Annotated in this window: 98 protein-coding genes (2 of these 98 running past the window's edge); 68 read left to right on the top strand and 30 right to left on the bottom strand. The window is 60.4% G+C overall.

The annotated features are described in order from the left end of the window. From ACFFT4_RS09655 to ACFFT4_RS09580, 16 genes are all read left to right on the top strand, one after another. A protein-coding gene (locus ACFFT4_RS09655; protein ID WP_378047123.1) for a biotin--[acetyl-CoA-carboxylase] ligase crosses the window boundary here: on the top strand, positions 1-774 show its 3' portion. The gene continues 204 nt to the left of window position 1, outside the view; 774 of the gene's 978 nt are visible here — the last part of the coding sequence; the start codon falls outside the window, past its left edge; its stop codon occupies positions 772-774. A 320-nt stretch (positions 775-1,094) separates the two neighbouring features. Beyond that, positions 1,095-1,967: a 3-methyl-2-oxobutanoate hydroxymethyltransferase gene (panB, locus tag ACFFT4_RS09650; protein WP_378047121.1), complete on the top strand. Its 873-nt coding sequence runs from the start codon at positions 1,095-1,097 to the stop codon at positions 1,965-1,967. Beyond that, entirely contained in the window at positions 1,964-2,875 is a 912-nt protein-coding gene (gene panC, locus ACFFT4_RS09645) for a pantoate--beta-alanine ligase (protein WP_378047119.1), read from the top strand. Before panB ends, panC begins: the two co-directional genes overlap by 4 nt. After that, on the top strand, positions 2,860-3,243 hold the full coding sequence (panD, locus tag ACFFT4_RS09640) for an aspartate 1-decarboxylase (RefSeq protein WP_378047117.1): 384 nt from the start codon (positions 2,860-2,862) through the stop codon (positions 3,241-3,243). Before panC ends, panD begins: the two co-directional genes overlap by 16 nt. Before the next feature lie 71 nt (positions 3,244-3,314). Next, entirely contained in the window at positions 3,315-3,953 is a 639-nt protein-coding gene (locus ACFFT4_RS09635; protein WP_378047115.1) for a hypothetical protein, read from the top strand. Positions 3,954-3,970: 17 nt separating this feature from the next. After that, positions 3,971-6,880 (top strand): ATP-dependent DNA helicase DinG, 3'-5' exoribonuclease type, encoded by a 2,910-nt coding sequence (locus ACFFT4_RS09630; RefSeq protein ID WP_378047113.1) that lies wholly within the window; start codon positions 3,971-3,973, stop codon positions 6,878-6,880. Then, positions 6,877-7,536 carry a redox-sensing transcriptional repressor Rex gene (locus ACFFT4_RS09625; protein WP_378047112.1) on the top strand — a complete coding sequence of 220 codons (660 nt, stop codon included), beginning with the start codon at positions 6,877-6,879 and terminating at the stop codon, positions 7,534-7,536. Before ACFFT4_RS09630 ends, ACFFT4_RS09625 begins: the two co-directional genes overlap by 4 nt. Continuing rightward, entirely contained in the window at positions 7,533-8,837 is a 1,305-nt protein-coding gene (locus tag ACFFT4_RS09620) for an amidohydrolase (protein ID WP_378047111.1), read from the top strand. Before ACFFT4_RS09625 ends, ACFFT4_RS09620 begins: the two co-directional genes overlap by 4 nt. Continuing rightward, positions 8,834-9,358 carry a cell wall elongation regulator TseB-like domain-containing protein gene (locus ACFFT4_RS09615; protein ID WP_378047109.1) on the top strand — a complete coding sequence of 175 codons (525 nt, stop codon included), beginning with the start codon at positions 8,834-8,836 and terminating at the stop codon, positions 9,356-9,358. Before ACFFT4_RS09620 ends, ACFFT4_RS09615 begins: the two co-directional genes overlap by 4 nt. A gap of 816 nt (positions 9,359-10,174) precedes the next feature. After that, positions 10,175-10,711 (top strand): hypothetical protein, encoded by a 537-nt coding sequence (locus tag ACFFT4_RS09610; RefSeq protein WP_378047107.1) that lies wholly within the window; start codon positions 10,175-10,177, stop codon positions 10,709-10,711. A gap of 1 nt (position 10,712) precedes the next feature. Then, positions 10,713-12,203, top strand: a complete 1,491-nt coding sequence (locus tag ACFFT4_RS09605) for an AAA family ATPase (RefSeq protein WP_378047190.1) — start codon at positions 10,713-10,715, stop codon at positions 12,201-12,203. Between the two features lie 155 nt (positions 12,204-12,358). After that, positions 12,359-12,922, top strand: a complete 564-nt coding sequence (locus tag ACFFT4_RS09600) for an RNA polymerase sigma factor (RefSeq protein WP_378047105.1) — start codon at positions 12,359-12,361, stop codon at positions 12,920-12,922. Beyond that, entirely contained in the window at positions 12,915-14,117 is a 1,203-nt protein-coding gene (locus ACFFT4_RS09595; protein WP_378047104.1) for a hypothetical protein, read from the top strand. The genes ACFFT4_RS09600 and ACFFT4_RS09595 overlap by 8 nt, the downstream gene beginning before the upstream one ends. A 141-nt stretch (positions 14,118-14,258) precedes the next feature. Beyond that, positions 14,259-15,131, top strand: a complete 873-nt coding sequence (locus ACFFT4_RS09590; RefSeq protein ID WP_378047102.1) for a 3-hydroxyacyl-CoA dehydrogenase family protein — start codon at positions 14,259-14,261, stop codon at positions 15,129-15,131. Next, positions 15,128-16,351, top strand: coding sequence for an acetate kinase (locus ACFFT4_RS09585; RefSeq protein WP_378047100.1), 1,224 nt, complete (start codon positions 15,128-15,130; stop codon positions 16,349-16,351). Before ACFFT4_RS09590 ends, ACFFT4_RS09585 begins: the two co-directional genes overlap by 4 nt. A 113-nt stretch (positions 16,352-16,464) precedes the next feature. After that, the gene (locus ACFFT4_RS09580) at positions 16,465-17,154 is read left to right on the top strand and encodes a DnaD domain protein (protein WP_378047099.1); all 690 of its coding nucleotides are present in this window, start codon (positions 16,465-16,467) and stop codon (positions 17,152-17,154) included. 104 nt (positions 17,155-17,258) lie between these two features. Here the strand turns inward: ACFFT4_RS09580 and mtnB are convergent, their stop codons facing one another. The 7 genes from mtnB to ACFFT4_RS09545 all read right to left on the bottom strand — a co-directional run bounded on the left by mtnB (position 17,259) and on the right by ACFFT4_RS09545 (position 26,084). Continuing rightward, a complete protein-coding gene (mtnB, locus tag ACFFT4_RS09575; RefSeq protein ID WP_378047097.1) occupies positions 17,259-17,912 on the bottom strand; it encodes a methylthioribulose 1-phosphate dehydratase in 654 nt (217 codons plus the stop codon). Further along, positions 17,909-18,601 carry a 2-hydroxy-3-keto-5-methylthiopentenyl-1-phosphate phosphatase gene (locus ACFFT4_RS09570; protein ID WP_378047095.1) on the bottom strand — a complete coding sequence of 231 codons (693 nt, stop codon included), beginning with the start codon at positions 18,599-18,601 and terminating at the stop codon, positions 17,909-17,911. The genes mtnB and ACFFT4_RS09570 overlap by 4 nt, the downstream gene beginning before the upstream one ends. Next, on the bottom strand, positions 18,598-19,833 hold the full coding sequence (locus tag ACFFT4_RS09565) for a 2,3-diketo-5-methylthiopentyl-1-phosphate enolase (RefSeq protein WP_378047094.1): 1,236 nt from the start codon (positions 19,831-19,833) through the stop codon (positions 18,598-18,600). The genes ACFFT4_RS09570 and ACFFT4_RS09565 overlap by 4 nt, the downstream gene beginning before the upstream one ends. Positions 19,834-19,860: 27 nt before the next feature. Next, positions 19,861-20,733, bottom strand: coding sequence for a pyrroline-5-carboxylate reductase (proC, locus tag ACFFT4_RS09560; protein WP_378047093.1), 873 nt, complete (start codon positions 20,731-20,733; stop codon positions 19,861-19,863). 15 nt (positions 20,734-20,748) lie between these two features. Beyond that, positions 20,749-21,996, bottom strand: a complete 1,248-nt coding sequence (locus ACFFT4_RS09555) for a glutamate-5-semialdehyde dehydrogenase (RefSeq protein ID WP_378047091.1) — start codon at positions 21,994-21,996, stop codon at positions 20,749-20,751. Next, positions 21,989-23,116 (bottom strand): glutamate 5-kinase, encoded by a 1,128-nt coding sequence (gene proB, locus ACFFT4_RS09550; protein ID WP_378047089.1) that lies wholly within the window; start codon positions 23,114-23,116, stop codon positions 21,989-21,991. Before proB ends, ACFFT4_RS09555 begins: the two co-directional genes overlap by 8 nt. 415 nt (positions 23,117-23,531) lie before the next feature. Then, positions 23,532-26,084: a winged helix-turn-helix domain-containing protein gene (locus ACFFT4_RS09545; protein ID WP_378047087.1), complete on the bottom strand. Its 2,553-nt coding sequence runs from the start codon at positions 26,082-26,084 to the stop codon at positions 23,532-23,534. 210 nt (positions 26,085-26,294) lie between these two features. Here ACFFT4_RS09545 and ACFFT4_RS09540 point away from each other — a divergent pair, with 210 nt between their 5' ends. Beyond that, entirely contained in the window at positions 26,295-30,026 is a 3,732-nt protein-coding gene (locus tag ACFFT4_RS09540) for an S-layer homology domain-containing protein (RefSeq protein ID WP_378047085.1), read from the top strand. Here the strand turns inward: ACFFT4_RS09540 and ACFFT4_RS09535 are convergent. After that, positions 30,023-31,198 (bottom strand): pyridoxal phosphate-dependent aminotransferase, encoded by a 1,176-nt coding sequence (locus tag ACFFT4_RS09535; protein ID WP_378047084.1) that lies wholly within the window; start codon positions 31,196-31,198, stop codon positions 30,023-30,025. The two genes, ACFFT4_RS09540 and ACFFT4_RS09535, sit on opposite strands and share 4 nt — an antisense overlap. A 345-nt stretch (positions 31,199-31,543) precedes the next feature. Between ACFFT4_RS09535 and ACFFT4_RS09530 the strand changes: the two genes are divergently transcribed. Next, complete coding sequence (locus tag ACFFT4_RS09530) at positions 31,544-32,338, top strand: carbon-nitrogen family hydrolase (RefSeq protein WP_378047188.1); 795 nt, start codon at positions 31,544-31,546, stop codon at positions 32,336-32,338. 284 nt (positions 32,339-32,622) lie between these two features. On the opposite strand, the gene ACFFT4_RS09525 is transcribed toward ACFFT4_RS09530, so the two are convergent. Beyond that, positions 32,623-32,778 carry a hypothetical protein gene (locus tag ACFFT4_RS09525; protein WP_378047082.1) on the bottom strand — a complete coding sequence of 52 codons (156 nt, stop codon included), beginning with the start codon at positions 32,776-32,778 and terminating at the stop codon, positions 32,623-32,625. Between the two features lie 185 nt (positions 32,779-32,963). Beyond that, a complete protein-coding gene (locus ACFFT4_RS09520) occupies positions 32,964-33,875 on the bottom strand; it encodes a LysR family transcriptional regulator (protein ID WP_378047080.1) in 912 nt (303 codons plus the stop codon). 119 nt (positions 33,876-33,994) lie between these two features. Between ACFFT4_RS09520 and leuC the strand changes: the two genes are divergently transcribed. The 13 genes from leuC to gyrA all read left to right on the top strand — a co-directional run bounded on the left by leuC (position 33,995) and on the right by gyrA (position 56,830). After that, on the top strand, positions 33,995-35,416 hold the full coding sequence (leuC, locus tag ACFFT4_RS09515; protein WP_378047078.1) for a 3-isopropylmalate dehydratase large subunit: 1,422 nt from the start codon (positions 33,995-33,997) through the stop codon (positions 35,414-35,416). A gap of 63 nt (positions 35,417-35,479) precedes the next feature. After that, entirely contained in the window at positions 35,480-36,082 is a 603-nt protein-coding gene (gene leuD / locus ACFFT4_RS09510; protein WP_378047076.1) for a 3-isopropylmalate dehydratase small subunit, read from the top strand. A gap of 204 nt (positions 36,083-36,286) precedes the next feature. Continuing rightward, positions 36,287-37,771 carry an N-acetylmuramoyl-L-alanine amidase family protein gene (locus tag ACFFT4_RS09505; RefSeq protein WP_378047074.1) on the top strand — a complete coding sequence of 495 codons (1,485 nt, stop codon included), beginning with the start codon at positions 36,287-36,289 and terminating at the stop codon, positions 37,769-37,771. Between the two features lie 61 nt (positions 37,772-37,832). Then, positions 37,833-40,532, top strand: a complete 2,700-nt coding sequence (locus ACFFT4_RS09500) for an S-layer homology domain-containing protein (RefSeq protein WP_378047072.1) — start codon at positions 37,833-37,835, stop codon at positions 40,530-40,532. Between the two features lie 129 nt (positions 40,533-40,661). Further along, a complete protein-coding gene (gene nth, locus ACFFT4_RS09495; RefSeq protein WP_378047070.1) occupies positions 40,662-41,330 on the top strand; it encodes an endonuclease III in 669 nt (222 codons plus the stop codon). Further along, a complete protein-coding gene (locus tag ACFFT4_RS09490; RefSeq protein ID WP_378047068.1) occupies positions 41,327-45,034 on the top strand; it encodes a dynamin family protein in 3,708 nt (1,235 codons plus the stop codon). The genes nth and ACFFT4_RS09490 overlap by 4 nt, the downstream gene beginning before the upstream one ends. 258 nt (positions 45,035-45,292) lie before the next feature. Continuing rightward, a complete protein-coding gene (locus tag ACFFT4_RS09485) occupies positions 45,293-47,080 on the top strand; it encodes an ABC transporter ATP-binding protein (RefSeq protein ID WP_378047066.1) in 1,788 nt (595 codons plus the stop codon). Further along, positions 47,077-48,876 (top strand): ABC transporter ATP-binding protein, encoded by a 1,800-nt coding sequence (locus tag ACFFT4_RS09480; RefSeq protein WP_378047065.1) that lies wholly within the window; start codon positions 47,077-47,079, stop codon positions 48,874-48,876. The genes ACFFT4_RS09485 and ACFFT4_RS09480 overlap by 4 nt, the downstream gene beginning before the upstream one ends. A 162-nt stretch (positions 48,877-49,038) precedes the next feature. Beyond that, entirely contained in the window at positions 49,039-49,857 is an 819-nt protein-coding gene (locus ACFFT4_RS09475; RefSeq protein ID WP_378047063.1) for a GDSL-type esterase/lipase family protein, read from the top strand. Between the two features lie 30 nt (positions 49,858-49,887). Next, positions 49,888-50,853 carry an ABC transporter ATP-binding protein gene (locus ACFFT4_RS09470; RefSeq protein ID WP_378047061.1) on the top strand — a complete coding sequence of 322 codons (966 nt, stop codon included), beginning with the start codon at positions 49,888-49,890 and terminating at the stop codon, positions 50,851-50,853. Next, complete coding sequence (locus ACFFT4_RS09465) at positions 50,846-51,835, top strand: ABC transporter permease (protein WP_378047059.1); 990 nt, start codon at positions 50,846-50,848, stop codon at positions 51,833-51,835. The genes ACFFT4_RS09470 and ACFFT4_RS09465 overlap by 8 nt, the downstream gene beginning before the upstream one ends. A gap of 114 nt (positions 51,836-51,949) precedes the next feature. After that, positions 51,950-53,923, top strand: a complete 1,974-nt coding sequence (parE, locus tag ACFFT4_RS09460) for a DNA topoisomerase IV subunit B (protein WP_378047057.1) — start codon at positions 51,950-51,952, stop codon at positions 53,921-53,923. A 432-nt stretch (positions 53,924-54,355) separates the two neighbouring features. Further along, positions 54,356-56,830 (top strand): DNA gyrase subunit A, encoded by a 2,475-nt coding sequence (gyrA, locus tag ACFFT4_RS09455; protein WP_378047055.1) that lies wholly within the window; start codon positions 54,356-54,358, stop codon positions 56,828-56,830. A gap of 5 nt (positions 56,831-56,835) precedes the next feature. On the opposite strand, the gene ACFFT4_RS09450 is transcribed toward gyrA, so the two are convergent. Next, positions 56,836-57,015 (bottom strand): hypothetical protein, encoded by a 180-nt coding sequence (locus tag ACFFT4_RS09450; RefSeq protein WP_378047053.1) that lies wholly within the window; start codon positions 57,013-57,015, stop codon positions 56,836-56,838. Positions 57,016-57,209: 194 nt separating this feature from the next. On the opposite strand from ACFFT4_RS09450, the gene ACFFT4_RS09445 reads away from it, so the two are divergent. Then, positions 57,210-57,827 (top strand): MarR family winged helix-turn-helix transcriptional regulator, encoded by a 618-nt coding sequence (locus ACFFT4_RS09445; RefSeq protein WP_378047051.1) that lies wholly within the window; start codon positions 57,210-57,212, stop codon positions 57,825-57,827. A 495-nt stretch (positions 57,828-58,322) separates the two neighbouring features. Here ACFFT4_RS09445 and ACFFT4_RS09440 read toward each other — a convergent pair whose 3' ends face one another. From ACFFT4_RS09440 to ACFFT4_RS09430, 3 genes are read right to left on the bottom strand one after another with little or no spacing between them, the layout of a single operon-like run. Next, positions 58,323-59,672: a CapA family protein gene (locus tag ACFFT4_RS09440; protein ID WP_378047049.1), complete on the bottom strand. Its 1,350-nt coding sequence runs from the start codon at positions 59,670-59,672 to the stop codon at positions 58,323-58,325. A gap of 8 nt (positions 59,673-59,680) precedes the next feature. After that, a complete protein-coding gene (locus ACFFT4_RS09435; protein ID WP_378047186.1) occupies positions 59,681-60,550 on the bottom strand; it encodes a class I SAM-dependent methyltransferase in 870 nt (289 codons plus the stop codon). A 35-nt stretch (positions 60,551-60,585) separates the two neighbouring features. Then, positions 60,586-61,320 (bottom strand): response regulator transcription factor, encoded by a 735-nt coding sequence (locus ACFFT4_RS09430; protein WP_378047047.1) that lies wholly within the window; start codon positions 61,318-61,320, stop codon positions 60,586-60,588. A 174-nt stretch (positions 61,321-61,494) separates the two neighbouring features. Here ACFFT4_RS09430 and ACFFT4_RS09425 point away from each other — a divergent pair, with 174 nt between their 5' ends. After that, entirely contained in the window at positions 61,495-63,597 is a 2,103-nt protein-coding gene (locus tag ACFFT4_RS09425) for a sensor histidine kinase (RefSeq protein ID WP_378047046.1), read from the top strand. Here the strand turns inward: ACFFT4_RS09425 and ACFFT4_RS09420 are convergent. Next, entirely contained in the window at positions 63,594-63,941 is a 348-nt protein-coding gene (locus tag ACFFT4_RS09420) for a helix-turn-helix domain-containing protein (RefSeq protein WP_378047044.1), read from the bottom strand. The genes ACFFT4_RS09425 and ACFFT4_RS09420 overlap by 4 nt on opposite strands. Before the next feature lie 211 nt (positions 63,942-64,152). On the opposite strand from ACFFT4_RS09420, the gene ACFFT4_RS09415 reads away from it, so the two are divergent. From ACFFT4_RS09415 to ACFFT4_RS09385, 7 genes are all read left to right on the top strand, one after another. Continuing rightward, positions 64,153-64,422: a hypothetical protein gene (locus tag ACFFT4_RS09415; protein WP_378047042.1), complete on the top strand. Its 270-nt coding sequence runs from the start codon at positions 64,153-64,155 to the stop codon at positions 64,420-64,422. 150 nt (positions 64,423-64,572) lie between these two features. Next, positions 64,573-65,838: a serpin family protein gene (locus tag ACFFT4_RS09410; RefSeq protein WP_378047040.1), complete on the top strand. Its 1,266-nt coding sequence runs from the start codon at positions 64,573-64,575 to the stop codon at positions 65,836-65,838. Between the two features lie 98 nt (positions 65,839-65,936). After that, entirely contained in the window at positions 65,937-66,254 is a 318-nt protein-coding gene (locus ACFFT4_RS09405; protein ID WP_378047184.1) for a metal-sensitive transcriptional regulator, read from the top strand. A 123-nt stretch (positions 66,255-66,377) separates the two neighbouring features. Continuing rightward, positions 66,378-66,581 carry a cation transporter gene (locus ACFFT4_RS09400; RefSeq protein ID WP_378047038.1) on the top strand — a complete coding sequence of 68 codons (204 nt, stop codon included), beginning with the start codon at positions 66,378-66,380 and terminating at the stop codon, positions 66,579-66,581. Between the two features lie 31 nt (positions 66,582-66,612). Then, positions 66,613-69,051: a heavy metal translocating P-type ATPase gene (locus tag ACFFT4_RS09395; protein ID WP_378047037.1), complete on the top strand. Its 2,439-nt coding sequence runs from the start codon at positions 66,613-66,615 to the stop codon at positions 69,049-69,051. A gap of 37 nt (positions 69,052-69,088) precedes the next feature. After that, entirely contained in the window at positions 69,089-69,922 is an 834-nt protein-coding gene (locus ACFFT4_RS09390; protein ID WP_378047036.1) for a DUF8832 domain-containing protein, read from the top strand. Between the two features lie 128 nt (positions 69,923-70,050). Then, positions 70,051-71,742: a methyl-accepting chemotaxis protein gene (locus ACFFT4_RS09385; protein ID WP_378047034.1), complete on the top strand. Its 1,692-nt coding sequence runs from the start codon at positions 70,051-70,053 to the stop codon at positions 71,740-71,742. Between the two features lie 79 nt (positions 71,743-71,821). Here the strand turns inward: ACFFT4_RS09385 and ACFFT4_RS09380 are convergent, their stop codons facing one another. Then, positions 71,822-72,769: a substrate-binding domain-containing protein gene (locus ACFFT4_RS09380; protein ID WP_378047032.1), complete on the bottom strand. Its 948-nt coding sequence runs from the start codon at positions 72,767-72,769 to the stop codon at positions 71,822-71,824. A 184-nt stretch (positions 72,770-72,953) separates the two neighbouring features. Here ACFFT4_RS09380 and ACFFT4_RS09375 point away from each other — a divergent pair, with 184 nt between their 5' ends. The 5 genes from ACFFT4_RS09375 to ACFFT4_RS09355 all read left to right on the top strand — a co-directional run bounded on the left by ACFFT4_RS09375 (position 72,954) and on the right by ACFFT4_RS09355 (position 78,804). After that, a complete protein-coding gene (locus tag ACFFT4_RS09375; protein ID WP_378047031.1) occupies positions 72,954-73,655 on the top strand; it encodes a response regulator transcription factor in 702 nt (233 codons plus the stop codon). Next, complete coding sequence (locus tag ACFFT4_RS09370; protein ID WP_378047029.1) at positions 73,649-75,187, top strand: sensor histidine kinase; 1,539 nt, start codon at positions 73,649-73,651, stop codon at positions 75,185-75,187. The genes ACFFT4_RS09375 and ACFFT4_RS09370 overlap by 7 nt, the downstream gene beginning before the upstream one ends. 93 nt (positions 75,188-75,280) lie before the next feature. Further along, the gene (locus tag ACFFT4_RS09365) at positions 75,281-76,405 is read left to right on the top strand and encodes a TolB family protein (RefSeq protein ID WP_378047027.1); all 1,125 of its coding nucleotides are present in this window, start codon (positions 75,281-75,283) and stop codon (positions 76,403-76,405) included. Between the two features lie 111 nt (positions 76,406-76,516). Further along, positions 76,517-77,791, top strand: a complete 1,275-nt coding sequence (locus ACFFT4_RS09360; RefSeq protein WP_378047025.1) for an FAD-binding protein — start codon at positions 76,517-76,519, stop codon at positions 77,789-77,791. A 32-nt stretch (positions 77,792-77,823) separates the two neighbouring features. Then, the gene (locus ACFFT4_RS09355; protein WP_378047023.1) at positions 77,824-78,804 is read left to right on the top strand and encodes an aldo/keto reductase; all 981 of its coding nucleotides are present in this window, start codon (positions 77,824-77,826) and stop codon (positions 78,802-78,804) included. A 121-nt stretch (positions 78,805-78,925) separates the two neighbouring features. On the opposite strand, the gene ACFFT4_RS09350 is transcribed toward ACFFT4_RS09355, so the two are convergent. Then, positions 78,926-79,774, bottom strand: a complete 849-nt coding sequence (locus ACFFT4_RS09350) for an NAD-dependent epimerase/dehydratase family protein (RefSeq protein WP_378047021.1) — start codon at positions 79,772-79,774, stop codon at positions 78,926-78,928. 13 nt (positions 79,775-79,787) lie between these two features. After that, positions 79,788-80,726 carry an aldo/keto reductase family protein gene (locus ACFFT4_RS09345; protein WP_378047019.1) on the bottom strand — a complete coding sequence of 313 codons (939 nt, stop codon included), beginning with the start codon at positions 80,724-80,726 and terminating at the stop codon, positions 79,788-79,790. A gap of 149 nt (positions 80,727-80,875) precedes the next feature. Between ACFFT4_RS09345 and ACFFT4_RS09340 the strand changes: the two genes are divergently transcribed. The 8 genes from ACFFT4_RS09340 (at position 80,876) to ACFFT4_RS09305 (ending at position 88,728) form a co-directional block, all read left to right on the top strand. Then, positions 80,876-81,220 (top strand): winged helix-turn-helix transcriptional regulator, encoded by a 345-nt coding sequence (locus ACFFT4_RS09340; protein ID WP_378047017.1) that lies wholly within the window; start codon positions 80,876-80,878, stop codon positions 81,218-81,220. A gap of 79 nt (positions 81,221-81,299) precedes the next feature. Beyond that, positions 81,300-81,764, top strand: a complete 465-nt coding sequence (locus ACFFT4_RS09335) for a DinB family protein (protein WP_378047015.1) — start codon at positions 81,300-81,302, stop codon at positions 81,762-81,764. A gap of 17 nt (positions 81,765-81,781) precedes the next feature. Beyond that, positions 81,782-82,315 carry a DinB family protein gene (locus tag ACFFT4_RS09330; protein ID WP_378047014.1) on the top strand — a complete coding sequence of 178 codons (534 nt, stop codon included), beginning with the start codon at positions 81,782-81,784 and terminating at the stop codon, positions 82,313-82,315. 30 nt (positions 82,316-82,345) lie between these two features. After that, positions 82,346-84,109 (top strand): helix-turn-helix domain-containing protein, encoded by a 1,764-nt coding sequence (locus tag ACFFT4_RS09325; RefSeq protein WP_378047012.1) that lies wholly within the window; start codon positions 82,346-82,348, stop codon positions 84,107-84,109. 93 nt (positions 84,110-84,202) lie between these two features. After that, positions 84,203-85,255 carry an ABC transporter substrate-binding protein gene (locus ACFFT4_RS09320; protein ID WP_378047010.1) on the top strand — a complete coding sequence of 351 codons (1,053 nt, stop codon included), beginning with the start codon at positions 84,203-84,205 and terminating at the stop codon, positions 85,253-85,255. Between the two features lie 308 nt (positions 85,256-85,563). Then, entirely contained in the window at positions 85,564-86,373 is an 810-nt protein-coding gene (modA, locus tag ACFFT4_RS09315) for a molybdate ABC transporter substrate-binding protein (RefSeq protein WP_378047008.1), read from the top strand. Continuing rightward, positions 86,370-87,041, top strand: coding sequence for a molybdate ABC transporter permease subunit (gene modB, locus ACFFT4_RS09310; protein WP_378047006.1), 672 nt, complete (start codon positions 86,370-86,372; stop codon positions 87,039-87,041). Before modA ends, modB begins: the two co-directional genes overlap by 4 nt. A 172-nt stretch (positions 87,042-87,213) precedes the next feature. Beyond that, positions 87,214-88,728, top strand: coding sequence for a nitrate/nitrite transporter (locus tag ACFFT4_RS09305; protein WP_378047004.1), 1,515 nt, complete (start codon positions 87,214-87,216; stop codon positions 88,726-88,728). Between the two features lie 91 nt (positions 88,729-88,819). On the opposite strand, the gene ACFFT4_RS09300 is transcribed toward ACFFT4_RS09305, so the two are convergent. Genes ACFFT4_RS09300 through ACFFT4_RS09280 form a run of 5 tightly spaced genes read right to left on the bottom strand, consistent with a single transcriptional unit; the run spans position 88,820 to position 91,522 of the window. Then, positions 88,820-89,122 (bottom strand): metal-sulfur cluster assembly factor, encoded by a 303-nt coding sequence (locus ACFFT4_RS09300; RefSeq protein ID WP_378047002.1) that lies wholly within the window; start codon positions 89,120-89,122, stop codon positions 88,820-88,822. A 25-nt stretch (positions 89,123-89,147) separates the two neighbouring features. Continuing rightward, positions 89,148-90,380 (bottom strand): hypothetical protein, encoded by a 1,233-nt coding sequence (locus ACFFT4_RS09295; RefSeq protein WP_378047000.1) that lies wholly within the window; start codon positions 90,378-90,380, stop codon positions 89,148-89,150. 13 nt (positions 90,381-90,393) lie between these two features. Further along, positions 90,394-90,945 carry a DUF2249 domain-containing protein gene (locus ACFFT4_RS09290; protein ID WP_378046999.1) on the bottom strand — a complete coding sequence of 184 codons (552 nt, stop codon included), beginning with the start codon at positions 90,943-90,945 and terminating at the stop codon, positions 90,394-90,396. 17 nt (positions 90,946-90,962) lie between these two features. Further along, positions 90,963-91,289: a hypothetical protein gene (locus ACFFT4_RS09285; protein ID WP_378046997.1), complete on the bottom strand. Its 327-nt coding sequence runs from the start codon at positions 91,287-91,289 to the stop codon at positions 90,963-90,965. After that, positions 91,289-91,522: a DUF2249 domain-containing protein gene (locus ACFFT4_RS09280; RefSeq protein WP_378046996.1), complete on the bottom strand. Its 234-nt coding sequence runs from the start codon at positions 91,520-91,522 to the stop codon at positions 91,289-91,291. The genes ACFFT4_RS09285 and ACFFT4_RS09280 overlap by 1 nt, the downstream gene beginning before the upstream one ends. 222 nt (positions 91,523-91,744) lie before the next feature. On the opposite strand from ACFFT4_RS09280, the gene lpdD reads away from it, so the two are divergent. From lpdD to narI, 6 genes are all read left to right on the top strand, one after another. Then, entirely contained in the window at positions 91,745-92,143 is a 399-nt protein-coding gene (lpdD, locus tag ACFFT4_RS09275) for a prenylated flavin chaperone LpdD (protein WP_378046995.1), read from the top strand. After that, positions 92,124-93,128: a GTP 3',8-cyclase MoaA gene (gene moaA / locus ACFFT4_RS09270; protein ID WP_378046993.1), complete on the top strand. Its 1,005-nt coding sequence runs from the start codon at positions 92,124-92,126 to the stop codon at positions 93,126-93,128. The genes lpdD and moaA overlap by 20 nt, the downstream gene beginning before the upstream one ends. Before the next feature lie 133 nt (positions 93,129-93,261). Then, positions 93,262-96,942 carry a nitrate reductase subunit alpha gene (locus ACFFT4_RS09265; RefSeq protein WP_378046991.1) on the top strand — a complete coding sequence of 1,227 codons (3,681 nt, stop codon included), beginning with the start codon at positions 93,262-93,264 and terminating at the stop codon, positions 96,940-96,942. Beyond that, a complete protein-coding gene (narH, locus tag ACFFT4_RS09260; protein ID WP_378046989.1) occupies positions 96,932-98,401 on the top strand; it encodes a nitrate reductase subunit beta in 1,470 nt (489 codons plus the stop codon). The genes ACFFT4_RS09265 and narH overlap by 11 nt, the downstream gene beginning before the upstream one ends. 17 nt (positions 98,402-98,418) lie before the next feature. Then, on the top strand, positions 98,419-98,985 hold the full coding sequence (gene narJ / locus ACFFT4_RS09255; RefSeq protein ID WP_378046988.1) for a nitrate reductase molybdenum cofactor assembly chaperone: 567 nt from the start codon (positions 98,419-98,421) through the stop codon (positions 98,983-98,985). A gap of 3 nt (positions 98,986-98,988) precedes the next feature. Beyond that, a complete protein-coding gene (gene narI, locus ACFFT4_RS09250) occupies positions 98,989-99,669 on the top strand; it encodes a respiratory nitrate reductase subunit gamma (RefSeq protein WP_378046986.1) in 681 nt (226 codons plus the stop codon). A 367-nt stretch (positions 99,670-100,036) separates the two neighbouring features. On the opposite strand, the gene ACFFT4_RS09245 is transcribed toward narI, so the two are convergent. Next, the gene (locus ACFFT4_RS09245; RefSeq protein ID WP_378046985.1) at positions 100,037-100,759 is read right to left on the bottom strand and encodes a Crp/Fnr family transcriptional regulator; all 723 of its coding nucleotides are present in this window, start codon (positions 100,757-100,759) and stop codon (positions 100,037-100,039) included. Positions 100,760-100,941: 182 nt separating this feature from the next. On the opposite strand from ACFFT4_RS09245, the gene ric reads away from it, so the two are divergent. Beyond that, positions 100,942-101,655: an iron-sulfur cluster repair di-iron protein gene (gene ric / locus ACFFT4_RS09240; RefSeq protein WP_378046983.1), complete on the top strand. Its 714-nt coding sequence runs from the start codon at positions 100,942-100,944 to the stop codon at positions 101,653-101,655. A gap of 12 nt (positions 101,656-101,667) precedes the next feature. Here the strand turns inward: ric and ACFFT4_RS09235 are convergent, their stop codons facing one another. After that, positions 101,668-102,363: a Crp/Fnr family transcriptional regulator gene (locus tag ACFFT4_RS09235; RefSeq protein ID WP_378046981.1), complete on the bottom strand. Its 696-nt coding sequence runs from the start codon at positions 102,361-102,363 to the stop codon at positions 101,668-101,670. Between the two features lie 158 nt (positions 102,364-102,521). Between ACFFT4_RS09235 and ACFFT4_RS09230 the strand changes: the two genes are divergently transcribed. Continuing rightward, a complete protein-coding gene (locus ACFFT4_RS09230) occupies positions 102,522-103,253 on the top strand; it encodes a YwiC-like family protein (RefSeq protein ID WP_378046980.1) in 732 nt (243 codons plus the stop codon). A 72-nt stretch (positions 103,254-103,325) separates the two neighbouring features. Here ACFFT4_RS09230 and nrdD read toward each other — a convergent pair whose 3' ends face one another. Both nrdD and ACFFT4_RS09220 read right to left on the bottom strand, forming a co-directional pair. Further along, positions 103,326-105,260: an anaerobic ribonucleoside-triphosphate reductase gene (gene nrdD, locus ACFFT4_RS09225; RefSeq protein ID WP_378046978.1), complete on the bottom strand. Its 1,935-nt coding sequence runs from the start codon at positions 105,258-105,260 to the stop codon at positions 103,326-103,328. Between the two features lie 14 nt (positions 105,261-105,274). Beyond that, positions 105,275-105,961 (bottom strand): radical SAM protein, encoded by a 687-nt coding sequence (locus tag ACFFT4_RS09220; RefSeq protein ID WP_378046976.1) that lies wholly within the window; start codon positions 105,959-105,961, stop codon positions 105,275-105,277. 111 nt (positions 105,962-106,072) lie between these two features. Between ACFFT4_RS09220 and ACFFT4_RS09215 the strand changes: the two genes are divergently transcribed. Then, positions 106,073-107,719 carry a radical SAM protein gene (locus ACFFT4_RS09215; protein WP_378046974.1) on the top strand — a complete coding sequence of 549 codons (1,647 nt, stop codon included), beginning with the start codon at positions 106,073-106,075 and terminating at the stop codon, positions 107,717-107,719. A 114-nt stretch (positions 107,720-107,833) separates the two neighbouring features. Here ACFFT4_RS09215 and ACFFT4_RS09210 read toward each other — a convergent pair whose 3' ends face one another. Then, entirely contained in the window at positions 107,834-108,259 is a 426-nt protein-coding gene (locus tag ACFFT4_RS09210; protein WP_378046972.1) for a YlbF family regulator, read from the bottom strand. A gap of 139 nt (positions 108,260-108,398) precedes the next feature. Between ACFFT4_RS09210 and ACFFT4_RS09205 the strand changes: the two genes are divergently transcribed. The 3 genes from ACFFT4_RS09205 (at position 108,399) to ACFFT4_RS09195 (ending at position 111,647) form a co-directional block, all read left to right on the top strand. Further along, on the top strand, positions 108,399-109,526 hold the full coding sequence (locus ACFFT4_RS09205; protein ID WP_378046971.1) for a TIGR04053 family radical SAM/SPASM domain-containing protein: 1,128 nt from the start codon (positions 108,399-108,401) through the stop codon (positions 109,524-109,526). Between the two features lie 29 nt (positions 109,527-109,555). After that, positions 109,556-110,989 carry a protoporphyrinogen oxidase gene (gene hemG / locus ACFFT4_RS09200; protein ID WP_378046969.1) on the top strand — a complete coding sequence of 478 codons (1,434 nt, stop codon included), beginning with the start codon at positions 109,556-109,558 and terminating at the stop codon, positions 110,987-110,989. A gap of 100 nt (positions 110,990-111,089) precedes the next feature. Further along, positions 111,090-111,647, top strand: coding sequence for a DUF309 domain-containing protein (locus ACFFT4_RS09195; RefSeq protein ID WP_378046967.1), 558 nt, complete (start codon positions 111,090-111,092; stop codon positions 111,645-111,647). Here ACFFT4_RS09195 and ACFFT4_RS09190 read toward each other — a convergent pair. Beyond that, positions 111,610-112,191 carry a beta-class carbonic anhydrase gene (locus tag ACFFT4_RS09190; RefSeq protein WP_378046966.1) on the bottom strand — a complete coding sequence of 194 codons (582 nt, stop codon included), beginning with the start codon at positions 112,189-112,191 and terminating at the stop codon, positions 111,610-111,612. The genes ACFFT4_RS09195 and ACFFT4_RS09190 overlap by 38 nt on opposite strands. 3 nt (positions 112,192-112,194) lie before the next feature. Then, positions 112,195-112,530 carry an iron-sulfur cluster biosynthesis family protein gene (locus tag ACFFT4_RS09185; RefSeq protein ID WP_378046964.1) on the bottom strand — a complete coding sequence of 112 codons (336 nt, stop codon included), beginning with the start codon at positions 112,528-112,530 and terminating at the stop codon, positions 112,195-112,197. Positions 112,531-112,632: 102 nt separating this feature from the next. On the opposite strand from ACFFT4_RS09185, the gene ACFFT4_RS09180 reads away from it, so the two are divergent. The 3 genes from ACFFT4_RS09180 to ACFFT4_RS09170 all read left to right on the top strand — a co-directional run. After that, the gene (locus tag ACFFT4_RS09180; protein WP_378046962.1) at positions 112,633-114,162 is read left to right on the top strand and encodes a carboxypeptidase M32; all 1,530 of its coding nucleotides are present in this window, start codon (positions 112,633-112,635) and stop codon (positions 114,160-114,162) included. An 11-nt stretch (positions 114,163-114,173) separates the two neighbouring features. Continuing rightward, entirely contained in the window at positions 114,174-115,145 is a 972-nt protein-coding gene (locus ACFFT4_RS09175; RefSeq protein ID WP_378046960.1) for an aromatic acid exporter family protein, read from the top strand. Between the two features lie 103 nt (positions 115,146-115,248). Then, a protein-coding gene (locus ACFFT4_RS09170) for an outer spore coat protein CotE (RefSeq protein ID WP_378046959.1) crosses the window boundary here: on the top strand, positions 115,249-115,343 show its 5' end (the start). 469 nt of this gene lie beyond the right edge of the window; 95 of the gene's 564 nt are visible here — the first part of the coding sequence; the start codon lies at positions 115,249-115,251; the stop codon falls past the right edge of the window.

Here is a 115,343-nt window from a genome sequence, read left to right as displayed (position 1 = left end):
GAGCTGCTGCCCAAGCTGCGCACAAGCTCGTTCGGACGGCGCCTGACGCTGCTCGACGTCGTCGATTCGACGCAGAACGAGCTGCGCTTGCTGGCCGAGCGGGGAGCCGAGGAAGGCACGCTTGTCATCGCCGAGCAGCAGACGAGCGGCCGCGGCCGCATGGGCCGCAGCTGGGTGTCTCCCGCCGGCAAGGGCATCTGGATGAGCCTGCTGCTCAGGCCGCCGGTGCCGCTGCCGCTGACGCCGCAGCTGACACTGCTGGCGGCCGTCGCTTTAAGCCGGGCGATCTCGCAGCAGCTTCCGGCGCTGGAGATCGGGATCAAATGGCCGAACGATCTGCTCGTCGACGGCAAAAAAATCAGCGGCATTTTGCTGGAATCCGCGGCCGAGGACGAGCGGCTGAATTATATTATCGTGGGCATGGGCATTTCCGCCAATCTCGAAGCGGAGGATTATTCGGAAGAGCTGCTGAGCAAGGCGATCTCTCTGAAAATGGCGTCCGGCCAGACGGTTGACCGCAGCGCCCTGATCGCCGCCGTGCTCGAGCAGTTCGAACAGCTCTACAAGCTCTATCTGGAGCAGGGTTTCGCGCCGATCCGCACGCTGTGGGAAGCGCGCTCCGTGACGCTGGGCAAGCGGACGGAGCTGTACACGCCGCAAGGAACGGTCGTGGGCGTTCCGCTCGGGCTCGACGATATGGGCGGCCTTCGCATCGAGCTGCCGGACGGCTCCGCGCGGACGATCTATTCGGCCGAGGTCGGCGCCTCCGGCTGACCGGCCGGACCGCAGCCGATTGGCGAAATGTGGGAGAACGATCATAGACGAAATACACGAATTCTGTTATAATCGCTATGCGAGGTGGTATCGCCTGAAAGGCGAACCGCACTTGCGAATATCGGAAGAACGAAACGGATCGAAAGCAGCAACGGCAACTCCATACCGTCACAGATTCGCGGCGGATTCTGCTCTGAGCCGAAAGGACCGAGACAGAAGGACGTGAAGGACGTTCTATGTTGAATGGGAACCCTTTTTTGCTCATGGGCAAAATGGGTTTTTTTGTTGCTGTCATCCCGACTTCCTAGGAGGAACTTCCCATGAAACAAGCGTTGACCGTTCCGCGTCTGAAAACGATGAAAAACCAAGGAAAGCCGATTGCCATGGTGACCGCTTACGATCATCCTTCCGCGATGCTGTCGGAGGAAGCGGGAGTGGACCTGATTCTTGTCGGCGACTCGCTGGGCAATGTCGTGTTGGGCTACGAAACGACGGTTCCCGTTACGCTTGAAGACATGATCTATCATACTCGCTCCGTCGTCAGAGGAGCGCCCGGCACGATGATCGTGACGGATATGCCGTTCGCGACCTACCGGCTCGGGCCGGAGGCGACGCTGCGCAACGCCGCGAGACTGATGCAGGAGGGCGGCGCGCACGCGGTCAAGCTCGAAGGGGGCGCTGAGCTGGCCGCCGAAATTCGCGTGCTGACGTCCGCCGGCATTCCGGTGCTCGGCCACCTGGGCTTAACCCCGCAATCGGTTCACCAGATCGGCGGCTACAAGGTGCAGGGCAAGAGCAGCGAAGAGGCGGAGAAGCTGCTGCAGGATGCCAGAGCGCTGGAGCAGGCGGGAGCGTTCGGCATCGTGCTGGAGCTCGTGCCCGAAGAGCTGGCCGCGGCCGTGACGCGCTCGATCGGCATTCCGACGATCGGCATCGGCGCCGGACGCGGATGCGACGGGCAGGTGCTCGTCTATCACGACCTGATCCGGTACGGCTCGGGCATTCGCGACAAGAAAATGGTAAAAAGCTACGCGAACGTCGGCGATACGATCCGCGAAGCGATCGCGCAATACGTAGATGAAGTGAAAACGAAAGCCTTCCCGGAAGAGAAGCACGCTTTTACCTTGCAGCAGGCGGCCGATCCCGCCCAGGGCGGGACAGCCAAGCTGTACGGAGGAGGAGAGCGCAAATGAAGCCGACGATCCTTCGTACCGTTGCCGAGCTGAGGCGGGAAATCGCGGCCTTCCGGCGTTCGCGCCCGCCCGAAGCGGCTTCCGTCGGCTTCGTTCCGACGATGGGCTACTTGCACGAAGGCCATGCCAGCCTGCTGCGCCGCTCGGCGCGGGAGAACGGCTTGACCGTGCTCAGCATTTTCGTTAATCCGATCCAATTCGGTCCGAACGAGGATTTGGACAAATATCCCCGCGACGAAGAGAGAGACGTCGCCCTGGCGGCTTCCTGCGGCGTCGATCTCGTTTTCGCGCCGACCGTGCGGGAGATGTACCCGCAGCGCCGCGTCACGACGGTGACCGTCTCCGAAGTGACGGAAGGGCTGTGCGGCGCCAGCCGTCCCGGCCATTTCGACGGCGTGGCTACGGTCGTGGCCAAGCTGCTGAACATCGTGCAGCCGGATCGCGCGTACTTCGGGCTGAAGGACGCCCAGCAGGCAGCCATAGTCGCCAGAATGGCCCAGGACTTGAATATGCCGACCGAAATCGTGCCCTGCCCGACCGTAAGGGAGCCGGACGGATTGGCGCTGAGCTCCAGAAACGTATACTTAAGCGCGGAAGAGAGGGAGCAGGCGCTGTCGCTGTCGCGCTCGCTTGCCCAAGTTCCGGCATGGATCGCGGAAGGCGTCTCCGCATCGGAGCTGTCCGAGCGGCTGCGGCGGGAGATCGGACGTTCTCCGCTGGCCCAGATCGAGTATGCCGAAGCGCTGACGTACCCCGACCTGCTGCCCCCGGACGGCGGAGCGCCTCTGCGAGGCGTCGAAGGCCAGCTGCTGGTCGCGCTCGCCGTCCGGTTTGGCAGCACCCGCCTGATCGACAATCGGCTGTTAAATCCCAAGGAAGCAGGTGTTGAAGCATGTTCCGCCAAATGATGAAAGCGAAAATCCATCGCGCGACGGTGACCGAAGCCAATTTAAATTATGTAGGGAGCGTAACCATCGACCAGGATTTGATGGAGCTTGTGGACATCCTGCCCGACGAGAAGGTGCAGATCGTCAACAACAACAACGGAGCCAGGTTTGAAACTTACGTTATTCCGGGTCCTCGCGGCTCGGGCGTCATCTGCCTGAACGGGGCCGCGGCCAGGCTCGTGCAGCCGGGCGACCAGGTCATCATCATCAATTACGGACTGTTCTCGGACGAGGAGGCGCGCCGCCACCATCCGCGGGTCGCCATTATGGACGAACGCAACCGCGTTGTTAAATTGTTGGCGGAGGAGCCGCATTCGACCGTTTTGTAACGCGTATGAAACACCCCCTCGGAACACAGAATGAGCATACAGTATCGCTTTGCGACCAAGGGGGAACGAACATGATCCAGCAATGGTTCGAGACGATGAACGACGTGCTCGACGATCTTATTTTACGTTATCCGCAAGCCTCCGCCGAAGAAAAAATCGCTTGCCGGCAACAATGGGACATGCTCAAATCGCTAAGTGATGATATTATTGAGTTATGGCTTCAGTTCGAGGACAAAATGGGCGGCTTCCGCGATCTTCAGCAGCAGCCCGATCTCGTCGTTCAGGAACCGCAGCGGCTGCTCGATTCGTTCGTCAAGGGCCAGGGCTACTTCAAGCTGCAGATGTTCAAGCAGGCCTCCGATCAGTTGGAGCAGACGATTGCCGCCTATCCGGATTTTCTGTGCGCACGGTTGTTCCTGGCGATGTCGCTTATGCATTTGACCCGTTGGAACGAAGCGCAGCGGCACTTCCAGTTGATCGCGGCGATGACCGAGGAGAAGCGGCTGCAGGCGATCGCCTTTAACGCGCTGGGCTGCATTCAGGCCATCTATGCCCATCTGGACAAAGCTCGAACTTATTTCCATAAAGCGCTGGAAGCCGATCCCGGCTTTGCCGATCCGCGGCTTAATCTCCAGTCGGTCAGTCAAGGCAATACCCAAATTCAATTGCAGTTCGGCAGCGCGGAGCTGCAGTCGCTCGTGCAGGCGTGACGGAAAGGAAGTCTGGAATGAAATTTGCCGTGCTCGATTTCGAAACGACGGGCATGTCGTCCGATAAAGATGAAATTATCCAAGCGGGACTCGCCGTCGTGGACGAGGCGGGTACCGTTTGTTCTACGTATGCAAGCTTCGTTCGGCCTTCCAAACCGATCCCCCAGGAGATTACCCGCCTTACCGGTATCGCCGATAAGGACGTCGCGGAAGCGCCGGAGCTGGAGGATATGCTGAGCGAGATCGTCCCCCTGCTTCAGGACGCCGTGCTCGTCGGACATAATGTGGGCTTCGATGCCCATTTCCTGCAGGCCGCTCTGGATCGGGGCGGCTATTTGCCTTTCGCCGGGCGGATGCTCGACACCGTCGATCTGGCCCGCATCGTTTTCCCGACGCAGCCCTCGTACGCTCTGACCTCGTTGACCCAGGCGCTGGACATTGTCCACGAACGGCCGCATCAGGCCGACAGCGACGCGGTCGCCACGGCGCAGCTGTTCCTGCTCTGCCGCGACAAGCTGAGAACGCTGCCGATGTTTACGCTTCAGCGTCTGCATGCGATGTTCGATTCCGACCGGTACGATCTCGGTTGGCTGATCGCCGACGCGGTCGCCTGGAGGGAGACGCAGCCGCCTCTGCCGGAAGACGGAATCCATCATTTCCGCCAGTTCGCGATGAACGTCGGGGATTGGAGCGACGAGGCGAACGTTTCCGGCGAAGAGGAATCTCCGTCCTCCGCCGATTGGCCCGACATGGATTTCGAGCGTTATTTGGAAACGGTGCGCAGCGGCTTGCAGACGATATTCCCCGGCTACGAGTCCCGCGAGGGCCAGGACATTATGTTCCGCGAAGTGCGCGAGGCGCTGCAGGACGATTCCCATCTGCTCGTGGAAGCGGGAACGGGCACCGGCAAGTCGCTCGGTTATTTGCTTCCCGCTCTCTATTATGGGCGGAAAGAAGAGAAAAAAATCGTCGTCAGCACGCATACGATCCAGCTTCAGGAGCAGCTGCGCGAACGGGATCTGCCGCTGCTTCAGCAGGTGCTTCCGATGTCTTTCAAGGCGTCGGTATTCAAAGGCAGAAGCAACTATTTATGCCTGCGCAAGTTCGAGAGCCGGCAGCAGATTCCCGAGCACGCGCTCGGCAAGGAGGAGGCCGTCTCCCGGGCGGGCATGACCGTATGGCTCGGCGAGACGACCCGCGGCGAATCGGAGGAACTGAACGTCGGGGGCCGGGGCCGCGAGGAATGGGCGGCCGTCGCCAGCGACGCGGCCTCCTGCCTGAACCGGGCGTGCCCCTGGTTCAGAAGATGCTTCTACCATCGGGCGCGCAACGAAGCGGGCAAAGCGGATTTGATCATTACGAACCATGCCCTGCTGTTCACCGACATGAGAGCCGAGCATCGTCTGCTGCCGGCCTACGATCGGCTGATCGTTGACGAGGCGCACCATTTGGAGGAAGTGGCCAGCAGTCACCTCGGCCAGAAGACGTCCTATTCCTCTCTGATGATTCCGCTTCAGCGGCTGTGGAAGGACGCTCGCACGGGATTGCTTCCGCAGCTGATCGGCTCCGTTGGGGAGATGCCTTCCGATTACGCCGGAGCGTGGACGGAGAAGCTCGAACTGCTTCTGCCCAAGGCACCGGAAATTCGCGACGCCTGGGAACGCTGGATGGAGGCGCTGTTCGCGATGCTTGCCGCCAACGCACCGGCCGACGAAACCGGGAGCTTCACGCTGCGAATCAAGCCAACCGATCTTCCTGCGCAATGGGAGGCGCTCAGCGTGGACGGCAACAACGTCATCCAGCTGCTGTCGGACCTGATTCGCCCCCTGGAGAAGCTGACGGTCGAAATCCGCGAGGAAACGGACGAGTTGACCGTGCAGGGCCTGTTGACCGACCTCGGAGGCGTATTGAAGGACCTGTCCAACATTCGCGCCGATACGCAGTCGTTCGTGACGCTGGGGCGGCCCGAGTTCGTCTATTGGGCGGAGGGGCACTCTCAGTACCGCAACCGTTCCGTCAGCGTCTACGGGGCGCCTGCGGACGTCAGCGGGCTGCTTAAGGAAGGCATGTTCGACAAGAAGGCGAGCGTCGTCATGACCTCGGCGACTCTGACGATCGACAAGTCGTTCAAATACGTGACCGAGCAGCTCGGCCTGGGAGACGCGGAGCAGCGCGGCCGCCTCAAGACGGCGATGCTGCCGTCCCCGTTCCGCTATCGCGAGCAGGCGCTCGTGCTGATTCCGCGGGATTTTCCGGGGATCAAGGGCAGGGACGGCGAAGCGGCGTTCGTCGAGGCGCTGATCGGTTCGCTGCGGGACGCCGCGATAACGGTAGGCGGCAGAATGCTCGTCCTGTTTACCTCCTACCGCATGCTGAGGCACGTTCACGGCCCGCTCAAGGACAGTCTTGAGCCGGTCGGAATTCAGGTGCTCGGCCAAGGGGTGGACGACGGCAGCAGAAGCCGGCTGACCCAGCAATTCATGAAACGGCCGGCTTCGGTGCTGCTCGGGACAAGCAGCTTCTGGGAAGGCATCGATCTGCCCGGAGACGCGCTGACCTGCCTGGCGATCGTCCGGTTGCCGTTCCAGCCTCCCAACCATCCGGTGGCCGAGGCGAAGTCCGAGAAGCTTCAGGCCGAGAAGCAGAACCCGTTCATGAAGCTGTCGCTGCCGCAGGCGGTCATCAAATTCAAGCAGGGCTTCGGCCGTCTCGTCAGAACGGCCAACGACAAGGGTATCGTTATTCTGTACGATACGAGAGTCATCGACACGAATTACGGAAAATATTTTCTATACTCGCTGCCGGGACCGAAAATGGAACATCTGCCGCTGGCGGGCATGACGTCGAGAATCAAATCGTGGTTGAATCCGGAAGCCGACGGCGACAATAACGCGGCCGCCGCGCAAGAGAGAGGGGACATGCGATGAAGCCGATCAAAATATCCGAAGCCGTCGTCAGAAGGCTGCCGATTTATTTGCGCTACTTAAACGAACTTAGTCTCAGCGGTATTCAAACCGTATCTTCGCAGGATCTCGGAGAGAAGCTGGACCTGAACCCGGCGCAGATCCGCAAGGATCTCGCTTACTTCGGCGAATTCGGCCGCAAAGGGGTCGGCTACAACGTCGATTACCTGATCGAGAAAATCCGCCAGATTTTGAAGCTGGACAAGACGATGAACGTCGCTCTGGTCGGAACGGGCAACCTGGGACGTGCGCTGTGCAACTACAACATGTATATCAAGGACAATATGAAGATCGTCGCCGTGTTCGACGCGGACGTAAGCAAGTCCGGAACCTCGATCAATCATCTGAAGGTCCAGCCGATGCAGGAGCTGTCGGAGACGGTGCGCAAGCTCGATATTGCCGTGGGGATCATTACGGTGCCCGCCGGCGAGGCGCAGAACGTCGCCGACCGGTTCGTCGCGGCAGGCATCCGCGGGCTGCTCAATTTTGCGCCCGTCGTATTGAAGGCGGCTCCGGGTGTGCGCATCCATAACGCCGATTTTACCGCCGAGCTGCTCAGCTTGGCCTATTACATGGATCACCAAAACGAGGAAGAGCCGGAAAGGGACGTGGAGCAATGACGCGGCTGTTGATCAAGCAGGGCACGTTTGTAACCATAGATGAGAATTTGCCGGAGTTTCAAGGCTGGCTGGCTGTAGAAAATGGAAAAATCGCCGCGATGGGCGAAGGGGAAGCGCCGCAGGAGGAGACGGCCCGGGCGACCGAGACGGTGGACGGGAAAGGGCTATTGTTCATGCCCGGCCTTGTCAATACGCACGGCCATGCGGCGATGACGCTGCTGCGCGGAATGGCCGACGATCTGGTGCTGCAGGATTGGCTGCAAAACCATATGTGGCCGACCGAGGCGAAGTTTACCGGAGACGACGTCTACTGGGGCTCGGCGCTGGCTGCCGTCGAAATGATCAAGAGCGGAACGACGACCTTCGTCGACATGTACGATCATTCGCGGCGAGTCGCCGAGATGACGGAAGCCTCCGGGCTAAGAGCGAGTCTGGCCAGGGGCGTCATCGGCCTGTGCTCGGAGGAGGAGCAGAAAGCGAAGCTGGAGGACGCGATTCGCTTCGCGCGGGAATGGCACGGCCAGGCGGACGACCGGATTCGCGTGATGATTTCGCCGCACGCTCCGTACACCTGTCCCCCCGACTTTATTTTGAAGTTTGTGGAAGCGGCGCGCGAGCTGAATGTGCCGCTGCATACGCATATGTCCGAGACGCTTGCCGAGGTCGAGCAGAACGTGCGCGATTACGGCTGCCGTCCGGTCGAGCATCTGGACCGTCTCGGCGTGTTCGGCGGACCGGCGCTGGTCGCTCATGCGGTTCATCTGAACGACGAGGAAATCGCTTTGCTGGCCGAGCGGAAAGTGGCCGTATCCCATAATCCGATCAGCAACCTGAAGCTGGCGAGCGGCGTAGCCCGCGTGCCCGATTTGCTTAAGGCGGGCGTCACGGTGTCGCTCGGAACGGACGGCGCGGCGAGCAACAACAACCTCGACCTATTCCAGGAGATGACGACCGCGGCGCTGCTGCACAAGGGCGTAAGCGGCGATCCGACCGCCGTTCCGGCGACAGAGGCGCTTCGGATGGCCACGCTGTACGGAGCTCGCTCGATCGGGCTGGAGGGCGTTGTCGGGCAATTAAAAGTCGGCTTCAAAGCGGATCTCATCGCCGTTAATATCGCGCAGGCGCACTTCGTGCCGCGTACGGATTACGTATCCCATCTCGTCTATTCGGCCAGAGGCTCCGATGTCGTTCACGTATGGGTGGACGGCAAACAACTGCTGCGCGACGGCCGGCCGACGACGCTGGACGAGGAGAAAATCATGGCCGAGGCGGAAAGCCGCTACCGGAGGCTGCGGGCATGAACAGGGGCCGGAGCGAAGGGAAGCGGGTGCTTCCCTCCCTTACTCCCGGCAGGTGGCTTGTCATTGTCGCCGGATTCGTCGTGTTCGTCGCCGTCTCGTTCGTGCTCTTCATCAGCTCGGCCGATTCCGAATATCGCAAGGCCGAGAACCAGGCGATTCGGGTCGCGAAGGAGCAGGGCGAGCTGGTCAAGGTGCTTGACTCGGACCGCCACACGTGGCAGGAAACGGTGTGGATCGTGACGGGCGAAGATGCGGGCGGCGAGCAGTGGACCGTGTTCGAGCTGGAGAACGAGGTCGTGCGGAAAAAAGCCAGCGAGAACCTGAACGAGCGGCAGATGCTGGACAAGTTCGCCGCGGCTCATACCGGAAAGCCGATCCGGATTATGCCCGCCTGGTTTAACGGTCAGCCCGCCTGGGAAATCCGCTATTGGAACGAAAGCAGCGAGGACCGCCAATCGCTCGATTTCTATTCGTTCGAGGACGGCTCGCTGATCCGAACTTATGTATTATCTATTCAGTAACGGACGACTCTCCAGTCGGAAAAAAGCACGTACTAAACAATTTATCGATGGAATGATACAGGCCGCATCTATCTCCTTATGTTGCAGGCTCTCCCCGCATAGTGGGCCCGCATAGTGACGCCAAGCTTCGAAGCTTGATGTTACTTTGCGGGGAGCCACCTCGAGTTCCGATGTACGATTCTTTCGAGTATCGTCCTCCGATTCCGACCCATTCGAGCTCCGATGTACGATTCTTTCGAGTATTGCCCCTCAATTTCGCTCCATTCGAGCGCCGATGTACGACTCTTTCGAGTATCGTCCCCTGATTTTGCTCCATTCGAGCGCCGATGTACGATTCTTTCGAGTATCGTCCCCTGATTTCGCTCCATTCGAGCCCCGATGTACGATTGTTTCGAGTATCGTCCCCTGATTTCGCTCCATTCGAGCGCCGATGTACGATTGTTTCGAGTATCGTCCTCCAATTTCGCCCCATTTGAGCGCCGATGTGCGATTCTTTCGAGTATCGTTCCTCCAGTTTTTCACCTCGGAAATTGTTTTTAACTGCCCGAATTGCCAGACATCGTCTAACGATTCGTCTATCATTTCCTGATATACTTTTAGTTGTACCCGATTGGATCGAGAGTTTCGTTTGACCTTATTTGACCAGTACGGAGCCAGCACCAAACCAGCACTAACCAAGGTGCCAACCCAGCACCAACCCAGCATCAAGCACCAACCCAGCATCAATACAGCACCAACCCAGCATCAATACAGCGCCAAACCAGTACCGATCGCTGCCGCCGCCAGCTTAGTTCAAAACATGGAGGGGATCGGCTTATGAACAAAATCAAACTATTGCCCATTACGATAACGGCGGCATTAACGGCCGCCATATTATTCGGAGGATGGTTCGCCTATCGCCATTACGGCATCGAGAAACCGCTGGACAAGGTCGCGGTTTCGGTTCCCGGCGTCGAAGCCGCGAACATCGATATGACCGGCGCGCTCGTGAGGATCAGCGTCGAGCTTGATCCCGGCGCGAATCTGGGCGACGTGTACCGCAAAATCAAGCAGGACGGAGCCGGAGAGATCGGCAGCCGCCAATTGGAGCTGAAAGTGACGGCGCCGGGCAGCGAGCTGCTGGACAAGGCTTGGAGCTATTCGCTGTTCGATGTCGCCGAGGCGATGGAGAACCGCAAATATTCCGGCATCCGGGATGCGATGGCCAAACTGTCGGAGCGGTTCCCGGGCGTGACGGCGGTGACGGACATCGACGAAAATAACGTTTATATTTCTTTGAGGGACGGAGACGCGGCGAAATTCGTCGTGCTTCCGCGCCAGCCTGCGACGTTGGGGGTGTGGCCGAATGCGTAAAATCGGAAGCTACGGCAAAGAAATGGCGATCGGCGTTATCCTCGTCACGCTTATTTTTCTAGTGTACGTCGGATTGCCGCCGGCCATACTGACGATGGGACTGATTGTGTTCGGCGGGATTTATCTGTTCAGCCGCTCGCGCGGAATGGCAATGGGCGCGGCCGGGGGCAAAAAGACGGTCGCCCGCAAGCCGGAGTTCCTGACCTTCGACGATATCGGAGGACAGGACCAGCCGAAGCGGGAATTGCAGGAGGCGCTGGATTTTCTCGTTTACAAGGACAAAATTCAGAAGTTGGGCATACGCCCGCTCAAGGGCATCTTATTGACGGGACCTCCGGGAACCGGCAAGACGCTGTTGGCGAAGGCGGCCGCGCAGTATACGCATTCCGCGTTTATCGCCGCCTCCGGCAGCGAATTCGTGGAAATGTACGTCGGCGTCGGCGCCGGGCGGATTCGCGACCTGTTCAAGGAAGCGCGGCAGCAGGCGGTCAAGCTGAAGCGCGACAGCGCCATTATTTTCATCGACGAGATCGACGGGATCGGCGGCAAAAGGGACGGAGGCCAGCATCGCGAGTACGACCAGACGCTGAACCAATTGCTGACGGAAATGGACGGCGTGCAGGGCGACGAAGCCGTTCGCGTCCTGCTGGTTGCGGCGACCAACCGCAAGGAGCTGCTTGACCCGGCGCTGCTCCGTCCGGGCCGGTTCGACCGCCACATCCAGGTCGATATGCCGGACAAGTCGGGCCGGGAGCATATTTTGCGGCTGCACGCCCGCAACAAGCCGCTCGGCGCGGACGCGTCGCTGTCCAAGGTGGCGGAGGAAACGTTCGGTTTCTCGGGAGCGCAGCTGGAGAGCGTCATGAACGAGGCGGCGATTTACGCCATGCGCGACGAGGCCGAGAGCATCGCGATGGCGCATCTTACGCAGGCGATCGACAAGGTGATGATGGGCGAGCGGATGGACCGCGAGACGACGCGCGAGGAGCGCGAGCGCGTGGCGATTCACGAGCTGGGCCATGCGATCGTCGCCGAATCGGTGCGTCCGAACAGCGTGGCGCAAGTATCGCTTACCCCCCGCGGGCAAGCGCTCGGCTATGTCCGCCACCATCCGCGCCAGGACAGTTACTTGTATACGAAGACGGTGCTGGAGGAGCAAATTATGATCGCGCTGGGCGGAGCCGTCGCCGAAGAGATTTTCTACGGCGGCCGGAGCACGGGGTCCAAAGGGGACTTCGAGCAGGCGACATCGATTGTCAGAACGATGATCGAATCGGGCATGTCCGAGCTCGGCATCGTTCACCCGCAGGCGCTGACGCAGGAGCAGTGGTCGGCGGAGAACGCCGCCATCCTCGAAGGGCTGACGGACAAAACAAGGGAGCTGCTCGGAGGACGCAAGTCGTCGTTTAAGCTGCTGTTGAATCATCTGATCAGCGAAGAAACGCTATCCGGCAAGCAGCTTCGGGATATTTTGTCCCAGGAGGCCGCCTGACGGGCGAACAAGGCTGCTTCGGCTTGCGCCGGGGCGGCCTTTTCGCGTTTTTTAACGTAATTTTAGGTCGAAACGACGCCAAGGGGAAGGAAATCGATTAAAAAATATGATAGCATTGAACCAAGTGTGCTTATGAATCGTCTAACGGATTAGAGGTGGCAAGATTGGAGTCCCAACGGAATTTCGATTTCCTTAAATATATGGTAGAGAGCGACGACAACAAGGGCTTGCTGAACGAGCTGATGACCGCCTACGGGAAGGAAGTCTGGAATTACGCCTACAGCATTACCCGCAAGTGGGATCTCGCCGACGACATCACCCAGGAAGTGTTCATCAAGGTTTTTCGCAATATGCACGCCTTTCGCCGGGACGCCTCGGTGAAAACGTGGCTGCTGACGATTACACGCAATACCGCGATCGATTTTCAGCGTTCCGCTTTTTTCCGCAAGGTGACGCTGTCGGATTTCGTGGAGGATTACGGGCAGCGCCATTCGGTGGAGCAGGACGTGGTGGAAAAATCGGCTGTGAACGAGATGTGGGCAATGGTGCTTAAGCTGCCGAAGAAATATAGGGAGGTTATCATTCTATACGCACATCATCAGATGTCCTTGAAGGAGATCGCTCAAATATTGGACGTGACGGAAGGAACCGTGAAATCGCGAATGTTCCACGCCCGTCAGAAACTATCCAAGATGAAGGAGGCGAGCCGCGATGAATGACAAAGATTTATTCGAGCAGCTAAGAAGCGGTCCGTTTTCCCGAGACGGGTTCGATGAGAATCTGAGAAGGAAAATCAACGATAATTTGGCCAATCCGAGACGGGGGGCGAAGCGGCCGTCTTTTCTCCGGATAAGCGCGATTGGCGCTTCGTTCCTCTTGATTGCGGTCGTCGTCGTCGCTCTGTGGGCGTGGGACGGCTGGGCTACGATGGGGAAAACCGAGGAATTGGCCATTCCGACTTCCCGGGCTTCGGAAAGCGGCGCCGTTGCGGACGAAGACGACGAGGCGAACCGGGTTCCGCATTCCGCGGTCGTGATTGGCTTGCGCAAGGATGAGAGCAGCGCGCGAAGCAGCTATCGAACGGTTGTCGTCGCTTCCGAGGGCGATCGGCTGCAGACGGTCGGCAGCGGCGAAGGGATCTGGATGCCTTACGAGCAAGATTTCTGGCAGATTGCAGCCGAGGACGATACGTTGGGCAAAGGCGATCAGGAACTGTTCGCCTATCTGAAGGGCGTCAAGAAGAAGGCGGATCTCCAGAAGCAGGGCGATTCGCGTCTAAGAAGAACGGAGAAGCTGCTCTACGCGGGCGATCATTACGTGGTGACCTTACAGACCACGAATGTGGACGAGAAAGGAAATTCGGTCGGACGCAGCGAAGTGCTCGTCAATCTGCTCCCGACGCTGGCGTCGACAAACCGCGCCGCCAATCTTAACGCTCTGGCTGCGGAGAACGTGTCGCTGAACGAGGCGTTGGGCGTCGACCTTCCGGCCGGGACGGTCGATCGCTGGGCCGTCGTCCGCGAGAACAACGCCTGGATGGCGAAGCAGGCAATCCGGGCCAACGGAACTTTCGACGTCGAGCAGGTTCGACAATGGCCGACGATCGATGTCCCGCTGGAGAGCACGAACGTGGTCAAAGACAAGCCTCTGGCGCTGGACTGGGAGGAAGTGAAGCGCCTCGAGCCCGATGCGGTCGACGCGTTCACCTCGCAGGACGGAGACGTCGCCCTGATCGTCTCGAACGATCAAATCCAGCTCGTGCCGTATCGGCTGCCGGAATCGGAAAGAAACCCGGTTACCATCGATCTCGACCGGAACGAATCGATCGTAATGGTACAGTGGGCGATTCAGGAGAAGTACGTGGAGAACTGGAAAAAATGGTTCACGGAATGGTTCGCGGATTCGTCACGATAAAGGTGATATGATAAGATGAGAGTACCCGATAAAATGTTCCGCAATGTGAGATTTTTCAGTGCGGAACGGGTGCGCTCATCTTATTCTTATGTATAGGCGGAACATATTTCGCTGCACTTTCGGGCTGGAGGGAACAGACATATGTTTAGAGTCGTAGGCGTAATCGGAGCGGGAACGATGGGGCAGAGCATTGCGGAAATGCTTGCCGTGAAAGGCTTGGACGTCCATTTGGTGGAGAAAACGCAGGACAAGCTGCAGCAGGCGAGGGACATGCTGGAGCTCAGCCTGGATCGTCAGCTGGAGAGGTGGGCGATTACGACAGCGGAGAAGAAGCTGACGCTCAGCCGAATACATATGGAAGCTTCGCTGCACGACTTGGCCAAGTGCGACCTCGTCATCGAGACGATCAGCGAAGAGCTGGAGAGCAAAAAAGAAGTGATGCGGCAGTTGGACGCCATTCTGACGCCGGAAGCGATCGTCGCCAGCAATACGTCCACGCTCAGCTTGACCGAGCTGGCCGGCGCAAGCAAATATCCGGGACGGGTCATCGGCATGCACTTCGTCTATCCGGCCTTCCGGATCGACGTCGTGGAAATTATTCGCGGCCTGCAGACGTCCGACGAGACGTTCGCGAAGACGAAATCCTTCGTCGAGGACGCACTGACCAAAAAAGGCGTCATGGTGTACGAGTCGCCCGGCTACGTGACGACAAGGCTGATCTGCTTGCTGATTAACGAGGCGCTTCATCTGCTCGCGGAAGGCGTCGCTTCCCCGGAGGATATCGACGACGCGATGAGCATGGGGTACAGCTTCGAGCATGGGCCGCTGGAGATGGCGGACCGCTTCGGGCTCGATTCCGTATTGGCCGCTCTCGAGCGCATGTTCCGGGAATACGGGGAGCTGAAATACCGGCCGTCGTTCCTGCTGAAGAAAAAAGTGCGCGCGGGTCAGCTCGGCATCAAGACGGGAATCGGATTTTTCAAGTACGACAAGGACGGTGAACGGCTGCCATGAACATTCTCGTCATTAACGCGGGGAGTTCCTCGCTCAAATACCAGCTGTACGACATGAAGACGGAAACCGCTCTGGCTACGGGACGGGTCGAGCGGATCGGCATGGATTCCTCGATTCTGACCCACGAGGTCGCGCATCAGCCGGAGGTGCGGGAGGTTAGCGAGATTCTCGATCATACGACCGCGATCAAGAAGGTGCTGGATATGTTGACGCACCGCAAGTTCGGCGTGCTGCGAAACATCTCGGACATTCAGGCGGTCGGTCACCGGGTCGTGCACGGAGGCGAATCGTTCAGCGAATCGGTGCTGGTCGACTACAAGGTCAAGCTGGAAATCCGCCGGCTGTTCGACCTGGCCCCGCTGCACAATCCGGCGCATATGATGGGCATTACGGCGGTCGAGGACAATTTGCCGGAGGTGCCGCAGGCGGTCGTATTCGATACCGCCTTCCACCAGACGATGCCGCCGAGCTCGTATTTGTACGCGATTCCGACCGTGCTGTACCGCAAGCACAAAATTCGCCGCTACGGCTTCCACGGCACGTCGCACGATTATGTCAGCCAGCGTGCGGCGGATTACCTGGGCAAGCCGCTCGAGCAGCTTAAGCTGATTACTTGCCATATCGGCAACGGGGCGAGCTGTACGGCGATTATGCACGGCAAATCCTACGATACGAGCATGGGCATGACGCCGCTCGAAGGGCTGATGATGGGGACACGGAGCGGCGATCTCGATCCGGCGGTCGTGCCGTATACGCTCAACAAGGAAGAACTGACGCTAAACGAAGTCAACTCGATGCTGAACAAGCACAGCGGCTTGATTGCGATTTCGGGCATCAGCAGCGACATGCGCGAGATCGTCGAAGCGATGAACGACGGCAACGAAAACGCGAAGCTTGCTTTCGATATGTACGCTTACCGGATTCGCAAGTACATCGGCGCGTATATCGCGGCGATGGACGGAGCCGATGCGATCATTTTCACGGCGGGCGTCGGGGAAAATTCGGACGTGCTGCGCAAGGCGGTCTGCGAGCGCTTGACGTTCTTCGGCGTATGGCTCGACGAGAAGCGCAACGCGATCCGATCCTCCGAGCCGCGCAAAATTACGACCGACGATTCCGCGGTCAGCGTGCTGGTCGTACCGACCAACGAAGAGCTGCTGATCGCGCGCGATACGTTCCGGCTCGTTCAAAACTTGCCCGGCCGCCAGACGGCCGATTGAGGATATGCGGACCGGCGGCATCGGGGAGTCGATCGGCATCCCGCGTAACGTTGTGCCGGCTTTATTCGCAATCCCCGCTTAATCGCGTTCGATAAGGGAGGTATAAACAAGGGATGAACGATCGCAGCTCTTTGGCCAAAGGAATGGCGGAGGCTTATATGGACGGGGCCGTCAGCGTCCCTTACGCCCTGCTTCGCACTTACAGAGCGCTTAAACTCAATGATACGGAAGCGATGCTGCTGATGCATCTGATCGCTTACCGTCAGCTCGAGTTGAACGACTTTCCGACGATCGAACAGCTGCAGGAGCGGTTGGGCTGTTCGCCCGCTCTCGTCGGGCAGACGCTGCAGAAGCTGATGAAAATGGGCTTTGTCTCGATCGACGAAGTGTTCGACCCGTCAACGGGCATCCAGTCGGAGAGATACAATTTGTCCGGACTTTTCCACGAGATCGGCGCTTTGCTGTCGGCAGGGGAGCTGCCGATCCGGGGGGACGAGACGGCGGCAGCCGCCGACAGGCAAGCTTCCCGGCCTGCGATGGCTCCGGTGGCAGGCAGCCTGTTCACGCTGTTCGAGCAGGAGTTCGGACGCCCGCTGACGCCGATGGAATTCGAGACGATGAACGGCTGGCTCGATCAGGACCAATATCCGGAGGAACTGGTTCGCTTCGCGCTGAAGGAATCGGTATTCGCGGGCAAGCTGAGCTTCCGCTATATCGACCGGATTCTCCTCGAATGGAGCCGCAATCGGGTGACGAACGTCGAGGAGGCGCGCGACCATGCGCAGAAGTTCCGCGCCCGGTAAGCCGGGGCGGCGCAGCCTGTATAAACCAAAATCCGCTTCATCGCCTGCGGCAAGCAGACGATGAAGCGGATTTTTTTGGCGCTTGTGGCGAAGCCGAAGTCGAGTCACCCTTTGCGTCCGGCAAGAAGCTCCCAGCGATAGACGTACTCGAACAGAAACTCGAACGCCTCCAGATGTTTTTTCGCCTCGAAGGCGTCCTTGCCCCAGGCGCATACGCCATGCTTGCGGATAAGCAGACCGGGCACGCGCGGATCGAGCCGTTCGGTTATTTCCGGGACGATGCGAGGCACGTCGGCGTAGTTGGTCAGGATCGGCACGTCGATGCGCGCGTCCTCCTCCCAAATGTTGAACGCCTTGATCAGCTCGACGCCCTGAATCGGCACGGCGCGGCGTTCCCAGAACCATTCGGAGACGAGGTTGTTGAATACGCTGTGGATGTGGAAAATGGCGCCCGCGCCCGTAAGCCGATAGATCTCGCGGTGCAGCGACGTTTCGGCGGAAGGCTTGAGCGTCGTCGCCTCGCACGGCTTGCCGTCCTGGTCGACGAACAGGAAGTCCTCCGGCGTCGAACGCGTCTTGTCCTTGCCGCTGGCCGTAACGGCGAAATAAAAGCGTTCGGGCGAGTAGGGGCCGATCCGCATCGACAGGTTGCCGCCCGTGCCGGCGAACCAGCCGCGCGAGGCGAAATCCGCCTTGACCTCGGTAAATTCGCCCAGCACGCGCCGCTTCTCTTCGGTCGTAATGTCCGCGAAGCTCATGAGCGCAAGCCTCCTTGCTCCAGATGATGGATGACGTCGTGGAACGTCTCGAACGGCAGATGCGGAAGATCCAGCTCCCGGCACTTGTCCGTCAGATGGGAGCGGGAGAAGACGAGATCGACGATCTTCGCTCCCGGAAAATCGGTAACGCTGTCCCCGATCAGAATGCGGTAGTAGCGGTCCTCCGGGAAACGGCGGATGACGGCGGTTTTGCACATGCCGCAGCGGCCGCGGTTGTCGCAAAACTCGTCGCAGTCGTGCGGCCACGTAATCCGAATGCGTTCTCCGCTGAAGTCGCTGCCGTTGCAGTAAATATGATCGGCCGGAATGCCGAACGGCGCCAGCAGCGGATGGACGAAAAAGTCGATGCCGCCGCTCGTGACGTAGAACGGCACGTCATGGGCCTTGCACCACGCGAGCAGCTCGGCGAAGCCCGGGCGGATGCCCGCGCTCGTCAGGATGTAGTCCCGCACCTCGTCTTTCATGGAAGAAGGGAGGAGAGCGAACATCTCGCCGACGCCTTGTTTGACCGACTTGGCGTCGGCGATGATGTCCTGGACGATCGCATCCCAGCCCGGCGGGTGAAAATGCTTCATGACGGCGACAATGTTGTCGTTCATCGTGATCGTGCCGTCGAAGTCGCAGAACAGCACCGGTTGGCGCGGAAATCTGGCTGTTGTGCCGCTCAAGATGTGCGTACCCCCCATCGTTCGATGGCGAGGCGCAATTCCTCATGGTTCTCGGCGAATCGCTCCAGCGGGACTCCCGTCCTCACCGCGTCGACCGCCTGACGGAACGCGCGTCCTCCGGCGGCCGCGCCCCCGGGATGGCCGTGCACGCCGCCGCCCGCGTTCACGACGACCTCCGGCCCGAAGTCGCCCATAATGAGCGGCACGAGCCCCGGATGGATGCCCGCGGACGGAACCGGGAACGACGTCTTCTGCGGCAGACTGGGTGCCAGCAGCGCCTCCATGACCGCGAGATTTTCCGCCTTCGGCATAACGACGGAGCCGTAAGGGGAAGGGAAGAGCGACAGGTCCGCGCCGGCGATCCGCATCAGCTTGCCGAGCAGCACGGGCGCGGAGATGCCGTAGTGAGGCGACGGATAGAAAGCGCCTGCCATCGCCGGGTGAGCGGCGATCGGAACGTTAATGTCCAGGTCCTTGGCCAGCTCGGCCAGCGCATCGAAGCCGTAGGCGAGCACGTTGAACAGCAGGCCGCTGGCTCCCGCCGCAATCGCCCGCTTGGCGTTCGCTTTCAGCTCGAACGTCGAGCCGGTCAAGTTGGCGAAGTAGATCAGCTTCTGCCCGGTTGCCTGCTCCGCCTCGCGGGCGGCGGATATGCATGCCTCCACGCGGCGCTCGAGCGGAGTCAGCGGGTTCTCGAACAAAATTTCGTCGTCCTTGATCAAGTCGACGCCGCCGAGCGCCTGCTGGAGAAACTGCTCGCGAAGATTCGCCAGATCGTGGCCGATGACGGATTTAAATATGCTCATGACGAGCGGACGATCATGGACGCCAAGCAAGTCGCGCACGCCTTGAACGCCGAATTTCGGTCCCGGGAACGCGCTCAGGAAATCGGCCGACGGCGCAATGTCGATCAGCTTGATGCGGCCGTCCATCGACAGCTTGCCGAACGCGGTCACCAGGAACGCGGGAATATCGCGGCTGAAGTTGACGTCCGGATAAGCGATGGTAATATCGGCGTAGCGCTCGCCCGGCTGCGCGTTCTCCGGCTCGTGCGCTTCTATGGACACGACTTGTCCGAGATGCTTCTGCATCTGTTCCTTGGCCGCCTCGGGCAGCTCGGTCCAGCTGCCGACGGTCAGACCGACGGCGATGCCCTGCGCCTTCTTCGCGAAGTCGGCCTTGTCGTCGTGCAGCCGGTAGGTGGCCAAGCTGTAGGATGGAGATAAATTCATTTCGGGATCAGCCTTCTTTCCGTACAATCAAGATTTTGCGGCTTCGTCGCGGATCGCTTCGCCCATCTCGCGGGCTCTTTCAGCGCAGCGGACGATCGCCTGGTTCATGCCCTCGCGGAAGTCGAACCGTTCCAGCGTGCGAATCGCCGCCTCGGTCGTTCCGTTCGGAGACGTAACCTTGCGGCGCAGCTCCTCGGGGCTTTCCCCGGTAGCCAGCACCATCTCCGCCGCTCCCCGAACCGTCTGGACGGTGAGCGTCTTGGCCGCTTCCGGCGTCAAGCCAAGCTTCACGCCGGCGTCGATCATCGCTTCCATCAAGTAATAGACGTAAGCGGGGCCGCTGCCGGACACGCCGTTCACCGCTTCGATCAGCGGCTCCTCGACGACGGCGGTCATGCCGACCGAGCCGAACATCGCCAGCGCCAGCTCGCGGTTTTCCGCGGTTACGGAGGAGGAGAAGCTGATGCCCGTCGCGCCGAGTCCGATCGTGCTCGACGTATTGGGCATCGTGCGGACGACCGGCTGCTCGCGTCCGAGCAGCTGGTGGACGGTGGAGATGGACAGCCCGGCGACGAGCGATACGATCAACTGCTCCGGGCGAAGCAGCGGTTTAAGCGCCTTGATCGCGGCGGCGGCGTCCTTCGGCTTCATGCCGAGCACAATAACGTCGGCCGCCGTCAGCGCCGCGTTTTTCTTGTCGTCCGTGTCGGCCGGGACGACGCCGTAACGGGAGGAGAGCTCCCGAAGCCGGTCGGCGTTCTGACGGTTCAGGACGGAGATGCTGCCCGGCTCGGCGAGCTTGGGCTCGACCAGACCGCGCAAAATCGCCTCCGCCATCGAGCCGGCGCCATAGAAGCAAAGTCGAACTCCCCGCAAGGGGGAGTGGGTTGGATTTGTCATTTTCTGCCGCTCCTCTTAAGCTCTGATTTGGCCCGATCCGGCGATGCGGTATTTTGTGGAGGTTAACGCGGGCAAGCCCATCGGTCCGCGCGCATGCAGCTTCTGCGTGCTGATGCCGATCTCCGCGCCGAAGCCGAATTCGAAGCCGTCGGTGAAGCGGGTAGAGGCGTTGTGATAGACGGCGGCGGCGTCGACCTCCTGCAGGAAGCGTTCGGCGTTCGCCGCATTTTCCGTTACGATGCACTCCGAATGCTGCGTGCCGAATCGGCGAATATGGGCCAGCGCTTCGTCTACATCTTTTACAACTTTCACGTTCAAAATGTAGTCGTTGTATTCGGTGGCGAAATCTTCGTCCGTTGCCGGCGCCAGCGTCGGAACGGTGCGGCGCGAAGCCTCGCAGCCCTTCAGCGCGACGCCGGCCTGCGTGAACTTGTCGGCCAGCGCCGCCAGATGCCCGGCCGCGAACGACTCGTGCAGCAGCAGCGTCTCCATGGAGTTGCATACCGACGGACGCTGCACCTTCGCGTTCAGCGCAATCGCCTCGAGCATGCCGTAATCGGCGCTCTCGTCCGCGTACGTGTGACAGATGCCCGCCCCGGTCTCGATGACGGGCACCGTGGCGTTCTGCACGACGTTGCGAATCAGCGACGCGCCGCCGCGGGGAATAATCACGTCCAGCAGCCCGTTCAGCTTCAGCATTTCGTCGACCGATTTGCGGTCCGAGTCTTCAATGAGCTGCAGCGCGTCTTCGGGCAGGGCCGAGCGCGACAGCGCCTCGCGCATAACCGCGACGATGGCGCGGTTGGAGGAGAGCGCCGCCGAACCGCCGCGCAGGACGACGGCGTTGCCGGTCTTCAGGCACAGCGACGCGGCGTCCACGGTGACGTTCGGCCGCGCCTCGTAGATCATGCCGATGACGCCGAGCGGCACGCGGCGCTGCTCGATGCGCAGGCCGTTCGGCCGCTCGAATTGCTGCAGCGTCTCGCCGACCGGATCGGGCAGCTCGACGACCTCGCGGACGCCCTGGGCGATGCCTTGCAGCCGCTCCGGAGTCAGCTTCAGCCGGTCGAGCAGCGATTCCGACGTGCCCTGTTCCCGGCCGCGGACGATATCCTCTTCATTGGCGGCCAGCAGCCGCTCCTCGGCGGCCAGCAGGGCGTCGGCGATCAACGTCAGGGCTTCGTTCTTCTGCCCGGTGGTCAGCATGTTCAGCGCGGCGGTCGTTTCCCGCGCCGCCTTGGCTTTCTTTACGACTTCACTCATGTGCTTGAGCCTCCTTAACAATCGTGGATGCGACCCATTCGTCGCGGTGAATGACTTCGATGCGGGCGACGTCGACGCGTTTGCGCGCCTCTTCGGACGACAAGCCGGCGACGGCGGTAATCTGCCAGGCGGCATAATTGGTAATGCCCCGGCCGAGCACGCGGCCGCCCGGACCCGCGACTTCGACGACTTCGCCGGGGTGGAAGTCGCCCTCCGCCGCCGTAATTCCGGCGGGCAGCAGACTGCTTCCCCGGTTCAACAGCGCGTCCTCCGCGCCGACGTCGACGACGATGCGGCCTTGCGGGTCGGACAAAAAGCCGACCCAATGCTTCTTCGCGGACAGAGCGTGGAGGGAGGGGACAAAATAAGTGCCTTTGCCGCCGCCGTCCGCGGCCGCCCGCAAATCTCCGCGCTCCGACACCCGTCCGACGAACAGGGGAACGCCGCCCCTCATGGCGATGCGCGCCGCGTCGAGCTTGGAGCGCATCCCGCCGGTGCCGACCGAGGACCCCGCGCCTCCCGCCATCCGGTACAGTTCTTCCGTGAGCGCCTCGACGCGTTCGATGCGCGCCGCCTCCGGCGTTTTGCGGGGATCCCCCGTGTACAGTCCGTCCATGTCGGTCAGAATGTACAGCCCGTCGGCCTTGACCAGATTGGCGACCAGCGCGGAGAGGGAGTCGTTCTCCCCGAACCGGATTTCGTCCACGGCGACGGTGTCGTTCTCGTTAATGATCGGAATCGCCCGCTGCTTGAGCAGTTCTTCGATCGTTCTTGTGGCGTTCCGCGCCCGGCCCCGATCGCTGAAATCCGGACGGGTGAGCAGAATTTGCGCGGCCGCGATGCCGCTTGCGCCGAGCGCCTCCTGATAAGCCTGCATCAGCAGCGCCTGCCCGACCGAAGCGGCCGCCTGCTTCTCGTGCACAAGCTTCGGCCGCTCTGTATAGCCGAGCCGGCGAAACCCCGCGGCGATCGCCCCGGAGGTGACGAGCAGCACCTGATGGCCTTCGCCGTGCAGGGACGCCAACTCGTCCGCGAAAAACTTCACCTGAGCCCGATTCAGCCCGCCCTGCTCGGAGGTGAGGGAGCTGCTACCTATTTTCACTACGATCCGTTTGCCCATACGTTCAACCCCTTATCCAGCCATAAAAAAAAACTCCCGCCCTGTAAAGGACGAAAGCTTATCTTCCGCGGTACCACCTTCGTTGACGGCGCCGGAATACAGAGGCCGCCGTCCTCTTATGCTCCCGATAACAGCGGGCGCTGTCCGGCTCGTCGCCGTCCGCTCGGGGATGGGGGAGGCGGGGGCGGGGCAAGCTCTCCCAGCCAAGGAGCCTGCTCTCTGAACGCGCCCGATTCCGCTTCGTTTCCCGTCGTTGCGTTGCTATGATCCGCCGGTCGCCCCGGCGCTCGAATATTCTAAGAATACCATGCGCCGCAAGGGTTGTAAAGGAACGGACGGCCGGGGAGGCGGCTTGGCGGGCCGGCTGCCCGGGCGCGCCGACGGCGGAAGACGGCTTGGCCGCCGCGCGCCGGCGTTACGGTCGGAACTTCGCGGCAGCTTCCTTGCGTCCATTTACTCCGAGCTTCTTATAGATGCTTCGGCAATGCGTCTTTACCGTTTCGAGCCGGATGTTCAGCGCGTCGGCGATGGCCGGGTTCGAGCGTCCCTCGATCAGCGTCTGCAGCACCTCGTATTCTTTGGCGGTCAGCTGCCTGCGGGCGCTGCGCAGCGAATCGGATGCGAATCGCCGCTCGTCGGCCGCTTGCGCCAGCAGCTTGCAATAGGCGGCGCGCGGAGGAGAAGAGTAAGGCTCCTTGGAGGAGCGGCGTTTCACATACATCCGGACAAGCGTTTCCGCCAGCTCCCATTCGTCGAGAAAAAGCCGCACGTAGCCTTCGCCTCGACCGATATCGAGCGCCGTCTCCAGCCTGCGGAAGGCGGTCGCCGCATCTCCCGATCGCTCGTAGAGAACGGACAGAAGCAGGGCGGCTTCGGCCGCATGGGCGCGCAGATACCACGATTCGCACAGATGGAGCAGCCTCTCTCCGAAGTCGACGCCTTGGCGAAAATGTCCGAGGAAGACGAACGCGCGCAGCTTGGTGAGCTCTCTGTACAGATGACCGAAGCCGCCCGGCCCGCGCGGTTCCCCGCTTCGTTCGCGAAGCCAGGCGTTGACGTCCTCCGCGCGGTTTTCTCTGATCAGGAGCCGGGCGTCGCAGGCCGCAAGCGTTTCGCGGCCCGCCGCGCCGATCCGCCCGGCAATCATTGCCGTCGTCTCCTGAAGCATGACGCGCGCGGCCTGCCGTTCTCCGCGAGCCCATCTCAGCGAGACGAGCGTCAAGGACGCGGGCAGAATCAGCCCCGTGTCCATCAGGTCCAGCCCGATTCTCCGCCCTTTCTGCAGGCCGCTCTCGGCCGAATCGAGCTCGTTGCGCTCGTAGCGGCATTCCCCCAGCAAAATCTGGATGATGCCGTATCCCTGATTTTCCCCGTTCCAGAGCGGCTCGGCGTATTCGCACATCGCGACCGTCTGGTCGATCGCCCCCCAATGGCCGGCATCGCTGTTGAGCAGCGAGCTTCCGCAGGGATCGATCGTATTGTATTGACTGTACAGGAGCCCGGGACCGCCCAGCAGCTCCTCGGTTCGTTTCATAAGCGCCATGCCCCGCTCGGAATCGCGCCTGAGATAAGCGATGCGGGAACGAATGGAGGCAAAATAGCCGCGCAAATCCTCACCGGTAGGAGGGAAAACGAAGGGACCTTCCTCCATGCGGGCTTCGGCTCCGTCCAAAGCCCGTTCGGCTGCGGAGATGCGATGCTCGGCGGCCAGAAACCAGGCATACAGCATCGCCACGGAAGGACGCCCGGTCGTCTCCGCGTCGGGGAAGCGCTGCAGGATGTCGAGGACGTCCGGCTTCGGCGCGGAAAAGGTCGTTCCGATATCGGCAAGCAGCAGCGCTTCCGCCCGGTCGTAGTCGGGAATGAGCAGGGCGAGGCGGATCGCCTCGAAAATATTTCCGTTTCGTTCCAGCCAACGGATCGCCCGTTCCCGGACCTGAGCGTACTTCTCCTTCTCGCTCTCGCGAAAACGGGCATGCAGCCAGCTCCGGAACAAAGGATGATAACGGCAGCGGCCCCGTGTATCCCGGAAGAGAAACAGGCCGCGGTCGATGCCCTGCTGCAGCAGCTCGGACGACGCTTCGTCTTCCGTCAACAGCCGGCACAGCTCCGCGTCGAAGCTGTCGGGAACGGACGTGCGAAGCAGGAAACGCCGCAGCCGTTCCGGCTGCCGGTTCAGCACGTTGTCCAGGAATACGTCGTTGAGCCGAAACGGGAGCTCGTCCAGGCCCTTGTCCGAGCTTCTGCGCGGAAAAAGGAGAGTTCCTTCTGCGGACGAAGAGACGAATGCGTCCAGTGCGAGCGGCCATCCTTCCGCAAGGCGGTCCAGCCGCTCAAGCTCCTCGTCTTCGAGCCGGCGCGCCAGCGACCTCCGCACGTACTCGCCCGTCTCCTCCGGGGTCAGCCGCAGATGCTCGTGCGTAACGGTCAGCGGATGAAGATGCCGCAGATTTGCCGCGAACGGCAGCCGCTCCCGACTGGCGAAGAAATAACGGACGCGTCTTCCCGAACGGGAGATCAGCGTCTCGAACAGACGATGCGCGTCCTCGTTGACGATCGCCTCGTAACGGTCGAAGAAGAGGCAGACCTCCTCCAGTTCGTTAAGAGCGCGCAGCAATTTTTCCAAAGTTTCGGAGGGCGCTGGCATCGGATCGAGCTTCGACTCGGATTGCAGGGAAAGGAGGAGCTCCAGGCGCGCTTCCTCGTTTGCCGGCGGGAGCATCTCGATCAGGAGCCCGAGCAGACGCCGGACGTCGTTGTCGTCCGTATCCAGCGTCAGCCATCCGACCGTCCCCCGGCCGGCCGGCGAGGCAGCGCGCATGCCGAGCAGCGTCGTCTTGCCGTATCCGATCGGCGCGACAACGGTCGTAAGCGGTCTGCCCGCTTCGTTTTTCAACAGCTTGAGGCAGCGGCCGCCGAGGACGGCGGACCGGGCCGGACGCGGTATTTCCAATTTGGGATTTCCCATAGAATAGAGCTCCTCCCGGGCCGGATGATAATCGGTAATTTCTATCCGGATTATAGCATTTTACGAGAAATCGAGGTAGATTCCTTTCGGAAAGAGGGAGGGAAATGAGGTAGGCATTTTTCGGATGAGGGATAGGATTCCGCGCTGCGGAGCGGTATGTTTAAGGAATAGAAAATACGATTCCAGCGATAAAATAACGGGAGGAACTTTATGATCAGAGCTTTTCCGTCGATTCGTTCATTCATGCGCCTGGCGCTCGCGTTTGTCGTTCTGTGCGCCGGGGTTTCTTCATGGGGAGGCGCGGCTCCCGCCTACGCGGCATTTGCCGACGGCAACGGTTTGCCGGGCTCCCCTTATCTGATTAAGACGCGGGAGCAGCTGGACGACATGCGAGACTATCCGTCCGCTCATTTTCAGCTGGAGGCGGATATCGACTTGGCGGGTTTTCCGTGGGAGCCGGTCGGGACTTACGCCCTGCCTTTCTCCGGCACGTTCGACGGGAACGGATATACGATCTCGAGCTTGGTCAATGACTCTCCGACGGCCAATTATGTCGGGCTGTTCGGGATGACTGCCGAGGCGACGATCCGCAACGTCGGGCTGATCGGGGCGAACGTTCAAGGAGTCCAATATGTCGGCGGTTTGGTCGGTTACGCCCGGGGCACGCGAATCGAGAACGTCTATGTGACGGGAAGCGTGAACGGAAGCGACCAGGTCGGCGGATTGAGCGGATATATGGTGGGCATACCCGATGCCGGCTCGGTTTTGAGAGAAGCGTACTCCGCTGCCTCGGTGCATTCTTCCGGCGGCTCGAATTACGGGGCGATTGCCGGGAGCTATGATGGAGAAGTGTCATTTTTCGCGAACTATTACGACTCCTCGCTGACCGCCGTTTCGTCGATCGGGACGGGCTATGAGACCTCGCAAATGAAAAACGCCGCAACGTTTTCCGTATGGAATATCAACGAGCCGTACAGCAGCTGGGCGATCTTCGAGGGCGTCACGTATCCGATTCCTCGCGCGGCCTACGAGCGTCTGCTGCTGGGAAGCCTGGAGCTCGAGGCCGGCGGAGCGGCGGTCGGGCTGGAGCCGGCCTTTTCCGGGGACAGGCGCGAATACGCCGCAAGATTGCCGGGCGATGCGTCCGATATAACGGTGACGGCGGAGGCTTGGGACGGGGCGTCGTTGGTCCGCATCGGCGGCGACGAAACCTCGGAGAAAACGATCGGCCTGAATCCGGGAGCGAATGAGATTTTCGTCGACGCGGTGTCGGATGTCGTTTTGCCCGGTACGTCGATAAAACCTTTTGTCGTCGCGTACAAGCTGAACGTCGCGCGCGAGGACGGTTCGCCGCTGTACCCGCACCGGATCGGCGAGGCCCTGCAGCTGGCCGCGATCGGGACGGGAGCATACGAGCCGGACGACCGCTACGAACTGACGAACGACCTCGATTTGTCCGGCCTCGATTGGACGCCGATCGGCAGCGCCGCCGAACCGTTCGCGGGAGAGTTCGACGGCGGCCGCCATGTCGTTCGCAATCTGACCGTGAGCGGAGCGGGCAGGGACGACGCCGGACTGTTCGGCGTATCCTCGGGGACGATCCGTTCGCTCGGACTGGAGAACGTCTCCGTCTCCGGCGGCTCGCGGGTCGGGGCGCTGCTCGGAACGAACGGTGGCACGGTCGAGAATGTCTATGCTCTCGGCGCCGTGTCCGGAACGGAGGGCGTTGGCGGTTTGATCGGCTTTAACGGTTCGGGCGGATCCGTCGCCAACGTCTATTACGCCGGCACGGTAGACGGAGCCGCCGGAGTCGGAGGGGTGTTCGGAGCGGATTCGACGGGATCGGCAGCGAGCGCCTATTGGGATGCGGAGCTTGGCGGAGAGGCCTCTGGAGGCGGGGAAGGGAAAACGACCGCCGAGATGAAGCGGCGGTCGACCTTTGCCGGTTGGGATTTCGCCGGCGTATGGGCGATGACGAACGAAGCGACGTATCCGATGTGGAAGGAACGGCTCGACGCGGCGAAGGCGACGGCGGTCGTCGTGACGCCCGAGCGGGGCACGGCGGACTGGGGCGTCGGCTTCGCATCGGATCAAGGCAGGTATGCGGTCGAATTGAATTGCTACGTCGGCACCGTCGACGTCGGCGTCGCGCTTTCCGATCCCGGAGCGTCGGCAGCCATTAACGGCGCGGCCGGTTTGTCCGTGCCGCAGACGGTGCATCCGGGCGCGAACGAGGTCAAGATCGAAGTCCGGGATACATACGGTCATGCCGGGGCCGTCTACGAGCTGATCGTCCGGGTGCCCGCTCCGGCACTGGTCGGCGTCGCGGCGCCGGAGGACGGATATTACGTCGCGGGGGACGCTTTGACGTTCACGGCGGAATACGAGGGCGCGGTTGTCGTGAACGGTTCTCCCCGGCTGGCGTTGGACATTGGCGGAGAGACGAAATACGCCGATTACGCCGGGCAACCGCCGGGGGAAGCGAACAAGCTCCGGTTTGTGTATACGGTCGAGGACGATCTGGCCGACTCCGACGGCATCGAACTGCTCCCGGCGATCGAACTGCCTGCCGACGCAGGCATTGCCGCTTCCGGAGAAGCGGCGGAGCTATCGTTCGCGGCTCCGGATACAAGCGGAATTCAGGTCGATTCGCGTCCGCCGGCGATCGTTCTGTCGCAGACGCCGGCGGCCGGAGTCCGAACGACGGGGCCCGTCACGGTGACGGCGGTCGTGACCGACGAAACCAGCGGGATTGCGGAGACGAAGTGGGCTTCCGGCTCGCATCCGGCAAGCTTCTTCGGCGCCGGAGGCGACGCGCTGTCGGCCGACGGGTTCGAAGCCGCGGCGAACGGAGTCTACACGGTATATGCCAGAGACGCGGCGGGGAACGAAGCGGTCGCGGAGATCGCGATCGCCAATATTCGCGCGCCCGGATCGAGCGGAGGCTCGGGCGGCGGCAGCGGGCCTGTCGGGCCGGAGCCAGGCGGCTGCTCGGACGAAGGCTGTTTGTTTCTTCGCGCGGGAGAAGCGGGCACGCTGCAGCTCGACGGCTTAACCGTCGAAATTCCGGCGGGCGCGACGAACGAGGACATGACCGTTACCGGCGAAATCGTGCCGACTTCGGCGCTTCCTTCGCTGGCCCGGACGTCCGGGCTGCTCAGCTCCGTGTTCGAGCTGCAGAAGACGGGCGACGGACCGTTCTTGAAGCCGGTAACGATTCGAATGAAATACCGCGTGGAGGCAATGGCCGGCGACGTTCGTCCGGCGGTGTTCTTCTTCGACGAAGCGAAGCGGGAATGGGTGGAGGTCGGAGGGACGATCGCTGCCGGGGGCGAGCTTTCGGCGCAGGTCGATCATTTTACGAAGTTTGCCGTTCTTGCCGTATCGACTCGCATCGACGTCAGGAGCAGGTTTGCCGATGTCGAGCGCCATTGGGCCGGGGAGTCGATTGCGGAGGCGGCGGAGAAGGGACTGGTCGGAGGTTATCCCGACGGTACGTTCCGGCCGGACAAGCCGGTCACGCGGGCGGAATTCGCAGTCATGCTGGCGAACGGACTCGGCTGGACGAAGCCGTCCGAGTCGAGGCTGGTCTTCGCCGATGACAAAGCCGCTCCCCCATGGGCGAGAGCGGCTTTGGCGACGGCTTCCGGCAGCGGAGTGCTGGCGGGTTACCCCGACGGCACGCTGCGGCCGAACGAGCCGGTCACGCGGGCGGAGATGGCGGCGATGATCGCGCGGGCGCTGCATTTGCCGCCGGGCCCGGCGGGGGACGCCGGTTTCCGGGACGACGCGGCCATTCCGGACTGGGCGAAGCCGGCCGTCAACGCCGTCTTGCGGGAAGGCATCGTCAGCGGCGACGAGAAGCGGCAATTCCGCCCGTGGGCCGCGACGACGAGAGCGGAAGCCGCGGTTATTCTGCTGCGCGCTCTCGACCAGGATTAGAACAGACCGAGCCGTCCGACCCGGGCCGCGACCTCGCGCAGCCTCTCCTCGCCGGTCAGCAGGCCGAGCCGGACGTAGCCTTCGCCGCTCCGGCCGAACCCGGAGCCCGGCGCGACGACAACGTCCGCCTGCTCCAGCAGCAGGTTGGCGAACGACATCGACGTATGGCCTTGAGCGACGGGCAGCCAGCAGAAGAAGGAGCCTGCCGGCTTCTTCGCTTGCCAGCCGATCTCGTCCAGCGCGCCGTACAGGGCGTTGCGGCGGCTTTCGTACGTCGCCACGAGATTGCGGACGGATTGCTGCGGCCCCGTCAGCGCTTCCGCCGCGGCTTCCTGAATGCCGCCGAACAGGCTGCAGTACATGTGGTCCTGGATCAGGTTGATCTGCTCGATGATGTCCGCGTTGCCGACCGCAAAGCCGACGCGCCAGCCGGCCATGTTATAGGACTTGGACAGCGTATAAAATTCGACGCCGACCTCCTTGGCGCCGGGCGTCTCCAGGAAGCTGATCGGGCGCTTGCCGTCGAAGCCGATCGCGCCGTACGCGAAATCGCTGGCGACGATAAGGTTATGCTTGCGGGCGAAAGCGACCGTCCGCTCATAAAATTCGGGCGTGGCCGTCGCCGCGGTCGGATTGTTCGGATAATTAAGGAACATCAGCTTGGCCCGCTCCGCCGCGCCCGCCGGAATCGCCTCGTAATCGGGCAGAAAGTCATTTTCCTCCTTCAACGGCATAAAGCTCATTTCCGCGCCGGCCAGCGCAACGCCCGACCAGTAGTCCGGATAGCCGGGATCGGGGACGAGGCAGACGTCGCCGGGATCGAGATAAATTTGGCTGATCTCGATCAGGCCGGATTTGCCTCCGAACAGAACGGCGACCTCCGTCTCGGGATTCAGCTCGACGCCGTAATCCGCCCGGTAGCGCTCGGCGACGGCCTGCTTGAGGAACGCAAAGCCGCGAAAAGGCGGGTATTTGTGGTACAGCGGGTTTTCGGACGCGGTTTTCAACCGTTCCACGATATTTCCGGGAGTCGGCAAATCGGGATTGCCTTGTCCGAGATTGATGACGTCGCTGCCGGTGGCCGCGCGCGCGTTCGCCTTGGCGACCAGCGCCGCGAAAAATTGTTCCGGCAAAGCCTGCATCCGCTTGGCGGGGGTAAACTTGACACTCATGCTCGATCGTCACGCTCCGTGCTTCGAAATTGGAATAGGATGAATGTAGCATAACGTTATCGGCTCGGCAACGGATTCGGGCTATTTTTTGAAAAAAACAGGGATAAGGGGGCGGAATTGTAGAGATTGCCGCGATCTTGCTGAGGAGACCCCAGGAGGAAACGGAACCGTTGGCTCGAGCGGGAACGCTGCGCGCAGTTGCCGGAACGCGGAGGATGCAGTACGATGGAGGACATAACGATTGTCGGCCCGGGATCGGGCTCCGGGTTGCTGCCCCGCGATTGGGGTGGCGAGCCTTCGTCGGCCGGCAGTCTCCATAACGGACGCGTACAGGAGAGGATAACGATGACCCGATTGCGGATTGCGTTGGTGCAGATGAACATAGAAGCGGGGAATACGGAAGCCAATTTTGCGAAAATGGAAGCCGGGCTCGAGGAGGCGGCCGCGCTCGATCCGAAGCCGGATTTGATCGTGTTGCCCGAAATGTGGAACACGGGCTACGCCTTGACGGAAATCCGCCGGCTCGCGGACCCGGATGGCGCGCGTGCGAAGCGGCTCGTGTCCGGGTTCAGCCGCCGCCACGGCGTTAACGTGCTCGCCGGATCGATCGCGCAGCTTCGTCCCGACGGCGTCACGAACACGCTTTATGCGTTCGACCGGACGGGGGCGGCGATAGCCGAATACAGCAAAATTCACCTGTTCCGGCTCATGGACGAGCATTTGCATCTGGAAGCGGGCGAGACGGCCGGGTCGTTCGAGCTGGAGGGCGTGCCGGCGGCGGCGATGATCTGCTACGATATCCGCTTTCCGGAGCTGGCCCGCAAGCTGGCGCTCGGCGGCGCCAAGCTGCTGATCGTGCCGGCGCAGTGGCCGCATCCGAGGCTGCACCATTGGAGAACGCTGCTGCAGGCGAGGGCGATCGAGAACCAGATGTTCGTCGTCTCCTGCAACACGGTCGGAGAGAGCGGAGGCTCCAGCTTCTTCGGCCACTCGATGGTTATCGACCCGTGGGGAGAAGTGCTGGCCGAAGCGGAGGAGCGGGAGACGATTCTCGTCGCCGACATCGACCTCGCGCTTGTCGATGAGGTGCGCGGCCGCATTCCGGTATTCGCCGACCGCCGGCCGAACTTGTACGAATAACGGAGTGTCGGCGCAGTCGGCCGATATTCGTGGGACCCCGTGCGGCAGATAAACCGTTCCACCGGCTCGTTAACGGGTCGATCATCGGCGTTGTCGCCGGAATAGCGGCCTCCCGGACCGTTAATGGGCCGATCATCGGAGGTATCGCCGGAATAGCGGTCTCCCGGACCGTTAACGGGTCGATCATCGGGGTATCGCCGGAATAGCGGCCTCCCGGACCGTTAACGGTCCGATCAACGGCGTTGTCGTCGGAATAGCGGTCTCCCGGACCGTTAACGGGTCGATCATCGGGGTATCGCCGGAATAGCGGCCTCCCGGCTCGTTAACGGGCCGATCATCGGCGCTGTCGCCGGAATAACGGTCTCCCGGACCGTTAACGGGCCGATCAACGGCGATGTCGCCGGATTAACGGCCTTCCGGACCGTTAACAGGTCGATCATCGGGGTATCGCCGGAATAGCGGTCTCCCGGACCGTTAATGGGCCGATCATTGGCGTTGTCGCCGGAATAACGGTCTCCCGGACCGTTAATGGGCCGATCATCGGCGTTGTCGTCGAATAGCAGCCTCCCGGACCGCTAACGGGCCATTCCTCGCCGGAACCGCCGGATTAACGGTCCGATTCCCGCTATTTACCCATGCCGATCTTGGCGATCGTCGATCGGAACGTGGAGATGAAGGCTTCGGCGGCGTTGGACAGGTATCTTCCTTTGCGATAGGCGATGACGAGCGTGCGTGTAGGGCTGCCTTCGAGCTTCAGGTAGACGGGGGCCGGGCCTTGCCAGTCGCTGCGCGTCACCATTTTGGGCAGGAAGGCGACGCCCATGCCCGCGGCGACGAGCGCCTGGACGGTATCGATATTGGCGCTCTCGAAGACGACGCGCGGATCGAAGCCGGCAGCGGCGCACAGGTCGTGCGCGATCAGGCGGAACCCCTGCCCCTTCTTTAAAAGAACGAACGGCTCGTCCTTCAGCAGCGCGACGGAGATTTCCTTGTCCCGGTACTGCGGCTGCGCCAGCGGGTGATCCGGGGGCACGGCGAGACAGATGCCTTCCTCGATGACGGGAAGGTAGGCGAGAGAAGGCTCGACCAGCGGCAGCGACAGCAGGCTGACGTCGGTGCCGCCGCTAGCGGTCAGCTGCTCCAGCTGTCGGGTCGTCTCCTCGATCAGCACGATCTCGATATTCGGATACGCCTCGCGGAAAGCGGGAAGCACGTGCGGCAGCACGTGGGCGCCGGTCATCGGCAGGCTGCCGACGACGAGGCGGCCCTTGCGCATGTCGGCGATATCCTCCATCTCGCGGCGCAGCTGGTCGGTCATGTCGATGATCTGCTGCGCCTTCTTGACGAAGACGTCGCCCGCGTGCGTCAGCTCGACCGAGTTCGTGCTCCGCTTGAACAGCAGCACCCCGAGCTCCTTCTCCAGCTTGGACAGCTGCTGGCTGAGCGACGGCTGGGCGATATGGAGCTTCTCGGCGGCGCGCGAGAAGTTTCTTTCGTTAGCGATCTGAATAGCGTAGTGCAGCTGCCGGAATTCCACGAAGCGAGCCTCCTTTATAGGTTGGAACAATTAACCTTATAGAAATTATATCTTGGAACAATGATAGACGAAATGTTAGAATGATAGCAAGCTAAAGAGAACTTTTGGGGTGAATACTAATGAGCAAAAAAACGATGTTCGAGAAAATTTGGGAAAATCACGAGATCGTATCCGAAGCGGGGAAGCCTAGCATCCTCTATATCGATCTCCACCTGGTGCACGAGGTTACGTCACCGCAAGCGTTCGAAGGCTTGCGTCTGTCCGGCCGCCAAGTAAGACGTCCGGAATTGACGTTCGCAACGATGGATCACAACGTTCCGACGAAAGACCGCTTCAACATTTCCGATCCGATCTCCAAGCAGCAAGTGGACACGTTGACGGAGAACTGCCGGGAATTCGGCGTCAAGCTGTACGACTTGAATACGATCGACCAGGGCGTCGTTCACGTCATGGGGCCCGAGCTGGGCTTGACCCACCCGGGCAAAACGATCGTCTGCGGCGACAGCCACACGTCCACGCACGGCGCGTTCGGCGCGCTGGCGTTCGGCATCGGCACAAGCGAGGTCGAGCACGTTCTGGCGACCCAATGCTTGCAGCAGGCGAAAGCGAAGACGATGTGCATCCGGTTTATCGGCAAACGCAAGCCGGGCATTACCGCGAAGGACATGATTCTCGGTCTGATCGCCAAATACGGCACGGATTTCGGCACGGGCTACGTGATGGAGTATACGGGCGAAGCGATTCGCGATCTGTCGATGGAAGAGCGGATGACCGTCTGCAACATGTCCATCGAAGCGGGCGCGCGCGCCGGCCTGATCGCTCCGGACGAGACGACGTTTAACTATTTGCGCGGCCGGGAGTACGCTCCGCAAGGCGAAGCGTTCGACAAAGCGGTCGAGCAGTGGAAGGCATTGTGCACGGACGAAGGCGCCGAGTTTGACTTGACTCTCGACTTCGACGTCGAGACGCTCATTCCTCAAGTTACCTGGGGCACCAGCCCGGGCATGGGCACAGGCATTACCGATTCCGTGCCGGTGCCGGAAAATCTGCCGACGGAGAACGAGCGCAAAGCCGCGACGAACGCGCTCGAGTACATGGCCCTCAAGCCGGGAACGCCAATGACCGAGATCGAGATCGATTACGTGTTCATCGGTTCCTGCACGAACGGACGCATCGAGGACTTGAGAGCGGCGGCTTCCGTGGCGCGCGGCTACAAGGTCAACCCGAACGTGACCGCGATCGTCGTTCCGGGCTCCGGACGCGTCAAAATTCAGGCCGAGAAGGAAGGACTCGACAAGATCTTCATCGAAGCCGGATTTGAATGGCGCGAAGCGGGCTGCAGCATGTGCCTCGCGATGAACCCGGACGTTCTGAAGCCCGGCCAACGCTGCGCATCGACGTCCAACCGGAACTTCGAAGGCCGTCAAGGCCGCGGCGGACGCACGCACCTCGTGTCGCCGGAGATGGCGGCGGCAGCCGCCGTTCAGGGCCGCTTCGTCGACGTTCGCACATGGGATTTCAAAGCCGAAGTGACGGCGTAATAGGTTTGCCGAGCGCAACTGACGTTGCAGGCTAGCGGCAGCATTTCGAGGAGGAGCACGAACATGGAAGCTTTCGTACAATTAAACGGTCTCGTTGCCCCGGTCGACCGGGTGAACGTCGATACCGACGCCATTATTCCCAAGCAATTTCTGAAAAGAATCGAGAGAAGCGGGTTCGGCCAATTTCTGTTTTTCGAATGGAGATGGGACGAACAGGGGAACGTCATCCCCGAATTCAATCTGAACAAGCCGCGTTACCAAGGGGCGTCCGTCCTTTTGTCCCGCGCCAACTTCGGCTGCGGATCGTCCCGTGAGCACGCTCCGTGGGCGATAATGGATTACGGCTTCCGCTGCATTATCGCGCCGTCGTTCGCCGACATTTTCTATAACAACTGCTTCAAGAACGGCATTCTTCCGATCAAGCTGAGCGAGGAGCAGGTCGACGATCTGTTCAAGCGCACGGAAGCGAAAGAAGGCTACAAGCTGAACGTCGACTTGGAGAAACAGGTCATCACCGACGAAGACGGCTTGAGCATTTCGTTCGAGATCGACGCTCACCGCCGCAACTTCCTGCTGCAGGGCTTGGACGATATCGGCCTCACGCTTCAGCATGAAGCCTCTATTACGGCTTATGAGCAGCGCCGCGCCGCAAGCGCGATCGTCTAACGCCGAATAACGCGGATGCGGGCGCCTTAACGGGCGACGGAAAGACCTTTTGCCTCCGATTCGGCAAATTTCGGGGCAAGGGGTCTTTTTTTCCTCTGTTACGCAACTTTTCATGTTTTTGTACGTCTAATGATTCGTGGACAGGCCGCAGCGTTTCTACATAATTCGGCATCGTTCGCAAATCTTCAGACATCGAGGTGAAGCATGAAGAAGTGGCTCTCCCTGTTGTTCGTCGTCGCCGGCATGCTGGTCCTGAGCGCGGGTATGGCGCACGCCGCCAAAGCGGAGACGCCGACGCCCAAATTGATTTTGGACGGCATGGAGTTAGAGCCCCAGGTTCCGCCGTTTCTCCTGAACAGCACGGTTATGGTGCCGGTGCGCATCGCGACCGAGAATTTGGGATACAAGGTGGACTTCGACAACAGCAAGAAACAGGTGACGGTATCCAACGGCAAGAAGAAGCTCGTCATGACGGTGGACAAGCCTACGGCTTACCTGGACGGTACGCCGATGGAGATGACGAAGCCGCCGCTCATCCAATCCCAATTTACTCTTATCCCTTTAAGATTTCTTGGCGAGTCTCTTGGCGTTCAGGTTTTCTGGGATAATCAAATTAAATCGGTATTTATGTATTCTCCCGTGGAGACGGAGCCGGGCGGCAGCGCCGGCAAGCCAAGCGATCCTTCGGACGGGGGCTTGATCGGAATCGTCGAGCCGGGCGAAGGCTCCGACGGTTCGGGAGGAGGGACTCCTCCGGACACCGCCGTTCCTCCCGCGGTAACGGGAACGCTGAACGAGATTTACTACGATGCCGCGTCGGAAGCGGTCGTGCTGAAGTATGACGGGCTTATCGTTCCGCGCGACTTCAAGCTGGACAACCCGAAGCGGATCGTGATCGACGTTCCGAACGGCCAATTCGCTTCCGAGTTCGTGCCGTCGGCGGATTTCTCGCGGCTGAGCGAAGGCCAAATTCCGGTCGCGGAGCACGAGGCGCTGCGTTCGATCCGGTATTCGATGTTCGGAACGGATACGAAAGCGCCGAGATTCGTGCTCGACCTGAATCGGGCCTGGGATTACGAGCTCCTGAACGACCCGGGCGCCGGAACGCTTACGATCGCGCTCAAGCGTCCGCCGCAAGACAAATCGCTGTACACCGTCGTCCTTGACGCGGGCCACGGCGGGACGGATCCCGGTGCGATCAGCATTACGAAGCGTACGGAGAAAGAGTTCAACCTGGCGGTCGTGCTGAAAATACAGGCGCTGCTGGAAGGGGACGAACGCATCAATCTGATCATGACGCGCACGGACGATTCGTATCCGACCTTGCAGGACAGATACAATCTGGCCAACTCCGTTCAAGCGGACATTTTCGTCTCGGTGCACGCCAACAGCAGCACGTCGCCGAACACGAACGGCACGGAAACCTATTATACCCGCGAAGACAGCAAGGCGTTCGCCGCGCTGATGCATTCCGTATTCGCGCCGTCGACGGGGCTGAAGGACAACGGGTATAAGAAGCATTCCGTTAATCTCGCCGTGACGACGAAGACGACGATGCCGGCTATATTGCTGGAGGTCGGGTATTTGTCGAGCAGCATCGACGAGCCCCAGCTGTGGACCGAAGAGCTGCAAAATCGCGTCGCCGAGGCGGTCGCGACCGGAATCAAGATGCAATTGAATTTGCAATAAGCCGTCCGGCCCCGATATGGGGCCGGCATGCGCATATTTTGGGAGAGGGGACAGGTTGACGATGAAGAAGGGATTATCGAAAGGCGTTACCGGTTTGCTCGCTGCATCGCTGGTGTTATCGGGGGTCTCTTACGCGAACAAGACCGCTTCCGCGGCCTCTATTTTCTCGGATGTCAAACCGGGGTGGGCCGAGAAGCACATCACGAAGCTGGCGATGCAGGGCATTCTGAAAGGCGGAACGGGGAAGCAGGCCGGCATGTTCAGCCCCGCCAACAAAGTGACCCGCCAGGAGGCGGTCATCATCGCGCTCAGATTCATGGGCGTCGACAATGAAGTGAAAACCGGCGAGCCCCTCGTGTTTCCGAGCGATCTGGTCATTAAGGACGACTACAAACCATACATAAAACTGGCGGTTCAGAAAAATATTTTGCTGCTCGACGAAGAAATCGCGCTCGTCCAAAAAGACGGGGGCAAGGAGTGGGGCAGCAGCCCGGCCACGCGCGAATGGATGGCCAAGCTGCTTGTTCGCGCGATCGGCAAAGACCAGGCGGCCAAGGAAGCCGGCGGCCAAGCCACCGCGTTTAGCGACGACAATCAGATCGACGCGGGCTTGAAGGGCTACGTCAGCGTCGCGACGGCGCTCGGACTCGTCAACGGCGTAACGGCGACCAAGTTCGATCCGACGGCTTCGGTAACCCGCGAGATGGCGTCCACGCTGTTCAGCCGCGCGGAGTCCCAGATCAACGTCGCCTATGCCGGCCAAGTGACCGGGGCGCTCGTCGGCGTAGAGGGCAGCAAGCTGACGGTGCTTCATTCCGACGGCGTCGTGAAGAGCTACACGTTGTCCCCGACCGCTTCCGTCTACGGATTCGGTGCGGAGCAGACGACGGACATTTCTTCTTTAATGCTGTACAGCGAAGTGATTCTTATCGGCAATTCCGACGGAACGGTTGGATTCGTGGAGCAGACAAGCGAGACGGCGAAGGTGAAAAATATCGAAGGATCGCTGCTGCTCGTGTCCGAAGCGCAAAATAAACTGACCGTGACCATCGACGGCGAACCGAAGACGGTCTCTTACGACGCGCAAACGTTGACGATCAAGGACATTAACGGACAATCGCTGACGATCGCGGATCTGCCGCTTAACGTGCCGGTGACTTTGGGCGTGGACGTGGCGACCGAGAGCAAGCTGCTGTCGCTGACGGTGAACAAGGCTGTCACGAACAAGTCCGGCTCCGGCACGGTCGAAGCGGTTGACGTATCCGGCTTGACGCTGCAGGTGAAAGACGCCGCGGGCAATTCGGACTCGTATCCGATCGATGCGAACGCGGTCGTCAAGCATAACGGCACGAATCTGTCGCTGGACCAGCTTGTCCCGGGCGACGTCGTCTCCTACGAGGTGAAAATGGGCTCGGTAACGTCCGTTACGGTGACGAACAAGGTTCAGCCTCCGATCGAAGGCGTCATAAACCTGGTGGACAAGGGGACGAAAACGATCCAGTACCGCATCGGCAGCGAGCTTGGCGTCAAGGAAATGATCGATAACGTCGCCGTTAAGCTCGAAGGCCTGTCCAATGTGACGCTCGACGATCTGTTCAAAGGCGACACGGTGTCAATGACGCTTAACGAGAGCGGCAAAGTCTCCATCATCACAATCAAGAACCGTTCCGTCAATTTCCTGAACGCGGCGATCGTCTTCTCCGCCGACTTGGAGAACGACATTCTGATCGTGACGGATTCCGCGAACAAAAAGGTTCCGCTCATTCTGACCGAGACGACCCGCTTCGATCTGAACGGAACGGTGCTCACGAAGAAAGACGCGGCGAAATATATCATCAAAGGCAAAAAGATCAACGTAGGCTATACCAACTCGAACGCGGCTTACGTTTCCGTCGTGTCGCAGTACACCGGAACGGTGCTCGAGAACAATTTGTCGGCCAAGACGCTCAAGCTGCAGCTGGATAACAAGAACGAGGTCGTACTGCCTTATCCGAACTATTTTTCCGCGGAAATTTACGGAACGTCCTCGACGAGTTATCTCGACATTCGCGTAGGCGACAAAGTTACGGCGCTTATGGATTACAACACCCAGGATACGGTTATTGCCGTGCAGGTGCAGAAGACGGTGCAGTTCGAACTGGACAAGACGGACCTTTCCTTGAACAGAATTCGCGCCAAACGGGCGGACGGCGCATTCGAGGAATGGAGCCTGAATACGACGCTGCTGTCCCTCGTGGACGAGAACGACAATCCGATCAGCCTGAACGCGCTGAGCCAATCGGGCGCCAAGGTGCTTAACGTTACGTTTAACGGCAGAACGCCGATCAAGATCAAAGTGCACTCCGTGACGTACGGACGGGTAACTTCCGTCAACGCGGCGGCCAACTCGCTGGAGCTGGTGACGAATGCGGGAACGACGGTTACGAAATCGTTCGCCGCGGCTCCGAGCGTCGTGCGGAATAACGCCGTTGTCGGCTCGCTGTCTTCGATCAAGAGCGACGACCGCATCGAGGTTCGCGTAGACGAGAGTGACCGGCCCGTTATCGAGATCGTTCAAGGAATCAGCAAGAAGTACCTGAATCACAACTCTTCCACGCTGTTCGTTGCGAGAACGTCGTTGAACGAGAACAATACGTACGATTTGCATCCTCAAGTGTACGTTCACCAAGGCACCAAAACGATTCTGCTGTCCGAGATGAAAAACGGCGACGCGCTAACCCTTTTTATCGTCCGCGGCAAAGTCGTGGAAATCGCCAAATAAGATTGCACTCAGCCGTCAGGCCAATCGGAGCGAATCCGGTTGGCCTGATTTGCTGTGCCGCATATTGCCGCAGAAGCGAACTTCCGGTAGACTAATAAGTTAGAGACTTTCCGAAAAAGAGGAGCGCTTATGAACGCCGCAACGTTAAGGCAAGTGTTGAATACGATAGCGGAGATGTTTCCCGACGCGCGGTGCGAGCTGAATCATCGCAATCCGTTCGAGCTGACGATCGCGGTGCTGCTGTCGGCGCAGTGCACGGACGAGACCGTCAACAAGGTGACGGCGACGCTGTTCGAGAAATACCGCTCTCCGCAGGACTACTTGAATGTGCCATTGGAGGAACTGGAGAACGACATTCGCAGAATCGGTCTGTTCCGCAACAAGGCGGCCAATATTCAGAAGCTGTGCCGAATGGTTATCGACCTGCACGGCGGAGAGGTGCCCCGCACGTACGAGGAATTGACCGCGCTGCCGGGCGTCGGTCGGAAGACGGCCAACGTCGTCATGTCCAACGCCTTCGACGTGCCGGCCATCGCAGTGGATACCCACGTGGAACGCGTGTCGAAGCGGCTGGGCGTCGCCAAGCCGGACGACTCGGTGCTGGAGGTCGAGAAGAAGCTGATGCGCAAGGTGCCGAGGGACGAATGGACGATTACGCATCATCGGCTGATTTTTTTCGGACGCTACCACTGCAAGGCGCAAAATCCGAAATGCGACATCTGTCCGGTACTGGAACATTGCAAGGAAGGCAAGCTTCGAATGAAAGCCTCCTTGAAGAAGAGGAGCGTAGCAAAGTGAATTCTATCGATCTCGGCGCGCCGTCAACCGGCGTGCTTTTATCATCCGAACTTATCCGCTTTGGAGAGGCGCTGCGGCAGATGTCCGCGAGGACGGCCGGGAACGGCGACGACGTGCAGGCGGCCAAGCTGGAGGAGCTTGCCGGCAAGCTGGAGAACGGGCGGCTGACCGTCGCCTTCTGCGGCCATTTCTCCGCCGGGAAGTCGACGCTGGTCAATACGCTGTGCGGGGCGACGCTGCTTCCGGCGTCGCCGATCCCGACGAGCGCCAACGTCGTGTCGGTCGTCAACGGCGAACCGTTCGCCGAAACGGAATTCCGCGATTCCGAAGGCCGTGCGCATCCCGCGCGCACGATTCCGGTCGAGCGGCTTCACGACTACGCGGTGGATGGGGAAGGCGTCAGCTCGATTCGCGTATCCTACCCGATTCCGCTGCTGGGCGACCGGATGGCGATCTTGGATACGCCGGGCGTCGATTCGACGGACGGGGCGCATCGCGCGGCGACCGAATCGGCGCTTCATATGGCGGACGTCGTGTTTTTCGTGACCGATTACAACCATGTGCAGTCCGAGGTGAACTTCCGCTTTCTGCGCAGTCTGGCTCGTTGGGGAAAACCGACGTATTTGATCGTGAACCAGATCGACAAGCATAGAGAGGAACAGCTTGCGTTCGCGGAGTTCCGGAGCAGTCTGGCCGAAGCGCTGGCCAACTGGGATATCGCGCCCGCAGGCACCTTGTTCCTGTCGCTGCGCGAGCCGGACCATCCGCTGTCGCAGTGGAAGCAGCTGCTGGAGCTCATCGAGGAGCTCCAGCCGTTGGCCGACGAGCTCATTACGCGCAGCGTCGCGCGGTCGGCCGTGTATTTGGCAGAGCAGTATCGCGAGACGCTGCATCAGCGCAATCGGGAGCGCCGGCAGCGGCTTCAGGAGCAGTTGGGCGACGAAGGCGAGCCGGAGCGCAGAGCGGCTCTGCGCTCCGCTCTGGAAACGGAGCTGTCCGAGCTTCTTTCGGCGGGCGACCGGCGCAAGGAGCGGGTGCGCGCCGAGCTGGATAAGCTGCTCGGCAACGCCAATCTGACGCCCGCCGAGACGCGCGAGAAAGCGCAGGCGGTGCTGGCGGCGATGCAGCCCGGCTTTAAGGCGGGCTGGCTGGCCGGAGCGGCGAAAACCGAGGCGGAGCGGAGCGCGAGGCTCGGCAGGCTGACCGACGATTTCAACCGTCAAGTATCGGCGCACGTTACGGGCCATCTGAAGGGGCTGCTGCGCGGCGAGGCCGGGTTATCCGGACTTGCCGCGGGCGAGGAGCTGGAGCGTGCGCTGGACGCCCTCTTCCGTCCGGTGCAGCCGGAGTGGCTGCGCGCGCTTGTGAAGCCGGGAGCCGGCGCGGAAGGCCAGGCGACGCTGCATTATTCGGCGGAGATCAGCGCCGAGCTGAAGTCGCTGTACCGCAAAGCGGCGTTCCAGTGGCTCGATGGGCTGCAGGACAAGGACCGTCCGGCTCTGGAGGAGCAGGCGGGAGCGGTGAACGCCAAGCTGGCCGAGCTGACGGCCAAGGACCGAATCGCGGAGGAAATCGCCGCGCTTGAGCGGGAGGAGCGCGAAGAGCAGCGGAAGCTGCTCGCGCTGCTGCCCGAGGCGGGCGGCGGCAACGAGTTGAGGCTGCCCGCTCCGGAGCCGCTCCCGGCCGACCGGGCCGGCGCATGGCTCGAGGAGGCGCCGGCTACGGCGTCGCCGGGAACCGTCGACGGCTCCGGCGAGGAGTCGGCGTGGGAGTCGGAGTCGGAGGCTTCCGACTCCCGGCCGGCCCGCCTGGGGGCCCCTGCGGGAGCGGCGGAGATGCTGGAGCGCTCCGCCGCGCTGCTGGCCCCGATATCCGCGCTGCGCAGCGTGGCGGACGGGTTATACGCCAAGGCGGCGCGCTTCCGCGACAAGAGCTTTACGATCGCGCTGTTCGGCGCGTTCAGCGCGGGCAAGTCCTCGTTCGCCAACGCGCTCGTCGGCAAGCCCGCGCTGCCGGTATCGCCGAATCCGACGACGGCGACGATCAACCGGATTGTCGCCCCGACGGAGGAGCATCCGGACGGGACGGCGCTCGTAACGATGAAGACGCCGGAGGAGTTCGCCGAGGACGTCCGGCACTCGCTGAAGCGGATCGGCATCGCCAAGGAGAAGCTGGAGGCGGCAGGCGAGGACGTCGCCAAGCTGCTGGCGCTGAAAGACCCGGTCGCGGCCGGAGACCTGCATCCGCGGGGACGGCCGCACCTGGCGTTCCTGACGGCGGCGGCCAGAGGCTGGGGAGAATTCGGCCCGCTGCTGGGCCGGAAGCTGACGGCCGGCGGCGAGGAGTACAGAAGATTCGCGGCCGACGAGCAGGCTTCCTGTTTCGTCGCCGAGATCGACCTGTACGTCGATTCGCCGATTACGCGCAGCGGCGCGGTGCTCGTCGATACGCCGGGGGCGGACTCGATCAACGCCCGCCATACCGGCGTAGCCTTTCAATATATTAAGAACGCGGACGCGGTGCTGTTCGTGACGTATTACAACCACGCTTTCACGGAAGCGGATCGCGAATTCCTCAATCAGCTCGGCAGCGTCAAGGACGTGTTCGAGCTCGATAAAATGTTTTTCGTCATCAACGCGGCCGACCTGGCCTCGTCCGAAGCCGAGCTGGAGGCGGTCAAGGAGCACGTCGGCGCGCAGCTGCTCAAGCATGGCATCCGCAAGCCGCGGCTGTTCGCGGTATCCAGCCTGAACGGCTTGCAGGCGAAGCGGACCGGAAGCCGGGCGTCGCTCGACGCCTCCGGCTTGACCGAATTCGAGCGGGCCTTCCGCCGCTTCTCCGAGGAGGAGCTGGGCGGGCTCGCGCTGGCCGCGGCGGGCAAGGAGCTCGAACGCGTCGACAAGCTGCTGGACAGCTGGCTGCAGTCGGCCAATGCCGACGCCGCCACGCGCGAGGCGAAGGCGAAGCGGCTGACCGAACAGGCGGAGCGATGGCGGACGGAGGGCGCGGACGTTCCGTCCGCCGCGGCGCAGCCGCTGCGCCAGGAAGTCGGGGAGCAGCTGTACCATCTGCGCCAGCGGCTGATGTTCCGCTTTAAGGAGCATTTCCAATCGGCGTTCCATCCGTCTATCCTGCAGGACGACGGCCGCGATCTGAAAAAGCTGCTGCAGGCTTGCGGCGAAGATTTGAAGCGGTCGCTAAGCGAGGATCTGCTGCAGGAGCTGAGAGCGGCGGGGCTGCGGCTGGAGGGAACGATCGGCGCGCTCGCGGAGAAGGCGCTGGCGGCGCTGTCCGGGCTCGCGGAGATGGAGAGCGAAGGCTTTGCGCCGGAGCCGGCGGAAAGGCCGGCTCTGGAGCTGCCGCTTCCGGACGCGTTCGCGGCCGGCCCCAACTTCGAGGCGAGGCAGCTGTGGAGCGCGTTCCGCTCGCCGAAGCATTTCTTCGAGCAGGAGGGAGCGGCCGCCCTGCGGCAGACGCTGGAGACGGCGCTGCTCGGCGCGGTGGACGAAGCGCTGGAGCGGCTGCGGCAGCAATGGGAGCGGACGACGGAGCAGGCGCTGCAAGAGACGGTGCGTCAAGCGGCTCTGGCCTGGTCCGGGCAATTGGCCGCCTTCGCGCTCAGCATGAGCGAAGCGCTGCGAAAGCCGGGCGAAGAACGATATTTGATGGATTTGCGTGAGCAATGGCGGAAAATTGATCGTTAGTTCCGTTAAAAGGTCCTTTTTCATCTTGACGGAGATGAAAGAGGGCCTTTTCTTCCATTCCCTGCGTTTTCCTCACGTAAGCGATTGAACAAGGGGATATTGGGTATGAAAAGAGACCATATCGAAGATATCCGGTGAATACCCGCCGGTACCGTCGGCAGCTTCGGCCGCAAGCGCGAAAAGGACGGAATAACGTTGTTGCCGGGGATAGGGGATTCGGCTAAACTGCCGTAGAAAGCAGCGAGGGGAGGACCAATTTTGGATATTTTTCGGTCTTTAAAATCCTATTACTGGAAAGACAAAGGCTTCTTATGGGGATCGATAGCCGGACTGGCGGTCGCGACCGCCCTGGGACTGATTTATCCCTTGCTTCTCAAATCGCTCATCGACGATATGATTCTGAAGGGAAAGTACGATGGCGTGCTCGGCTTGACACTGACGGCGGTGGGCGTGATCTTCGTCAAAGCCGCTTTTCAGTATGTACACGGTTTCAGCGGCGGGCGGCTCGGCAACCGGATCGCCTATCGGCTGCGCAACGCCTGCTACGAGAAGCTGCAGCAGCTGTCTTTCTCCTATTACGATACGGCCAGAACGGGAGATTTGATGTCCCGGCTGACGGCCGATATCGAAGGCGTGCGGATGTTTATCGGCTTCGGCTTCGCGCAGCTGCTCAACACGGCGCTGCTGCTCGTGTTCGGCTTTACGATGATGTTCTTCATCGACTGGCCGCTGACGCTGCTCATTCTGATTTTCATACCGGTGCTCGGCTTCGTCGCGATCCGCTTCGAGCAATCGATTCATCCGGTATTCCGCGCGATCCGCTCCGCCGTGGGCCGTCTGACGGTGCGGGTGCAAGAGAACATCACCGGCGTCCGCACGGTCAAATCGTTCGCCCGCGAGCCGTTCGAAATCGACAAATTCGTGAAAGAAAACGTGGATTACCGGGATAACCACCTTTCTCTGGCGGACGTGTGGGCGAAATATTTTCCGATGATGGAATTTATCGCGAACCTGAGCGTCGTGACGCTGCTGCTGGCCAGCGGCTGGCGGGTCATCGCCGGAACGTTGACGCTGGGCGAGCTGGTGGCGATGACGGGGATGCTCGGCTTTGTCGTCGCCCCGCTCTGGACGCTCGGCTTTCAGATCAACGGCTATACGCAATCCAAGGCGTCGGGAGAGCGGCTGCTCGAGCTGCTCTATCAGCCGATCACAGTGAAAAATCGCGAGAACTGCCTCGTGCTTGACGACAAGGCGGTCCAAGGACATGTGCGTTTCGACGATGTCAGCTTCCGCTACACGAATCGCGAGGACCTGCCTTCCGCGCTGCTCGGCCTGCAATTGGACGCTCCGGCCGGCACCGTCGTCGGCTTGCTCGGCGGCACCGGAGCGGGCAAGTCGACCGCCGTCGGACTGCTGCTTAGAGCTTACGACGTCGGAGACGGGGCGATTACGCTGGACGGGGTCGACATCCGCCACCTCGAGCTGGCGAGCCTGCGCCGGCAGATCGGAATCGTGTTCCAGGAATCGTTCCTGTTCTCGACGACGATCAAGGAAAATATCAGCTACGGCCGTCCGGACGCGTCGATGGAAGAGATCGAGGAAGCGGCGCGTTACGCGCAGGCCGACGGTTTCATCCGCGAGCTTCCGCTGGGCTACGACACTATCGTCGGCGAGCGGGGGATGGGCCTGTCCGGAGGGCAGAAGCAGCGGATCGCGATCGCGCGCGCGCTGCTGGGCAAGCCGAAAATCCTCATTCTCGACGACGCGACAAGCGCGCTCGACATGGAGACGGAGCACGAGATTCAGACCGCCATTCGCAAGGTGATGGCCGGACGCACCGTGTTTATGATCGCGCACCGGATTTCGACCCTGCGCCGCGCGGATGAAATTATCGTGCTCGACCGCGGACACACGATCCAGCGGGGGACGCACGACAAGCTGGTGCGCCAGCCCGGGCTTTATCGCGAGACGTACCGCATTCAATATTCGGACCGCCCGGAAGAGCTGGACAACGCGGCGGACGCGGAAAGACAGGTGTCGGGATGAGCCGCCAATTCGTATACCAGGACGACGAATTAATCGTAAAGCCGTTCAACTGGAAACAGATGGCCCGGCTGGTCACGTTCGTAAAACCGTATAGAGGCGAAGTCGGCAGGGTCGTGTTCGTCATGCTCGTGTTCGGCATGCTCTCGAAGCTGGCCATTCCGTTCCTGACGATGCAGGCGATCGACCGGGCCATCTTCCCGAAGGAAGGCGAAGGCAGCCTGTCGCTGCTGCTGACGATTGCCGCCATCATGCTCGTGCTGTACGGCACGCGCTGGCTGGCCCAGAAATATACGATTCAAAGGACGAACGAGATCGGCCAGAAGGTGATTTTCGATCTGCGGGCCGCCTTGTTCAAGCACATTCAATCTCTGTCGTTCCGCTTCTTCGACAAGCGCCCGGCGGGCTCCGTGCTCGTGCGGGTGACGAACGACGTCAACTCCTTGCAGGACATGTTCACGAACGGGGTCGTCAACACGGCGATCGACATCGTGCAGCTCGTCGGCATTACGATCATTCTGCTGTTTATAGAGCCGAAGCTGGCTTTGGCCGTCATCGTGACGGTGCCGCTTATGTTTTTCGTCTCGACGGCGCTGCGCAAAAAAATCCGCATGGCCTGGCAGGTCGTCCGGATCAAGCAGTCGCGCATCAACGCGCATCTGAACGAGAGCATTCAAGGCATCCGCGTGACGCAGGCGTTCGCGCAGGAGCAGGAAAACATCGAATACTTCGACGGGATGAACAAGAGCAATATCCGCTCGTGGAACCTGGCGTCGGCGCTCAACCAGCTGTTCGGTCCGCTGATCGAGATCACGTCCGCGATCGGCACGCTGATCCTGCTGCTGTACGGGACGTATCTCATTCAATCCGAAGCGATGACCGTCGGCGTGCTGTTCGCGTTCATCACCTATGTCGGCAGCTTCTGGGAGCCGATTACGCGTCTTGGCAACATGTATTCGCAAATGCTGATCTCGATGTCCTCGGCCGAGCGCATCTTCGAATTTATGGACGAACGGCCGGCCGTTCCGGAAAAGGAAGACGCCAAAGCGATCTCCGAGCTGCAGGGCCGCGTCAAGCTTGAAAACGTGACGTTCGGCTACGAGAACGACCGTCCGGCGCTGAAAGGCATCAATCTCGACGTGAAGCCGGGCCTGTCGGTCGCGCTTGTCGGCCATACCGGCTCCGGCAAGAGCACGATCGTCAACCTGATCTGTCGGTTCTACGATACGGTGGAGGGCCGCGTGCTGATCGACGGCCAGGACGTCCGCGACGTGACGATCGACAGCCTGCGCTCGCAGATCGGCATCGTGCTTCAGGATACGTTTATTTTCTCCGGCACGATTCGCGACAATATTCGTTACGGACGTCCCGACGCGACGGACGAAGAGGTCGAGGCGGCGGCGCGCGCCGTCCGGGCCCACGACTTTATCGTCGATCTGCCCAGCGGCTACAACACCGAGGTCGAGGAGCGCGGCAACGTGCTCTCGGTCGGCCAGCGGCAGCTGCTCAGCTTCGCCCGGGCGCTGCTCGCCGATCCGCGCATTCTCGTGCTGGACGAAGCGACCGCCAGCATCGACACGGAGACGGAGCTGCGCATTCAGGAGGCGCTGGGCACGCTGCTGCAGGGCCGCACCTCGTTTATCGTCGCCCACCGGCTCTCCACGATTCGCCATGCCGACTGCATCGTCGTGCTCGATCACGGGGAGATCATGGAGATGGGCAATCACGACGAACTGATGAAGCGCCCCGGCCATTATCGCAATCTGGTCGAAGCCCAGTATCGTTTTTTATCCGCCTGACCGTTTTCCGCAGAGCGGCTTGTCGGCGCCCAACGGCGCCCGCAAGCCGCTTTTGCCGTTCCCGGAAGTCCCGGGGATTTGAAAAATGCCGCAAGAACCGTTATCTTGGAAAAGTATAGGGAGAAAAAGGCAGCAAAGTATCGAACGACGGGGGGAAATTGAATGAAGTCGTCTTCCGTGCTGTGGAGAACGCTCGGGATCGTGTCGCTCGTCTGTCTGCTGGCGATGCTGGCCGGCTTCGGCTGGGCGCTTAAGGACAGCTGGTATCCGCGGGAAGGGCTGGCGCTGCCGGAGGCGAGCGCGCCCGAGAAAGCGGAGGGCGGGGACTGGAGCGCGAAGAGCGAGCTGTATGTCGCGGCGCTCGGGGATTCCCTGACGAAGGGAACGGGAGACGCGACGGGCGAAGGTTATGTCGCGCGCACGGTCGCTTCGCTGGCCGAGAGAATGGACAAGCCGGTCCATCTGGTCAACAATATGGCCGTCAACGGAATGCGGGCCGATCAGCTGGCCGTCCGGCTGGACGACAAAGGGTTCGTGAACGCGGTCGGCCGGGCGGACATCGTGCTGCTGACGATCGGCGGCAACGATCTGTTCCAGGTCGCCCAAGGCGGCGGTTCGCTTGCGGAGGGAGGCGACTTGTCGCCGGAAGCGCTGCGGGAGCGGCTTCCGGACGTCAAGCCGCGGCTGAAGGAAGTGTTCGACAAGATCAGGGCGGTGAACCCGGTCGCCCGCATCGTCTACGTCGGGCTGTACAACGCCTTCTACGACGTGCCGCAGATGCGGGAGGCCGCAAGCCGGACGGTCGCGGATTGGAACGGCTACGCCTATGAGCTGGCGCTGGCGGACGGCAACGCGACGGTCGTGCCGACATACGATCTGTTCGAGTTTCGAGTGACGGACTATTTGTCCTCGGATCATTTTCACCCGAACGCGCTCGGGTACGAACGAATCGCCGGCAGAATCGTCGACGCGCTTCAATAACCAGGTCCGGAAGAGGGGAGGCACAAACCGATGGGAGAACAGACAAAAGAGGTCGTATTGTCGGTGCGGGGGCTGAAAAAAAGAATCGGGCGCAAGCCGATCATTCACGGCGTCTCGTTCGATGTGAACGCGGGAGAAATTTTCGGGTTTCTCGGGCCGAACGGCTCGGGCAAAACGACGACGATCCGCATGCTCGTCGGCCTGATCAAGCCGTCGGCGGGGGACATTCTGATCTGCGGAGAGAACGTCCGCACGCACCCGGACCGGGCGCTCCGGCACATCGGCTGCATCGTGGAAAATCCCGAAATGTACGGGTTTATGACCGGCTGGGAGAACCTGGCGCACTTCGCGCGGATGCAGCCGGGAATTCCGGAGTCGCGCATCGCCGAGGTCGTGGAGATCGTCGGTCTCGACCACCGTATCCACGACAAGGTGAAAACTTATTCGCTCGGCATGAGGCAGCGGCTCGGCATCGCCCAAGCGCTGCTGTGCAAGCCGAAGCTGCTCATCCTGGACGAGCCGACCAACGGTCTCGATCCGAAAGGAATCAAGGAGCTGCGGGAGTTTATCCGCATGTTGGCGCAGAGCGGCATGAGCCTGTTCATCTCCAGCCATCTGCTCAGCGAGATCCAGCTCATGTGCGACCGCGTGGCGATTATCGCCCATGGCGAGGTCATTGCCGTCGGCGAGGTGGAGGAGCTCGTCTCGCAGGCGGGCGCGTATACGGTGTGGCAGGTCGACCGGCCGGACGAGGCGAGGCGGATGTTCGCGGATCAACCGGATATCGCGCTTGTGCCGGAGCGGGAGCATCGCGTCGACGAAGCGCTGCTGTCGGCGATGGACAAGCCGATCGTGACGGTCGTGGACGAAAGCCGCATCGCCGGCTGGGTGAACCGGCTGGTCGCGGCCGACATCGGCATCGTCGCCGTGCAGCGCGTCGCTCCCTCCTTGGAGGAGTTATTCCTGAAGCTGACGGAGGGCGAGAAAATTGGCTAATCTGCTGGCGCTTGTTCAGAACGAGACGTTAAAGGTGTGGAAGAAAAAGCGGTTCGCGGTCGTCGTGCTCATTCTGCTCATTCTGATCCCCGTGTTCGTCTACGCCCAGATGAAGGTCGCGCAGAACAGCGCCGACAAATTCCGGACCGATTGGCGGGCCGAGCTGCAGAGCCGGATTACCGACAATACGAACGCGCTGAGCAGCGACCGGATTCCGGAGGAATGGAAGCAGTGGCGCAGAGCGCTTGTCCAGCAATTGCAATATTATCTCGATCACGACATCAATCCGGAGTCGCCGAACGCGGTCACGTTCACCCGCCGGTTTATGGATAACGCGGTAAGCCTGTTTATTCCGCTTATGGTGCTGGCGATCGCCTCGGATCTCGTCTCCTCGGAACGTTCGACGGGGACGATCAAGATGCTGCTGACGAGACCGGTGCGAAGATGGCGCATTTTATTTTCAAAATTAGCGACACTGACCTTATACGTCTCTCTTATTCTTGTGACGACGGTGGCGGTCTGCTACGCGATATCCGGCCTGGTGTTCGGCTACGGGGGCTGGGGAGAACCGGTGTTCGTCGGCTTTCGGATCGCGGGCGCGGAGGTCGATACCACGAACGTCCATGCTGTCACGCAGGGCGTGTACCTGCTCATGCAAGCGGGGCTGATCTGGTTTTCCGCGATGGTGGTGGCCGTTATCGCGCTGATGGTGTCCGTGCTCGTGCGCAGTACGGCGGCCAGCTTCGTGACGATGATGGCGACAATTATTTCCGGGACGATCCTGGCCAATATGGCTTCCTCCTGGAAGTCCGCCAAATATTTGTTTAACGTCAACCTGGAGCTGTCCGCTTATTTGCGGGGAACGCCGCCTCCGATCGAAGGCATGTCGCTCGGGTTTTCGCTGGCCGTACTGGCGATCTGGGGACTGGCGGCGGTGATCGTTTCTTTCGCCGTTTTTACGAAGCAGGATATTTTGAGTTAAAGGCTTCAATGGCCTCGTTCACGGAAACTTTGGACAACATTTCGCTTTTGAATTAGAATAAACGAAGCGCGTTTATGAGGATAGACGCAAGAGATTAGGCAAGGAGGTCCGTTCGTGACCGAACAAATCGATCTTTTCGCCGGATCCGCCGCAACGGCGGGAAGCGAATACAGCGCGGATGATATTCAAATATTGGAAGGGTTAACCGCCGTGCGCAAACGGCCGGGGATGTACATCGGCAGCACCACGACGTCCGGTTTGCATCATTTATTATGGGAAATCGTCGACAACGCCGTGGACGAGCATCTGGCCAAGTTCTGCTCGCGCATCGACATTACCGTCCATGCGGACAATTCCATTACGGTCGTCGACAACGGCCGGGGCATTCCGACGGGCATGCACAAGAGCGGTATCCCGACGCCTCAGGTCGTCTATACGATTCTGCACGCGGGCGGCAAATTCGGCGGAGGAGGCTACAAGAAGTCCGGCGGACTGCACGGCGTCGGCGCTTCGGTAACGAACGCTCTGTCCGAGTGGCTGGAAGTCGAGATTTACCGCGACGGCAAAATACATAAAATGAGATTCGAGACGTGGATCGACGACAAGGGCGTCGAGCGCGTCGGAGAGCCCGTCACGGGACTGGAAGTGCTCGGGAATACAAACCGCAGCGGCACGAAGGTGACGTTTAAGCCCGACCGCAAAGTGTTCCACGGCAACGTCAGCATGAACTACGACACCTTGTCGGAGCGGCTGCAGGAAATCGCGTTCCTCAACTCCGGGCTGCGGGTCAACATCAAGGACGAGCGCAGCGGCAAGACGGATTCCTTCCACTATGAAGGCGGCGCGCGGCAGTTCGTGCAATTCCTGAACGAGGAGAAATCGGTGCTGCACGACGTCATCCATTTCTCCGCGGAGAAGGACGACATCGAAGTCGAGATCGCGCTTCAATATAACGACGGCTATACCGAGACGATCGCTTCGTTCGTCAACGCCATCCCGACGCGGGGCGGCGGAACGCACGAGACGGGTTTCAAGACCGCGTATACGCGGGTGATGAACGAATATGCGCGCAAGACGGGGCAGCTTAAGGAGAAGGAAAAAAATCTCGAGGGCAACGATCTGCGCGAAGGCATGATGGCCGTCATTAATATTAAAATGTCCGAAGTCGAGTTCGTCGGCCAGACGAAGGACCAGCTCGGGAGCGCTTCCGCGCGGAGCGCGGTCGACGCCGTCGTGACGGACAAGATGACCGTATTTCTGGAGGAGAACCCGCAGGTCGGCCAACTGCTGATCCGCAAGTCGATCCAGGCTTCCAGAGCCCGGGAAGCGGCGCGCAAAGCCCGCGAGGAAATTCGCAGCGGCAAGAAGCGCAGCGAGAGCGCGAGCCTCGGCGGCAAGCTGTCCCCGGCGCAATCCAAGGACAGCTCCCGCAACGAGCTGTTCATCGTGGAAGGCGATTCCGCCGGCGGCTCGGCCAAGCAAGGTCGGGATTCGAAGTACCAGGCGATCCTGCCGCTGAAGGGCAAGCCGATGAACCCGGAGAAATCCAAGCTGGTCGATATTCTGAAGAACGACGAGTACAAGGCGATTATCTCGGCCATCGGCGCGGGCATCGGCTCGGAATTCGACGTCGAGGAGTGCAATTACTCCAAGATCATCATCATGACCGACGCGGATACGGACGGCGCGCACATCCAGGTGCTGCTGCTGACGTTTTTCTACCGCTACATGAAGCCGCTCATCGACGCGGGCAAAGTGTTCATCGCCCAGCCGCCGCTCTACAAGATCACGAGAAAATCGGGCAAGCTGGAGACCGTTCGCTACGCCTGGACGGACGAGCAGCTGAACCTGTATACGAAGGAGCTGGGCAAGGGCGCCGAGCTGCAGCGCTACAAAGGTCTCGGCGAGATGAATCCCGACCAGCTGTGGGAGACGACGATGAACTACGAGACGCGCACGTTCCTGCAGGTGCAGATCGAAGACGCCGCCAAGGCCGAGCGCCGCGTGTCGACGCTGATGGGCGACAAGGTCGATCCCCGCAAGCGCTGGATTATCGAGAACGTGGATTTTACCGAGTACGAGGAGTAAGACGCGGGTGAACGAAGCGTTAACGGTCCGCCAGACCGTTAACGGGCCGAACATCGGCGGATCGCCGGAATAACGGTCCGCGGGACCGTTAACGGGCCGAACATCGGCGGAACCGCCGGAATAACGGTCCCTCGGACCGTTAACGGGCCGAACATCGGCGAATCGCCGGAATAACGGCCCGCGAGACCGTTAACGGGCCGAACATCGGCGAATCATCGGAATAACGGCCCACGGGACCGTTAACGGGCCGAATGTCGGCGAATCGCCGGAATAACGGTCCCTCGGACCGTTAACGGGCCGAACATCGGCGAATCGCCGGAATAACGGCCCACGGGACCGTTAAAAATCGCACACAATCGGGACAGCGTCGAAAACAACGGTCTGGCAGACCGCTATCCCGGTACATGTGCCCAAAACTAGGAGGCAGTGGCAGTGAGCCTACTTGAAAATTTTTTGCCGGCGTTTCTGGAGGAGGTCGTAGGAGACCGCTTCGGACGCTATTCCAAATATATTATCCAGGACCGCGCCATCCCGGACGTGCGCGACGGCCTTAAGCCGGTGCAGCGCCGGATTTTGTACGCGATGTACGAGTCGGGCAATACGCCGGACAAGCCGTACCGGAAATCGGCCAAGACGGTCGGCGACGTGATGGGCAATTACCACCCGCACGGCGACGCGTCGATCTACGAAGGCATGGTGCGAATGGCCCAGCCGTGGAAAATGGCGCATATGCTCGTGGACGGGCATGGCAACTGGGGTTCGATGGACGACGATCCTCCGGCGGCGATGCGTTATACGGAGGCGCGGCTGTCGCCCATCTCGATGGAGCTGCTGCGGGATATCGAGAAGAGAACGGTGCTGTTCAAGGACAACTTCGACAATACGGCCAAGGAGCCCGTCGTTCTGCCTTCGCGGTATCCGAATCTGCTCGTAAACGGAGTATCCGGCATATCGTCCGGATTCGCTACCGAAATTCCGACGCACAACCTGCGCGAAATTATCGACGCTTGCGTCGCTGTCATGAACAAGCCCGAAATGACCGTGCAAGAGCTGATGGACATCGTTAAAGGGCCCGATTTTCCGACCGGCGGCATCATTATGGGCGCGGCCGGCATCCGCGAAGCCTATGAGACAGGCAAGGGCAAAATCCATATCCGCTCCAAAACGGCGATCGAAGATATGAGAGGCGGCAAGCAGCAGATCGTCATTACGGAAATTCCGTATCAGATCGTCAAGTCCAAGCTCGTGAACGCCATCGACAATCTCCGAATGGAGAAGAAGGTCGAGGGCATCGCGGAAGTGCGGGACGAGAGCGGCCGCAACGGCCTGCGCATCGTCGTGGAGCTGAAGAAGGACGTCGACGCGGAAGGGATTCTGGCGTATCTGCTGAAGAAAACCGACTTGCAGACGACATATAACTTCAACATGGTCGCGATCGTCAACAAGGCGCCGCGCCAGCTTGGCCTCAAGCAAATTCTCGACGCCTATATCGAGCACCAGAAGGAAGTCGTCACCCACCGGACCAAGTACGATCTGGAAAAAGCGGAGGACCGGGCGCATGTGCTCGAAGGGCTCGTCAAAGCGCTGAACCTGCTCGACCAGATCATCGAGACGATCAAAGCCTCGAAAAACCGCCAGGACGCGCAAAACAACCTTGTCGCCAAGTTCGGCTTCACCGAACGCCAGGCGGACGCCATTTTGACGCTCCAGCTGTACCGGTTGACGAATCTGGAAATTACCCAGCTCGAGAAGGAGCACGCGGACGCGCTGAAGAAAATTGCCCAGTTTCGCGCGATTCTGGACAGCCCGCGCAAGCTGCTGAACGTCATCAAGGACGAGCTGACGGAGATCCGCGGCAAATACGGCATCGATCGCCGCTCCGTCATTCAGGACGAAGTGGAAGAGATCAAGGTGAATTTGGAAGTTATGGTTCAGGCGGAGGACGTGCTGGTGACGCTTAGCCGGGAAGGGTATATCAAGCGAACGAGCCTGCTGTCGTTCACGCGCTCGGGCGGGGAGCTCGGAAGCGCGGGCGTGAAGGAAGGCGACGTCATTCGCTGGAGCCTTGGAGTCAGCACGCTGGACCCGCTGCTGCTCTTCACGCAGAAAGGGTATTACTATTTGCTGCCGGTTCACCAGATTCCGGAGTTTAAGTGGAAGGATACGGGAACGGCCATCGTGAACGTGCTTCCGCTCGCCAAGGACGACCGCATCGTCGGCGTGGTACACGCCAAGAGCGCGGAGCTGGCTCCGCCCGCGGACGGGCAGGCCGACGCGACGAATCCGCTGCTGGTCTTCGTGACGAGACGGGGGCAGGTCAAGCGGACGCCGCTGATCGAGTACGCCACGACGCGAAGCATGGCGATCGCCGCCTGCAAGGTTGCGGACGGAGACGAGGTCGTCAAGGTGCTGCGTTCCGACCGTCCGGACGATTTGCTGCTAGTGACCGAGCAGGGCATGAGCATCCGGTTCGGCAGCGAGGAGGTAAGCGTTCAGGGCCGGGTGGCCGGAGGCGTGAGAGGAATTGCGCTTAAAGAGGGAGATCAGCTCTCGGACGCGCTGCTCGTGTCGGAGGATGAAGGCGAGGTTCTCGTCCTGTCCGACTACGGCTATGCGAAGCGCACCCTGCTGCTCGATTATCCTCAGCAAGGACGCGGCGGCAAAGGAATTCAGACGTTCGAGTTCAAGGAAGGCAAGCGCGTCCGCCCGAACGGCACAAAGCTGATCGCCGCGTTCCACGTCAAGGAAGCGGTCAGTCTGCTCGCCTTGACGGCGGGAGGAGCGGTAGCGGAATTCTCCTCGGAAAGCTCGCCAATCGAGGATCGCAGGGGACACGGCAAACTGATGACCCCCGTCGACCGGGGGGATACGTTGGCCGAAGCCTTCGTCAAGCCGCTCTCGACGTAACCGCGTTAGTCGTAAGGACCTCCGCCGTTCGGCTCGGTACGGTCTATCCAGCGCAATAGAAGGTCCAACACGACCCACAGAGGCACCGGCTCATTGAGCCGTTCGAGCCACTGTGGGTCTTCTATTAGTCCGGCATTCTGGGCCATTTGGCCGATCATTTTAATTTTCGCTTCGTTAGAGGACATGGGCAGCGCCTCCTTGTTAGCCGTTTCTCCGCTTTTACCCATTTTTCTTAACCAGTATATGTCGTTGCTTGTCGTCCTGTTCTTGTTCCTGCGGATTGATGTCGTAAATATTTAATTGCATTAAACTATCATTCGACATAGACGGTGAGTATAATAAAGGAGAAGGCAATGTTCGGGAGGGAAGGAGCGTACCTATGGACAATGCGGCGGAATTTGTGAAAAGCTGGACGAAGCTCACGAAGGATTGGAACGCGCGGATGGAGACGGAGCTGGCCCCTCAGCTGACGGCGGGCCAATTGGAAGTGTTGGAGCTGTTGCAAGCGCACGAGCCGATGAAGCCGTCGGATCTGCTTCCTCATCTGGAGACGACTCCTGCGGCGATCACGACGCTGCTGGATCGCATGGAGCGGGCCGGCTTGGTGGAGCGGAACCGGGACGAGGCGGACCGCAGAATCGTATGGGTAACGATGACGGAGCTCGGCCGCTCCGAAGTCGAGCGGGGGATCACCGTTCGCGCCGCGATCGTCAACGAGTCGCTGGATCGAATCTCCAGCCATAATCGTCAGCTGCTGGTCTACCTGTTCGGCAAAGTATCGGGGACGCGGGAAGCGCGGACAACCGAGCGAAATCCGGAGGCAGGCGGAGGCGGCGAGTCTGCCGAGTCTTCGGAGCAGGCAAACGGAAGCGGTGAATCGTCGAAGCAGACGAGTGGAAGTAGCGGAGCTTCGGGGCAGATTGGCGGAAGTAACGAATCGTCGGAACTGGCCGGCGCATCCGGAGCGGCCGAATCTGCGGCCGAATCGGTCGTGTAAGGCGTAGATCGGTATTGGCACGTAAAAAACGCAAGCTCATGGGCATGGAGCGCCCTGTGGCTTGCGTTTTTTTATTGGCAGTGTGGTAGCAGGACAGCTGGACGAAGGTTACTGTCGATATTCTGGGCACGATGTTCTAAAGTTTTGGTTATCGCACTCGTCAAAACGCCGAAAATGGGTCCGATGTTCTAAAGTTTCGGTTATCACACTCGCCAGAACGCCGAAAATGGGCACGATGTTCTAAAGTTTCGGTTATCGCCCTCGCCAGAACGCCGAAAATGGGTCCGATGTTCTAAAGTTTCGGTTATCGCCCTCGTCAGAACGCCGAAAACCGGGCCGATGTTCTAAAGTTTCGGTTATCGGACCCCGTCCTCCCACTTACCCCATCTCCCGGCAGCAGTCGCAAGCCTTCTCCAACAACGTCCAACAAAGTCTAACAAAGTCCAACAGCGGCCAACAACGGCGTCATAGAGCGGCAGGGCGGGCTTCCTGTCGTCAGCTCGCGATGAGCTTGCGGAGGTGCTTGTGTATGCTGGTTTGCGTTTTCTGCATTTTCTCGTAATCTTTGGCCGTTAGTTCGGCAAAGCTGCGACGCTTCAGTTCGGTCGGCAGGGGAATGACTGTATAATGCCGCTGTTTGTTTTTCCAGACGATGTGGACCCAGGTCGGTTCGGTCGTAATGTTGTCCCATTCGAGCTGGCTTGTTCCGTCCGGGTGGACGGTTTTCGTCAGGCGCACGCCGAAGATGACGCCAACGTCTTTCCAGTCGCCCGTCTGGTTGGAGATGAAGTTCCCGAGCGAGTAGATAACGATGCCCCTGCGCGGGGTGCCGTCGAAGCTCTTGTCCGCGGTAACGGCAATTTCCTGGTAAGGCTGCACGACGTGAGGGTGCGAGCCGAGAATCAAGTCGGCGCCCGCCCCGACGAGCTCCCGCGCCAAGTCGGTCTGGTCGGAGTTCGGCATGCGCTGGTACTCGACCCCGAAGTGCATGCAGACGGTCACCGCGTCGACTCCGGATTGCCGCAGCTTCGCGATATCGCGCTTGATGACGCCGCGGTCGATCAAATTCACGGCATACTCTTTGCCCGCGGGAATCGGGATGCCGTTCGTTCCGTACGTGTAGGAGAGGAACCCCATGCGGATGCCGTTTCTCTCCTCGATTACCGTCCGGTTGCGATCCGCTTTGCTCTCGGATGTCCCGAACGGGACAAGTCCCGCCTTGCGCACGGTCGCCAGCGTTCTCGCAACGCCCGGCACGCCTCTGTCGAGCGAATGGTTGTTGGCGGTCGAGACAAGCTGAATGCCGGCGTCCCGGATCGCCGTCGCCAACTCGTTCGGCGCGTTAAAGCGGGGGTACCCGGTAAACTTCAAGTCCTTGCCCGCAATCGGGGTTTCGAGATTGCCGACGACCCAGTCTCCGCGCGTCAGAATCGGCTTCACCTGCGAGAACCACGGCGTGAAGTCGTAGCTGTCGCTCGCCTTGTCGTAATAAGCGGGGAGCTGCGGCGTATGCACCATAATATCCCCGACTGCCAGCAGCGTCGCTTCCGTCGTTTCGGGCTCGGCAGGGAACGGGCCGCTCGATCCCTGTGAGTTCGATTCTTCCGGCTCTGATCCGGGCACATTCGTCTCTTCGGGGTTCGATCCGGGCGAGTTCGACTCGGTCCCATTGGACCCGGCAGGGTCCGGCGGAGAGGACGTCGCGGACGCGATCGGAGCGGAGGGGCTCGGGAGAGCGCGCGAAAAATCGCTCGCGCAGGCAGTCAGCGCGAGCGTCAACAGACTGATTCCCAGCAGGGAAACGTACGTTTTGCCTAAAGGCGTTGCTTTTATCTCTTGTCGCAATTGGCTTATCAACTCCCGCTCTGCCATCTGCCGTAAATGCCGCAAGGCAGCGTCATGCCGCTGCGCGTAATCGGGAGACCGACTTCGCCGCAATCCAGCGAGCCGCCGAATTTGCGCTGAAAGCTGAGCTGAAGCAGGTTGCCGAGCACGGTGGGGGAGAACCCGGTCGTATATGAATTGACGAGCACGAACAGCGGCTTGTCCGAGAGAATGGACATGCAGGTTTCCAGGAACGGAAACAAATTGTCCTCCAGCTTCCAGGTTTCGCCGTTCGGTCCCCGGCCGTAGGAAGGAGGGTCCATAATGATCGCCTCGTACTGGCGTTCCCTTCTCTGCTCCCGCTGCACGAACTTGAACACGTCGTCCGTTATGTAGCGGATCGGAGCGGAGCTCAGACCGGACAGCTCGGCGTTCTCCTTCGCCCACTGCACCATGCCTTTGGCGGCGTCCACATGGCAGACGTCCGCTCCGGCCGAGGCGGCCGCCACCGTCGCTCCGCCCGTATACGCGAACAGGTTCAAGACGCGGATCGGCCGGTTCGCTTCGCGGATTTTGTCCATCATCCAGCTCCAGTTGACGGCTTGCTCGGGGAACAGGCCGGTATGCTTGAAGTTGGTCGGCTTGATATGGAATTTAAGCGGGCCGTAAGCGACGCTCCAGCGCTCGGGCAGCTGCCGCTTGTACGTCCACTGGCCGCCGCCGCTGCTGCTCCGGTGATAATGGCCGTCCGCCTGCTTCCACATTGCGTTCTCCGCCTGCAGCGGCCAGATGATTTGCGGGTCCGGACGCCGCAGAACGACGTCCCCCCAGCGCTCGAGCTTCTCCCCGTTGCCGGTGTCGAGCAGTTCGTAATCTTGCCAATCTTGGGCCAATCGCATCATTGTTCTGATCTTCCTTTTGTCGTCTGATTAAGTTATGAGGTTTGCTCCTCGCAATTCTCCGCCGGACAGAACCGGTAGCCGAAGCCTCGTACGGTCTGGATCCAGCGGGGGCGAGAGGGATCGCTCTCCAGCTTCTTCCGCAAATTGCTGACGTGCACCATCAGCGTTCGCGTATCGCCCATGCTGTCCGTCTGCCACACTCTGCGGTACAACTCCTCCAGCGGGAAGACCCGTTTCGGGGATCGGGCCATGACGCTCAGCAGCTCGAATTCCTTGACCGATAACGAGATCGGCTCGCCGTTCAGGCGGACTTCCATGCTGTGAAAATCGATGTCCAGCCCCGGAAAGCTGAGCGAGGAAGCCGGCTCCTCCGAGCCTCTCTCCCTTGTCCTGCGCCTGCGAATATGTGCCTGGATTCTCGCGACGAGCTGGCTCGGGCTGAACGGCTTCGTAATGTAGTCGTCGCCGCCTTCGGACAGCGCGCGGACGATGTCCCCGTCTTCCGACTTGCAGCTGAGGAAGAGGATCGGCACATCGGCGCACACGCCCTGCCGCAGCGCCTGGCAGACCTCTATGCCGTCCATTCGGCCAAGGGAGACGTCGAGCAGGATCAGGTCGGGCTGAAGCGTCTCTGCCATGCGCAGGGCATGCGCTCCGTTGTCGGCCGCATAGACTTCGTAGCCCGCTTTTTGCAAATAGAGGGCAATCAACTCTGTAATTTCCTGCTCGTCGTCCACGACGAGAATGGTAGCTTCGTAGCTGGTCATCGCAATCCTCCGTACGGAAGGTCGTTTTTTTCATGAAAGGGAACCGATGGGGGAGCAGCACTCCAATCTCTCTATTATAACGAAAGCGTTGACGAGGAATCAATGCGCCGTTACAATGACGTTCGAAACCTATTTTGCACCGGACAAGCTTCGAGTATTGGAGGAGAGGACAACTTGGCGTCGCGAAAAGCGGGAAAGCCGACAGGGCGATGGCATACATGCGCGAAGGGGTTGGCGTTCGTTGTGCTGCTGCTTGCCGCATTAAGCGGCTTAAGCGGCTGCGCGCCGGCGTTCCAGGGCGATAAGCCCGCCCCCGACGCCGTGAACGGAGTTATCGATTTGACGGAATGGCCGTGGGACGAGGAAGGAACCGTTCCGCTGGACGGAGAATGGAGCTTCCGGTGGCTGGAGCGCGGCGGCGAAAATCCGGTATTCCGGGATACGACGATCGACATGCCCGGAACCTGGGGAGCGGCGGAGCCCGGCGACGGACAACCGCTGGACGGCAGCGGCTACGGCGTCTACCGGCTGACGATTCTGCATCGGCCGCAAACCGAAATGATGGCGATTCGGCTGCCGAACATCTCGACCGCTTACGAGTTCTATATTGGCGATCGATTGGCGCAATCGCGCGGGCATCCGGATATGGACGCGAAGCGGACGATTCCTTATCAGGCTCCCGCGACCGTTCATTTCAGCACCGACGGCGAGCGGACGGAGCTTAAGCTGATCATCGCCAACTACGATCATCGTCACGGAGGGGTTCGCACGTCGATTGTGATGGGCACGTCCGAGCAGATCCAGCGGTTGCAGCTCAGGCATGCCGCGCAGGAGCTGCTCATTATGGGCTGCTTGCTCATGATCGGGTTTTACCATCTCGGACTGTACATCTTGCGGCGCAAGGAAACCGCCAACGCGATGTTTGCGCTGCTCTGCCTGTGCGTCGCCGCGAGGACCGGCCTGATCGGGGAAGGCTTTATCGTGCGCTGGCTGCACGGCATGAGCTGGGCGTCGGCCATCCGGCTGGAGTACGTGGCGTTCGTCACGGCCGCGTGGGCGGGCTTCGCCTACTTTCGCAGCATGTACCCGCTGGAGATCAAGCGGATTTGGTATAAAGCCGCGACCGTCTGCGGCGCCTTGCTCGTTCTCGTCGCGGTCGTCACGCCGCCTTCGGTGTTTACGTCGGCGCTGATCGTCAACCAGGTCTACGTTCTGCTGTTCAGCGCCCGCGTCCTGGTCGGCCTGTTCGTATCGGCGCACCGGAAGCGGGAAGGGGCCGTGCTCGCGCTGATCGGCGTCGCGGGACTGATCGTTACGATCGTGAACGACATTCTGTTCTACAACGGCTGGTCGCGCTCGATCGATCTGCTGCCGTTCGGCCTGCTGTTCCTGATCGTTATGAATTCGTTCATTATTTCGCTTCGTTTCTCGTTGACCTACGAAAGGGCGGAGCGGATGTCTTCGCAGCTGCTGGAATGGAACAGCTCGCTGGAGGAGCGAATCGAAGAGCGAACGGAGGAGCTGCGGCGCTCCAACGTTACGCTGGAGGAAGCGAAGACCGAGCTGGAGCGGCTGGAGCAATCGAGAGCGCAACTGATCAGCAGCATTTCCCATGATTTGCGGACGCCGATCACGCTGCTGCGAGGCTATTTGGAGGCGCTCAGAGACGATGTGATATCCGAGCCCGACCAGCGCGATCAGGCGATCCGGTCGATGCTGGGCAAGGTCGAGGGGCTGAACTTCCTTATTCAGGATCTGTTCGATCTGTCCATCCTGGAAGCGAGGAAGCTGGAGCTGTCGCTCGAGAATATTCCGCTGTCGTACTGGAAACAAAGGATATCGGAGCAGTACAGTCTGGAAATGCAGAGCAAAGGCATCGTCTTTCGCTGCGAGCTGGACGTCGGATCCGGCGGAGATGCGGTCGTGGCGGCCGATATCCGGCAGATGGACCGGGTGTTCGCCAACCTGCTGTACAACGCGATTCGCTACACCCCCGAGGGAGGGGAGATCGCGCTGTCGCTGCGGGCGCTGCCGGAGCGGGGCGGGGTCGAGATTCGGGTGGCCGACAGCGGACCCGGGATCGAACCCGCGGACGTAGCCCATATTTTCGAACGTTATTATAGGAAAGACAAGTCCCGGACTTCCGGCCCGGAGGGCAGCGGACTGGGACTTGCGATCGCGAAGGAAATCGTGGAGCTGCACGGCGGACGAATCGTGGTGCGCAACTCGGAGAGCGGAGGCTGCGTATTCCTCATCACGCTGCCCGCCCGCGCTTAGCCGCTGCCGTCTTCGCGCTGCTGCCTGCCGATGAAATCCGAGATCAAGGAAACGGAATGCTTGCGCTGCTCCGGGCTCATTCGCCGGAACAACGCCATCATTTCTCCCGTTTCCGGCGATCCGGAGGGAGGCAGCTGGGGTTTCGGTTGCGTGCCGCCGATGATATAATCGAGCGAAACGTCGAAGAAGGCGGCCAGCTTGATCAAAGTTTCATAAACCGGCTGTCTGTTGTTGATCTCGTAATGGCTGTATGCGGAGCGGGTAATGCCGATATGGCGCGCCACTTCTTCTTGCGAGATTTTGCGGCGCAGCCGCAGCTCCCGCAATCTGTCTCCCATAGTCATTCGTCATTAGCTCCTTGATCGGAATAGATGGACCTAAACCTAATTTATGATACAAAATGTATCGTGTCAAGAGGAAGAGGAAACGTTTTCGCGGATATCGGCGAAAAATGAGCGGTTAAAGGGAAATTTTCAGCGTTTTTTCAGTTTGGCAACTACTCGATAAGAGAATTATTGATACGAAACGTATCTTGATGGCGAAGGGGGTGACAGCATGAAGGCAATCATTCTGAGCGCGAAAATGACGCGAGACGAGGAGAGCGGGTACGTCGGCCTCATTCGTTTCGAGATCGAGAACCACAAACAGGCCTACGAGGTGACGATCCAGAGCAACAACGGCAGGAACAATTGGAGCTATGCGCTGAATTTCAGCGACCGCTCGGGCAGCGAGGAAGAAATCCAGGCGGTGGACGAAAGATTGGAAGAGGACGACGCGTTCTTCGAACAATTCGTCGTTGCGGCGAAGAACGCTTTTCATGAATAGATCGGTTTGCATGGGCAGGGCTGTCCCGCGGAGCATCGGAGGATGATCGGGGACGGCTCTTTCCATGCGGCGGTGCCCCGAATTTGAGCCGACTGCAACTTCTTCCCGCCATGGAACGTCCGGATGAGTAAAGAAACGGGGGGATGGGCGATGCGGAAAAAGGCAATCGGCTTGGGTTTGGCGGCGCTTCTGATTTTCCCGGGCTGCGGGAAGCAAGGGGGGACGGAGAAGATGGACGATCCTCGCGAACCGGAGAAGAGCGCGTATACGGTCAACGATGTCGATCCGAGTCTCGTGCAGGCTTCCAACGGCTTCGGAATGACGCTTGCGGAGAAGCTGATGGCCGAGCATCCGGGCGAAAACGTCATGCTGTCGCCGTTAAGCCTGTCGGCGGCGCTTGCGCTCGCGGCGACGGGAGCGGCGGGCGGAACCGGCGAGGAGATGCGCGCCGCGCTCGGGCTGGACGGGAAGTCGAGCGACGAGATCGGGGCGGGCTACCGGGTGCTCGTCGATCTGCTGAGCCATTCGGGGGGAGACGGAGTCGAGATCAACGTCGCCAGCTCCTTGTGGCTTAAGGAAGGCAAACCGTTCCTGGAGGCGTTCGTCGACAGAAGCCGCGACGATTTCGGAGCGACGGTCCGGCGCGTGAACTTCGCCGACCCGCAGACGCTCCAGGCGATTAACGAGTGGACCGAAGACGCGACCGGCGGCCGAATCAAGCGGATGCTCCCGAGCGTGGAGGCGGAGGCGGCGCTGTACGTTCTGAACGCGGTTTATTTTAACGGCGCCTGGACGAAGCCGTTTAATGCCAAGGCGACGGCGGACGGGAGCTTCCATGTTTCCGATTCGGAGACGGTTCCGGTGCAGATGATGAGCAGCGGCGGATATTTTCAATACGCGAAGAAGGACGGATACGAGGCGGTCAGACTCCCTTACGGCAAACGCGAGGCGGCGTATATGGCGATTGTGCTGCCGGACAAGGGCGTTCCCGTGTCCGAGCTGTCGGCCAAGCTGGCGGCCGATCCCCAGCGGCTGACCGAGGAATACGAAGCGCGGCAGGGGCGGATCGAGATGCCCAAGCTGCGGCTGGAGTACGACGCCGATCTGGAAGCCGCGCTTCGCGACTCGGGAATCAAGCTGGCGTTCGAGCCGAGCCGTTCGGACTTTTCCGCCATGGCGCCGGAGCCCCCGAACCTGTTCATCAGCCGCGTGACGCATCGAACGGCGCTTAGCGTCGACGAAGAAGGCACCGAGGCGGCGGCCGCGACGGCGCTGGAGATGCTGGCCGGAGCCGCGCCTCCCGATCAGCCGTTCCAACTGACGGTCGACCGCCCGTTTATCGCCGCGATCGTGGATCGGGACACCGGCTGCATTCTGTTCGCGGGAGCGGTGTTCGATCCGGGGGACGACGGATAGCGGAGCGGCGTTTACTTTTATAGGGGATGGGAGTATATTAAACAAAGAGGAAGGGGGCGATCCGCATGAACGCGTCAACGGAAGAGCTGGAGAACGGCATGGAGCACGACGCGCAATGTTGTTCCGACGAAGGCACGGTTCGCAAGAGCCATCACTCCGACAAGGTCAAGAACGGTCTGATCAGCCGCCTGAACCGGATCGAAGGCCAGGTGCGCGGAGTGAAGGGACTGATCGAGAAGGATACGTACTGCGACGACGTGCTGAACCAAATCGCTTCCATCCAATCGGCGTTAAACGGAGTCGGAAAGCTGCTGTTCGAAAATCATATGAAAAGCTGCGTCGTCGAACGCATTCAAGAAGGCGACATGGACGTCATCCATGAATTGATGACCACAATGAACAAAATGATGAAGTGAACCGGATCGGGCAGCGGCGGCGCTGCTCTTTTTTGTTCGTGACGGGTTGACTAAATATAGGGTAGAGGGGTATACTAAGTTTGCAAAACGAAATTCATTCCATTCCGAAAGGTTGAGGACAGGATGGCAAAAGCAACGTTAAAAGTCGAAGGCATGAGCTGCCAGCACTGCGTAAGCTCGGTCGAAGGGGCTTTGAAGGAGATCGGAGCCGAAGGCAAAGTCGACTTGCAGAGCGGTTCGGTGGAAGTCGCCTATAACGAGAACAGCACGACGATCGAAAAAATCAAAGCGGCGATCGAAGATCAAGGCTACGACGTAAAGGCCTAACCGGCTCTGCGCAACTAAGGAGTGAGCGACAGTGGAAACGACCGCGACAAGCGATACGAGGCAAACGGCTTTGCAGATTACCGGCATGACCTGCGCCGCCTGCGCCAATCGGATCGAGAAGGGACTCGGCAAGCTGGAGGGCGTCTCCGCCGCCAACGTCAATTTCGCGCTGGAGCAGGCGAGCGTCACGTACGATCCGGCGAAAATCGGCGTCGGCCGCATGGAGGAGACGATCCGCAAGCTGGGCTACGATACCGTCAGGGAGGTCGCCCAGCTGAAGCTGGAAGGCATGACCTGCGCGGCCTGCGCCAACCGGATCGAGAAAGGGCTGGCCAAGCTGCCCGGCGTGACGGACGTCTCCGTCAACTTCGCGCTCGAATCCGCCCGCGTCGAATACAATCCCGGCAGCGTATCGGTCGGCGATCTGCAGAGCAAGGTGAAGCAGCTTGGCTATCGGGCGCTCGTTCGCCAAGACGACGGGAACGGGGAGGCCAGACGGGCGAAGGAAACGCGCAAGCAGCGCGACAAGCTGATCCTGTCGGCCGTCCTCTCGCTGCCCCTGCTGTGGAGCATGGTCGCCCATTTCTCGTTCACCTCCTGGATCTACTTGCCCGAGCTGTTCATGGAACCCTGGTTCCAGCTGCTGCTGGCCGCTCCGGTTCAGTTTTATGTCGGCAGACAGTTTTACGTCGGAGCGTACAAAGCGCTGCGCAACGGCAGCGCGAATATGGACGTGCTGGTGGCGCTCGGCACGTCGGCCGCGTTCTTCTACAGTTTGTACCTGACGATCGATTGGTATGCCGCGGGCGGCATGCCGCATCACGGTCCGGCGCTGTACTACGAGACGAGCGCCGTGCTGATCACCCTGGTCATTATGGGCAAGCTGCTCGAAGCCCGGGCCAAAGGCCGCACGTCGGAGGCGATCAAGTCGCTAATGGGCCTGCAGGCCAAAACGGCGCTTGTCGTACGGGACGGACAGGAGCTGACGCTTCCGGTCGAAGAGGTGCTTGCGGGAGACGTCGTTCTTGTCCGTCCGGGCGACAAAATCCCGGTCGACGGAGAGGTGCTGGAAGGCGCATCGTCCGTAGACGAGTCGATGCTGACCGGGGAGAGCCTGCCGGTCGAGAAGCGGGCGGGCGACGCCGTCATCGGCGCCACGATCAACAAGAACGGGGCGCTGCGCGTGAAGGCGACCAAGGTCGGCAAAGACACGGCGCTCGCCCAGATTATCAAGGTCGTCGAGGAAGCCCAGGGCTCCAAGGCGCCGATTCAGCGGGTGGCGGACGTCATCTCGGGCATCTTCGTGCCGATCGTCGTCGGCATCGCCGTTGCCGCCTTCCTGGTCTGGTATTTCCTCGCCGCGCCCGGCGACTTCGCCGAAGCGCTGGAGAAGGCGATCGCGATTCTGGTCATCGCCTGTCCTTGCGCGCTCGGCCTCGCCACGCCGACGTCGATTATGGCGGGCTCGGGCCGCGCCGCGGAGCTGGGCATCCTGTTCAAGGGCGGCGAGCATCTGGAGCAGACGCACAAAGTCGATACGATTGTGCTGGATAAGACCGGCACGGTAACCAAGGGCAAGCCGGAGCTGACCGACGTCATCGCGGAAGGCGACGAGACGGAATTTCTTCGTCTCGTCGGAGCGGCGGAGCTGCAGTCCGAGCACCCGCTTGCCGAAGCGATCGTCGCCGGCATCGAGCGGAAGGACATCCGTCTCGCCGCGGCGGAAACGTTCGAGGCGATTCCCGGCTACGGCATTCAGGCCGAAGCGCAGGGCAAGCGGCTGCTCGTCGGTACGCGAAGGTTGATGGAGCGTTATAACGTTGACGCAAGCGGAGCGTACGAGGCGATGGCCCGGCTGGAGGAGGCCGGCAAGACGGCGATGCTTGTGGCGGTCGACGGTCGCTACGCAGGCATGGTCGCGGTAGCCGACACGATCAAGGAAACGTCGGCCGAGGCCGTGCGCAGGCTGAAGGATATGGGCATTCAGGTCATTATGATGACCGGCGACAACGAGCGGACGGCCAGGGCGATCGCGGCCCAGGTCGGCATCGACCGCGTGTTGGCCGAGGTGCTTCCCGAAGGGAAAGCGGAGGAAGTGCGCAAGCTGCAAACGGACGGCCGGAAAGTCGCGATGGTCGGCGACGGCATTAACGACGCTCCGGCGCTGGCGACGGCGGATATCGGGATGGCGATCGGCACGGGGACGGACGTGGCGATGGAAGCCGCCGACGTCACGCTGATGCGCGGCGACCTGGCCAGCATTCCGGACGCGATCTATATGAGCCGGAAGACGATGGGCAACATTCGGCAAAATCTGTTCTGGGCGCTCGGCTACAATACGCTCGGCATTCCGATCGCGGCGATCGGCCTGCTCGCCCCTTGGGTCGCGGGAGCGGCGATGGCGCTCAGTTCGGTGTCGGTCGTGCTGAACGCGCTTCGCCTGCAGCGCGTAAACCTTAAACGCGGCTAACCGAGAGCGATACGACGCGGAAACGGAGGATTTGGACTTGGGAACGAACAAGAGAAGCAGGCTGCTGCTGCCGGGGCTGCTGGCCCTGGCATTGCTCGCCGCCTGCGGCAAATCGGGCGAGACCCGGCACGCTTCCGGACACGAAGGGCATGACGGGGGACACACGACGGGAACGAGCGGACTTGAAGCTTCGTTCTCGTTCGCCGCCGGCCATGCGGCCGCGAACGAGAAGAGCGAGCTTGTGATCCGCATTACGGATCGGCAGGGCAATCCGGTGGAACGGTATGAAGAGAACCACGAGAAGCTGCTGCATCTGATCGTCGTGGACCATCGTTTGGCTTATTTCAACCATCTCCATCCCGAGTACCGGGGCAACGGGGAGTTTGCGGTCGCCACGACTTTTCCGGAGGGCGGCTCGTACAAGGTATTCGCGGACTTCGTTCCGGAGGGCGGCTCGAACGAGACGATTGGCGAGTGGCTGACGGTCGAAGGGAAGGAAGCGGCGCATACCGAACTCAAGGCGGACAAGCGCCTTGTTCGCGCCGTGGACGGCATAGAGGTCGAGCTTGCGCTTGGCGAGCCCAAGGCGGGGGAGGACACGAAGCTTGTCTTTACGATCCGGGACGACAAGACGAAGGAGGGAGTTGACGATCTGGAGCCGTATCTGGGAGCCGCCGGCCATGTCGTTATTCTGTCCGCGGACGCCGAGCGGTATCTTCACGTGCATCCGACGGACGAGAAGGGGACGGGTCCGACGGCGGAGTTCTCGACTTCTTTTCCGCGCGGCGGCGTCTATAAAATATGGGGGCAGTTCCAGCATGAAGGCCGGGTGATCACCGCGGGCTTCGTCGTAACCGTCGGAGAAATATAATTGTCGATTGCGCCCATGGATTGACAATTCAAGCAAGATTTCCAATGGTGTTTTGGGATTCTTCCTTCTATGATAAAAATAGGCAAAGCCTATTTTTTTCGCGTACATAGGAGAACAGGAGGAAGTGGATGAGATCGGTCAGAGCAAAGCTGTTAAGTTCGTTCGCCATCGTATTGGCGTTCGTATTCGCATTGGGATTGACAGGGCTGTCGCAGATTAAAAAGGTGAGCGACGTGACGAGCGAAGTGACGGGCGTCTGGTTGTTCGGTATTGATAAAATCATGCAGATCGACGGGGATATCGAACGGTTCCTGGGCAACTATTATCAAGCGCAGCTCACCCAGGACAAGCAGCAGCAAGCGCAGCTAAGCGAAACGTCGGACCGGCTCGTGGCGGCGATTGACGAAGGCATTCGGAGCTACGGCACCCGGCTCGTCGGCGAGGAGGACGAAGCGCAATACGGGCAGCTGGTAGAGGCGTGGACGAAGTTCCAGAACGGGACGGCCAAGACGGCCGCGCCCGGCGCGACAAAAGACGAGCTGGCCGCGGCGTCGATCGAGGTCAGCGAAGCGTTCGTCCAGCTGAGAGCCGCGGTCGACGGGCTGATCGACTATAATCATGCGGGCGCGGAGGCGAGCAAGGAAGAGGTCAACGCGGTCTACAGCGATACTTCAAGCGTTCTGTTTTTCCTGGGTATCGGCATTTTGATCGTCGTCGGCGCGCTGGCCTGGGGGCTTATCGTAAATCTGACCCGGCCACTGCGGGCGACGACGGCGGTTATGGACCGGATGTCCGCGGGCGATCTGCGGGTCGACCTGCTGCGAATCGATCGCAAGGACGAGTTCGGCGTCATGATGGAGTCCGTCAACAAGACGCTGCTTGCGCTCAGGCAGTCCGTCCAGCAGATGCAGGAAGCTTCCACGTCGGTAGCCGCCGCGTCCTCGCAGCTGTATGCCAGCTCGGAGCAAAACTCGGAAGCGGCCAGACATGTGTCGGATTCGATTAATCAGGTCGCCTCCGGCTCGGAAGATCAGGCAAACACGGCTGCGGAATGCGGGCGCGTAATGGACGAGATGTCGGAGGGCGTTCAGCGGATCGCGGAGACGACGGGCGAAGTGTCGGAGCTGTCGCAGCACACCGCCCGGCAGGCGAACGACGGCTCGGCGAAGATGATCGAAGTGTCCAGCCGCATGCAGCGTCTGTCCGAGACCGTCGAGCAAGCCAGCCAGACGATTGTGAAGCTCGAGGAGCAATCGGCGCAGATCGGCGAGATTTCCGGATTGATCGGGGATATCGCCTATCGCACGAATCTGCTGGCGCTGAATGCGGGGATCGAAGCCGCCAGAGCGGGCGAGCACGGCAAAGGCTTTGCCGTCGTCGCCGGAGAGGTGCGCAAGCTGGCCTCGCAGAGCGACGAGTCCTCCAAAGGCATCATCGAGCTGATCGAGACGATTCAGAAGGACACGCTCGACGCCGCGGAAGCGATGAGGCTGAGCCTGCAGGAAGTGCAGGACGGGGTGCTCGCGACGGGGCAGGCCGAGCAGGCGTTCCGGGAAATCGTCTCCTCTACGGGCGAAGTGTCCACGCGCGTTCAGGAAGCGGCGGCCGCGGCGGAGCAGCTCGCCGCCAGCTCGGAGGAGGTCGCGGCTTCCATCGCCAACATGGGCCATATCGCCAGACAGACGGCGGGAATGTCGCAGCAGGTGGCGGCAACGACGGAGGAGCAGCTGGCCTCGAACGAGGAGATGACCCGCTCGTCGCAGACGCTGTCGGACATCGCCAAAGATTTGCAGGACCTGGTCCGGAAATTTACAATCTGATCCGCGAACGAAGCGGAGCGCCAAAAAGCGCAAGGCCCCTTTTACGGGGTGCCTTGCGCTTTTTTTGTCGTCCCCGGGATCAGGTTTCCAGCAAAATGCGGCCCGTCTGGGACAGGTCGTAGCCCTGGATCGCTCGCAGCTCGTTCAAATAAGCTTCCGATTTCAGGATATCCATGACCGCTTCGATCCAGCGGGCATTGTCGGGCGATTTCCGCATGACGAGGTCGTAACGTTCGCGGATCAGCGGCACGAAGCCGACGCCGCCGACGATCGCGGCCGCTTTCTCGATGCCGACGCCGACGTCGGCCTCTCCGCGTCCGACTTTGCCGGCAACGGCCAGATGGTTGGATTCGACCGCCTCGTATCCTTGAAGGGAGGATGGGGCGATGCGGTGCATCCGAAGCTGCTCGTCCAGCAGCACTCTCGCGCCCGAGCCGACCTCGCGGTTGACGAGGCGCAGGCCGGGCCTGCCGAGATCCTTCCAGCCCTTCAGGCCGAGGGGGTTGCCCTCGCGCACGTAAAATCCGGCTTGCCGGACGAGCAGGTTGACGACGACGTAAGAGGAGCCGACCAAAATTTTGCGGATGTACGGCAGATTGTATTCGCCGGTATCCCCGTCGAGCAGGTGGGTGCTGACGAGATCGGATTCGCCGCGGTACATCGAGATCAAGCTGTCCAGGGAACCGGCGAAGGAGCGCAGCGGCCGAAATCCGTTCGCCTTGCTCTCCAGGTGCTTCGACAAAATATCGAGACTCATGTCCTGTCCCGTAATGACGAGAGGACGAACGCCGGAGGCCCGGCCGAGGTCCGGTCGGGAGTCCGCGGATTCCTGCGGAGACGGGGCGGCGGGGGATATTCCTTTGGCCTGCCTTTTGTAGGCGTCCAGATCCGCGGCGTCGATCCGCATCTGCTTGCCGACCCGGTAGGCGGGCAGCTTGCCTTTCTTGATCAGGTCGTACACGGTCAGCTTGGATATTTTCAGCAGTTGGGCGATTTCTTCGGTCGTATAGGATTGATCGCTAGCCATGCTCGTCGCGAGCCTCCCGCAGAGTAGATAAATTATAGAATCATTCCTATTGTATCATACGGGAGCGCCTTGCGGACTTGGCCGTCGCGTATCGAGGCGGTCTGCCGATAGAGCGAGACGGTTCACAAGTTGGCAACAATCATTTGGTATACTTAACCCATTCGCGGATAAAGGAGCATTGCCGTTGACGGATGCAATCAAGGTGCTGGCGATTGAAGACGAGGAATCGATTCGCGATATTCTCGTCTATGCGCTGCGGCGGGAAGGCTTTCATGTCAAGGCCGCCGCGACGGGCGAGGAGGGCATGGAGCTGCTTGAGCGGTTCGCGCCGGACGTCCTGCTGCTGGACGTCAATCTGCCTGATGCGGATGGCTTTGACCTATGCAGAGCGGTATCCGCGAACGCGCGAATTCCGATTCTGCTGCTGACGGCGCGTCATGATCTGGTAGACAAGGTGCTCGGTCTGGAGTTGGGCGCGGACGATTATATAACCAAGCCGTTCGAAATTCGCGAGGTGATCGCCCGCATAAAGGCGGTACTGCGAAGAAGGGACATCGAGCGGGACGGAGGCTCGCGGCCGCCTCGTCTTATCGTGCTGTCGGACAAGCTGGAGCTGGATCGATCCGGCCACGCGGTCTTCCGGGACGGGCAGCCGATCAAGCTAAAGCCGAAGGAATACGAGTTGCTGCTGCTGTTCCGCGACCACCCGAATCGGGTGTTTTCCCGGGAGGAGATTCTGGACCGTGTCTGGGAGATGGACTACGACGGAGATGTGCGCACAGTCGACGTCCATGTTCAGCGAATTCGCAAAAAGCTGGATGAATCTCTCATCGAGACAGTGTTCGGCGTCGGCTACAAATGGCGGGGGAGGAGTCGGAGATGCTGAAGGAGGAGCGGCGCCGTAAGCTGCGCGAAGGCCGCGGCCCCCTGCGGCGCAAATTCCTGTTCGGATTCGCGCTGCTGTTCTCGGTGGCGGTATTTGGCTTCTACGGCTATATGTCCCATCTGCTAAAGCAGCATACGCAAGCCGCGATTCTCGACGAAATGAAGCGTCTGCAATCGTTCGTGTACGATCATATCGAGTATTACTCGGCGCTTAACGATGTGCGTCCGAAGTCGGCCTCCGGATATCCGGAGGCGCTTATCCGCGGACTCAGTCTGAACGGCAGCGTACGGACGGCCTATTACGCTGCGGACGGGACGTTCCGGGCGGAAAGCTTGCCAATGGACGGCGGGTACGTGCTCGTGCAGACCAAGCCGTCCCCGGCGTTGCAGCATTCGGCGGCCGCCGATTTGGCCGCCGCCGCGCAGAACCAGTCTGTCGTAAGCCTTCGTCATGACAACGAGAAGAGTATGGCCGTTCTGACGCTTCCGCTATATGTGCTGGATGAGACGGCTGGATTTCTGCGCTTGACTGCGGACTACTCCGAGACGTTTCGCAGAGATACGATCGTGCTGAGGAGCTTGGTCGGCTTCTTGCTTGCGCTGTGGACGCTGCTGGTCGGACTTGCTTGGTCGTTCGCGCGCAGGCTGACCCGTCCGCTGTCGGAACTGGCAGTCGCGATGCGGCAGTTTGGCGAAGGACGCTTCGGCTCGCTGCGCGTCTCTTCGGCGAACAACGAAATCGCAGTGCTGACGAACAGCTTTATGGAGATGAGAGAGAAGCTGGAGGAGCAGATGGAGGCGCTTAAGACGGAGAGAAACAAGGTCGTCGTCCTGGAGAGCAATCGCCGGGATTTTTTTCGCAACGTTACTCATGAATTGAAAACGCCTCTGACGACCATCTCCGGCTATGCGCAAATTTTGCAGGCGTCCGATTTCGATGACGCGGAATTTCGGCAGAACGCCGCATGCCGCATTCATCGGGAGTCGCAGCGTCTGCACCGGATGATGCTGGATATTATCGAACATTCCAGACGTGAGTTCGACACGGCTGGCCGCAGGGACGACGTCGTCTCGCTGCAGGAATCGTTTGCCGACGCCACAGAGGCGATGCGGCTGAAGGCGCAGGAGCGCGAGCAGCGCATTCACTGCCGATTGGAGTCGTTGAGCGTAAACGGTGACGCCGACGAGCTGCGCAAAGTATGGGACAATCTGTTGGACAATGCAATTAAATACGGCAAACTCGGCAGCGTCATCGAGGCCGAGCTGTCGTCCGACGGAGTCGAGGCGGTGCTGACGGTCGTCAACGAGATCGATCCGCGCCATCGCTTCGAAGCGGACATAGCGTTCGAGCCTTTCTATCGCAGCGGCTCGGCGTACTCCCGGGAGCAGGGCAGCGTCGGGCTCGGGCTGGCGATCTGCAAGCGAATTGTCGAGCTGCACTGCGGCTCAATCGAGCTGAGCCTGTCGCCTTCCGCAGTCGTCCTTGCGGTGCGGCTGCCGCTGCGGATACAAGTCGGCAATAATTCCGCCTAATTTGGCCATATCCGCGCGGTAGATTTAAAGTGCGGCGGACGCGGTATCCGCGATGTCGATCGCTGCAGACGATATAGAAAGGGATGGATAAGGATGGCTAAAAGATACGAACAACGAAGCGCGCGGCGCATCGGCCGATGGGCGGGAGCGGCCGCACTGGCGCTCGTACTGTCCGGATGCGCCGCGCAGGCGAGCGGGCTCGCCGGAGAAAGCGGCTTTATTCTGAGCAGCGACGTCAAAATGGAGCTTCAGGCCAGGAAGCTTCCCTTGATTCAGGGCGAGCAGACTCCGCTGGCGGAAGAGGTGCGCTTCGCGGACCTGTTGAACGTTCGTGAAGGCAGCGTACTGTATAACCGGGAGGACGGCGTATACCGGACAAGCTTGGCGAGCCTGGACCGAGCCGAAAAGCTGATCGATACGCCTGCCGCGGAAGTGTCCGCAAACGGACACAGAGCGCTGCATGATCGGGATAGACGGCCTTATGTCAGTGACTTGCAGAGCGGGGAGACGTTCGAGCTGGACGGCGCGGACGAGAACTCCCAATGGAGCTTTGCGGACGCGGAGGGAGAGTACGTGATCGGCGGCGTTCCCGGAAAAGTCGGCCTGATCCACGTGACAACCGGGCAAGCGAAATGGTTGAATGTGAAGGAGCAGTTCGACACGGAAAAGAAAAGCCACAGCTACGGAACTCCGTATTATTTTGACGGCAACATCTATGTGGCCGGTTCGTTTGGTGATGAGAGGAACGCGATTTACAAATATTCGCCGGATGAGAACAAGGTAAGACTCTACTTGGATTTCCCCGGAGGCAAAGCGTACGATTCGATCGGGCAATATCGCTTTTTGTCGGACGGCAAGCTGCTGTTCGACGGAACCTACGACGGGCAAAACGGATTGTTCGTCTACGAGCCGCAGACCAAGGCGGTCTCGACGCTCGTGCTAGGCACAACCGTAGGCAACCAGGATGTCGGCATCTCCTTCAGCCTTGCTCCGGACGGGAAAAAGCTGCTGTTCCATACGCGGGACGAGAGCTACGACAACTTGTATCAGGCGGAGCTGGACGGAACACAATTGACGAATATCCGCTACATTATGAGGGATACGCTGTACGCCTCCGTGTCGAGACTGGCTTACTGGAACGAAGATTCGGCGTCGTATGCTTTGAAGTATGTCCCTGCCGGCGGTACGGTCGAGAGTATTGTCTCCTACCAATTTTGAAGGGATAGCCTCTATTGCGAACGGTCTGCGCTTGATATACTAGCGTTGGCGGCTATCTCGCCGCGATAACGGAGAGAGAGCGGGCCTAAGTCGGATAGGGAGCGTGAAAGCGTGGCAAAGGAATGGAATTGGGCGGGAAACTACAAGTTTGGCGCCTCGGAGCTCTGTGTTCCCGACAGCGTAGAACAAATTCAGGAGCTGGTCGCCGGCAGCCGCAAAGTCAAGGTGATCGGCACGCGTCATTCTTTTAACGGCATAGCCGATACCGAAGGAAGCCACGTATCGCTCGCCAAGCTGAATCGGGTCGTCGGCCTGGACCGGGAGAACGAAACGGTTACGGTCGAAGCGGGCATTCGCTACGGCGAGCTGTGCGGCTATTTGCACGACAACGGCTATGCGCTGCACAATCTGGCTTCGCTGCCGCACATTAGCGTGGCGGGCGCGGTAGCGACGGCTACGCACGGTTCGGGGGACGGCAACGCCAGCCTCTCGGCGGCGGTAACGGCGATGGAGCTTGTCGCCGCGAACGGAGAGACGGTGGCGCTGTCGCGGGGCGGGCCGGACGACGACCTGGCCGGAGCGGTCGTCGGGCTGGGCGCCCTGGGCGTCGTGACGAAGCTGACGCTGGACATTGTTCCCGCCTTCGAGATCAGCCAGGTCGTCTATGAAAATTTGCCTCTCGCGCAGCTGGAGAAGCACGTCGACGACATCTTCGCCGGCGGCTACAGCGTCAGCCTGTTCACGAACTGGAAGGACGCGGCGATAAATCAAGTCTGGGTCAAGCGAAAAACGACGGACGGCAATCCGGACGCGGCCGGACCCGAGCGCTTCGGCGCGACGCGGGCGGACGGGCCCCGTCATCCCGTGCCGGGACAGCCGGCGCACAATTGCAGCGAGCAGATGGGCGTTCCCGGACCGTGGCACGAGCGGCTGGCCCATTTCAAGATGGCGTTTACGCCAAGCTCGGGGGAGGAGCTGCAGAGCGAATATTTCGTTCCGCGCGAGCAAATCTATCCGGCTTTATCCGCGATCTCCGATCTGAGAGAGCAAATCGCCCCGCTGCTCTACGTCTGCGAGACCCGCGCGATCGCGGCGGACGAGCTGTGGATGAGCCCGTGCTACAGGCAGCGTTCGGCGGGCATTCATTTTACGTGGAAGCGGGACTGGGAGGCGGTGCGGCAGGTGCTGCCGCTGATCGAGAGCAGGCTGGAGCCGTTCGGCGCCCGCCCTCATTGGGCCAAGCTGTTCACGATGGAGCCGTCCCGCGTGCAGTCGTTCTATCGGAAACTGCCGGAATTCCGCGAGTTGATCGGCCGTTACGATCCGCAGGGCAAATTCCGCAACGCTTTCTTGAATCGATATATTATTGAAAGTTACAATAGATAGGGAAGCCAACTCGAGGAGAGGTGCGTGAAAGTATGAAATACGCCCGTCTGGGCCGATCCGGCCTGAAGGTCAGCAAGCTCTGTCTGGGAACGATGAACTTCGGAGTCGATACGGACGAGAAGGAAGCCTATCGCATTATGGACGCCGCGCTGGACGCGGGCATCAATTTCTTCGATACGGCCAATGTCTACGGCTGGGGCAAAAACGCCGGCAAAACCGAGGAAATTATCGGCCGCTGGTTCGCTCAAGGCGGAGGAAGGCGCGAGAAAGTCGTGCTGGCCACGAAGTTTTACGGCGATATGAGCGACGAGACGGACGGACCGAACGGCGAAGGCGGCTTGTCCGCCTACAAGCTTCGCCGGCATCTGGAAGGCTCGCTCAAGCGGCTGCAGACCGATCATATCGAGCTGTATCAAATGCATCACGTCGATCGCAGCGTCGGTTGGGACGAGCTGTGGGAGGCGTTCGGCGTCGCGATTCATCAGGGCAAAATCGGTTATGTCGGCTCCAGCAACTTCGCCGGCCGCGATCTGGTCAAAGCGCAGTACGAAGCGAAGGCGAGCCGTACGCTCGGCCTGGTGAGCGAGCAGCACAAGTACAGCCTGCTCTGCCGCTTGCCCGAGCTCGAGGTGCTGCCTGCGGCGGAGGAGCTGGGCATCGGCGTGATCGCCTGGAGCCCGCTGGACGGCGGTCTGCTGAGCGGGCACGCGCTGAAGCCGGTCGCAGGCTCCAAGCGGGCCGGCAATCCGGAGCGCGTAGAGCGCCACCGCGCGCAGCTGGAAGCGTTCGAGGCGCTGTGCCGCGACATCGGAGAGAGCGAGGCGAACGTCGCGCTCGCCTGGACGCTCGTTCATCCGGCGATGACCGCGCCGATTATCGGCCCGCGCACGCTCGAGCAGCTCGAAGGCGCTCTGCGCGTCGTCGAGCTTGAATTGACGGACGACGTGCTGCGGCGGATCGACGAGATTTTCCCGGGCCCCGGCGGATCCGCTCCGAAAGCTTACGCCTGGTAAAGAAAGCGGGAGACGGTCCCGTTGCCGCAAGTCGTATGCGTATACTTAGCCGTGCATGAAAAAAAGCGCAGTTCGGGGCACGAATGGCCTCCGGACTGCGCTTTTTTGGAGCCGATCTGAGCTATTGTCCGACTTCGTCGCGCCAGCGATGCTGCGGCTGCCAGCCGAGCAGGCGTTTGGCCTTGCCGTTGTCAAACAGCGTTTCGAAGCCTTCGAGAGGAGCGCGGATGTCCGTCACTCCGGGATAGCTTGCCGCCAGCAGCTCGCGGCTGCGAATCGCCATGCTGGAATCGTCCGCGGCGATGTTCAGAGCGACCGCGCCAAGCCCGTCCGTCTCGATGGCCAGCCGGCAGGCCGAGGCGGCGTCGCGCGTGTCGATGTAGCTCCAGAGGATGCGTTCGCGCGCCTCCGGCTTGTGAATGAATCCCGGAAACCGCGCGTACCATTCCGGCGGGATGACGTTCCCCAGACGCAGGGAGACGATTTGCATGCCCGTGCGGCGGTGGAACATCTCCGCGGTCTTCTCGTTGACCACCTTGGACAGGCCGTAGCTGTCTTCGGGAAGCTGGGGATGGGATTCGTCCAACGGAACATACTGCGGCGCGGGCGGATGGACGGCGAACACGAGGCCGTACGACGATTCGCTGGAGGCGATGACCGCCTTGCGGATGCCGAGGCCCGCCGCCGCTTCCAGCACGTTGTAGGTCGACATGACGTTGTTGCGGAAGGTGACTTCCGGCGTGCGAATATGGGCGGCCGGAATGGCCGCCAGGTGGACGACGGCGTCGGCGCCGGCCAATACGCCGTACGTCTCGCCGAGGTCCTCCAGGTTAGCGATAAGGGTCGGGCAGTCGAGCGCGTCCGAACGGCGGGTATCGACGTTCAGCACCTCGTAGCCTTGCTCGGCGAAATGACGGACGACCCAGATTCCGAGCATGCCGCTTCCGCCTGTGACGACAACTTTAGCCATAAACGTTCGTCTCCTATTTCAGAATTTCTTCGATACGGTCCAGAACGTCCTGGCTCAGCTCGACGCCGGACGCCTTGGCGTTCTCCGTCACCTGCTCCGGACGGCTGGCGCCGACGAGCGCGCTCGCTACGTTGTTCAGGCGCAAAATCCACGCCAGAGCGAGATTGCCTACGGAGAGGTCCAGCTCTTTCGCGATGCCTTCCAGCTGTTTCACCTTGGCGATTTTCTCCTCGGTAATGCCTTTGCGCACCCAATCCAGCTTCGCGGCGCGGCTGTCCTGCGGAATGTCGGACGCCGACGAATATTTGCCCGTGAGCAAGCCCTGGGCCAGAGGCGAGAAGACGACCTGCCCGATGCCGGAGCGATCGCTGAGCGGAACGACTTCCTTCTCGATATAGCGCTCGAACATATTGTATACCGGCTGGTTAACGACGATGCGATCGAGCAAATAGCGGTCGGCGACGCCGAGCGCTTCGGCGATCTGGGAAGCCTGCCATTCACTTACGCCGACGTAGAGCACCTTGCCCTGGCGAACGAGATCGTCGATCGCGCGCAGCGTTTCGTACAGCGGCGTCTCCGGGTCGTGACGGTGGCAGTAGAGGATGTCCACGTAGTCGTGGCCCAGACGCTTCAAGCTTGCGTTGGCCTGCTCAATGACATGCTTGCGGGACAGGCCGCGGTCGTTCGGACCGTCGCCCATCGGCCAGAACGCTTTGGTCGCCAGCACGTAGGATTCGCGGGGATATTCCTTTAACGCCTTGCCGACCAGTTCCTCCGCCGCGCCTCTCTCGTACACGTTGGCCGTATCGAAAAAGTTGATGCCGAGGTCGTACGCCGTCTTGATCGAGTTCACGGCGTTTTCCCGTTCCACGTATCCGCCATATGTAAGCCAGCTGCCCAAGCTGATTTCGCTGACTTTAAGTCCGCTGCCGCCCAGTCTACGATATTTCATTTTCAATAACCTCCTTGAATTCGGGTTGTTGCCTTCTCATTCTATAAAAGTTCGTATACAATTTGAAGAAGTGAAATGTTTTTCACTTAATTATAAGCAGGATAGCTACTATATTTAAGGATAGTAACAGGCTTGGAGGTAGAAGCTGGATGAGTTCAGTTAAAAAAGCGAGCAGCTATATTCCGAAAAATCCGGTGCACATCGAGTGCAATATCGAAAAAACGCTGGACGTGCTCGGGGGAAAATGGGCGTTCCTGGTCATTCGCGAGCTGTTCTGCGGAACGCTTCGCTTCGGGGAGCTGCAGCGCAAAATTCCGAACGTCAGTCCCCGCGCCTTGACGAGCACGCTCCGTCATCTCGAGGAGCAGGGCGTCCTTGAGCGGGTCGTCTATCCGACCGTCCCGGTTGCCGTGGAATACACGCTCACGCCCAAGGGGCAGGACCTGCACGTCATCTGCCACGAGATGAAGCTGTGGGCGGCAAGATGGACGTAAGCGTCTTGACCGTCCGATACGGAGGGCGGGCGAGAGGGCATGGGGAAAAGAGAGACGAACCGGATCGGAGGAAAAAGGGATGCAGACGATACGACGCATGATGGATCATATGTACTGGGCCGACGACGCGCTTCTGGCGGGTCTTCGCGGGCACTCCGACGAGAACGGGGAGATCGGCAGGCTGTTTCGCCATCTGCTGATCGCGGAGCAGGTGTGGGTGACGCGGCTGGAAGGGAAGAGCAGCGCGCATCTGACGTTGTGGGAGGAAAGCGACGTCGCTTCGCTGGAGCCGCTCGCCCGGGACAACGAGCAGCGCTACAAACGCTATATCGAAGGTTTGGCGGAAGCGGATCTGGATCGCATGCTCGACTACGCCAACCAGAGCGGAGCGAAATTCCGCACCTCGATTCGCGACATTCTCATCCACGTCGCGCTTCACGGCCACTACCATCGCGGGCAGATCAACAGCGCGCTCAGACGGCAGGCGGGCATTCCGGTCGCCCTCGACCACATTCTGTTCGCGCGGCTGGACGAAGCCGAATAGCCGGAGGGAGCGGTACGATGAATTTCAGGCTGGAGCAGGCAATCGAAATGCTGGAGCGCACGCCGGCGACGCTGGAGGCGCTGCTGTCGGGCTTGTCCGAGGACTGGCTGAGCTGCAACGAAGGGGAAGGGACGTGGAACGCGTCCGAGGTCGTGGCGCACCTGATCGAAGGGGAGCGGACGAACTGGATTCCCCGGCTGGAATGGCTTCTCCGGGAAGGAGAGGGCAAGCCGTTCCCGCCGTTTGACCGTTATTCCCACTTGAATGGGGCCGCGGATGCTTCCATCGACCGAAAGCTGCGCGAGTTTAGGGAGATCCGGCTGCAGAACACAGCCAAGCTGAAGGAACTGATCGATTCGGAGGAGCGGCTGGAAGCGCTCGGCACGCATCCCGCCTTCGGAGCGGTCAAGGCCAGGGAACTGGCGTCGACATGGGTCGCGCACGATCTGACGCACATCGCCCAGATCGTCCGGGTGATGGCCGAGCGATACCGGGAAGACGTCGGACCGTGGATCGCTTATTTGGGCATCTTGAACAAGGAACGTCAATAGTTTGCGAGATTTTGAGGTCGGTGAATGCGAATGAAGAACGGACGCTCAGGTTCGGCATATCAAGGCGGCGTTATACATGCGACGGTAACGCGAACGGGAGAATTGTCGGAGGCGCTTCTGGCTGATGTGCTCCCGGAAGGCCGCTCGAGAAAGCATTTGATTGTTCTGGTCGACGCCGGCAGGGCGCGGCTGGTAAGGGAGCAAGCCGATGCGGTCCTGTTTCGGGACAGCTGTTGGCTGCTGCTCCCCGGAGAATGGGCGCGGATTTGCGACGAGGGAGAGCAGCCGCTGCGCTGCCGAGCGGTCGAGTTCGACGTTTGGCGCGTCGAACGGGCGGAGGGAGACGAAGCGGTTGGCGGCACGGCTTCCGTCGTCATGGAGCCGGCGATTTTCCCGGTTTCCGGCTTGCTGGACAACCATCTGGCTCAAGAGATCGGACGCTGGATGGACGCGGAAAGGCAGGAGGACGGGCTGCAGGAATATTTGACGTTCGCCCATTCGATTCGTTTTCTCGACATCCTGTCGAAAATGTGGAAGTCCCGTATAGAGCGCCGGGAAAGCCGGGAGTTGAGGGAAGCGATTCAAGAGACGGTAAGGTTGATGGAACGAGGCTACGGACAGCAGATTACGCGGGAAGAGCTCGCCAAGGCGGCGAACATGAGCCCCTCGCACTATTCTTTCATTTTCAAAAGAGAGACGGGCAAGAGCCCGATGGAGATGCTGACGGAAATCCGAATTCGCCATGCCAAGAAGCAGCTGCTGTTCAGCGACCGCAAATTGCGGGAAATCGCGGAAAGCGTAGGCTACCGCAACGAGTTTTACTTCAGCAGGCAATTCAAGCAGGTCATCGGCGTGTCGCCCAAGGAGTTTGCGCGTCGGCATTTCGCCAAGCATGTTGACGTTTCCCAGCCGTTTCCGCTGCATATGCAGTCGCTTGGCCTGGCGGCCGATCCGCCCGACCGCCCGTTCGGCCCGATTCGGGTCGTGGGGCTGTACGTCGAAGATTTCCTGATCGCGCTTGGCGTCAAACCCGTCCTGAAATGCGTCGGAAACAGCTTCCGTCAAAGCTACTTGAACGCTTATTTGAACGGCGTGGACGAATGGTCGCTGCTCTCGTTCGATTTCGGCGAGATTGCCGACGCCAGGCCCGATCTCATTATTCTCGGACATCACGCGTACGGCGGCGACGGCAGATTCGACCGCTTTTCCGAAATCGCGCCCACGTACAGCATACGCAAAGGTCTTCACCATTGGGAGCATGGCGTCCGCATTATCGGACAACTGCTGAACCGGCTGCCGCAGGCCGAAGCGCTGATTTCCCACCACGAACAGGTGCTGCAATCCGCCCGAACGCAGCTGACGGAGATCGGCGATCAGACGGTCGCTCTGATTCGGATATGCAACGACAGGCGTATTCGTCTGTACGGGGGACCGGGCGGTTATTCGGGAACCGTATTGTACCAGGATCTCGGTCTGAAGCCTTCCGAATCCGTGCTGCAGCTTGCATGGGACAAGCCCTCCGGCTATACTCCCGTCGCTCCGGAAGTTCTGTTCGAATTGCAGACGGATCACCTGTTCCTTGTCGTGGACCCGGCGGGCCGATCGTATTGGGACGAGTTGGCGAATGAGCCCGGATGGAGGAGCCTGCCTGTCGTGCAAGCCGGCCGCTGCTACGAGGTCCGTTTCGACATTTGGATGACTTTCGGCATTATCGCCCATCGGTTGAAGCTGCAGGACGCGGTCCGCTGTCTTGTTCCTTCCAGCCGGGAGCTGCCAACAATCGTGCAAAAATGAACGTACAATCGTTCATGGAGATGAGGTTTCAGCCCGTGCTACACTGTCATTGAGAATGATAATCAATGACAAAAGGACGAGGGAGAACACACAGTGGACAAGAGAAACACTAACAAACGCGTCGGGTTTTATCTGATTTTGATCGTGCTCATGACGGCCGTATTGGCGACCGCATGCGGCCGCCAGGATGAGCAAGCGGAGCCGGGCGTGCAGGCGGAAGCAAGCAAACAAGCGGAATCGGCCGCGCCAAGCGCCGAAGTCGATCCGGCTCCTTCGACAGAGGCGGCGTCCGAAGCTCCGGGCGGAGAGGCCCGTTCCTATACGCACGAGTTCGGCACAATGGAAGTAACGGGAGCCCCGGAGCGCATCGTCGGAGTCTATCTGGACGACTTTCTGCTGGCCCTGGGCGTCAAACCGCTGACGCAGACGATGTACGGGACCCGTCCCTTGCCGTATTTGCAAGATCGAGTCGGCGACCTGCCGGCGATCAGCACGGGGAGCATTAATTTGGAATTGATTCTTCAGGAGAAGCCCGAGCTGATCCTGCTCGCTTATCCGGCCTACGCTCAGGAAGGGAGATACGAGCAGTTTGCCAAAATCGCTCCCACTTACGTGTTCAGCGGCGAGGACGGATGGAAGGACACGTTGAAAAAGGTGGCCGACGTGATCGGCAGGCCGGAGCAGGCGGAGGCATGGCTGAACGACTACGTGGGCAAAGCAGCCGAAGCCCGCGAGTCGCTGAAGCAGGTTCTGGGCGACGAAACCGTCATGTTCATTCGATTTACGAGGGCCGAGCGCATTCAAATTTACGGCGGTCCAAGCAACTTCTCCGCCGACGTGCTGTACGGAGATTTGGGCCTGCAGCCGTCCAAGCTGATCAAGGAATTCGCATGGGGGGAGGACAACTCCGCTCCTCTGATCTCGGCGGAGATGATTCCGGATTTCGATGCCGATCATATTTTCATCACGTACGACAAGCCCGGAGAAGACGACGCCAAGGAATTCAAAAGCCATCCGCTGTGGAAAAACGTTCCCGCCGTTCAAAAAGGAAATCTGCATGAAGTCGAAATGTTCCATTGGATGAACGACGGTCCGATCGCGAACAGCATCAAGGTGGACGACGTGCTGAAAGCTCTGCTGAAGTAACGCGTCCCGGAGGAACGCATCCGGACGATTCGCCATCGAGTCAAAACGTAAAGCTCCTGCCCGGCACGAATGGCCGGCAAGGAGCTTTTTCGCTGTGAAGTTATAGATAGTTATATCTAAATATATTTTAATATAATTAATTCGGGTTTTGTGATGGCCATCACTTCTGTTTTCGGATAAATAAGCGAAGATAGTATTCGTTCCGACCAGATGCGCATCGGTCTTCGCTTGATTTACAATCTAATCCGACACGTTTATAATCATCAATTAGATCTAATTATAACTAAACATAGGGGTGGAGAGAAAGAATGCGTCAATTGAATAGAAAAAGTATGGTTCTGCTGCTTGCTGTCGTCATGTCTGTCGTATTTGTCGCTTGCGGTTCGAATTCCGATTCCAAATCGGCTCCGGCGAAGCAGGTCGAGCTTACCGTATCGGCGGCTGCGAGCCTGACCGACGCGCTGAACGAAATCCAGCCGCTGTTCGAAACGGCGCATCCGGATATCAAGCTCGCGTTTAACTTCGGCGCGTCCGGAGCGCTGCAGCAGCAGATCGAGCAGGGGGCTCCGGCGGACCTGATCATATCCGCGGCGACCAAAAATATGCAGGCGCTGGTCGACAAGCAACTGATCGACGCGGATCGGCAGACGAATCTGCTGAACAACGAGTTGGTCGTGGTCGTGCCGACAGACGGCAAAGCCGCCATTGCAAGCGCGGCCGATCTGGCGAAGGACGAAGTCAAGAAGGTCGCCATCGGCATTCCCGAGAGCGTTCCGGCCGGCAGCTACGCCAAAGAAGCGCTGACGAACGCGCAGCTGTGGGACGGGCTGCAGCCGAAGCTGGTGCAGGCGAAGGACGTTCGCCAGGTGCTCCAGTACGTGGAGACCGGCAACGCGGAAGCGGGCTTCGTCTACAAGACCGATGCGCTCACTTCGGATAAAGTCGGCATCGCGTTCTCCGTCGATCCGGCCTCGTACACGCCGGTGGAATATCCGATCGGCATCGTGAAGGCGACGAAGAACGCCGATCAAGCGGCCGTCCTGTACGATTACCTTCAATCGCAAGCCGCTCTGGACGTGTTCGTGAAATACGGCTTCTCCGTTCCCGCGGCCAAATGATCGGAGATTTGGATTGGCAAGCGTTCTGGTCGCCCATCGCGCTGTCGCTGCGGGTCGCGCTCTTGTCCAGCGTCGCGGCGATGGCGCTGGGCGTAGGCGCGGCAAGGTGGATGACCCGGCGTTCGTTCAGAGGAAAGACGCTGCTCGAGACGGCGTTCATGCTGCCGCTCGTCCTGCCTCCGACGGTCGTAGGGTTTCTGCTTCTCGTCAGTCTGGGGAGAAGAAGCTGGATTGGGAAGTTCGCGGAGTGGCTGTTCGCCGCTCCGATCGTCTTCTCCTGGTGGGCGGCGGTGATCGCTTCGGTCGTCGTCGCCTTCCCGCTTGTCTACCAGACGATGAAGACGGGGTTCCTGTCCGTCGACAAAGGCCTGGAAGAGGCGGCGCGCTCCAGCGGCGCGAACGAGCGCCAGGTGTTCGCCTACATTACGCTGCCGCTGGCCTACCGTTCTTTCGTAACGGCCTACGTTCTTGGATTCGCCCGGGGCTTCGGCGAATTCGGCGCCACGCTGATGATCGCCGGGAATATTCCGGGTCGAACCCAGACGACGCCGACCGCGATCTACATAGCCGTAGACTCGGGCAACGCGACGATGGCCTGGGCATGGACGCTGTCGATGATCGCCGTATCGTTCCTGCTGCTGTTTTTCGCCAGAGCCAGAAACGACTAGCTTCTCCCGCTTGGGGCAAGCCGGTCGTTTTTTTGTTTGCGATTCAGAAAGGGCTCGAAGCCGTTGACGATTCCTTCGCCGCGGTGACCCGCATCACAGTGCACCTATGCCTATCGATGGTACATTGAATTACGAAACGGCCTGGTGGGCATAGAGGAGAGGGGCAACGCGAATGCAGGACGCAAAAAAGGTTCAACTGCCGCTGCAAACGGTAAGCTTGGTATTGGGATTCATGGTATGGGTAATCTTGTCTTCCTTGATGCCTTACATCAAAGAAGACATCGAGCTGACTTCGTCGCAGCTCGCCTGGGTAACGGCGGTTCCGGTGCTGATCGGCTCGGTCATGCGCATTCCGTACGGCTATTGGACGAACCGTCATGGAGCGCGCAGGCTGTTCATGATCAGCTTCGCGCTGCTGCTCGCGCCCGTATTCTGGGTCAGTCGGGCGGATTCTTTCGGCGATCTGATCGTGGGAGGCGCGTTCCTCGGAATCGGAGGCGCGGTATTCTCCGTCGGGGTGACGTCGCTGCCGAAGTATTACCCCAAGGAGCGGCACGGCTTCGTCAACGGCATCTACGGCATCGGCAATCTGGGGACGGCGATCTCCGCCTTCGGAGCTCCGGCGCTGGCCAGCTCGATCGGCTGGTCCAGAACGGTTATGCTCTACAGCGTCGCGCTGGTGCTGCTGGCGGGCTGCAATTTCTTGCTTGGCGACCGGAAGGAGACGCCGGTTCGCACGCCGATCATGGAGCAGATCAAAGCGGTATCGCGCAGCGAAAAGCTGTGGTTTCTGTGTCTGTTCTACTTTCTGACGTTCGGCTCCTTCGTCGCTTTTACGGTGTACTTGCCGAACTTTCTCGTGAGCCACTTCGATCTGGACAAGGTGGACGCGGGCATGCGGACGGCCGGATTTATCGCGCTGGCCACGGCGATGAGACCGATCGGAGGCTGGCTCGGCGACCGCTACAATCCGTTCAAAATTTTGATGCTCGTATTCGCGGGCTTGACCGCTGCGGCTATCCTGCTCTCCTTCTCGCCTTCGATCGCGCTGTATACCGTCGGCTGCTTGACCGTGGCGCTGTGCGCGGGAACCGGCAACGGGACGATCTTCAAGCTCGTGCCGCTCTACTTCACCAAGCAGGCGGGCATCGCCAACGGCATGATCTCGGCCATGGGGGGCTTGGGCGGCTTCTTCCCGCCGCTGCTGCTTACGGCGATCTACGGCTTGACCGGCCAGTATTCAATCGGATTCATGGCGCTTGCGCAGATCGCGCTGGCCAGCTTCGTGCTCGTCAACTGGATGTTTTTCCAGGACAAGCTGACGCTGTCCGCCCACGTGCTGGAGAATACGATCGAAGCGATTCTCATTACCGACACGAACGGCGTCATTACGTCGGTCAACCCCGCGTTTACCGCGATTACGGGCTATTCGGCGGACGAGGCGGTCGGCCGCAAGCCGAGCATTCTGAAGTCCGGCAAGCAGGACAAGGGCTTCTACGACGAGATGTGGCGCTCCCTGCGGGAAAAAGGATATTGGCAGGGGGAAATCTGGAATCGGCGGAAAAACGGGGAGATCTACCTGGAATGGCTGAGCGTCACGGCGATCAGGAACGAGGCCGAAGAAGTGAAAAACTATGCGGGCATGTTCAGCGACATCGGCTCGAACCGGCGGACCGTCGAGGGTTGAGCGTCTACCGAAAGGAAAGCGCACGAATTAGCGGCTGCTTGAGAGTCGGCAATTATGCCGACCGAAGCAGCCGCTTTGTCGTAATTCCGCTTCAGGAAAAGCCCAGCATTTCTTTCGCTTCCGTCGACATCATGCGCGGAGACCATCTCGGCTCCCAGACGATGTCGACGTTGACGTCTTCCTTGCCGGTTCGTTCCGCGAGCACCCATCTGACCCCTCCGGCGATCGTATCGTGCATCGGACAGCCGGGTGTCGTCAGCGTCATTTTAACGTAGATGCGTTCCGGTTCGTCGCGAACTTCGTAGACCAGTCCGAGATCGACGATGTTGACGCCGAGCTCGGGATCGTAAACCTCTTTCAGAAGCTCGCGGAGCTGATCTTCACTGTGTGCCACTTGAATCAACCCCATTCCATATAAATTAGCGGGCGAATACGAGCGAGATGAGCGCAATGTAAGCGATGGAGAGCAGAGACAAAACCGTTCCGGCAATCGAAATCAACGGTGTCGATCCCGCCGCCAATCCTCCGAGTAGAAGAAGGCTGAAGGCGGCGATCGAGGCCAGGCCGACATTCGTCTTCCGCTCGCTCAGCAGATCGGCCATAACCGGAGTGCCGGGCTTGCCGGCCTGCTTTCCGTATTTGTGCGTCCACCACAGGAACGGGACGATTTTGGACGCGTAGCCGAGAATCGTAAACGAAACCCAGCCGCCCAGGTAAGCCCAGCCTGCCACGACGAGGGCGGAGGTGTGCAGCGTCCGCTCCGGATAGATAACCGAACAGGCGAAGGCGACGATTGTCATGACGGCGAAAGCTTGGCTCGCGTACATCGACCACTTGATTCCCGAGCCGGGAGTGCGCTTGTGCCGCTTCTTCTTGATCTGCAGCAGGTGAACGTTGTAGAGGACGGCCGCGGCCGCCAGCAGCAGAAGCGCAAGCCGGAGCGCCGGTATGCCCCAGTCGGCCAGGAACGCCAGCGCTCCGACCAGCACCGCGGCGTTCCACAGCGTCAGGACGACGCTTTGCAGCTTGATCGGATATTCGTGAGACAGATAAAACATCGGCAGCATTTTGTAGCTGAATCCGGTAATCAACAAGCCGAACCAGCCGACCGTCCCGAGCCAGATGTGCGCGCCGAACAGATTGTCGTGAGCGTTCGCCCATATTCCGGTTGCGAAGTTCAGGCCCATTGCCATCCCGGACAAGCCGGTCAGCAGCAGGCAGACGACCGCGGAGGCGGCGCTGATCGTAATCGCGTTCCACTTCGCCGCGCGAATCAAGGTCGCGCCGATATTCCAGGCGAAGGCGACGATTCCGCAGAACGCCAGCGAGGCGAAGGCCGCAATCCAGTGAATGTCTCCCCGAACGAAGCCGACGAGCAGACCGGCCAGTCCGACGGTGAAAAGCGCATAATGAACGTAACCCAGACGTTCGCTGTACAGCGAGGATTGCAGGATGACGTTGATCAACTGGTAGACGGCGCCCATCGCCAGCATGGTCGCCCATCCGAGCACGAACAGATGGATGTGAAACCAGCCGTCCGGACCGCGCAGCTCTTCGCCGAGCCAGCCGGACAGCGACAGCAGGGAGGCTCCGTGGAACAGCGCGAAGCCGACGATGCCGGTTACGATAAACAGAAAGGGGAGACGGGACATCGTTCTCGCCTCCTTACGGTTTTTGTATGCGGACCTTCGCCGAACCGTCCGGCTGCTCCTCTACGGTATAGGGGTAGCCAAGCGTCTGCAGCTCTTCGATCAGAAACATCGGTACGCGGTCGTTATGAATGCGGACTTCATCTCCCGACCGGCAGCGGTCGAGCGCGGACAGCGTGCGGATCATCGGCTTGGGCGGCTCCAGGCCGCGGTTGTCCAGCGTAATGACTTTCGCTTCTCCGGCCGGCACGGGTTCGCTATCCGCCGCTGCCGAGGCGAGTTCCTCGTTTGCCTCGTCATCGGCCCCGTCGTTCAGCCAGCTCTTGTTTTTCTTGTACACGAAGGTGGAAATCCAATGCTCGGGACCGATCTGCTCGGTTTTGCCCGTCAACCCCTTCATCTTGAGCACCCCGAACAGCGGCGCCGGCTTGAAGGTGGCGTGAAGGACGAAGATGTCGTCCTTGCCGAGATTTTTTACGGCGTCCATGATCAATTGGAACGGCTCCAGCTTCTTGCGAAGATGGGGTCTGACGTCCAGTTCGACGACTTTGGCGTCCTTGCGGTCCATGCGCGTTCACCTCCCGACTATTTGATTTCCCGCCTTTTGGCCTCTTCGTACAAGCCCGCCATCCCGCCGTACAGCGAGTAGAAGAAAGAGTCGGGCGCGTCCAGGGAAAAGGAGTTGTAGTCCTTCGGATCGACGCCGAGCATTTTCTCGAACAAACGGGCGGAGTCGTAGGCGTAGAAACAAAAATACGTATAGTCAAACTCCGGCATTTTCTCGTAAAGGGTTACGATCTCGGAGGCGTACTCGGCGATCTCGCGGGAAGCTTCCCGAACCATCGAGACCGCGTCCTCCAAGCCCACCGTAATCTTGATCGTCCTCTCATCGAGAATATCGACGCGCGCCATCAGATTTTCCCGATTCTGACCTGGAACACCGCAGGCCCTCGCTCGATGTAATCCCATGTAAAACGCTCCGCGTGATTCGCTTCGAACTGGTAGCGGAGAGGGACGGGGTCGTGATCGTTAATGAGCAGCATGGCCTCGCCGGACTCCAGCCGTTCGAACGTTTCGAAAATGACTTTGTGCTTCAGGTGCGGCGGGTACTCCGTGGCGTTGACGGCAGCGGCAAATGAACTCATTTTACATACCTCCTCAGGAGTGAATGGCTTTACGATCCCGATTATAGATCAGGCGCCGCGCGGCCCATGTGACCGCGATCACACCTAGGGCGGATTTCCGCGAGTTGGGAATTGTCTGTGACAGAAGGCCTTCGGCGGGACGACGGTGATCGCGATCACAGCAAGGGGCGATCCGCCTGCCTATACTTAGGGGGCGTTAGATAACGGAAGGGCGAGAAGCGGATGACAAGCGGCCGAACGAAGGAGAAGCAGGCGCAAAAAGTGGAGATCAGACATTACAGCATGGGAAAAGACGTCGTATTTTTCGTTACCGGGGGAGCGGCGCATATCGGTGCCGCGGCAACGGCCCGCTGGTCGAACGGGGAAGAGGAGACCGTTCATGTCGACGTCCTGACGCTTCCCGGTCATCGGGAGGATCGGCTGGCGGCCGAGCTGGCCGCGGCGGCGGCATCGGCTCTTCGCCGCACCGTCGCCGTGCTGGCGGGCATTCATCTGGATCGGCCTTCCCGCGAGGACATCGAAGGGATCGTCCGGGAGGCACGCCTTCGCATGAAGCAAGTTCTGAACGAATGGGAGGACAGGCCCGAGGAGAGTGAAGCGAGTGGAGAAACGATTGGTTGACGGATTCGGCAGAGTGCACGATTACTTGCGCATCTCGGTGACGGATCGCTGCAATCTGCGCTGCGTGTACTGCATGCCCGAGGAGGGCATGCGGTTCGAACCGGGACATCGCATCATGTCTTACGAGGAGATCGCCGAGGTCGTTGCGACGCTCGCCCCTCTCGGCGTGAAGAAGCTGCGGCTTACCGGAGGAGAGCCGCTGGTCAGGAAGGAGCTCGACCGCCTGGTCGCCATGCTGTCCGCAATTCCGGGCGTCGAGGATATCGCCTTGTCCACGAACGGAATTTATTTGGCTTCATTCGCCGAGCGGCTGAAGGAGGCCGGAGTCACCCGGGTGAACGTCAGCCTCGATTCGCTCGACCCGGACTGCTATGCGAGAATCACCCGGGGCGGCGATGTCCGCAAAGTACTGGAAGGGCTCAGAGCGAGCCGCCGCGTCGGCTTCGATCCGATCAAGCTGAACGTCGTGCTGATGAAGGGGACGAACGACGACGAAGTAGAGCAGTTTCTGCGCATGACCTGGGAGGAACCGATTCATATCCGCTTCATCGAATACATGCCGATCGGCTTCGAGAGCGCCGGCTGGAAAGCCGGATATTTGCCGCTCGAATACGTGTTGGACACTTGCCGCAGGCTGGGCTGGAGCTTCTCGCCTTGCGGGGACGTATACGGCAGCGGTCCGGCCAGCAGCTTTCGCATGGATGGAGCCGCTGGAACTTTCGGGCTCATAAGTCCGGTCAGCGATCATTTCTGCGGCAGCTGCAACCGCCTGCGTCTGACGGCCGACGGGAACATCAAGTCCTGCCTGTATTGGTCGGACGAATACAACGTGCGCAAGCATGCCGGCAATCCGGCGGCGATCGAGGCGCTGTTCCGGCGGGCGCTGGAGGCGAAGCCGGAGACGCACGAGATGGCCGCTGCGTTGGCCGGGGCAAACCGGTCGCGCGCGCCTACGGCCAGGCGGATGTCGCAAATCGGCGGGTAACGGCATTTGTCGAATTTATGAACGGGTGACGTCGGTCACAGCTTGTCGAATCCGCACGATGCTACATTGGACTACAGTTGCGGATCAGACATTTCTGGGGAACTCGCCCCGCATCCGGACAAGGAGGAGAACGATGGGCAAGTCGAGAACGCCGCTATTGCGCAAGCTTAACTATTTCGCCAAACGGGAACGGCATTCCGACGGCTGGAGCGAGGTGTCGCCCGCCGGCCGCGAGTGGGAGGACATGTACCGCAGACGATGGCAGCACGATAAAGTCGTGCGCTCGACGCACGGCGTCAACTGCACAGGCTCGTGCAGCTGGCAAATTTTCGTGAAGGACGGCATCGTCACTTGGGAGAACCAGGCGACCGATTATCCGTCCACCGGTCCGGACATGCCGGAATTCGAGCCGCGCGGCTGCCCGCGGGGCGCCAGCTTTTCCTGGTATTTGTACAGCCCGCTGCGGGTGAAATACCCTTACGTGCGCGGCGCGCTGCTGGAATTGTGGCGGGAGGCGCTGCGCCGGGAAGGCGATCCGGTGCGGGCGTGGGCGAGCATCGCGGACAATCCCGAGCTGGTCAAGAAGTACAAAACCGCCAGAGGCAAAGGGGGACTCGTGCGTGCTTCCTGGGACGAGGCGACGCAGATTATCTCCGCGTCGATGATTCATACGATCAAGCAGTACGGCCCCGACCGCATTATCGGGTTTTCCCCGATTCCGGCGATGTCCATGGTCAGTTACGCCGCCGGGTCCCGGTTTCTGTCGCTTGTCGGCTCGCCGCTGCTCAGCTTTTACGACTGGTATGCGGATTTGCCGCCGGCTTCGCCGCAAATCTGGGGCGATCAGACCGACGTGCCGGAGAGCAGCGACTGGTTCAACTCCGGCTACATTGTCGTCTGGGGCTCCAATCTTCCGATGACGAGAACGCCGGACGCCCACTTCCTGGCCGAGGTCCGTTACCGCGGGACGAAGGTCGTCTCCGTCAGCCCCGACTATGCGGAATTCGTCAAATTTGCCGATACGTGGCTGTCGGTCAAGCAGGGAACGGACGGCGCGCTGGCGATGGCGATGGGCCACGTTATTTTGAAGGAGTTTTACGTCGAGAGCCCGACCGAATACTTCATTCAATATGCGAAGCAATATACGGATTTCCCCAATCTCGTTCTGATCGAGGAGAACAACGGAGTTCACTCTGCGGGGAGGTTTCTCGTCGCGGACGATCTGGGCGAGAAGGGCAACAACATGCAGTGGAAAACGGTCGTGTACGACGACAACAGCGGAGCGCTCGCCGTGCCGAAGGGCAGCCTCGGCTTCCGTTGGGGCGAGGAGGGCACGTGGAATCTGCGAATGGAGACGGCGGACGGGCAGCAGCCGATCGACCCGAGACTGTCGCTGCTGGGCGTTCATAACGAGACGGCGACGATCCGGCTGCCGTATTTCGACGACGACGGCCGGCATCTGATGACGCGTACGATACCGGTCAAAAGAATCGTGAGCGGCGGCAAATCCCTCGTCGTCACGACCGTCTACGATCTGGTGCTCGCCAAGTACGGCGTCGATCGCGGGCTGGACGGAGAGCGTTCGGCGGATGAGTGCAGACCGTTCACGCCTGCCTGGCAGGAGAGCGTCACGGGCGTCGATCGCGACGAGGTTGTGCGGATCGCGCGCGAATTCGCCCGCAACGCCGACGAGACGAAGGGACGTTCCATGATTATCGTCGGAGCGGGCATTAACCACTGGTACAATTCCGACGTCATCTACCGCGCCATTCTGAACCTCGTCGTGATGACGGGCTGTCAGGGAGTGAACGGCGGAGGCTGGGCGCACTATGTCGGCCAGGAGAAGCTGCGCCCGGCGGAAGGCTGGCAGACGATCGCCTTCGCGCGAGATTGGGGCGGACCGGCGAGACTGCAGAACGGGACGTCGTTTTTCTATTTCGCGACCGACCAATGGCGCTACGAAGAAATGTCGGTAGACAGCCTGATCTCGCCGCTCGCGGAGAAGGCGCGTTACGCGCACGCAGCGGATTACAACGTGATGGCCGCCAGATTGGGCTGGCTGCCCTCCTATCCGCAGTTCGACCGCAACTCGCTCGACCTGTACCGGGATGCCCGCAAAGCGGGAGCCGACACGAACGAGGAAGTCGCGGCCTACGTGGCCCGGCAGCTGCAAGCGAGGAACCTGAAGTTCTCGATCGAAGCGCCGGACGATCCGGTCAACTTCCCGCGCGTGCTGTTCGTCTGGCGGGCGAATCTGATTTCCAGCTCGGGCAAAGGCCACGAATACTTCCTGAAGCACCTGCTCGGCGCCACCAACGGCTTGCTGAACGACGACGCCAACAGCTTTAGGCCGGAAGAGATCGCCTGGGCCGAGGAAGCGCCCGAAGGCAAGCTGGATTTGATGGTCAATCTCGACTTTCGGATGGCCGGCACGGCGCTGTACTCGGATATCGTGCTGCCCGCGGCGACCTGGTACGAGAAGAGCGATCTGAGCAGTACGGATATGCATCCGTTCGTGCATCCGTTTAATCCCGCGGTGTCCCCGCAATGGGAATCGCGCTCGGATTGGAACATCTTTAAGGAGCTGGCCCGGACGTTCTCGGAGATGGCCAAGGAGCAGTTCGACCGGCCGCAGCACGATATCGTGGCGACTCCGCTGCTGCACGATTCGCCGGACGAACTGGCCCAGCCGCTCGGACGCATTCGCGATTGGAGCCGGGGAGAGTGCAAGCCGATTCCGGGCCGCACGATGCCGCACTTTCATGTCGTGCAGCGCGACTATGGGACCGTCTACGAGAAGATGGTCGCGCTCGGTCCGCTGGTCAAAGACAAACCGATCGGAACAAAGGGCATCTCCTGGTCGGCCGCTCCGGAATACGACAAGCTGAAGCGGGTTCTCGGCACCGTGCGGCAAGGGCTGGCGGAAGGCTGTCCGGATCTGGGCACCGACCGCCGCGTCGCCGAGGCGATTCTGACGCTGTCCTCAACCACGAACGGCCATATGGCCGTAAGGGCGTGGGAAGCGCTGGAGAAGAAAACCGCGCTGCAGCTGAAGGATCTGGCCGAAGAGCGCGCGGAAGAGTGCTTCACGTTCGAGGAGATCACCTCCCGTCCGAAGACGGTCATTACTTCTCCCGCCTTCAGCGGCTCGGAGAAGGGCGGACGCCGCTACTCCCCGTTTACGACGAACGTGGAGCGCCTCATTCCGTGGCGCACGCTCACGGGGCGGCAGCAGTTCTACATCGATCACGAGATGCTGCGCGAATTCGGCGAGACGCTGGCGACGTTCAAGCCGACGCTGAAGCATACGCCGTTCCATCCGAACAGCAAGCGGCCGATTGAAGGCGGCAAGGAAATCGTCCTGAACTACTTGACGCCGCACAACAAATGGTCGATCCACAGCATGTACTACGACGCTCTGCCGATGCTGACGCTGTTCCGCGGCGGACCGACGGTGTGGATGAACTACGAGGACGCCGCAGAAGCCGAAGTGACCGACAACGACTGGATCGAGTGCTTCAACCGCAACGGCGTCGTCGTCGCGCGCGCCGTCGTCTCGCACCGGATTCCGCGCGGCATGGCTTTCATGTACCATGCCCAGGATCGGCACATCAACGTGCCGGGCACGCCAATTTCGCAGACGCGGGGCGGCACGCACAACAGCCCGACGCGCATCCACGTCAAGCCGACGCATATGATCGGCGGCTACGCGCAGCTCAGCTACGGCTTCAACTATTACGGTCCGACCGGCAACCAGCGGGATTTGCACGTCATCATTCGGAAGCTGCAGGAGGTGGTCTGGCTTGAAGATTAAAGCTCAGGTCGGCATGGTCATGAACCTGGACAAATGCATCGGCTGCCATACGTGCAGCGTAACGTGCAAAAACACGTGGACGAACCGTCCGGGCGCCGAATACATGTACTGGAACAACGTCGAGACGAAGCCGGGCATCGGGTATCCGAAGCAGTGGGAGGACCAGGAGCGCTACAAGGGCGGCTGGGAGCTGAGGAAAGGCAAGCTGGAGCTGAAATCGGGAAGCCGGGGCAAGCGGCTGCTGAACATTTTCCATAACCCGGACCAGCCGACGCTCGACGACTATTACGAGCCGTGGACGTACGAATACGAGAAGCTGACGAACAGTCCCGCCAAGAAGCATCAGCCGGTGGCGCGGCCGAAATCGACGGTGACCGGCTCGTACATGAACCTCGAATGGGGACCAAACTGGGAGGACGACCTGGCGGGCGCGCACGTGACGGGAATGGAAGATCCGAACATGCGCGGCCTGGAGGAGTCCGTCAAGATGGACTTCGAGCAGGTGTTCATGATGTATTTGCCGCGCATCTGCGAGCACTGCATCAACCCTGCTTGCGTCTCGTCCTGTCCGTCGGGAGCGATGTACAAGCGGGACGAGGACGGCATCGTGCTGGTCGATCAGAACGCGTGCCGGGCGTGGCGGTTCTGCGTGTCGAGCTGCCCGTACAAGAAAGTGTACTTCAATTGGCAGACGAACAAGGCGGAGAAGTGCACGCTCTGCTTCCCTCGCATCGAAGCCGGCCTGCCGACGATCTGCTCCGAGACCTGCGTCGGACGCATCCGGTATCTCGGCTTGATGTTCTACGACGCGGACAAAGTGGAAGCCGCCGCTTCGGTGGAGAGCGAGCAGGACCTGTACGAATCCCAGATGGGCATCTTCCTCGATCCACACGATCCCGAAGTGATCAAGGAAGCGCGCAAGGAAGGCATTCCGGAGGACTGGATCGAAGCCGCTCAGCGTTCGCCGATCTACAAGATGGTCATGGAATGGCGGATCGCGCTGCCGCTGCATCCGGAATACCGGACGCTGCCGATGGTTTGGTACGTGCCCCCGCTGAGCCCGATCACGAATCGAATCGAAGGCAAGGGCAGCGCGCTGGATCCGAACGATATTTTTCCGGCGATCGACAGCATGCGGATTCCGGTCGACTATTTGGCCAACCTGCTGACCGCGGGTGATTCCGGACTGATCCGCGAGGTGCTGCGCAAAATGGCGGTCATGCGCATTCATATGCGCAACAAGCAGACGGGGCGCGTCAGCGATCCGGCTCTGCTGGAGACGATCGGGCAGAGCGTGCAGACGGTGGAGGACATGTACCGGCTGCTCGCGATCGCCAAATACGACGACCGCTTCGTCATACCGCCGGCCCATCGCGAGCAGGTGGCCGACTTGTACAGCGAGCAGGGTGGCTGCGGCCTCGATTTTATGGGCGGGCCGGGCGCGTGCGGCGTATTTTGACCGAGGAGGAGCTGCGAATGGATATCGAGACAACCCGGACGGTTTGCTGGCTTCTGTCTTATACGTTTCAGTACCCCGACCGGGATTGGAGAGAGCGGCTTCCGGCGTTCCGGGAGGAAGCGGAAGGTCTCCCGGACCCGGCTGCCGCCGCGGTTCTTGCCGCCTTTCTTCAATTGGCGGAGGAAGCCGACGAAATGCGGTGGCAGGACGATTACGTGCGAACGTTCGATTTCGGCAGGGCGTCCAATCTGTATTTAACCTATGGGCAGTACGGCGAGGAACGCGATCGGGGGGCCGCCCTGCTGGAGTTAAAGCGGCAGTATGCCGCCGCGGGTTACGAGTTGACAGGGGGCGAGCTTCCCGATTATCTTCCGCTGATGCTCGAATTCGCTTCGGCCGCCCCTTGGGAGACGTCCGGAGCGCTGCTGGGAGCCCGAACGCAAGCGCTGGAATCGATTCGCGGCAAGCTGGCGGAAGCGAACAGTCCGTACGCGGCATTAATGGAATTGCTCTTGCGGATCGTTCCCGCGACGCCGTCGAACGAAGCGCAGGAAGCGATATTGCCGGCGAGAGGAGGGAACTAAGCGATGGAGGTATTGCTGTGGGGCGTCCTGCCTTACGTGGTTCTGACGCTCTTCGTCGCCGGGTTGATCTGGCGGTATGCGACCAACCCGTTCGGCTGGACGTCCAAATCCAGCGAAATGCTGGAAAAGCGCAAGCTGAAATGGGGGAGCCTGCTGTTTCATTACGGCATTCTGGCCGTCTTCTGCGGACATATTGCCGGGCTGCTCGTCCCTGTGGAAGTGTATCGCCGGCTGGGGGTCAGCGACGAGCTGTATCACCTTGCGGCGATCGCTGGCGGGATGCCCGCGGGCATCGCCGCGTTCGTCGGCTCGCTCATTCTGCTGTACCGCAGATATGCCGACGCCCGCATTCGCGCGACGAGCAGCACGGGCGACCGGGCGGCGCTGCTCGTTCTCGTCGTCGTCCTGTTCACCGGACTGGCGGCCACGGCGGGGAACTCCCTGAGCCACGGGGATTTCGACTACCGGACGACGATCAATCCTTGGCTGCGGGGCGTGCTGGCGCTGCAGCCGGACCCTGCGCTGATGGAGACGGTGCCGGTCGGATTCAAGGTTCACATTTTGACCACGTTTGTCCTGTACCTCGTCTTTCCGTTTACGCGGCTCGTTCACGTATTCAGCCTGCCTTTGGGCTATTTAAGAAGAAGCTATGTGCTGTATCGCCGCAGGAACGGGTCCGCCTAGCTTTGACGCGGGAGGTTCCCGTGAGTCGTTAGAGGGCAATAACGGAAATGGGGCTGTCTCCTAAGTACGGAGAGTCGTACAGAAAGATGCCCGATGGAATCATGCAAGTCGCATCTATCTCCTTCCGCTGCAAGATACCCCACAAAGTGACGTTAAGCTGCGAAGCTTATTCCGATTACTTTGCGGGGGCCCCAAAACCCGATCCTGAAATAGGAAGCACTAACCCGTCACAGGGTCATTTCAGGAACGTATGAGGCAGTCTCCAGGAGATAGATGCTTCTTCTTTTTCATCGATCCTCTTATACGACCCGACTTATGGAACAGCTCCGTTTTTTCTCGCCTACGGGACGGAGCCGCCGAGCGCAAATTACATGCGGCACAGATCCTTGGGACACAGCTCGCAGCGGCATATCGACTGCAAATAGGTTAAATTCGTAATCGTGATCATGCCGTCGTTCATGGAGACGGCTCCCGCTCTGCGCAGCTCGCCCAGAATCCGGTTGACGCTCTCCCGCGCGCAGCCGATATGGTCGGCCAGCTCGGCGTTCGTCAGCTTCATCGTAATATGGATGCCATCCTCGTCCTCCCGCCCGTAAGTGTTGGACAGACGGATCAGCGTGGAGCAGAGGGCGCCCGGCTTGCCCAGCATGACGAGATCGCGAAACTTCGTCTGGGTCAGCCGGTGCATGAAGCTGATCCAATTGACGAATTCGATCGCCAAATCCCCGTGCTGCCAGAGCAGCACCTCCAGATCGCTTCGCTGCAGCGCGCCGACGACGCATTTCTCCATCGTCGTGGCGGTGAACGGATGAACCGATCTGGACGACGTGTCGAGCTGACCGAAAAAATCCCCGCCGTGGAACAGGGACATAATGTATTCCTTGCCTTCCTCCGACAGCTTCGTCAATTTGACTTTGCCCGATTGAATGAAATACAGGCTGGTTGCGGCGTCTCCTTCGCGGAATACGTTGACGTTCTCTTCGAAGTTCTGAAAGTGCATCATTTGCTGCAGCTTCTGCAGATTGTCGGCGGAGAAAACGGAAGAGTTGCGAATCGGGCTGCGGTCGGTTTGCTTTTGAGCGGCAATCACGTGCGTCACCTCCAGGATACGTTGGAGCAAGTATAGCAGAGGAACGAAACGCCAAGTGTGACAGATCTCACATCTTTTGGCCCTCCAAGCGAACGAAATGTGTCCTGCGTCACAGAGCGGGTGTTTGGCTATGCCTATACTGGGAGGGAGAGGACAGAAAACAACGAAAGGAAGGATCGGATATGAGCCAACGGTTTAACGGAGAAGAGAGGATTGGAGATATCGTGGCCGATTTCCCGGGTGCAAGCCGTCTGTTCAAGGAGGCGAAAATCGACTTCTGCTGCGGAGGGGATCGCAAGTTATCGGAGGCCGCCGGCGGTCAAGGGTTAAGCCTGGACGAGCTGACGAGCCGATTGAATGCGAGCTACGCGGAAGCGGCGGCCAGGAACGAGGCGGTCGAGACAGATTGGAAGACGGCGCCGATCCCGGATTTCATCGATCATATCGTCGAGCGGCATCACGACTATTTGAAGAAGGAGCTGCCGCACATCGGCGAGCTGCTGACGAAGGTGCTGCGCGTCCACGGAGCCGGGCACCCCGAACTCGCCTTGCTGCACAGACGGTTCCATCAAATGAAAATCGAGCTGGACCAGCATCTGATCGCCGAGGAAGAAACGCTCTTCCCGCTGCTCAAGCGCTACGCGGCCGAGCCGGGCGAAGAAGCGCGGGAGAAGGCGGTCGCGGGGCTGGACGACCTGGAGAAGGACCACAGCGTCGTCGGCGACTATTTGAAGGAAATGAGGGAGAAGTCGGACGGATACGCTCTGCCTCCGGAGGCGTGCAGAACCTATACGCTTGCCTTCGGGAAGCTGGTCGAGCTGGAAGCGGATCTGTTCGAGCATATCCATCTGGAGAACAACGTGCTGTTCCCGCGGATCGAACAAGCCCGGCTGTAACGCGCTTCGGGGTTACCGGAGCTCCTTGAGCTGCTTTAGCGCTTCCAGATCGATAATGACGATCCGGCTGCGATCAACTTCAAGCAAATCTTCCTTGTTGAACTGATTAAGCAGCCGGTTGATCGTCTCTCTTGTCGTTCCGATGGAGTTGGCGATCTCTTGGTGGGTCATCGGCAGGTTGATCGTAATCTTGTTGTCCTGGACGTCTCCGTGCTGTTCGGCGAGCTGCAGCAGGAACGACAGCACCCGGTGCTTGACGTCCTGTCCGGACAGCACCTGGAGCTTCTCCTGCAGCTCGCGGATCTTGTCGCCCATCACGCGCATCATCTTGATCGCGATCGACGGCGTATTCAGCATCAGCCGCTCGAACACCTTGACGGGAATCGCCAGCAGCCGGGTGTCGACGATCGCCTCGGCCGTGGCCGGATACGGATTCTGGTTGAAGAAGCCGGTGTGCGGGAACAGGTCTCCGGTCTTCAGGAAGGAAACGATCTGCTCGTGGCCGTTTTCGTCCGTTTTGTACGTTTTCACCAAACCGTTCTTGATGAAGTAGACGGCTTCTTTTTCGCTGCCTTCCGCAAAAATAACCGATTTTCTCGGAATGAAGCGGGAGATCGTGATCTCCTCGACCCGTTCCATCTCCTGAGGGTTCAAATCGTGAAACAGCGGAACCTGCCGCAGGAAAGCGGACGTTTTTTCCTTGCTCATGGACACATCCTCCTAGAGTAGCGGATTAACGAAACGGTTCAACCTATACCGTTTAATTGTAACGGAAATTCCGGTAAGATGGAGATATAACTGAGAATCATTTTCAACAGAATCATGAATTCTCGTCCGAGCGGCGAATCGACAATGGGGGAGTGGCGATGAAAAAAAAGAAAAAGCTGGTGATCCCTCACGAACACGGCGGATGGGCGATGGTCAGCGTACCGTTCCTGACCGGCATGGCGGCCGCGTCTCCGCAATGGCTTCATTTGCCGCTGTTCGCCGGATGGCTGCTCTTATATTTGGCTTCGTATCCGCTCCTGCAAGCCGTGAAGAGAGCGTCGAACAGAGACCGCATGCTGCGCTGGGGCTCGGGATACGCGCTGGCCGCGCTGGCCTGTCTGATTCCGCCGCTGATCGAGCGGCCGGAGCTGGCTTATTTCGGCATTCCGCTGGCCGCGCTGCTCGCGGTGAACGTCTGGCATTCAAAGCGGAAGTCGGAGCGGGCGCTGCTGAACGACCTGTGCGCCATTGTCAGCTTCTCGCTGGCCGCCGCGGCGGCTTACTTGGCCGGAGGCGGGGAATGGGGCGCGGAGATGGCCGCGCTCGCGGCGTTTAACTTCGCCTATTTCATGGGAACGGCGTTTTTCGTCAAAACCGTGTTCAGGGAAAGGCTTAGCGCTCGCTGGGTCGTTTACGCGAAAATCTACCATGTGCTGGCCCTGGTCCTTCCGTGGGCGATCGGCTACCCGCCGATGACGATTCCGTTCGTCTTCCCGGCCTTGAGGGCGTTCGTTTACGCAGGACGGACGATGAGGCCGGCCAAGGTCGGCATAATGGAGATCGCCGGCGCAGTGCAGTTTCTGCTGTTGACCGTGCTGCTGTTTCGTTGAAACGGAGAAACGGCCCGCTCTCGCCGATATGCAGCTGTCGGCGGTGGCGGGCCGTTGTTGCGCGAGGGCGGTCTATTGCCGCTGCAGCGTTTCCTCCTTCAGCCGCTTGCGCGTATTCCAATCGAAGCGCCTGGCCTTGCTCCAGAAGTTGAATTGTCCCGAATAGCAGCCTTCCTCGTCGACGCGGATCTTCTTGCGGGCGATCATTTTAACGTAGCCGATGACCCGGCTGTAGGTCGCCAGATCGTCGCTGCCGCACGCCGGGCAATGTTCGACGTTCCTGCCGTCGTCGGCGACGATCTGCTTGCCGCAGCCGAGGCAGCTCGTCAAGGTCGGCGTCAAGGTGATGTACTGGATCGGCTTGTCGAAAATTTTCCGCAAATAGTCCGCCAGCCGCTCGGGAGACACTTTGCTTTCCAGGAAGTGATGCAGAATGCTTCCCGAGGTGGCGTACGCCTGGAATTCCGCGCTGTTCTCGATTTGCCGGGTAAAGTCGTCTTCGCTGAAGGGCAGCATGCAGCCGGACGTCAGGTACACATCGTCCCCCGTGCCCTGCACGAAAATGGCGCGATTCCGGCTGTGCGCCCATTTGACGTCGTGGCGGGCCAGCTTGATCGCCGCGTTCTCGCCCGGCGCGTATTCGATGCCGCAGGCGACGCGGTCCCGCACGATGAATTCGTTGATCCGCTCCGTCATAAACTGCATGATCCGGTGCGCCAGAAGCTTGCCTTCCTCGTTGTTCATTCCGCCCGCATATCCGGCGTTGATCAGCCCTTCGTGCATCCCGGCCACGCCGAACACGTTAAAATAATTGGACAAGTCGCGGTTAAACGCGAAGAAGGTCGGGTACAGCTCCTTGTTCCGCTCGATCCATTTCCGCTTCGCCATATGGCCTTCCTGCATGACTTCCAGCATTTCGGCGATTTTGGAAAACAGCCGCTTTTCGTCGTGTCCGTATTCCATCAGCATTCGGTTTAAGTTCAAGTTCAGCACCTGCACCGCTCCGGTGGACCCGGTCGAGCTGCCGAAGATGCCGCTGCCGACCCGGGACAGCACGTTCAGGTCGATCTGCAGCCGGCAGCACAGGCTGCGGCTCGCCTCCGGATCGCGCGGCTTCAAATAAGGGTTGAGCCGTCGATAGCGTTCGTCCCGGAACGGAGCGGAGCGGAAATTTTCGAAATAGACGCCGCCCCAGCGGTACATGCCGTCGAGCAGCTCGAGAAACAGGCCATTGCCGTAGTCGAATTCGTCGTCGATCGGCACGGTTAGCAGCGGGAAGGTGAACGGAATGCCGTTGCCCGTCCCTTGCTTCATCACTTCGATGACGGCGCGGTTGATGCGGTCGAAGTAATCGGCGGGGATGTCGCGATACCGGATATCGAGCGGCGTCCCGCCGAGGATCACAAGCTCGTCCTTGATCTCGTCGGACGGCTTGCCGAATTCGAGCGTAATGTTGGTGAACGCCGATTGGGAGCCGCCGCGCAGCGGCATATTCATCTCCCAGATCAGGCTCTGGAACAATTGCGCCAGCTCGTCTTCCGAGAAACGGCGGCCGTGCAGCGTTTCCTCCGCATACAGGTAGGAGGCCGAGACCGTCGTCATCTGCGACAGCATCACCGCTCCGGACACCTGTTGGGACATGAGCACGACAACGTTGCTGAAATGCCGGAGCAGCGTATCCAGCTTGCGGGTCGGTCGGGAGCTCATCATATTTTTGGCCAGCGTGGGAATGCCCTTGGTCGCGATGTCTTTGCACGATACGCTGAGGCAGTAGGGGCTGAGCTGCTTGTCGTGAATGTAGACGACGCCGTCCCGGTACAGCTCGGTCAGTCTGGCCGGCAGTATGCGTTCCAGCAGGTAGCGTTCCTCCGAGAAATTGGTCAGGTTGTGCCGGAGCAGCGGCAGGGAGTAGACAAAGTTGCTGTTTTCCCGTTTTAAGTAGTCTGCCTGTTTCGTTTCCGACGGGGAAGTGAACGTCTCGACGATTTCTTCGGTGCGGCTGAACATGGCGATTCCTCCAGTCAAAGTTGGGAATGCCGCCGCGGTGCTTGCGGCGGGTAATACGGATTAAGAAAGTAGGGAACGCGGCTGCCGTGCTTGGCGTTTAATTCGTCCACGTAGGCGCGGATTCGCTCGAAGTATTCGTCGCTGAGCTGCGGATAACGCACGGTGCGCACCTGGCTGGTCTCGCCGTTGTGCCGGATGACGGCTTCCACGGCCGCCAGCATATCCCGGCGCGTTCGCCGGGAAGGAACCGTGCCGATAATCGTTTCGTAGACGTCGGAATCTTCGCCGGGATCCAGAAGATGATAGGGCAGCTTCATGTCGATATGTACGCCGTCGACAAGCCCGCGGTCGAGCAGCATTCGCAATTTCCCCGGATAGGTGCCGTTCGTATACACGATAACGGCGCCGTCGAACGCGCCCCGGACGCTGCGGAGGAAGTCGACGATATCGGAGGCGCGATTGACGAGGAATTCCCCTCCGCTGACGAGCAGGGCGTCGAACAGCCCGGCGCTCGCCCGAATGCGTTCGACGGCCTGCTCGGCGGTCAGCCGGCTCGCGTCCGGCTTGGCCGCGATCAGATCGTCGTAATTGTGACAGCCGAAGCAGCGCATATTGCAGCCGTTCCAGCTGTGGATGAGCAACGAGACGCGCCCCGGCAAATCGTCGAACGTGCGAACGAACCCGGGATAGAAAGCGAGCATCCCCAAATCCCTCCTTCATAAAGAATAAGCGCTGATCCACCTCCCTGATTTCTTGGGCACTATATGTGGGGTGATGAGAAGAATAGTAATACAACATATCGGCTCCATGTAGTGATAGAAATCACAAAGCGCATCATTTTATTTCCGGAATTCGCACAATTCGCCCGCACGGCCGCTTGCCGAGGCGAGGTGACCGCCGTCACATCGGCTTATCTTCGGATGTGGTACATTACGACGTACGACGGGGACATCTCCAAGGAAAGGAGGGAGGGCTTTGCCGAGCAGAAAGCGAAGCGGGCAGGCCGCGGCAGCGGGCCAGGCATGAAGGCCCCTAATGGCGAGCGGCTGCCTTGGAAGGCATCCCGTTTTACCCGGTTGGCGAGCGTCGGAGACAGGGGAGGCGTGCTGTACAATTCTTATACCGGCGCGCTGGCGGCCGTTTCTTCCAGGGAACGGGACGAAGCGGCCCGTTTGCTGGACGGAGCCGTCGAGGCGCCGGGCGATGCCGACGGGCTGGCGGCGGAATTGCTGGACGCGGGTTTTCTCGTTCCCTCCGACACGGACGAGCTGGAGCGGGCTTCGCGATTTCACGAGGCGCTTAAGGCGGCGAGGACGATGCATCTTGTGCTGATGCCGACGGAGGCGTGCAGCTTTCGCTGCTCGTATTGCTATCAGACGTTTGAGCGCGGAGCGATGACGAGGGAGGTGATCGACGGGCTGAAAAGTTACGTTCGGAGAGCGGCGGAGCGCGTCGAGCAGATAACGGTCAGTTGGTTCGGAGGGGAGCCGCTGCTTGCGTTCGATACGATCCTCGAGCTGTCCGACAGCTTCATGGACAGCTGCAGGCGAGGCGGGGCCCGGTATTCGGCGGACATGTCGACGAACGGATACGGACTGACGAAGACGAGGCTCGCCCGCTTGGTCGAACGCCAAGTCCGGCGCTACATGATCACCCTCGACGGCGGAGCCGGCGTTCACGACCGCAGAAGGAAGCTTCGCGGCGGGGGACCGACCTATCGGACCATTATCGATAATTTGACGGAATGGCGCGAGCTGGACGAGGAATATGCGGTCGATCTTCGCGTCAATTTCGACGAGGACAACGTGCGGGACTTGAAGGCATGGTTCGGCGAATTGTCGGCGCTCTTGGGCGGCGATCGCCGCTTCGGACTGCTGGTTCGGCCGGTCGGGCGGTGGGGCGGCCCGCGGGACGCCCAACTGCCCGTCTGCGACCGGACGGCATCGGACCGTTATCTGTGGGAGCTCGCCGAGCAGGGCCGTCGGGCCGGTCTGCCCGTTAGCGGATCGATTGCGGACGCGCTCCTGCCGGCGGGAGCGGTATGCTACGCGGCCAAGCCGAACGCCCTGGTCGTCGGCGCGGACGGCCGGTTGTACAAGTGCTCCGTCGCGCTGGACGACGACGCGAACCAAGTCGGCCGGCTGGAGCGGGACGGAACGATGCGGCTGGATCGCGACAAAATCGCGTTATGGACGGAGTCGGGAGAAGAGAAGGACGACGTATGCCGGACGTGCTTCTACCGGCCCGCCTGCCAAGGCAATCATTGCCCGTTATACCGGATGCGCACGGGCCGGCGGCCCTGCCCGCACGAGAAGAGAAGGCTGAATCGGGTGCTGGCTCTGCTGGGGAACGATCATATCGACAAGGAAGGAGGAGAAGCGGATGAAGCTTATCCGGCCGCCCGTCTCAACGGCGCAAGCTCTGCAGACGGGCAAAGTGATGAAGTCGGTCCCGGGTAACTTGACGTAGGCAAGACAGGGGAAAGGGCATGAATGCGCTCCGCCGCGGGAGAGCTTCATGCCCTTTCTGCTTGCCTATGCACCAAAAGCCCGGCGGCGGAAAGGTCCCGTCCGTCAGTGGCCGTGGCCGCTTCCGCAGCTGCCGCCGCAGCCGCAATCGCCCTTCTTGAGGTCGCCCGATTCCGGAAGGCGGTCGAGCTCGATGGTTTTCGTAAAATATTGGCTGATCCTGTCGTGAAGCTGACCGAATTCGCGCTGGGCGTACAGAAACTTGCGAATGACGTCGTTGTCGTACAGCGCCCGTTCTTCCTGCTCGTAACGGGCGATTTCCCCGGACGTCAGCTCGATGTCCGCGTCTTCCTTCCGCCGGAGATGCTGGTGCTCCTCCATGAAGCGTTCGTATTGCTGCAGCGACGGTTCGTCCGAAGCGAATCGATCGATCGAATCGCGCAATTCCTTGTAGGCCTCCTGCCCGAGCAGCGTCTCGCAGAGCTCCTTCATTTTCTCCATGATCGGGTCGCCGTCCAGCTTGATTACCATAGGTCGTCCTCCTTGTCGTTTGGCTCCTCCTCACCTTAAGCGAAACGAAACCGGAGGACTGTGACGGGCCTCACAGCCAGCGGGAGCAAACTCCTCTAGGCTAAGAAAAACGAAAGGCAATTCGAAAGGAGGCGGCCGTATGTCGTCGATCGTTCGAGAGAGGGATTACAGCGTGAATCCGTTTATCGTCATCTGGGAAGTGACTCGGGCCTGCGCGTTGAAATGCTTGCACTGCCGGGCCGAGGCGCAGTATCGCGCCGATCCCCGCCAGCTGACGTTGGAGGAGGGCAAGAAGCTGATCGACAGCATCGCGGAAATGGACAACCCGCTGTTCGTGTTCACCGGCGGAGATCCGCTGATGCGTCCGGATCTGTTCGAGCTGGCCCGGTACGCGATCGAGGAGAAGAAGCTTCCCGTCTCGATGACGCCGAGCGCCACGCCGAGAGTGACGCGAGGAGCGATCCGCAGGGCGAAGGAGGTCGGGCTGTCGCGCTGGGCGTTCAGCCTGGACGGCTCGCGGGCGGACATCCACGATCATTTTCGCGGGACGAAAGGTTCCTACGAGCTGACGATGCGAGGAATCGACTATTTGCAGGAGCTGCAAATTCCGATCCAGATCAATACGACAGTGTCGCAGTACAATCTGCACGATCTCGAGGCGACGGCGGAGAAGGTGAAGGAGATGGGCGCCGTGCTGTGGAGCGTCTTCTTCCTCGTTCCGACCGGACGCGGGATGGAGAAGGACATGATCTCCCCGGAGCAGCACGAAGAGGTGATGAAGTGGCTGTTCCGCGTCCAGCAGCGCATGCCGTACGGAGTGAAGGCGACGGAGGCTCCGCATTATCGCCGGGTGTTCATGCAGGAGAAGCTGCGCGCGGGCGCGGCAGGGCAGGAACAAACCGGCATGAAAAGGGCGGACCTGCTCGGGCGAGCGCACAAAGGGGTAAACGACGGGGACGGGTTCGTCTTCATCAGCCATATCGGCGACGTGTACCCGAGCGGTTTTCTGCCGATTTCCTGCGGCAACGTTCGGGAGACGCCGCTGACGGACATCTACCGCCATTCTCCGCTGCTGCAGCGGCTTCGCGACAAATCGCTGCTGAAGGGCAAATGCGGGGTCTGCGAGTTCAAGGAGCTGTGCGGAGGGTCTCGAGCCAGAGCGTACGCCGTCACCGGCGACGAGCTGGAGAGCGATCCGTATTGCGCGTATATTCCGAAGAAATGGGCGGAATTCGAGGCGACCCCCGGGCAGAGCGGCTTGAGATGATCGAGGGTCAAGGAGGGGCGGGGGAAAAGATGGAAGGCAAACGTCGGAAAATCGTTGTTGCGGGCGGGGGAATTACCGGGATGAGCGCGGCGTTTTACGCGGTCCAATATTTTGCGCAGCGAGGCGAGGAGGCGGACGTCGCACTCGTAGAGAAGAGCCCGAGACTGGGCGGCCAGATTCGCACGCTCCATCGCGACGGCTTCGTCATCGAACAAGGGCCGGATTCTTTCCTGGCCCGCAAGCCGGCCGCGCTCAAGCTCGTTCGCGAGCTCGGTCTGGAGGACCGTCTGGCGGCGACCAATCCGAATCCGCGGGCGAAGAAAAACTACATCCTGTACAAAGACAAGCTTCACGAGATGCCGCCGGGGCTCGTGCTGGGCATTCCTACGGCGCTATCCCCCTTCGTCAGAACCGGGCTCGTGTCGCCGCTCGGCAAGCTTCGCGCCGCGATGGATTTGCTGCTGCCGAGAAGGAAGGACGAGAGCGACGAGTCGTTGGGAAGCTTTATCCGGCGCAGATTGGGCAGGGAGGTGCTGGAGCATATTACCGAGCCTTTGCTTGCCGGCATTTACGCGGGGGACACGCAGACGCTGAGCCTGCAAGCGACGTTCCCGCAGTTCCGCCAGATCGAGCGCGAGCATCGCAGTCTGATGATCGGAATGCTGGCGAGCAGGAGGAATCCGCCGTCCGCCGATCCGGCACTGCCGGAAATTGCGCGGAAGAGCCTGTTTCTCACGTTCGATCGCGGGCTGTCCGTGCTGACGCAGCGGCTGGAGGAGGCGCTGCCGGCGGTTCGGAAGGTGATGGGCCGGAGCATCGAACGAGTCGCAAGGGAGACGGACGGGTACAGGCTGCAGCTGGACGACGGGGCGGAGCTGCGGGCGGACGGCCTGATTCTGGCGCTGCCCGCCGCCGAAACGGCGAGGCTCTTGCCCGAAGTTCCCGAGGCGGCGTGGCTGGAGCGCATCGCGTACGCTTCCGTCGCGAACATCGCCCTTGCTTACCGGGAAGAGGATATTCCCCGCGGTCTGGATGGCTCCGGCTTTGTCGTTCCGAAGCGGGAAGGCCGGTTGATTACGGCCTGTACGTGGTCGTCGTCGAAATGGCCGCATGCCGCGCCGCCCGGTTACGCGCTGCTGCGGACGTATGTCGGACGGGCCAATGCGCAGGAATGGCTGAAGCTGTCGGAGCAGGAGCTGGTCGCCGGCGTCAAGGCAGATTTGCGAACCACCATGGGCATTGCCGCCGATCCGCTGTTCGTCGAGATCAGCCGCTGTCACCGCTCGATGCCGCAGTACCCGGTCGGCCATCGCGAGCGGCTGAAGGAGCTGCGGGCGCGGCTGGCGATCGAGCTGCCCGGCGTATGGCTGTGCGGCGCCGGGTACGAAGGCGTCGGCATCCCCGACTGCATCGAGCAGGGCCGCAAGGCGGCCGAGCGGGCGGTATCCTATATGCTGTCTTGACCCGTTATCGGATTCCAGCGCTTTTCGGGGGTGCCGGGCGGACGAAATTGCGTTATTCTATAAGGAAAGGAAGATGCGGAAGAAAAGGGGACGGAGCATAATGGGCGCGGCAGAGTACCCTCAAGCCTATATCGATTATTTGGCCGAATATTACGGCTCGCGGGATTATTTCGAATGTCACGAAATCATGGAGGAATATTGGAAGGAAGACGAGCTGCCGGAGTTTCGAACGTGCTGGCTCGTGCTGATTCGCATCGCGGTATGCCAGTATCATTCCCGGCGGGGGAATTGGAGCGGCGCGGTGAAGCTGATGGGCAAAGCCGCGGCGGAGGCGGAGCCCGCGCTGTTCGATCGCCTGGGCGTCGACGGCGGCGAGCTGGCGGAGCTGCTTGGGCGCACCGCGCAGGATTGGAGCGGTCCGGGCGCCGCTTACCGCGACCTCGATTTGCCGATTCGCGATAAGCGGCTGCTGGACGCCGTGCGCCGGCGCTGCGCGGAGCTTGGTTATACGTGGGCGCTGCCGGGGCTTCATGCCGGCGAGGACGTCATTCACCGCCATTTGACGCGGGATCGGGAAGAGGTCGTCGCCGCGCGCGCGGAGTCGGCCAGGCGCAAGGCGCTCAGCCGCGGGCTTCGAGAGCCTGGTACCCGTCCGTAACGACTTCGAGCTCGCCCGTGTCGGGGTGAATGATCAGGCCGTGCACGGGGGTGTCCGGAGGCAGAAGCGGGTGGTTGCGCACGATGTCCACGCTGTTCTCGACGCTCTCGCGGACGCTGTCGAAGCCGGTCAGCCAGCGGTACAGGTTGATGCCGGAGTGGCGAAGCGTATGGATTACGTGCTCGGGAATGCCGCGGGCCTGCATATGCTTCACAACCTCGTCCGGATCGATGCCGGTCATGCCGCAGTCGTGGTGGCCGACGAGAAACACTTCGTTGGCGTGCAGCTCGTACAGCGCGACCAGCACGCTGCGCATGATGTTGCCGAACGGGGAAGTGATGATGGCCCCGGCGTTTTTGATGATTTTGGCGTCGCCGTTTTTCATGTTCATCGCCTTCGGCAGCAGCTCTGTCAGGCGGGCGTCCATGCAGGTGACGATGACGACTCTTTTCTCCGGCGGACGATTCGTCGTTAAATACTGCTCATACTCTTTGCCCTCCACGAATTGCTTGTTGAAGGCCAATATTTCATCCATTTTGCGCAAGCATCATTCCTCCTTGTTTCTTCTGTCTTCGAGCCGAAGCCGATTGCTGTAGATTTGGCCGTCGCTGGCCAGCTTGAACGCGCGTTTGGAAGGGTCGTAGGAAACCCGCATCCGCTCGTCGAAAAACACCTCGTGACGCTTCTCGTACCACACCTCGACGCCGTTGCTCCCCGCCTGCAGATCTCCCGTGTCCGGTTCCTCGATCAGCCAGAGCGCCGCGACGCCGTTCATCGCGCAGCCGCAGCCCTCGGAGTCCGACACCAGCTTCCAGGTTCTCGCGTCTTGACCGTACCGGGCCGCAAGTTCCTCCAACGCCGTCTCGCTCCACTCCAAAATCATGTCGTTCCCTCTTTTCTGCAAACAAACAGTGATTTGATTATAAATTTTGCGGAGAGTATGATCAAGGTGACAATATCCAGCAGAGAAAGGTTGTGCCATACGATGAGCAACGCAGAGCTGACCGCGGCGTCGCCGCTGAAGCGGTTCCGGGAACTGACGGGTCAAATGAAACAATACGAGGAAATTCTGGGTCTCGTCTATTGGGATATGAGAACCGGAGCGCCGCGCAAGGGCATCGAGCTTCGTTCGGAAGCGGTCGGGGCGCTGTCCGCGGAGACGTTTAAGCTGTCGACGTCCGAAGAGATGGGCAAGCTGCTCGAGGAGCTGAACAAGCCGGAGCGCTTGGCCGAGCTGGACGAGATCGATCGCCGGCTTGTCGAGGAGACGGCCAAGGATTACGACCGCAACCGGCGCATCCCGCCCGACATGTACCGGGAGTACGTCGTGCTCACCTCCCAGTCGGAGTCGGCGTGGGAAGAGGCGAAAGCGCAAAACGACTTTGACGGCTTTGTTCCGTACTTGGAGAAAATCGTCGATTTCAACCGCAAGTTTATCGAGCTGTGGGGTGTGAAGTCGACGCCTTACGATACGCTATTGGATATGTACGAGCCCGGACTGACGACGGTGGAGCTGGACCGGCTGTTCGGCGAGCTCAGGGCGCGGCTTGTGCCGTTGGCCGAGCAAATCGCCTCGTCCGCCAATCGGCCCGACACTTCCTTCCTGGTCGGCGAATTCGACAAGGAGGCCCAGAAGAAGTTCAGCAGGCTGATTTTGCAGGAGATGGGCTACGACTTCGAGGCCGGCAGGCTGGACGAGAGCGTGCATCCGTTCGCGACAGGCTTGAACAAGAACGACGTGCGCATTACGACGCGCTACTTGCCGGACGACTTGACGAGCGCGCTGTTCGGGACGATTCACGAGGGCGGTCATGCGCTTTACGAACAGAACATCAAGGACGAGCTGGCGAATACGCCGCTGTGCACGGGGACGTCGATGGGCATTCACGAATCGCAATCCCGCCTGTGGGAAAACATGGTCGGACGCAGCCTCGGCTTCTGGTCGAAATATTTGCCGGCGCTGAAGGCGCATTTTCCGGGACGGCTTGACGGGGTGTCGACGGAGGCGTTCTATCGCGGCATCAACGTGGTGGAGCCGTCGCTGATCCGGATCGAAGCGGATGAGCTGACGTATAACCTGCACATCATGATCCGTTACGAGATCGAGAAGATGCTCTTTAATGAAGGTTTGAATCCGCGCGACCTGCCGGAGGTATGGAATCGCAAGTACGAAGAGGCGCTGGGCGTTACGCCTCCGAGCAATGCGCAGGGCGTTCTGCAGGACGTGCACTGGTCGGGCGGGGCGTTCGGGTATTTTCCGTCCTACTCGCTGGGCAATATGTACGCGGCGCAGATTATGGACATCGCGCGCAAGGAGATTCCCGATCTCGACGATCGGATCGCTTCCGGGCAGCTGCTGCCGCTTAAGGAATGGCTGACCGACAAGGTGTATCAGTACGGGAAGCTGCAGCGTCCGGCCGAGATTATCGAGCGGATCAGCGGACAGCCTCTGCAATCCTCTTATCTGTGCGATTACTTGGAAAACAAATATCGGGACATTTACCGTTTGGAATAGAGGAGCTGCGGATGGGGTTTCGGGTCATCAAGACGGCGGCGGCCACGCTGACGGCAATCTACACCGCGTTCCTGCTCGGGGTGGAAAATCCGCTGGCGGCCGGCCTGCTCGCCATACTCGGGGTAGAGACGACCCGCTGGCGCGGCATACGCGTCGTCGCGGCCAGGTTCGGGGCGTCCGTGCTCGGCCTCGGATTCGCGTCGCTCCTGTTCGGGCTGGTCGGTTTTCATATTTGGGTGCTTGCCGTTTACATTCTGCTTGCCTTCCCGGTGCTCGGACGCTTCGGAATGAAGGACGGCATCGTCACGGGGGCGGTCGTCGTATTCCATCTGTTTGCGCGCGGCGAGGTGACGCTGCACGCGCTGGGGACGGAGCTGGCGCTGCTGCTGATCGGCCTCGGCTGGGCGACCGTCTTTAATCTGGCTTATATGCCGAAGGAGAACAAGGCTTTGAGTGAGCTGCGCTATTTGACGGAGCATGCGTTCTCGGAAGTGTTCCGCCATCTGGCGGAGCATCTGCGCAATCCCGATACGCTGTGGGACGGCGGCGAAATTTTGCAGGCGGAATCGGCGATCGAGGAAGGCATCTCGATCGCGAAGCGGGCCCGCGAAAACCGGCTTATCCCGCAGGACGAGCCGTGGCAGCTTTATTTTCAGATGCGGAGGCAGCAATTCGAGTCGATCCAGCTGATGATCGAATGCATCGCGCTCGTCTCGAGGCATGTCCCGCAAGCGGATCTGATCGCGGTGCTGTTCGATCGGCTGCAGCGGGACGTCCGTTCGGAGTATTACGAAGGCGAAACCGGGCGAATGCTGACGGAGCTGGAGCAAATCTTCCGGGAATTGCCGCTGCCGCAGACGAGAAGCGAATTCGAAATCCGCGCGGCTCTGTTCCATCTGTCGCGGGAGCTGCGGCGTTTTCTGAGCGTGGCCGTCCGAATGAAAAAACGGAAGTCAACTTCCGCCCATGCGATCATACAATGAAACGTATAAGTTCAAGTCGGTGCATGGATACTTTTTTGTCACTCTAGACGAATGTCCTGCATAGACTTTAAGTGACTTGATCGTATGGAGGAGGTCTATCGAAATGGCTATTGCGGATAAACGGCTGCAGCGCAGGGAAATCATCACGAAGGCGGTTTGCGGCAAAGGCCGTAAGTTCTCGACGATTACCCACACCGT

Source organism: Cohnella cellulosilytica (assembly GCF_042431195.1).
Taxonomy (GTDB): Bacteria; Bacillota; Bacilli; order Paenibacillales; family Paenibacillaceae; genus Cohnella; species Cohnella cellulosilytica.
Note: the sequence above shows the minus strand (reverse complement) of the source record. Positions and strands in the feature narration are given on the sequence as shown.

Bases quoted from the DNA above. Each gene is read 5' to 3' on its own strand.
- panB (WP_378047121.1), top strand. From the start codon at position 1,095: ATGAAACAAGCGTTGACCGTTCCGCGTCTGAAAACGATGAAAAACCAA.
- panC (WP_378047119.1), top strand. From the start codon at position 1,964: ATGAAGCCGACGATCCTTCGTACCGTTGCCGAGCTGAGGCGGGAAATC.
- panD (WP_378047117.1), top strand. From the start codon at position 2,860: ATGTTCCGCCAAATGATGAAAGCGAAAATCCATCGCGCGACGGTGACC.
- ACFFT4_RS09635 (WP_378047115.1), top strand. From the start codon at position 3,315: ATGATCCAGCAATGGTTCGAGACGATGAACGACGTGCTCGACGATCTT.
- ACFFT4_RS09630 (WP_378047113.1), top strand. From the start codon at position 3,971: ATGAAATTTGCCGTGCTCGATTTCGAAACGACGGGCATGTCGTCCGAT.
- ACFFT4_RS09625 (WP_378047112.1), top strand. From the start codon at position 6,877: ATGAAGCCGATCAAAATATCCGAAGCCGTCGTCAGAAGGCTGCCGATT.
- ACFFT4_RS09620 (WP_378047111.1), top strand. From the start codon at position 7,533: ATGACGCGGCTGTTGATCAAGCAGGGCACGTTTGTAACCATAGATGAG.
- ACFFT4_RS09615 (WP_378047109.1), top strand. From the start codon at position 8,834: ATGAACAGGGGCCGGAGCGAAGGGAAGCGGGTGCTTCCCTCCCTTACT.
- ACFFT4_RS09610 (WP_378047107.1), top strand. From the start codon at position 10,175: ATGAACAAAATCAAACTATTGCCCATTACGATAACGGCGGCATTAACG.
- ACFFT4_RS09595 (WP_378047104.1), top strand. From the start codon at position 12,915: ATGAATGACAAAGATTTATTCGAGCAGCTAAGAAGCGGTCCGTTTTCC.
- ACFFT4_RS09590 (WP_378047102.1), top strand. From the start codon at position 14,259: ATGTTTAGAGTCGTAGGCGTAATCGGAGCGGGAACGATGGGGCAGAGC.
- ACFFT4_RS09585 (WP_378047100.1), top strand. From the start codon at position 15,128: ATGAACATTCTCGTCATTAACGCGGGGAGTTCCTCGCTCAAATACCAG.
- ACFFT4_RS09580 (WP_378047099.1), top strand. From the start codon at position 16,465: ATGAACGATCGCAGCTCTTTGGCCAAAGGAATGGCGGAGGCTTATATG.
- mtnB (WP_378047097.1), bottom strand. From the start codon at position 17,912: ATGAGCTTCGCGGACATTACGACCGAAGAGAAGCGGCGCGTGCTGGGC.
- ACFFT4_RS09565 (WP_378047094.1), bottom strand. From the start codon at position 19,833: ATGAATTTATCTCCATCCTACAGCTTGGCCACCTACCGGCTGCACGAC.
- proC (WP_378047093.1), bottom strand. From the start codon at position 20,733: ATGACAAATCCAACCCACTCCCCCTTGCGGGGAGTTCGACTTTGCTTC.
- ACFFT4_RS09555 (WP_378047091.1), bottom strand. From the start codon at position 21,996: ATGAGTGAAGTCGTAAAGAAAGCCAAGGCGGCGCGGGAAACGACCGCC.
- proB (WP_378047089.1), bottom strand. From the start codon at position 23,116: ATGGGCAAACGGATCGTAGTGAAAATAGGTAGCAGCTCCCTCACCTCC.
- ACFFT4_RS09545 (WP_378047087.1), bottom strand. From the start codon at position 26,084: ATGGGAAATCCCAAATTGGAAATACCGCGTCCGGCCCGGTCCGCCGTC.
- ACFFT4_RS09540 (WP_378047085.1), top strand. From the start codon at position 26,295: ATGATCAGAGCTTTTCCGTCGATTCGTTCATTCATGCGCCTGGCGCTC.
- ACFFT4_RS09535 (WP_378047084.1), bottom strand. From the start codon at position 31,198: ATGAGTGTCAAGTTTACCCCCGCCAAGCGGATGCAGGCTTTGCCGGAA.
- ACFFT4_RS09530 (WP_378047188.1), top strand. From the start codon at position 31,544: ATGACCCGATTGCGGATTGCGTTGGTGCAGATGAACATAGAAGCGGGG.
- ACFFT4_RS09525 (WP_378047082.1), bottom strand. From the start codon at position 32,778: ATGATCGACCTGTTAACGGTCCGGAAGGCCGTTAATCCGGCGACATCG.
- leuC (WP_378047078.1), top strand. From the start codon at position 33,995: ATGAGCAAAAAAACGATGTTCGAGAAAATTTGGGAAAATCACGAGATC.
- leuD (WP_378047076.1), top strand. From the start codon at position 35,480: ATGGAAGCTTTCGTACAATTAAACGGTCTCGTTGCCCCGGTCGACCGG.
- ACFFT4_RS09505 (WP_378047074.1), top strand. From the start codon at position 36,287: ATGAAGAAGTGGCTCTCCCTGTTGTTCGTCGTCGCCGGCATGCTGGTC.
- ACFFT4_RS09500 (WP_378047072.1), top strand. From the start codon at position 37,833: ATGAAGAAGGGATTATCGAAAGGCGTTACCGGTTTGCTCGCTGCATCG.
- nth (WP_378047070.1), top strand. From the start codon at position 40,662: ATGAACGCCGCAACGTTAAGGCAAGTGTTGAATACGATAGCGGAGATG.
- ACFFT4_RS09480 (WP_378047065.1), top strand. From the start codon at position 47,077: ATGAGCCGCCAATTCGTATACCAGGACGACGAATTAATCGTAAAGCCG.
- ACFFT4_RS09475 (WP_378047063.1), top strand. From the start codon at position 49,039: ATGAAGTCGTCTTCCGTGCTGTGGAGAACGCTCGGGATCGTGTCGCTC.
- ACFFT4_RS09470 (WP_378047061.1), top strand. From the start codon at position 49,888: ATGGGAGAACAGACAAAAGAGGTCGTATTGTCGGTGCGGGGGCTGAAA.
- ACFFT4_RS09450 (WP_378047053.1), bottom strand. From the start codon at position 57,015: ATGTCCTCTAACGAAGCGAAAATTAAAATGATCGGCCAAATGGCCCAG.
- ACFFT4_RS09445 (WP_378047051.1), top strand. From the start codon at position 57,210: ATGGACAATGCGGCGGAATTTGTGAAAAGCTGGACGAAGCTCACGAAG.
- ACFFT4_RS09435 (WP_378047186.1), bottom strand. From the start codon at position 60,550: ATGCGATTGGCCCAAGATTGGCAAGATTACGAACTGCTCGACACCGGC.
- ACFFT4_RS09430 (WP_378047047.1), bottom strand. From the start codon at position 61,320: ATGACCAGCTACGAAGCTACCATTCTCGTCGTGGACGACGAGCAGGAA.
- ACFFT4_RS09420 (WP_378047044.1), bottom strand. From the start codon at position 63,941: ATGACTATGGGAGACAGATTGCGGGAGCTGCGGCTGCGCCGCAAAATC.
- ACFFT4_RS09415 (WP_378047042.1), top strand. From the start codon at position 64,153: ATGAAGGCAATCATTCTGAGCGCGAAAATGACGCGAGACGAGGAGAGC.
- ACFFT4_RS09410 (WP_378047040.1), top strand. From the start codon at position 64,573: ATGCGGAAAAAGGCAATCGGCTTGGGTTTGGCGGCGCTTCTGATTTTC.
- ACFFT4_RS09405 (WP_378047184.1), top strand. From the start codon at position 65,937: ATGGAGCACGACGCGCAATGTTGTTCCGACGAAGGCACGGTTCGCAAG.
- ACFFT4_RS09400 (WP_378047038.1), top strand. From the start codon at position 66,378: ATGGCAAAAGCAACGTTAAAAGTCGAAGGCATGAGCTGCCAGCACTGC.
- ACFFT4_RS09385 (WP_378047034.1), top strand. From the start codon at position 70,051: ATGAGATCGGTCAGAGCAAAGCTGTTAAGTTCGTTCGCCATCGTATTG.
- ACFFT4_RS09380 (WP_378047032.1), bottom strand. From the start codon at position 72,769: ATGGCTAGCGATCAATCCTATACGACCGAAGAAATCGCCCAACTGCTG.
- ACFFT4_RS09370 (WP_378047029.1), top strand. From the start codon at position 73,649: ATGCTGAAGGAGGAGCGGCGCCGTAAGCTGCGCGAAGGCCGCGGCCCC.
- ACFFT4_RS09365 (WP_378047027.1), top strand. From the start codon at position 75,281: ATGGCTAAAAGATACGAACAACGAAGCGCGCGGCGCATCGGCCGATGG.
- ACFFT4_RS09355 (WP_378047023.1), top strand. From the start codon at position 77,824: ATGAAATACGCCCGTCTGGGCCGATCCGGCCTGAAGGTCAGCAAGCTC.
- ACFFT4_RS09350 (WP_378047021.1), bottom strand. From the start codon at position 79,774: ATGGCTAAAGTTGTCGTCACAGGCGGAAGCGGCATGCTCGGAATCTGG.
- ACFFT4_RS09345 (WP_378047019.1), bottom strand. From the start codon at position 80,726: ATGAAATATCGTAGACTGGGCGGCAGCGGACTTAAAGTCAGCGAAATC.
- ACFFT4_RS09340 (WP_378047017.1), top strand. From the start codon at position 80,876: ATGAGTTCAGTTAAAAAAGCGAGCAGCTATATTCCGAAAAATCCGGTG.
- ACFFT4_RS09335 (WP_378047015.1), top strand. From the start codon at position 81,300: ATGCAGACGATACGACGCATGATGGATCATATGTACTGGGCCGACGAC.
- ACFFT4_RS09330 (WP_378047014.1), top strand. From the start codon at position 81,782: ATGAATTTCAGGCTGGAGCAGGCAATCGAAATGCTGGAGCGCACGCCG.
- ACFFT4_RS09325 (WP_378047012.1), top strand. From the start codon at position 82,346: ATGAAGAACGGACGCTCAGGTTCGGCATATCAAGGCGGCGTTATACAT.
- modA (WP_378047008.1), top strand. From the start codon at position 85,564: ATGCGTCAATTGAATAGAAAAAGTATGGTTCTGCTGCTTGCTGTCGTC.
- modB (WP_378047006.1), top strand. From the start codon at position 86,370: ATGATCGGAGATTTGGATTGGCAAGCGTTCTGGTCGCCCATCGCGCTG.
- ACFFT4_RS09305 (WP_378047004.1), top strand. From the start codon at position 87,214: ATGCAGGACGCAAAAAAGGTTCAACTGCCGCTGCAAACGGTAAGCTTG.
- ACFFT4_RS09295 (WP_378047000.1), bottom strand. From the start codon at position 90,380: ATGTCCCGTCTCCCCTTTCTGTTTATCGTAACCGGCATCGTCGGCTTC.
- ACFFT4_RS09290 (WP_378046999.1), bottom strand. From the start codon at position 90,945: ATGGACCGCAAGGACGCCAAAGTCGTCGAACTGGACGTCAGACCCCAT.
- ACFFT4_RS09285 (WP_378046997.1), bottom strand. From the start codon at position 91,289: ATGGCGCGCGTCGATATTCTCGATGAGAGGACGATCAAGATTACGGTG.
- ACFFT4_RS09280 (WP_378046996.1), bottom strand. From the start codon at position 91,522: ATGAGTTCATTTGCCGCTGCCGTCAACGCCACGGAGTACCCGCCGCAC.
- lpdD (WP_378046995.1), top strand. From the start codon at position 91,745: ATGACAAGCGGCCGAACGAAGGAGAAGCAGGCGCAAAAAGTGGAGATC.
- ACFFT4_RS09265 (WP_378046991.1), top strand. From the start codon at position 93,262: ATGGGCAAGTCGAGAACGCCGCTATTGCGCAAGCTTAACTATTTCGCC.
- narJ (WP_378046988.1), top strand. From the start codon at position 98,419: ATGGATATCGAGACAACCCGGACGGTTTGCTGGCTTCTGTCTTATACG.
- narI (WP_378046986.1), top strand. From the start codon at position 98,989: ATGGAGGTATTGCTGTGGGGCGTCCTGCCTTACGTGGTTCTGACGCTC.
- ric (WP_378046983.1), top strand. From the start codon at position 100,942: ATGAGCCAACGGTTTAACGGAGAAGAGAGGATTGGAGATATCGTGGCC.
- ACFFT4_RS09235 (WP_378046981.1), bottom strand. From the start codon at position 102,363: ATGAGCAAGGAAAAAACGTCCGCTTTCCTGCGGCAGGTTCCGCTGTTT.
- ACFFT4_RS09230 (WP_378046980.1), top strand. From the start codon at position 102,522: ATGAAAAAAAAGAAAAAGCTGGTGATCCCTCACGAACACGGCGGATGG.
- nrdD (WP_378046978.1), bottom strand. From the start codon at position 105,260: ATGTTCAGCCGCACCGAAGAAATCGTCGAGACGTTCACTTCCCCGTCG.
- ACFFT4_RS09220 (WP_378046976.1), bottom strand. From the start codon at position 105,961: ATGCTCGCTTTCTATCCCGGGTTCGTTCGCACGTTCGACGATTTGCCG.
- ACFFT4_RS09210 (WP_378046972.1), bottom strand. From the start codon at position 108,259: ATGGTAATCAAGCTGGACGGCGACCCGATCATGGAGAAAATGAAGGAG.
- ACFFT4_RS09205 (WP_378046971.1), top strand. From the start codon at position 108,399: ATGTCGTCGATCGTTCGAGAGAGGGATTACAGCGTGAATCCGTTTATC.
- hemG (WP_378046969.1), top strand. From the start codon at position 109,556: ATGGAAGGCAAACGTCGGAAAATCGTTGTTGCGGGCGGGGGAATTACC.
- ACFFT4_RS09195 (WP_378046967.1), top strand. From the start codon at position 111,090: ATGGGCGCGGCAGAGTACCCTCAAGCCTATATCGATTATTTGGCCGAA.
- ACFFT4_RS09185 (WP_378046964.1), bottom strand. From the start codon at position 112,530: ATGATTTTGGAGTGGAGCGAGACGGCGTTGGAGGAACTTGCGGCCCGG.
- ACFFT4_RS09180 (WP_378046962.1), top strand. From the start codon at position 112,633: ATGAGCAACGCAGAGCTGACCGCGGCGTCGCCGCTGAAGCGGTTCCGG.
- ACFFT4_RS09175 (WP_378046960.1), top strand. From the start codon at position 114,174: ATGGGGTTTCGGGTCATCAAGACGGCGGCGGCCACGCTGACGGCAATC.